Source organism: Methylobacterium haplocladii, assembly GCF_007992175.1.
GTDB lineage: Bacteria > Pseudomonadota > Alphaproteobacteria > Rhizobiales > Beijerinckiaceae > Methylobacterium > Methylobacterium haplocladii.
Map to the genome: position 1 here is coordinate 1 of NZ_BJZT01000036.1, position 98898 is coordinate 98898.

A 98898-nucleotide genomic window follows, 5' to 3' on the forward strand; every position below is an offset into this window, starting at 1 on the left:
CCTCTTCGAGACGATCCGCCGGACGCTCGTGCCGATCCATAAGGAGGGCTACCCCTTCATCCTGATCGGCATCGTGCTCACCGTGCTGCTCGGCTATTTCGCTCAAGCCTTCTTCTGGATCTTCCTGATCCTGACATTGTGGGTCTGCTACTTCTTTCGGGATCCGGAGCGGGTCGTGCCGTCGGTGGACGGCCTCGTGATCGCTCCGGCCGACGGGCGCGTGAACCTGATCTCCACCGTGCTGCCGCCGCCCGAGCTCGATCTCTCGCACGAGCCGATGCTGCGGATCTCGGTGTTCATGAATGTGTTCGACTGCCACGTGAACCGCGTGCCGGTCGCCGGCCGGATCGGGCAGATCCACTACACGCCCGGGCTCTTTCTCAACGCCGAACTCGACAAGGCCAGCGACGACAACGAGCGCAACGGCCTCGTGATCGAGACGAGCCACAAGGGCGTGCCCTTGCGCGTCGGCGTCGTGCAGATCGCAGGATTGGTGGCACGCCGCATCGTCGGCTTCGTCTCGGCCGGCGACACCCTGCAGACCGGTGAGCGCTTCGGCCTGATCCGTTTCGGCTCGCGCGTCGACGTCTATCTGCCGACGACGGCGCGCGTGCTGGTCGGCTTGGGGCAAAAATCGGTGGCCGGCGAGACCGTGCTCGCCGATCTCGGGGGTGGTCCCGAGCGGGCGTTCCGCCGTATCTGATCGCCTCATCCAGCCGTCACCTCGCGCGAAAAAATGCCCTGAATGGACGATCTGTTTCCGCCTTTCGAGCCCGATGCGAACGAGCCCCGCCGCCGCCGATTCCGGCCGGTGCCGTTCCGGATGATCGCGCCGAACATGATCACCCTGCTCGCGCTCTGCCTCGGGCTGACCGCGATCCGGCTCGCCTTCGAGGGCAAGTTCGAGCCGGCGGTGATCGCTGTGGTGGTGGCCGCGGTGCTGGACGGCATCGACGGCCGGGTGGCACGCCTGCTCAAGGGCACCTCACGCTTCGGGGCGGAGCTCGATTCGTTGGCGGACTTCGTGAATTTCGGCTGCGCACCGGCGCTGATCCTCTACGGATTCGCCCTGCACAATCTGCGCTCGGTCGGCTGGATCGTGGCGCTGGTCTTCGCCATCGCCATGGCGCTTCGGCTCGCCCGCTTCAACGCCATGCTCGACGATCCGAGCCGGCCGGAATGGAAGAAGGATTTTTTCGTCGGCATGCCGGCGCCGGCCGGTGCGCTGACGGCGATGCTGCCGCTCTACCTGCACTTCCTCGGCTTCACTTTCGAAAGCTGGGCCTCCCCGCTTGTGCTGGCCTACGTGCTCGGCATCGCGCTCCTCGTCGTTTCCACTGTCCCGACCTTCTCCGGCAAGACCTGGGGCAAGCGGGTGCCGCGCGAATTCGTGCTGCCGATCTTTCTCGTGATCGTCGTCGTCTTCGGGCTCGTGATCAGCTTCCCGTTCGAGACGATGGTGACCCTCGCTGTGGTCTATCTGGCCGGCCTGCCCATCGGCGCCATGCAGTACCGGCGGCGGCTGAAACAGGAGCCGTCCGAGCCCACTTTGCCGGCTCCGGACGAGGCGCGGCACGAGACGAAGGTCTGAGCGTCACGCCCGCCGCGCCACGATGAACAGCCGGGGGAAGCGCAGCAGCACCCGCCCGTTGCTCCGCCGGGGGTAGGCCGTCTCCAACGCCGCTTCGTAGGCTGCGAGGAAGGCGACGCGCATGTCGTGGTCGAGCGGCGCCAGGAACGGCCTGAGTCCCGTCGCCTGCAGCCACGTCACGATGGCGCCGGCATCGGGCAGCGGGTGCACGTAGGTTGTCGCCCAGATGTCGACGGTGCAATCCGCCGCCCGCAGCCAGTCGTAATAGTCGGCGGCCGGTGGGATCCGGCTGCGGACCGCCCCCGCATCGCCGATCAGGGCGCTCCACGGCCCGTCGGCCGCGACGGTGCGCATCAGGGCATGCGAGGGCTCGTCGAGGTTGTCGGGCACCTGGAACGCGAGGCAGCCGCCGGGTCTCAGGAGGCGTGCCAGCCGCGGAATGAGCGTTTCGTGCCCGGGCAGCCATTGCAGCACGGCATTGGCGAAGATCAGGTCCGGCGGATCGTGCGGCGCATGATCGCGCAGATCAGCCTGAACGAAGGTGATGCGAGGGAGGGCGCGACGGGCCTGAGCCAGCATGTCCGGCGCGCTGTCGATGCCGGTGATCCGCGCCTTGGGAAACCGGGAGGCCAGCAGCGCGGTACCGTTGCCCGGGCCACAGCCGAGTTCGAGAATGTTCGAGGCCGTTGCGAGCGGCACGCGGGCCAGGAGATCGGCCGCCGGCCGGGTGCGCTCCGTCGCGAAGCGCAGATACTGGGTCGCGTTCCAGTCCGACATCGCACTTCCCCCGGATGCGGGCCGATTTCCCGGTCCATGACCGCAATCGGCCGTGGACAGCCTCCGCGGCCGCCTTGGCAGACCTGCATCCTGCAATAGCGTGGCCACACGGTCCGGGCCGCCCAAGACTTGAGGAGACGACGAATGTTGGAAGAATTCAAGAAGTTCGCCCTGCGCGGTAACGTCGTCGATCTCGCGGTCGGCGTGATCATCGGGGCTGCCTTCGGCGCGATCGTGACGTCCCTGGTTCAGGACGTGATCATGCCGGTCATCGGCGCGGTCACGGGTGGCCTCGATTTTTCGAACTACTATCTCGCCCTCTCCTCGAAGGTGACGCCCGGCCTCGCCTATGCGGATGCCAAGAAGCTCGGCGCCGTGGTCGGCTACGGCCAGTTCCTGACGCTCGCCGTCAACTTCGCCATCGTCGCCTTCGTATTGTTCATGGTGATCCGCGCCGTGAACAAGCTGAAGACCAAGGAAGAGGCCAAGCCCGAGACCGTCGCCGAGGTCCCGGCCGACGTGAAGATTCTGGCTGAGATCCGCGACATCCTGGCCGCGCGCCCGAAGGTGTGACGCCGCCTGGCCCGTTCGCGGGAGAACGACCCGAGCCGGCGGGTTGCTCCTCGCTCCTGTCACGACGACCGCTGTGCGGGCGCGAAACGTCGCCAAGGATCGCGTCGCGCTTCCCGAACAAATATCATCGTCTGCTTTCGCGGCCATGCGCGAAACTTTCATCTCCACGCCAGCGTACCGGCCATCGGATCTCGCGCGAGTGGGATCCGACGCCTCGCATGAGCTGTGTCCGTGCCCCCGGTACCGGCTCACGCGAGGCGCACCTGCCCGAGACGGGCGCACCCGGTGCTCACACCCGTCTCACAGTTGCGTGTCACCGGGCAGGTGAAGCCGCTCACCCTCCAAGCCACCCCGCAACGGGGACCGGACGGGGGTCGGTCATGAGCACGTGACAGTGGAGCAATCGACCATGAAGACAACGACAGTTGCGCTCGCAGCCGCCACCCTGCTCGGCGGTCTGACCCTCGGCCTCGGATCGGCCTCGGCCGCCACCGCGACGGGTGTCCAGGCGAGCGGCGCGCCGACGTCCTACGTGAAGATGATGTCCAAGCGGCAGATGATGATGCGCAAGAAAATGATGTTGCGGCGCAAGATGATGATGAAGAAGAAGGGCATGATGTAGTCCGCCGGTTCAACGGCGGCACGTCGGTCCAGAGCGCTTGCCGATTAGGCGGATGCCGGCTGGTCGAACGGATGCGCGTCAAACCGAAGGCTCGGAGACGCCGGGCCGATGCCGTCGGGTCTGGTACGGCTCCAGGGATCCATGTCGAGCAGCGGAGCGTCCGTCGGGCGCTCCGTTTTTGCGAGGATCGGCGGTTCCGGTTGATCCGGTTCAGCGCACGATGCGGAAAACCGGTCAGCGCCAGAACGGCCTGATCTCCACGAGCGCCTCATGGGCCGCGTCCGCCTTCCCGACGAGTGCGTCGGCGCGCGCATCGGCCTCCGCGTCGGCGGCGGTGAGGCCGGCGGCGAACAGGGCGGCGCCCGTCGGCGGCTCGGCATCCCCACCATCCTTGCCCTCGTCATCCCTGGCCGCCACGAGGCGGTCGGCGATCGTGTGGGCGGTCGAGAGGTCGTTCAGCGCGCCGAGATGGTCCTGCAGGTCCGAGAGAGCGCCGACGAAGACCTTGTGGCGCTTGGCGGCTTTCTTCTCGGGGAAGAGCGGGCCGAAGAACTCGGCGCCGTAGCGCAGCTTCTTCGCCTCGATGCGGACGCGGTGACGCTCTTCAGGTTCGATTTTCGCGAGATGGCGTCCGCTCTTCTTCACGCGCCGGCGCAGGTGCTCCAGGACTGTCGCGGCGAAGTCGCGGGCGGCCCGGTCGCGGCCGGCGACGCCCTTGCCTTCGCGCCAGGGGCCGGTCTCGATCCAGATCACGAGGTCGATGAGGAGGCCGCGCCAGGCCGGGCCGTCGAGGATCGCGAAGACGGCCGTGTAGGCTGCCTCGCGCTCGGCTTCGAGGCGTGTCTTCAGATCGTCCAGGCCGCGTTCGTCCGGGCGGCGCTCGATCTCGTCGGGCAGGGTCTCGCCGAGGAAGACGTCGAGGTTGCGGGCCGTGCCGAACGGCTCGGTCACCCTCTTGATCGCCTCACGCAGATGCTGGGCGGTCTGGTCGTTCTCCAGAAGCGGCTTGAACAGCGCGAAGGCCGAGCGCAGGCGACGCAGGGCCACACGCATCTGGTGCAGGGCCTCCGGCGCGCGGCTGTGACGCAACACGTCCTCGTTGAGGCGCAGGTGCCGCAGGCAGGCCTTCGCGATGGCGGCAAAGGCCTCGCCGGCCGAAATGTCGGCATCGAGGGCGAGGGGCTCGGCCTTGCTCGGCTTGCGCAGGCGCTCCGCCAGCAGGGCGTAGCCGCGCTCGCCCTTGCTCAACACGCCGAGGCGCAGAGGCGCGCTCGCACTGAGCGTCTTGGCCAATTCGAACAGATCGGCGGGGCTGCCTTCGTCCAGTTCGAGCTCGACTTCGCAGAGCGGCACGTCGCCTTTCGCGGTCTCGACCCGCCCGGCATCGAGCGTCGCGACGATACGCGAGGAGCCATAGCGGATCGGCCGGCGGCTGCGCTCGATCACGGTGCGAAACAGCGGCGCCAATTCCGGTGACTTCGCCTCGGCGAGGATCGCGGCGGCGGGAGTGTCGGCGAGCAGCGCGAGGTCGGCCTCGGGGCCGGCGACGTCCCCTTCCCACTCGGCCCGGTCGAAGAGGCCGATCGCGGCAGGGGCCGCCGATTTCAGGGTCTGGATAGTGCGGCCGCCGTCGCGGCGTAGGCGCAGGGACAGGCCGGCCGCGTGCAGGTCGCGCTCCGCCGTGTCGACATAGGTGGTGTCGAGGATCCCGGTCGTGGCGTCCTCGGCCTGGAGCAGGGGGTGGCCGGCCAGAACGGAGAGGTCGGACCCGTCGCATTCCAGTTTCATCTCGATCTCACGCGGCGTCTGCATGCCGTGGCCCGGTCTCCGCTCGCAAGCGACACGCCCCGGCGGCAGACTTGCCGCTGCAGTGAACGTGTCCTGTGACTGTGTCGGTTCCGTCTAGCGTGACCGGGGCCGTTTCGCGAGGGCGCCGGGTGAGCGCGACCACAGCCATCGAGGCCGGTGGCGTACGAATCCGCACGCAACGCCGTCTGATTCGATGGACGCTCGGGCTGGGCTTGGTTAATCTTTCGATCATCGTTCGCAGCCTGAGCCCGACGCCGTTTCATTCCGGACGGCACCGCTTGGCGGCATCAGGCTTGCGCGACGTTTCGGGAGAGAGGCCATGTCGGTCGTGACGCGGTGCGCAGCGGTCAGCCTCGTGGTGGGCCTGCTCCTCGGCGTGGCTCCGGTGCGCGCGCAGACCGCGCCGGCCGAGACGTCCTGGAGCGACCCGCCGGTGCGCGGCTCCGCCAGCCCTGAGGCACCGAGCTCGGTCAAGCCGATTGAGAGCAAGCCCAGCCTCACGTCGCCGGCAGCCGCCGAGAAATCGGCATCGCCGGACGCCGCCAAACCGACGCGAAGTGCCGACGCGCCGCCGACGACACCGGCTCAACGGGCAGCGGCTACGCTCGGCGTGAAGCCGGTCGGCGCCAGGCAAAATGCAGCCGCGTCGGCTTCCACGCCTCAGGCCCGCCGCTCGATCGTGAGGCCACGGATGGTGGAGCGTCCGCTCGTCATCACGCGGCGAACCGCGCGCAGCGCCGAGCGCTCCAGCCGGCGGCAGGCGCAGCGCATGACGCGCCGCTCGATCCGCAGCTACGCGTTCGTCCCCGAGAACCAGTCTTACGACAGCGTCGATCCCGATGACGAGCGCGCCTACGGCTCGACCGGATCGAACCGACGCCTGGCCGGCTGGGGTGGGCTGGTCGAGGAAAGCCGGGCAAGCCGCATCGCCCGAGCCCGCGAATCCGGCTACTCGGTGATGCGCATGCGGACCTACGCGTATCCTGACGGAATCCAGGTCCAACGTCTGACGCCGCTCGATGGCGGCGCATTCGGTGATCTCGACTGACGCGCGCGGCTCAGCGAAGCCGGCCGGGACGTGCCGGCTCGAACACGATGCGACGGTGGAACGCGCACCAGCTCTTGCCGTCGGCCACGGGCGCGCCGCAGCAGACCGCCTGATCGTTCGGCTCGCCGATGATGAACTTGCAGACGAAAGCACCCGACTGCGCGAACGGGACACGCAATTTGGAGGACGGCTCCGCGATCGGATCGGCCTCACTGATCTGCGACATGCGGACAAGCTGGTTCATGAAGTGCGGACTCGCGGAAATGATCGGGAAGCCGTTGGTCCGAAGCCGACGGCGCGTGCAGTGATGCTCGTCCTGCCCTAGACCGGTTACAAGATTCAGCGGCGATCGTGGTCAACGCCAAGGAACCCGAACCGCGTCGAAGCGGCACGGCCGGAGCAGACGAGTGTCATGATGCTGTTATAGCTGGCGTTCTTGCCTCGGGAAACAAGTCCCGACTGCGTAAGTGTGCGGTGCACACAAAGACTTGGCGATCAGGCTGCGCAGCGGGCGCATGGCTGACGAGCGGATCGGCCTGAGACGATGCTTGATCATCGACTATCGCGCGCGGACGAATCGCATGTGCTTTTCATCCCTCACGAAGTTCAGCACAGGCGGGTTTCGTCACCGAACTGATATGCGGCCGCTGTAGGGCACCGACATCACTTGGGATGGACGTAGCCCATTATGTCGAACGCCATCACCGCAGGGCCGTCGCCCGCAGGCCAACCCGCTGAGAGCAAGGGCGGCCCGCGCCTGGATCATGGCATCCACCCCGGCGGCGTCATCGTTTTCCTTCTGATTCTGGTCGCCGGGCTCGGCTATGCCGTCGTCAGCCTGATTGCCGACATGAACGCGGTCGGCGAATCACCGTTGGCCATCGGCGCCTTCGCGCTGCTCGGGCTCGCCCTGTTGATCGCGCTCGGCTTCGAGTTCGTGAACGGGTTTCACGACACCGCCAACGCGGTGGCGACGGTGATCTACACGCATGCGATGCCGCCCCTGGTCGCGGTGGTCTGGTCGGGCACCTTCAACTTCCTCGGCGTGATGCTGTCGAGCGGCGCGGTGGCCTACGCCATCGTCACGCTGCTGCCGGTGGAACTGATCCTTCAGGTCGGGTCGGGGGCGGGCTATGCGATGATCTTCTCGCTGCTCATCGCCGCGATCCTGTGGAACCTCGGCACCTGGGCGCTCGGCCTGCCGAACTCCTCGTCCCACGCCCTGATCGGCTCGGTCCTCGGCGTCGGCCTCGCCAACCAGCTGATGGGCGGCGGCGACGGCACCTCCGGCGTCGACTGGGGCCAGGCCTTCAAGGTGTTTCAGGCGCTGCTGTTCTCGCCGATGATCGGCTTCGTGGCCGCGGCTCTGCTGCTCCTCGCGCTGAAGGTCACCGTCCGGAACAAGACGCTCTACGAAGCGCCGAAGGGCGCGGCCCCACCCCCGCTCCTGATCCGCAGCCTGCTGATCCTGACCTGCACGCTGGTCTCGTTCTTCCACGGCGGCAACGACGGCCAGAAGGGCATGGGCCTGATCATGCTGATCCTGATCGGCGCAGCGCCAACCGCCTACGCCCTCAACCGCACCATGTCCGACGAGACCACCCCCGCCTTCATCGAGAAGTCGCTGGGTGCGAGCACGGTTTTTGCGGGTCACGCCGACGGCGTGCCGGTGTCCGCCGACGCCGCAGCAGCACGCAAGGTCGTCGGCGACGCCCTGAAGACCAAGCAGCTCAACACGCCGGACGTCTTCGCGGCACTGGCGACGCTCTCGACCGACATCGCAAATTCGGTGAAGAACTACGGCTCGATCCGTCAGGTCCCGGCGGCGGCGACCTCGAACGTACGCAACGACATGTATCTCGCCTCCGACGCGGTGCGGCTGCTCCCGGCGTCGGGCGCGGACCTCAACGACGCCGAAAAGGGCACGCTGAAGGCCTATGCGGGCCTGCTCAACGACGGCACCCGCTACATCCCGGCCTGGGTGAAGGTCTGCGTGGCGCTGGCGCTGGGCCTCGGCACCATGGTGGGCTGGAAGCGCATCGTGGTCACCGTCGGCGAGAAGATCGGCAAGACCCATCTGACCTACGCCCAGGGCGCTTCGGCCGAACTCGTCGCCGCCGGCACCATCGGGCTCGCCGAGGTCTACGGCCTGCCGGTCTCCACAACACATATCTTGTCGTCCGGCGTCGCCGGGACCATGGCCGCCAACGGCTCGGAGCTCCAGGTGTCCACGGTGCGCAACATGGCGCTGGCCTGGGTGCTGACGCTGCCGGCCGCCATCACGCTCGCCGGCGGCCTGTTCTTCATCCTGCGCCACGTGTTCTGAGACCCGGGACTTTGCGTTTCACCGCAGCGTGAGGGAAGAGAACATTTCCCCACAGCGGCGGAGTGGCATGACACGCGTCCTCGTCACCGGCTCGGCCGGATTCATCGGCCACGCCCTGAGCCGCCGCCTTCTCGGCGAGAGCCATACCGTCACCGGCTTCGACGCCTTTTCGGATTACTACGACGTCGGCCTGAAGCGCGCCCGACACGCCGAACTTGCGGTTTTTCCTTCGTTCGAAGCCGTGGAGGCACGGCTCGAAACGCCGGGGGCGCTGCTGGAGACGGTGGCGCGGACCCGCCCCGAGATCGTCGTCCATCTCGCGGCGCAGGCCGGCGTCCGCTACAGCATCGAGAACCCGCGCTCCTACGTCGACTCCAACCTGATCGGCACCGCGAACCTGTTGGAGGCCGTGCGGACGCATCCTGTGCGCCACCTGCTGCTCGCCTCGACGAGTTCGGCCTATGGCGGCGATGCGCGATCGCCGTCCCGCGAGACAGACCGCGCGGTGACGCCGGTCTCGTTCTATGCCGCCACCAAGCTCGCCACCGAGGCGATGGCGCATTCCTACGCCCATCTGTTCGGCGTCGCGACGACGGCGCTGCGGTTCTTCACGGTCTACGGACCGTGGGGCCGGCCCGACATGGCGTTGTTCCTGTTCACCAGGAAGATCCTGGCCGGGGAGCCGATCGAGGTTTTTTCCGGCGGATCGGCGGAGCGCGACTTCACCTATATCGACGACCTCGTCGAAGCGCTGGTGCGGGTGATCGACCGCGTCCCGGCGAAGCCCGGCGACGGCGGCCCGGTCTGCGCGGCGGATACCCTGAGCCCGGTCGCACCTTACCGCCTCGTCAATATCGGCGGCGGCCGGCCTGTGCGCCTCGACCGGATGATCGAGACCCTCGAACAAGCCCTCGGCCGGACGGCCCGGCGTATCCCGCTGCCCCTGCCGCCGGGCGACGTCTCGGCCACGCGGGCGAGCACCGAGTTGCTGCAGGCCCTGATCGGCACGGTGCCGGAGACCCCGCTCGATGTCGGCCTGCCGGCCTTCGTGCGCTGGTACCGTGCGTTCTACGGCGCCTGAGGCCGCGCGCGAGACAGCCTACTCGCCGGGGCAGATTTCCCGGCGCGTCCAGCGGTACCGCACCATGAGCAGCGCCTGCGCGACGGCCACGCCGATCCCGGCCGCCGAGGCCTTCACGAGAAAATCGGCGACGCGGCCGTGCCGGCTCGCGGCGAAGATCTGGCCGACTTCCAGCCCGGCCGCGATGCCGATGCCGGCGCAAAGGGCGAGCAGCCAGTGGCGCGGATAGGCGATGGCGAACAGGAAGCCGAGGAGCGCGTAGGCCAACGCCCGCTCGACATTGGCATCCTCGGTGACGACGGGGCGCAGACCGATCGGCGCGAGCGTCACGAAGACGAGCGCGGCGGCGAGCGTCCAGGCCATCAGGCGCGCGAGCTTGGGCATCGTCTCTGGTGACCCGTACAACCGCTCCGGGTCAAGTGCAGTGCAGCAACGATCGCGTCAGATGATGAATGCCGCGACCAGCGCCAACGGCAGGGCGAGCAGGGCCGCCGGCCTGATCCAGGTCGGCCGATAGGAAGCGAGCGCCACCACGAGCAGCGCTCCACCCGAAAGCGAGCCGAGCCACTGGACCGGGCCGAAGTTCCAGCCCTCGGCCAGCACCGAGACGGCAAAGCACAGGACGATCCCCGCCCAGCCCGCTGCCCGCAGGCCGCGCGCCGTCCGCCGCGAGGGCTTGGCCAGGAAGGCCGCGGCATGGTGGCGGTTCATGCTCAGGCAGAGCGCCGCGAACGCCGCGAAGCTCAGTGCGAGATTCGCGAGGAGGACGAGGGGCGTCATGCTGGTCTCAGGCCCGTTCCAGGGCATTGCTTCGGATGGGGGGCGCGGTGACCTCGCTACGCCGTCGTCCCAGGGCCTCGGCACCGCGGGCTTTGTGGGCTGCGAAGGCGAAGAGCCCGGCGAGACCGAGCATAGCCGCGTCGAACCAGAGATAGAGTGCATCGCCCGCAGCCGCGCTCGCCAGCGGATGGCGTCCGGTCGTGAGGCCGTTCACCACCGGCACGGCGAGAAACAGGGCGGCGGAGGCGCTCAGCATCTCGCACCAAGCCGACACCTGCGGACGAAAGCCCGCATAGGCTGCCGACGTGAGCCAGACCGCGAAGAACGCCCCGACTTCCCAATCGGCCCGCGCGCCGAGACCCACCGGCAGCAGGCGGTTGGCGAGGAAGTAGGCGGCGAGCGCGGCCGGCAGTCCGGCAATGGCCGCGAGGTTGAGCACACGCACCAGCCGCAGGCCGAAGAACGGCGCCGCGCCGGGCTTCGGCAGCCGGGCGACGCTCCACAGCACCAGCCCAGTGCCCACCATCGCCGCGCCCATCAGGCCGGAGAGGAAGAACAGCACGCGTAGCGCCGGCCCGGCGAAATGCGCCTCGTGCAGGCCGACCATGGTGGTGAAGGTCTTCGAGGCGGGTTTGAGGTTCGGGTTCAGCACCTCCAGTACCGCGCCGGTCGCGCCGTCGAAGGCGACTTGCGGGTGCTGGTGCGAGAGGCCGTGCGGCTCCTCGAACACCGCGACGACCTTGGCCTTCGCGTCGCCCGGCATGTCCACCGAGAGCATTTCGAGCGGCTCGGAGATGCGCTCGAGGGCCTGACGGACCATCGGACCGACGGGAGCGAGCTGGCCGGGCCTGCCCGCCGGCGTCACGGGGGCAGTGATCTGTCCCGTTTCCCCGTAAAACCTCATTTCGTCGCCCTGGTAGGCAGCGAGGACGCCCCAGGGCATGTACATCAGCGCCAGCGTCGCGATGCCCGTGTAGGTGATCATCAGGTGGAACGGGATCGCCAGCACGCCGACGACATTGTGCGCATCGAGCCAGCTCCGCTGCGCCGATTTCGCGCCCCGGCGGAAGGTGAAGAAGTCCGCGAAGATCCGCCGGTGCGTGAGGATGCCGGACAGGAGCGTGATCAGGCCGATCATCGCGCAGATGCCGGCGATCCAGCGGCCCACGGTCGAGGGCAGGTTCAGCTCGTAGTGAAAGTGGTAGACGAAATCGCCGCCGCGCGTCTCGCGCGTCGCGGGCGGTCCCCCGGTGGCGGGATCGAGCCGCGCCGTTCCCGGCGGCCGCGCGAAATCCGTGAACCACGTCAGCCCCACGGCCGGGTCGGCGGCACTCGGCAGGGTGACGTACCAGGCGATGGCGTTCGGTGCCGCGCCCTTGAGATGGGCGACCGCCGTCTCGGCCGCCTGGGCGAGCGTATCGGGTGTCGGCACCTGCTGGACGACCGGAAGTTCGGGCCGCATCCAGCGCGAGATGTCGGCGCGGTAATAGGTGGCCGTTCCGGTCACGAACATGGCGAACAGCACCCAGCCGGCCACGAGGCCTGCCCAGCTGTGCAGCCAGGCCATCGACTGGCGAAAGCCGTTCCTCACGTCGAGCCTCCCGTCCGTACGAGGAGCCAGAGGCCGAGGCCGAGCGCGCCGATCGGCAGCCCGAGCCAAAGAGTCGCGACGTGCAACGAGCGCGCGGCGAAGACGAACAGGACGGCGACGGCCATCACGGCGAAGCTCAGCAGCGTCGCTACGGTCACAGCCTCGGCCGGGTCGAGCGGCAGCGTCAGCGACAGCACGGCGGTGGCGAGCGCCGCGAGCGCATAGCCGCCGACGAGGGCCAGCAAAACGCGGCCCGCGACGGCCGCGCGGTAGCCCCGCCCCAGAGTCCGACCTGTCGCCATAGGCTCCAACACCCGCCGATCGAAGCCGTCGGCATCGATCACCGGACGGCGCGCCTCGTCCGGTAACAGGCCGTTCAGGCAGCGGGCAACCGGAATTTTATGGAATGATTCTAAGGCTTTGCCGCGGCATCGGATCGAGATCCGGAAGCCGGTGCAGTGCCGTGTTCGGACGCCGGAGACCACGGATGCCGAGAACACGGCGCAGATCATGAAGCTGCAGGCGACCGGTAGGACGCCAACGGCGTCGCCGGTCTCGGGCCCATCCGACTGCAATCGCTGGACGGCTGTGGGAAAAAACGAAGCCGGCGGCCCGGCGGAGCCGAGGCCCCGTCAGGTCCGCCGGCCACTCAGCATCCCGACTGGGGGGATATCGGGGCGCTTCGTTGGAAGACGCTACGCCGCGAATGATTCCGGATTGTTTCAGCTACAGCCGAGGCGCGCGATCTGCGCCTCCTGAAGCGCGCCGCCGCATCCCAACCGATCAGCGCGATGTGCTGCGAGAGGCCTTAACAGGTCAGGCAGAAAGGCAGCTGCAAGCGGGCGATCCCGGTCGTGCGCGAGCGTGTCGCCGAATCGATCAGGCAGGGGATCACGGGGTCTTACTCGGCGCGGCCAGCATCACCTGCGGTTCCACCCCGGAGATCGGGGCTGGGCGGCGGCGTGTGGCTTCGGACGAACAGTCCGCCGAGCAGCAGAAGCAGCCCGGGAACCATCAGAGCGCGCATCCATCGGCCTCCGGACCGATGACCGAAAGCATTTTGGACAAAGTGCCTCGCACGATTGTTCGGCGGCAGCCGGAACGGCACGTCCGTCGTGCCGCCGCATCCCCCATATGGGTGATGAAACCCCCAATATCGCATGCTTTGTCATTCCTCAGACGGTCAGGGGGATCCGACGATGCGATATCTCGATACAATGCCAGCTTGGGCGGCGCGCCAGCGCAGCCGCCGCCTCGTTCGCCACAGCGACGAGAAGGTGGTGCGCTGGATCAATCACAATCAGGATGTGAAAGACGGGGTCGTTCAGCCTGGATCCGAGCGTTCGAGCAACGACAACGTCGTCGCGTTCGCGGCAACACGGGCCGCTCAGGCTCACTGAGGTTCGACCGGCGCTCGCCGACATCCACACGGCCCGCTCCGTCGCACCGGAGACGGGCCGTATTCATGAGCGGGTTCAGGCGAGGGCGAGCCGCCCGGCGAGCAGGGCGAGGCCGACGACGATCCAGGTGACGTAGTCGCCGATGAGCCCGCTATGGGCCGCGTCCAGCAGCCGGAATGGGCCGGCCTGGACGCCGCTGCCGAGCTTCAGCAGGACCTTCGGCAGATGGCCGCGCGAAAGATCGTAGCCGGCGATCGCGAAGGCCATCGCCACCGAGAGCCAGGGCAGCCAGGCGATGCCGTGCGGCAGTGCGGTCTGCGGTTCGCTCATGTGCAGGAAGTTCGGCACGGCGTTGCGCACGAGGTCTTCGACCGGCCCGGCGGGAGCGGCGAGGTCGAGGGCGAGGAGGAACAGGCAGGGCGCCAGCATCAGCCAGAGCGGGCGGTCCGCCTTCTCCTGCTCGTCCTCGCTCGGCGCGCGTGCCTCGTCACCGGCGACCGAACCCCATCCGAGGAAGATTCGGGCCGCCCCGCGCAGGACGGCGGCGCCGGTGAGCCCGCAGCCGAGCACGGTGGCGATCAGCGCGACGCGGTGGCCGCGCTCGTCGAGCGCGCCCTGCATGAGATGCGTCCCCTGGTCGAGCAGCCCGACGGGAAGACCGGCGAGCAGCAGGCCGCCGAGCGCCATGGCGATGCCGGCCGGCTCGATGCCACGCCCGAGGCCGCGCAGGCCGATCTCGTCGATGCTGGCGCGGGTGGCGAGGAGGATGCCCGCCACCATGAACAGCGCGCCCTTCACCAGCCCGTGGCCGACGAGATAGACCAGCAGCCCGCCGGCGCCGGCCTGCGACAGCACGCCGATGCCGAGGATCATGATGCCGGCATGGCTGATCGTGGAGAAGGCGAGCATCCGCTTGAGGTGACGCTGGCGCAGGGCCATGACCCCGCCGAGGATCGCAGTGAGCGAGCCGAGCCCGATCATCGCATCCGACAGCGCGGCGAGGATGCGGTCGCTGCCGGAAAATACCACCCAGGTCAGCTTGGCGAGACCGAACAGGCCGAGCGACACCATCGCGCCGGAGAAGATCACCGAGACCGGGCTCGGCGCCACCGCATGGGCGTCGGCGAGCCAGAACTGGAACGGCACCATCGCCGCCTTGATCATCAGCGCGACGGCGATCAGGCAGAAGGCGGCGGCCACGACCGGATCGCGGGCATTGGCCGCCACCGCCAGCCGCAGGCCCTCGTAGTCGAGGGTGCCGGCGCGGGCATAGATCAGGCCGATGCCGCCGAGCATCATGAACCCGGCGAGGCTGTTGGTGACGGTGAAGTTCAAGGCGCCCGACAGCGCCGACCCCTCGAGCCGGTAGGCGGTGAGCGCGAAGGCCGCCACCGACATCACCTCGAACCAGACGAATAGGTTGAACAGGTCGCGGGTGAAGCAGAACCCCGTCATCGCCGCGAGAAACAGCAGCATCAGCACCTGGAAGTGCCCGTGCACGTTGGTGAAATAGCCCCAGGCAAACACGAAGGCGGCGGCGTAGAGCAGGCCGATGAAGGCCGCGATCCAGGCGCTCGCCGCATCGATCTGGAAGCCGATGCCGACCGCATGCCCGTCCCGCGGTGTCCAGCCCCCGAACCAGTAGATTAGCGGGCCGGACTCGGCGGCACGGGTCGCGATCAGCATGCAGAGAGCCGAGGCCACAAGCGCGGTGAGCGTCGCCAGGATGTCCGGCATGTGACCGTGCAGGCGCTTCGACAGCATCAGGATGAGGGCGCAGACCGCGAGCGGGATCGCCACCGGCAGGGGCGGCAGCACGCCGCTCGGGATCGCGTCGAGGAGGCTCACCGTTGCGGCTCCGCGACTCGGCCCTTGCAGGCGTCCGCCGCCTGTTGCTCCTTCATCGGCGCGAGCTCTTCAGGATCGAGGGTGCCGCGGCGCTTTTGGACCTGGATCGCCATGACGAGCAGCAGCGCCGTCAGCGTCGCCCCGACGACGATGTCGGTGAGCACGAGCGCCTGCACCACCGGATCGACCGCCGGCGTGCCGGGCGGGTGGTCGTAGAAGATCGGGGCGACCGAGTCCCAGCGGTAGCCGACCGCGAGCAGCAGCACGTAGGTCGCCGACTGGCAGACACCGAGGCAGCCGACGAGGTGGATGTAGTTGCGGCTCGTGACGATGCCGTACAGTCCGATCGCGAACAGCCAAGCGGCCACGCAGAAAGGCAGGGCGCTCATGATCGGGGTCATTCTTGGTGGCCGGTCGGGACGCGTCCGCCGCACGCGCGGCGGCGCGCAGTCGCGCTTGCCGACGGCCAATGTCTGGGAGAGTCGAAGAGGAGGGCCGTCGGTCTCATTCGCTCGGGGTGTCCTCGCCCGCGGCCGGCTCGCGCGTCTCCTCCATGAATTCCAGGAAAAGCTGGGTGAAGCCGCCGGTGACGGCGAGTGCCACGCCGAGGTTCTCGATCAGGATCAGGCCGCCCGAGAGCATGTCCTTGTAGATTCCGAGCGGCAGCAGGTTTTCCATGAAGGCTGCGCCGACGAGCATCGGGCCGAGGCCGCATAGCGTGAAGACCAGCGCGCCCCCGCCCTCCATGGCATCGAGCCAGCCGCTGAGCACGCTGCGCCGCCAGCCGGCATAGCCCTCGCCGAGGTAGATCAGCATGGTGCCCGACGCGAGGATGACGCCGCCCTGGAAGCCGCCGCCCGGCGTCACCGTGGCGTGCAGCACGATGTAGAGGCCGAACACCGCGATCAGCGGCCCGAAGATCCGACAGACCAGCGTCACGGCCTCGGCCCGCGGCACCAGAGGCCGGCCGGGAAGGCGGATCGCGGTGTCGGCGGTATCGGTGCCGCGCTGGCCGCGTAGCAGCACGACGGTGCCGGCGATGGCTGCGAGCAGCATGAACTCTTCGCCGAGCGTATCGAGACCGCGGATGTCGAAATTGATCGCGCTGACCATGTTGGCGACCTGCCGCTCGGCCGGGCCGATCCGATTGATCAACTCACCATAGGCCGGGATCTCGCTGCCGAAACCGGGGATGTGGCCGATCACCGAGCCGAAGCCCGGCACCAGCACGAGGGCGGAGAGCGCCAGCAGGATCAGGCGCAAGCGGAGGCTCACGCGTCCTCTCCGGCCCGACTGGTCCGCACCGAGGCGATGGCGACGAGGAAGAGCAGGGGCACCACGACGGTGCCGACGGCGAGTTCCGACAGGGCGACGTCGGGTGCCTGCAGCGCCAGGAAGAGCAGCGTCAGCACCAGTCCGTTGACGGCGATGGCGAAAACCTGACGGCGCGGCTCGCGCACCAGTACGATGCCGGTTCCGGTCACCGCCGCGAGCAGCAGGAGCAGGGCGAGCAGGATACTCACGCCTTGCGGCCTTCCCGGATCAGCAACGCGCGGCCGGTGGCGTGCGAGAGCGCCGCCCCTGCGACGACGAGCAGGAGGGTGAGGCCGAGCACCTTCATCGAGCGCACCGAGACGCCGTCGGCGACGAAGCAGGCGAGCGTCAGTCCGCCGCCGCCGGCGATGTTCACGAAGCTCACCGCATGCAGCCGGTCGAGCGCCGCCGGCAGGCGCAGGGTGGCGAGGCAGCCGAGCCAGACCGATGCGATGGTGAGGCCGAGCAGGCCGCAGAGCAGGATGTCGGTGGCGCTCACAGCCAGCGCTCCACGAAGACCGCGACGAGGAGCGAACCCGGCAGACCGAGCAGGGCCAGGGTGATCGCGAGGTCGATCGAGGAAGGCTGGTCGATGGCGAAGGTGGTGAGGACCAACGAGAAAATCGCTACCGTGGTCGCGAGTTGCGAGGCCGCGAAACGCTGCGCGAGACCTCCGCGCAGGGCCGCGGCGACAGCCACGCCCAGGGGTGGCAGTAGCGCGCAGAGCGCGGCGATCCAGAGCAGCGGCGGGCTCACGCGCTGCCCTCCGCAGGCAGGATGGCGTGGACGCAAATTCGTCCGCGCGCCCGTTCGAGCCGCAGCACGTAGGTGTCCGGCGACAACGAGGCCGCCAGTACGGCGACGGCGCGGGTTCCGGCGGTCTGCGGGCCGTCCTCGTTCAAGGGGCAGTGCGCGGCCTGCGCCGGCTGCACCGCGCGGTCCTCGCCTGCGACGTCGCCCCGGACGACGGCCCGCAGCAGGCGGAGGCCGACACGCAGGGTCTCCCCGGGAAGTCGTGCCAGGGCCGTCAGGAGCGGTTTCAGGGCAGCGGGACGAATCATCAGGTGATGATCGCCGCAGCGGCCGAGCTGCCGGACCCAAATCGCTCCGAGACCTCCACATATGACAGCCGCGCCGACCTCCTCCGCGCTTAGACTGCCGGCGAGGCCGAGATAGACGCCGGTGAGCACGAACCAGGAAAGACCGACTTCCACCATCCGGCGGCCCCACTCCGGCTACGCTCGCCATTTGCAACGAAGCTTTGCTGGGAACGGTTCCGCCGTGTCTTCGACGTCGAGGCTCGGGTTGCAGGCCGGGCTGAGTTCTTGCCCGTCCCTGCGCCTCCAAGAACAGGCCGATCCCGAAATCAGTGATCGTTCCGGGTGCGGCCCTTGGCACCTGATCCGGCAGGGTTCATGCTCGCCCGACACGCCGCCGGAGAAGCGGCTACTGGAGCCGCGCTGTCTGCCAACGACTCGGCAGTGATGTCGTCGGAGAGCGCTCTCACCCTGGAGAAATGCCCATGCTCGCCGCCAATCGTCTCGTGAAATCCGCGTGGATCGCGGTCGAACTCGATCGTGACCGCTGCGAACGCATCCTCGTCGTCGAGGCTTACATCGCCGTCAGTCCGCTGGAGAAGGACTACGATCCGGTCCGTTACCAGAAGGTCGTCGAGGACGTCCGCCGCGTGCTCGCCGCCAATCCCGACATCGATCGCGCCTCGATCCTCAGCATGCACCGTGACACGGCCTGCACGGCGCTGTTCCGGACCTCGCCGGCTGGAACGAACGCCCCGGTTGCGGCGAGCGCAGCATAGAGGGCGCCCCCGTTCTCATCGGAACAGCAGCACGCTCTGTATCGTCATCATCGCATGACGTTTTCGGGAAACCGGATGCCACTTCCCCGGATCACGCTCTAATCCAGCGGTGCCTCGGCCGGGTCGGCGATCTGGATCTCGCTCGGCGCCGTCGCGGTCGCCCGACCGCCTGATCTGCGGCGCTCCGGTCCTCCGCCGCAGCCCAGACAGACCGAGCCGATCACACGCCGGGTGCGCGCATCCATGCGCTTGTCCATGGCCACCTGCCGGTTGAGCGCCTCTTCGTTCGCCTGCGGCACGGTCGAGGGCGCGGCCCGCAGAGGCGACAGGCCGCCCGACCTGCGGAGCTCCGGGTTCGTGTCCTGAGCAGCCGCGCCCGCGCAGCCCGCGAGCAGCACCGCCACACCGATCGTCACCCGCATGAAGATATCTCCGCCGCCTCGCGCCGAAGGTGCTGGGTGAATTCGCTCTTTTCGGGGCGATGGCCGGCGCCGCGCGTCCTGCGCAGCGCCGACAGACAAGGCCGGCGAAGAGGACGGTCGTGGGATCGCCCGCGCTCGTCCGCTCCGTCAGGTCCCGATCATCCGAGTTCGATGGCCGGCGGCTCCCAGGCGGCGACGCGCGTGCGGCCCTCGTCCGTGATCTGCCAGACGGCGAAAGTGCCGCCGAGATGCGGGCCGGCCTGGGTGCCGACCCAGCGCAGATTGCCGTTCCGTTCGAGAACGCGCAGGCGGGCATGGTCGCGCGGCCAGTCGCGATCCGGGTTCTGTTTGATCGAGATGCGGCCTTCGATGGCGACGGCGGCCTTGTTGAGAAGACGTCGGGAATGCAGGGGCATGCGGGCTCCTTCGTTCGGGAAGTCTCGAGGGGTGGGAACGCAGATACGGTTGCCCCGCGGGTCGTGACCCGCTCGGCGCCGGCAGATCGTGCCCGGATCCGACACACACGCGCCGCCCGCGACATCCTGATGACGCCGGTTGCAGCCGCATGGCCCATGGCACGCTGTCACGTGCGCTCACGGTCCGGCACGCCGGGATCGCGAACGCCGCGCTCGTGGAGGCCGGTCCGCTCAGGCGAACCGACAAGAACCCGCGAACGGATTCAGGGTGTGAGCGTCAATGCGTTTCCGAGCGCCGGGTTTCATCCGGCGTTTCGAGAACATTGTTCAGCCGGAAGGCCGGTTGCGAACCTGGCTGAGGCATCGGCCCCCAGGGTCGTGTAGCGCCGGGTCGGCGCGGTCCTGCTTCGGACACGTCCCGTCGAGCATGGGGCTCTCCCCGTCGAGTCGGTGGTCGAAAGCGCCGGAGCGCAGAAGAAGCTTAGCCATTCGTGACCAAAACGCAACCTGATTCGACAGCCACACGAGATTTGGAAGCCGGCAACTTGGCCGCGCCGAGTGACCCGTGCCATGGAGGATATCGTGCGCGGCGGAGTGCGACGGCCGTGGGAGACCCCTCGATGAAGGCCAGGATGCAGGAGCTGCTCGGGCTGCTGACGATGGTCGTCGATCGCGTCGCCGCCGCCAACGCGCGCACGGCCGAGGCCGAGAGCCGGGCAGCTCGGATGGCCGTGCTGCTCGACGCACTCTCCGACGAAAATGCCGCTTTGGGCGCCGATCTCGAAGAGGCCGAAGACGCCCTCACGGAGTCGCGCGAGACGATCCGGTTCTTGCGCGCGCAGGTCGAGGCCGGCGAGCGCCTGGCCGAGGCGTTGGAAGCCCGTGCGGCCGACGCCGAGCTGCGCATTGTTCGGGCGTCCGACGCGCTTGGCCTGTCCGCCCCGGTCGATCCGCCCGCGACGATCGGCGAGAGGCCGCGACCCTCGGTGGCCCTGCATTGATTTGAACCGGGTCGGCGCCGTGGCCTATCGCGCGACCACGCGGGGCTTGATGGTCTCGTAGTCCTGGCGCTTGAGGACGCGGCGCGTGATCAGGTCGTCGGGGGACGTGTAGGGCCGATTCGCGACGATCGTCTTGCCGATCATGCCGGCGCCGAGTGTGTTGAGCGCCTCGACCGGCGCGCTGTTCAGGTCGACCGCATCGCCTGCCACCGGTGTCTCGGCGGGCGTCTCGAGTGTGGACGGCGGGAGCGCCGCCGAACGCTCCGGCGGCGGCTCTACGGGAGCGGCCGCGGGCTCCGCGGGCGCCGGGCGGCCCATGCCGGTGGACGGTGCGGCGTCCGGCGAGGCCGGCCGCGCGGCGGCGGTGGGCCGGCCGCCGGGATAGACCGAGCGCACGCCGGGTTCGGCCGGTTCGGCGAGGCTCGGCTCCATCGGCTTCGGCCGCCGGGCCGGCGCCTCGGCGACGGGCGGCGGCAGGACGGCCCGAGTCGTCGCGGAGCGCGGGCCGAAGGCCTGCCACAGGCCGGCGAGCGCGGCGGCCAGCGCCACCAGGGTGAACCCGAGAAACAGCGTGGAGGCCTTCATACGCGGCGATCGAGTCCTTCGTTGGGGGCGGATCGGCAGATGCCAGTGCATGGGCTTATCCGGCAGAGTGCCCGCCGGCGCTACCCCGGTCAGGCCGACGGTGCGTGACCGACGCAACCCCCGTCCAAGCGATGCTCCCTGGCATCAGCTCCGTTTGTTCGCGGCCCGGCGTACGCCGCTGGATCCGGTGCCGTCGAGCGTGCCCGCGATCGTCCGCGCGACGGCGACGAGGGCTGTCACCATCGGCGTGGCAGGCTCCCGGCGCGGGGCGACGAGGCCGATGACGTGGGTCAGGTCGGGCTCGACGATCGGGATCGAGCGGACGCCCTCGGTCGGCCCCAATGCGTCGGCGAGGATCGCCGGCATGATGCTCGCCCATTGCAGGGTGCGCACATGGGTCATCAGCACGATCATCGAATTCGATTCGAGGGTCGGCGCCGGCTCGGCTCCAGCGGTGCGGAGTTGCTGGTCGATGATGCGCCGGTTCTGCATGTTCGGCGTCAGAAGGCAGAGGGGCATGCGCCCGGCCTCCGCCCAGGTGATCGAATCGCGATCGTCGTAGGGACCGCCCGCCGCGGTGAGCAGCCGGTAATGCTCGGTGTAGAGCGGAACGGAGATCACCCGGCCGGTTGGCTCGTTGTCGAGATAGGTCAGGCCGGCATCTGCCTCGAGATCGTCGAGCAGCTGAAAGATGTCGGCGGAGGTGGTGGATTCGATCGTGAAGCGCACACCGGGGTGGCGCTTGCGATAAGGCGTCGTGAGAGCCGCCACCATCGGCAGCGCGGTCGGCACCGCCGCGATGCGCAGGTTGCCGGTGAGCCCGCGCTTCAGGGACGAGACGTCCTCGTGCATGGCGCGGGCGTCGGCGACGATGCGGCGGGCCCAGGCCAGCACGCGCTCGCCCTCGGGCGTAAAGCCCTGAAACCGCGAGCCGCGCAGCACCAGTTGCACGCCGAAGCGGTTCTCCAGCTGCTTCACGCCGGCCGAGAGGGTCTGCTGGGTGACGCTGCAGGCTTCCGCCGCCCGTCCGAAATGTTCTTCGCGGGAGAGCGCGAGGAGATAGTCCAGCTTCTCGATCACCTCACCCACCGCACGGCCCGCCCGCATGTCCGGACCCGACGGTGGTAGAGCGATGCCGCCATGCGCTCAACAGGCCGCTCGGCGCGGCCTATCGAGCATCGCGTTCAGCCGGCGTCGCTGGCGCCCTCGCCGGCGAGTTGGGGGTCGCGGGTCGCGGGCCGGACCGGGCTTTCGGTGGTCGGCTCTTCTTCCAGCGCCTTGATCACGAGCGGGTCGATCTTGTCGCCCGCCCCCGCCGCATGTGCCGTGAGCGCCCGGATCATCTTCGGCGCCCAGAAAGCGTGGAGGTGATGGTGAATGCCCGCCACCGCCTCGTCCTCCGGATAGGTCCGGAAGAACGAAGCGATCTGGTTCGCCATGCGGACGAGCTTTTCGTCGTTGGTCAGCGCGCTCATCGCCGGGGCCTACTCCGCCGCCTGCTGGGCTTCGGCGATGCGGGTCAACGAGAAGTCCTCCTCGTAGAACCGCGCCTGCCAGTCCGAAGGCCGGTTGGTGCGCCGGACCTGGACCGCCGTCACCTTGTACTCGGGGCAGTTGGTGGCCCAGTCCGAGAAGTCGGTGGTGATCACGTTGGCGCCGGTCTTGGCGTGGTGGAAGGTGGTGTAGACCACGCCCGGCTGCATGCGTTCGGTGATCTTGGCCCGAAGCGCGATGTCGCCCGAGCGGCTCTCCAGGGCCACGAGATCGTCGTTGACGATGCCGCGCACCTCCGCGTCGAACGGGTGGATCTCCAGCACGTCCTCTTCATGCCAGCGCGAGTTCTCCGTGCGGCGGGTCTGCGCGCCGACGTTGTACTGCGACAGGATGCGGCCGGTCGTCAGGATCAGCGGGAACTTCGCCCCCGTGCGCTCCTCGGTGGCCACGTATTCCGTGATCATGAAGCGGCCCTTGCCGCGCACGAACCGGTCGACGTGCATCATCGGGGTGCCCTGGGGCGCCTTGTCGTTGCACGGCCACTGGATCGAGCCGAGCTCGTCGAGCTTGGCGAAGCTGACGCCGGCGAAGCTCGGGGTCAGCGCCGCGATCTCATCCATGATCTCGGAGGGGTGGTTGTAGCTCATCGGGTAGCCCAGCGCGTTGGAGAGCAGCACCGTACCCTCCCAGTCGCCGTAGCCGCCCTTCGGAGCCATGACCTTTCGCACGCGTGAGATGCGGCGCTCGGCATTGGTGAAGGTGCCGTCCTTCTCGAGGAACGAGGCGCCGGGCAGGAAGACGTGGGCGTATTTCGCGGTCTCGTTCAGGAACAGGTCCTGGATCACGATGCACTCCATGGCCATGAGGCCGGAGGTGACGTGATGCGTGTCGGGGTCGGACTGCGCGATGTCCTCGCCCTGGATGTACATGCCCTTGAAGGCGCCATCGACGGCTTCATCCAGCATGTTGGTGATGCGCAGGCCCGGCGCGTTGTCGAGCTTGGCGCCCCAGAGCGCTTCGAAGCTCTCGCGGGTCGAATCGTCCGAGACGTGGCGGTAGCCCGGCAGCTCGTGCGGGAACGAGCCCATGTCGCAGGAGCCCTGCACGTTGTTCTGGCCGCGCAACGGGTTCACGCCGGCGCCGACCATGCCGATGTTGCCGGTGGCCATGGCGATGTTGGCCATGCCCATCACCATGGTCGAGCCCTGGCTGTGCTCGGTGACGCCGAGGCCGTAATAGATCGCGCCGTGTCCGCCGGTGGCATAGAGGCGCGCCGCGGCGCGCAGGTCCGCCGGATTCACGCCGGTGAAGGCCTCGGCCGCCTCCGGCGAGTTGCGCTCCTCGGCGATGAAGCGGGCCCAGGACTCGAACTCGGCGAGGTCGCAGCGCTCGCGCACGTAATCCTCGTCGACGAGACCCTCGGTGACGATGACGTGGGCGAAGGCGTTGATGAAGGCGACGTTGGAGCCGGGCTTCAGCGGCAGGTGATAGTCCGCCTTGATGTGCGGCGACTTCACGAGGTCGATCTTGCGCGGGTCGGCGACGATGAGCCGGGCGCCTTCGCGCAGCCGCTTCTTCATGCGCGAGGCGAAGACCGGGTGGCCGTCGGTCGGGTTGGCGCCGATCACGAGGATCACGTCGGACTTTTCGACCGACTTGAAGTCCTGCGTGCCGGCCGAGGTGCCGAGCGTCGACATCAGGCCGTAGCCGGTCGGCGAGTGGCAGACGCGGGCGCAGGTGTCGACGTTGTTGTTGCCGAAGGCGGCGCGCACGAGCTTCTGGACGAGGTAGGCTTCCTCGTTGGTGCAGCGCGACGAGGTGATGCCGCCGACCGAGTCCTTGCCGTACTTTGCCTGAATGCGCTTGAATTCGGAAGCCGCACGGTCGATCGCGACCTCCCACGACACCTCCTGCCAGGGATCCGTGATCTTCTCGCGGATCATCGGCTTGGTGATGCGGTCCTTGTGGGTCGAGTAGCCGTAGGCGAAGCGGCCCTTGACGCAGCTATGGCCCTCGTTGGCCTTGCCGTCCTTGTACGGCACCATGCGGATGACCTTGTCGCCCTGCATCTCGGCCTTGAACGAGCAGCCGACGCCGCAATAGGCGCAGGTGGTCACGGCCGAATGGTCGGGCTGTCCGAACTCGTGGACCGACTTCTCCTGCAGGGTCGCGGTCGGGCAGGCCTGGACGCAGGCGCCGCACGACACGCATTCGGACTGCATGAAGTTCGTCGGACCGGCGGCGACGCGGCTGTCGAAGCCGCGGCCGGAGATCGTCAGCGCGAAGGTACCCTGCGTCTCCTCGCAGGCCCGGACGCAGCGGTTGCAGACGATGCACTTCGACGGGTCGTAGGTGAAGTAGGGGTTCGACTCGTCCTTCGGCAGGTACTTCTCGGAGGTCGGCTTGACGTGGTTCTCGCCGTCGTAGCCGTAGCGGACGCCGCGCAGTCCCACCTGTCCCGCCGTGTCCTGCAGCTCACAATCGCCATTTGCGGCGCAGGACAGGCAGTCGAGGGGATGGTCGGAGATGTAGAGCTCCATCACGCCCTTGCGGAGCCGGTGCAGCTTGTCCGTCTGCGTCTTCACGACCATGCCGTCCTCGGCCGGCGTGGTGCAGGAGGCGGGGGTGCCACGGCGGCCCTCGATCTCGACAAGGCACATCCGGCAGGAGCCGAAGGGCTCCAGCGAATCCGTCGCGCAGAGCTTCGGGATCTTGGTGCCCATGTGCATCGCGGCCGACATTACCGATGTGCCCGCGGGCACGGTGACGCTCTCGCCGTCGATGGTCAGCGACACGGTCTTCTCGCTGACGCGGATCGGCGTGCCGTAGTCGATTTCCTTGATGAGGCTCATGGCTGCTTCCTCACTCGGCCGCGACGGGCAGCGATGCGCCGCGCGTAAAATCTTCGGGGAAATGCGTGATCGCGCTCATCACCGGCATGGGGGTCAACCCGCCCATGGCGCAGAGCGATCCATCGGTCATGATCTCGCAGAGATCCTTGACCAGCTCGATGTTGGCCTCGGGGCGGTTGCCCGCGATGACCTTGTCCATGGTCTCGACGCCGCGCGTCGCGCCGATGCGGCAGGGCGTGCACTTGCCGCAGGATTCGGTGGCGCAGAACTCGAAGGCGAAGCGGGCCTGCTTGGCCATGTCGACGGTGTCGTCGAACACGACGATGCCGCCGTGGCCGACGAGACCTTTGGCCGCCGCCATCTTCTCGTAGTCGAGGGGCGTATCGAGAAGATTGTCCGGAAAGTAAGCGCCGAGCGGGCCGCCGACCTGCACCGCGCGCACCGGCCGTCCCGAGAAGGTGCCGCCGCCGAACTCCTCGATGATCTCGCGGATGGTGATGCCGAAGGCGTACTCGATGAGGCCGCCCTGCTTGATGTTGCCGGCGAGCTGGATCGGCAGGGTGCCCAGCGAGCGGCCCATGCCGTACTCGGCATAGGCCTTGGCGCCGTGCTCGAGGATCCACGGCACCGCCGTGAAGGTCATGACGTTGTTGACCAGCGTCGGCTTGCCCATGAAGCCCTTGAGGGCCGGGATCGGCGGTTTGGCGCGGACGAGGCCGCGACGGCCCTCCAGGCTCTCCAGCAGCGAGGTCTCCTCGCCGCAGATGTAGGCGCCGGCGCCGAGGCGAACCTCCAGGTGGAAGGTCTTGCCGCTCCCTAAGATGTTCTCGCCGAGCGTGCCCGCCTTGACGCCGTTGGCGATGGCGTCGCGCATCGTGCGGAAGGCCTGCGGGTATTCCGAGCGGCAATAGATGTAGCCGCGGGTCGCGCCAACGGCGACGGCGGCGATGGTCATGCCCTCGATCAGGTTGAAGGGGTCGCCCTCCATCATGATCCGGTCGGCGAAGGTGCCCGAATCGCCCTCGTCCGCGTTGCAGACCACGTATTTCCGCTCGTTCTCGGCGAGCATCACCGTGTTCCACTTGATGCCGGCCGGGAAGCCGGCGCCGCCGCGACCGCGCAGCCCCGAATCCTTGACCTGCTCGACCACTTTCGCCGGTTCGAGCCCCAGCGCGGCTTCGAGACCGCGATAGCCGCCATGCGCCCGGTAATCGTCGACGGAGACCGGATCGACCACGCCGCAGCGGTGGAAGGTCAGGCGGTGCTGGCGCTTCAGGAACGGGATCTCTTCCGGGTTGCCGAGCCGCAGCGCATGCGCGCCGCCCTCATGCAGGCCGGCATCGAGCAGGCTCTCGACGTCGCCATGGCTCACTGGACCGTAGGCGATGCGGCCCTCGGGGGTCGCGACCTCCACCATCGGCTCGAGCCAGAGCAGACCGCGGGTGCCGGTGCGGACGATCTCGACGTCGAGACCGCGCTGCTCCGCACCCGAAAAGATTGCCCGGGCGACGCGGTTGGCGCCGAGGCCGAGGGCAACGGCGTCCTTTGGAACGAAGATCTTGATGCGGCTCATGCCCGCGACTCCTTCAGAGCGGCATCGAGGCTATCGACGCTGAGGCGGGCCAACGGCTCCTCGCCGATCATCGCGGCGGGTCCGTTGGAGCAGAGCCCGAGGCAGTAGACCGGCTCGACCGTGACCTCGCCGTCGGCGGTGGTCCCGTGCCAGTCGATACCGAGACGCTGCAGGATCTCGCCGTGAAGCCGGTCCGAGCCCATGGCCTGGCAGGCCTCGGCGCGGCAGAGCTTCACCTGCTGGCGTCCGGCCGGCGCCTTGCGGAAGTCGTGGTAGAACGTGATGCAGCCGTGCACTTCGGCGCGCGATAGGTTCAGCGCGTCGGCGATGATCGGCACCGCCGCCTCGTCGACGTAACCAAATTCCTCCTGCAATGCGTGCAGGATCGGGAGCGTCGCGCCTTCGAGGTGCTTATGCTCGGCGACGATCCCAGCCGCGCGCGAGGCGCTCCAAGGCTCGGGACTCGACATGTTTTCCTACCCAAATTGGTCTTGTTCTAAAGCCCAATGGAACAGGAAAGGCGATATAATTCAATCAAGCGGACCCGTCATGCGACAAAGGATTTTTGTCAGACGCGGGTGAGCCTCGGCAGGCGAGCGACCTCGAGCCCCGGCATCAGGTGCATCACCGAGCGGGCGTATTCATATTTCGCCACAGCTATCCCGTCGGTCCAGGAGGGCAGGGGGACCGCCATCAGCTCGGTGATGTCGAGGCCGCGCTCGAAACCGTCGTTGATCTGGGCCTCGACCGTGTCGAGCCAGCGGCCGGTCTGCGCGATGCCGCGGGTGCCGGCCTCGACGGGTCCGTGGCCCGGCACCAGCAGCTTGTGGTCGATGCCGCCGAGCGTCTTGAGCGAGGTGCGCCAAGTGTCGATCCTGGCGTCCGGCGTGGTCGCGGCGCGATCGAGGAACACGAGGTCACCGGGGAAGAGCAGGCCGGTGCTTTCCTCGTAGAGGCAGAGATCCTCGCTGGTATGGCCGGCGAGCGGTAGCAACCGGAATCGCCGCTCGCCGACGGTCTCGACGCCCTCGGCCGCCTCGCGGCCGGGCGTCGGGATGTCGGTTCCACGCATCCAGTCGCCGGCGACGCGGTACATCGCGTTCGTGAGGTCGTTGCCGACCTTCTTGAGGTCTGCGGTGAGCGTCTTTCCCGCCGAGACCGTGCCGCTCTCGAACGCGGTGGCCCCGAGCACGTGGTCGGTGTGGTAATGCGTGAGGTAGACGCGCACGACCGGTTTGCCGGTGAGTTCGGTCGCCTTGGCCTTCAGCGCCTCGCCGTAACGATGCGACGGGCCGGCATCGATGAGGACGGCGCCTTCACTGGTGTCGAAGATCGTGATGTTGGCGATGGCGCCCCCGTTCTTCGACGTGATCGGCTCGGGCAGGCCGTAGATCGTCCAGACGCCCGGCGCGATCGCGACCGGGTTCAGAGTGTATTTGAGCACCGCCGCGCGGGCGCCGCCGGCGAGCATCGGCATAGCCGCGGCGGCGAAGCCGAGGGCGAGCGCTTCGCGGCGGCTGGTGCCGGGCATCGTCGTTCCTGTCGTCGGGGTCATCACAGCCGGCCCTCCCGCGTGCGGGCCGCCGGGGCGGCGGGGATCGGCACGGAGCCCTTGAACAACCCTCCGTTGTTGTCGCGGGCCGCGATCTTCAGCGTGCCGCCGTGCTGCGGCATATCGGGCAGCAGCGTCAGCGTCGGATCGGCGGAGATCGCCTCGCTCAGCTGGAGCTTCGCCAGCGGCTTGCCGTCCGCGTCGGTGACGTCGAGGGTCTCGATGAAGAAAGCCGGGATGTTGGCCATCATGCCGTTGTCCATCGGGTGGAGCAGCCGCATCCGGACCCGGGCGCCGCCGTCCTCCTCGCGCCAGGCGCGGGCACGGATCTCGCCGAGATTCTCCCAGTCGACCTTCGGAATCACCGCCGGGGGCACCGAGCAGCCGCCGCCGGCCGCGTCGAGATAGCGCCCGCCGACATACCAGGTGTCGCCTTGGCGCACCGCGGCGCGGATCGGGGTGCCCTGCTCGATCTTCTGCCGGTAGGCCACGAAGGCCTGCGCGCCCACCGGTTCGAGACGCAGGGGCTGCGGAAAGGGATGCAGGTCGACGATGACCACGATCTCGTCGACGCGGCCGAGCGCCCGTGCGTCGATGGTGATCGGCACTTGCGTCTGGTTCTCGGTGACCGGCGGCAGGATCACCTGGACGCGCTCGTCGAACACCACCGAGCGCCCGGCGAGATAGCGCTTGGAATGATCCTTCCACATCGGCGAATCGAGCGGATCGCGCGTCGCGGTTTCCGCGGCGACGGGGATCGCCGGGGATGCGGCCTTCCGGAACGGGACCATCATGGCGGCGTCACCTCGTGTATTCTTGGCCGGTCGGACTGCGGGTCCGTGAGATCGCTCCCGCGTCGGCAATGGCAGGATGCCCTATGCAACCACGCCGCGTCATCCACCCCATAAGTCGATGATTGCGCACTACGATGCCGCCATATCTACCTACTGATCGGTAGATGCATATGCATGGGCCGGCAAGGCATTTTAGTTCCGATCACGAAGTCGTGAGTGTGCGCTTCACTGTCCGGATAGGGCCGGCACCGCCGGCGACTCCGCCTCGACCAGAGCGCGGTCCGCATCGTTCCAGCCATCGGTGCCGTCGGCGTACCAATAGACCCGGCCGTAGCCGAGATCGGCGGCGCGCTTGACGGCGTTCCACGACATCCAGCAATCCGCCTTGCAGAAGAAGACCAGCTGCCGGGCCTTGTCGCCGTTCGTGAGCCGCCTCAGGGATCCGGCGAAATACGCGGCGAGCCGGGCTTCGACCTGTCCGGTGCCGGTGTTCGGCAGCCAGACCGCGCCAGGGATGGTCTCGCGCTTGTCGACGATCCGCCACGCGCCGGTTTCGGGATCGTAGCCGCCGCGCTGGGGCATCACGTCGACGAGCACCGCACCGTTCTTGATCAGCGCATCGACCTCGCCGATCTCGATCCGCTTGCCACCCTGCACCGGCAGGTTCACCGGCGCCCGGTAGTTCTGCATCCGGTAGCCGGTGGTTTCGTCGTTGTCGAAAGCGCTGAGTTCGGTGCCGGTGCCGAGCAGCGCCAGACACGCGAGGCCGAGTGTGGCCCTGAGCCAACGCGACGTCATCGTTCCTCCGTCATTCCGTCCGGTCCGCGCCTGCCGAGCATCCGCCCGAGCATCGCATCGCCGCGGATCTCGTGGAGAAGCGCGGCGGCGACGTGCAGGACGATCGCGCCGGCGAGCGCGAAGGCCATGATGTCATGGATGTTCGAACTCAGGGCGTAAAGGACCTCCTGCTTCGTCTCTCTGAGCGTCCGCGCAGCCGGCTGGCGAAAGCGCGGTAGCGGCTTTTCTTTACGCTTCCTGCGGCAGTATCGCGGCCGGATGCATGACCACGGCGGCCATGCCGCGCGTCCTTTTTCAGAGCCGCGTCCGAAAACCGAGCCGGCATGAGCCACGGGCCAACCCAGTCCAAGGACGACCACGGCGTCGCCGACTGGCCGGGCGCCTCGGCGCCTCATGCGCCGTTGCCCGACGCGCTTCCGGACGGCCGCCCGTGGCCGCGGATCGTTGTCGTCATCCTGCCGGGGGAAGGGGACGCCAGGGATGCCGATACGCGCGCTTCGGTGACCGGCCAGGATTATCCGAATCTGCGCCACACCGTCTGCCGCGATGCATCCGAAGCCGGCAATGCGATCGGAGCTGCGCTCGCCGATCCGGAGACAGACTACGTGCTCTGGCTCGTAGCGGGCGATCTTCTCGCGCCGGGTGCTCTCGCTGCGCTCTGTCTGGAGGCGGTGCTCACAGGCGCTGGGGCCGTCGCGGGCCTTCGCGTGCTGTTCGAGCGCGGCGTCCATGGTCTCGACCTGCTCGGCGATCCGGCGGCGCCCCGCCCGGACGCAGACGATCGCTCCGGTTGCGGCGACGTTCTGGTCTCTCGTGGGGCGCTACTACGTCTCGGCGTGTCCGAAAGGGTCACGCTGCCGTCCTCGACGGAGCTGTGGTCGAGGCTCGCCGACACCGGCATCCGGCTGTCGCGGGTCGGCCGGCCGGTTCTGCTCCGACGATGCGCTGCGGCGCACCAGACCGCGCCCGCCGGCCTGTCCGTCGTCTCCCTCACCGATCTCGGCTACGGCGGTGGTGCCGGTATCGCCCATCGCCGCCTCGCCGAGGCCCTCGCTCTGGCCGGGCACAGCATCACCCATGTCCGGCTCGCCGACGAATCTCCGCCGGCAGCGGCGGAATGGACCGATGGCTTCCCGCGGACCGAAGAGGCGATCCTCGGCGGGCGTCACGATCTCGTCCTCGCGGGCAACCTCCACGGCGCGACCCGCGGCGCTGGGCTGATCGGACGGCTCGCCCCGGCCGTGCCGACGGCGCTGGCCCTGCACGACCTGTTCGCGCTGACGGGGCGTTGCGCGCACCCCAAGGCTTGCCCGGTGATCGCCACCGGCTGCGACGCGCGCTGCCCGACGCCGACCGAGTACCCGCAGCTCGCGCCGGATCGTATCGCCGGCGCCTATGCCGAGAAGCGCCGGGCTCTCGCCGCACCGCTGCTGCTGGCCAACTCGGCCTGGACGGAGGAACGGGCCCGGTCGCTCGCGCCGGACGGCACCGTCATCGCCCGCATCCAGCTCGCCTTCCCCACCGGCGTGTTTCGCCCCCGCGACCGGGCGGCCCTGCGCCGAACGCTCGGCTTGCCGGAGCGGGACGTCCTGATCCTCTTCGCCGCCGTGATCGCCGATGCGCCCGACAAGGGCTTCTCGGATCTCGTCGCCACCATCAAACGGGTCGCACGGCCCGGTGTCGGCTTCGTCGCGGTCGGGCGCCTCGACGATCCAGGCGTGTTCGGCCTCGCCAATCTGCACGCGCCGGGTCCGATCGGCGACGAGGAAACCCTGGCGCAATGGTACGCCGCCTGCGACGTCTACCTGACGGCGAGCCGGCTCGAGACCCTCGGGCAGACGCCGATCGAGGCGGGGCTGTGCGGCACGCCGACGGTGGCCTACCGCGCCACCGGGCTGACCTCGGCGGTTGTCGACGGCGTCACCGGCCTGCTCGTCGCGCCGGGTGAGGGTGCGCTCGCGGACGCGCTGGAGGTGCTGATCGCCGACGCACCCCGCCGGCAGCGGCTCGGCGCCTTCGCCCGGATGGTTCTGGAGAGCCGGTTCAGTCACGCCGCCGCGGCCGTCTCGCTGCACGACGCCCTGGCCGGGTGGCCCGGCATGCCCTCCGTTGTGTCGAGCGCGCGGCTGCGCTTCCGCCCGGAGATGCTCGGCCGGTTCGCCTTCGCGAAGGGCCGCCACGCCGGTGCGACCGGCCTGGTCGCGGCGCCCTCACGCCCGCTCGTACGAAGGCTGCGCCGGGCGAAGCAGGCCGTGTTCGGACGCGGCATGCCGCTCTGGATGCGCCGCGCCCTCTACGCCGCCACCCTCCTGCGCCGTGGCGCTACCCGCCGGACGCCTGCGCGATGACAGCCGCACCCGAACCGTCGCGCCGCATCTACATCGATCAGACCAACATGCGGGGGCACGTCACCGGCATCGAGCGGGTCGCCCTCGACCTGTTCGCGCCCGACAGGCTGGCGCCGCACGACGTCCGTGTCCTGCGCAGCCCGAGTCTCGCGCGGATGATGTTCGACCAGCACCTCGCCCTGCCGGCGCGGGGGCTCGCCGACCGCTCGGCCCTGTTCGTGTTTCCCGGCTTCCCGCCGGGGCCGCTGGCGCTGGCGCTCGGGCACCGGTGCGTCACCTACATCCACGACACCTTCCTTCTGACCCGGCCGCAGGACCTGAACTGGCGCGCCCGCGCCTACATGGCGCCGAGCTTCGCCCTCGCCATGCGCCTCGGCCGGACCTTCCTGGTGAATTCGCGGACCACCGGAGCGGATCTGCGCCGGCTCTGCCGCCGCGACGCCCTTGTGGCGCTGTTGCGGCCTGCGGTGCGGGACGTCTTCGGCCTCGGCGAGCTTGCGGGTCCGGCGGCCTACGTGCCGGGCGAACCCTTACGCCTGCTGGCCATCGGCACGATCGAGCCGCGCAAGGATTACGGCGCCGCCGTCGCGGTCACCGCTGCACTCGTGGCCGCCGGCATCCCGACCGAACTCCACATCGTCGGCCGCGTCGGCTGGGGCCGGCACCCTTTCCTCGACACCTTGCCCGCCTTCCTGACGCTGCACGGCTATCTCGACGATTCCGGGCTGCGCGCGCTGGCGGGCCGCTGCCATGCCCTCGTCTCGACCGCGAGGGCGGAGGGGTTGGGACTGCCGCTCCTCGAAATCCAGCACGGCGGGCTGCCGGTGATCGCACCCACGGGTGCGGTCTTCTCGGAAGTCCTGGGAGAGTCGGGCCTGTTCATCCGGCCCGAGGCCCCCGAGGATTCGGCGCGCGCCATCCTCGCCGCCGCCCACGACGGCAGGCTCGCCGCCTCCGCCGAGGCCTCGCGAGGAAACGTCGCCCGCTGGAACGCGCTCGCGGCGGCGGATGCCGACCGCTTCCGCGCCTTCCTTGCCCGGGGTCCTGCGGCCTATGCCGACGACCCCGCATCGGTGATTCCGCCGGGCTGAACCTTCCGCGGCAATGCGCAGGCGCAGACCGCTGTGCCTGCCGCGACCGGCGTCCTGCGATGGCGCGTCACAGCGTAGGGACTACGCAATTCCAGAAAAAATCGACGCAAACGACAGCGCTTGGTAGCATCTGTCTAGCTTTGCAACGCTTGACCGGCCCGAATTGCGAATCTTGATCGGCGCAGAAACGTTAACGTTACTCGCGATTGACGGCTTCAAAGCTCCCGGCGTCAACCAGCGAGCCATATTCACGTGGATATGTTGAGTCTCGGTGCGGAGATCGTCTTGGCATCGGCATTGCGGATGGTTTCCCGTTCGTTGACCAGATGTTCCGTCACGGCACATCCCGCCACGAGACGAAACAAGCGCCGATACGCCGTCCGTCCCTGATCGGGGCGGCGCGGGTCGAACCCGAGGCACGAGTGAAATGTTCGATTTCGCCAGTCCATTGCGCGGCGAACCGGTACGAGTGGTGATGCCCGAGGTGGCGTCGTCCGGCATGAGCCTGTCCTCGCTCGGGCGGCGGCTGTGGCGTGGCACGGGTTTCATCGTCCTGTCCGGCCTGTTCATGATCGCGGCCGCCATCGCCGTGCTCGGCATGCTCACGCCGTCCTACACCTCGGGCATCCAGGTCCTGATCGATCCGGCCGATCTGCGCGGCGTCGACAACGACGTCACGGTGCGCTCGCCCCAGTCGGATGCCGGCGTCTCGATGGCCGAGAGCCAGACCAAGGTGATCCAGTCGGACAACGTCCTGCGCCGGGTCGTCGAGAAGCTGGCGCTCGACCGCGACGACGAGTTCACGAAGCCGGACTCGACCAACCCCGCCGTGTCGTTCTTGAAGACCGCGCTCGGCATGCAGCCGCCGGCGGGCAGCCGCGACCCGGTCAACATGGCCCTCGACACGCTGCGCACGAAGATCGTCGTGCGCCGCCCGGAGCGGACCTTCGTCATCGACGTCCAGGTCCAGTCGAAGGACCCGCAGAAGGCCGCCGCGATCGCCAACGCCATCGGCGACGCCTATTTCACCGAGGAGGCCAACGCCCGGGCAGAGGCCGCCAAGCGCATCTCCGACTCCCTCTCCGCGCGACTGAACGCGCTTCGCCAGGCCGTCGAGGAATCCGAGAGCAAGGTCGTGCGCTACCGCGAGACCAACAAGCTCGCGACCTCCAGCGGCAGGCCGTTCAGCGATCAGCAGCTCGGCGACCTCAACCAGCAGCTCGTCACCGCCTCGATCCGAACCGCGGAGTCCCGCTCCCGGCTCGATCAGGCCCAGAAGATGACGGGGAGCGAGGCCGGGACCGCCCTGCCGGAGATGCTCCAGTCCCTCGAGATGCAGGCGCTCCGCCAGCAATACGCGACGCTCTCGCGCAACACGGCGGAGCTCGCGACCCGGCTGGGATCGCGTCACCCGGCGATGGCCGAGCAGGAGGCCCAGCAACGCGATCTCCAGCGCCTGATCCAGGTCGAGAAGACCCGGATCATCGAGGCGACGCGCAAGGATTACGACCGCGCGGCGGCGAGCGAGGCCGCGATCAAGAAGAACATCGCGCAGGTGAAGACCGACCTGTCGACGAACGACCGCGCCAATGTCGGCCTGCGTGAACTGGAACGGACTCTGGAATCGCGCCGCAGCGTCTACGAGGCCTTCCTGCGCCGCTCCCGCGAGGCCGGCGAACAGGAGCAGCTGAACAACACCAACGTCCGCGTCATCTCCAGCGCGACCCCAGCCCGCGTGCGGTCGTGGCCGCCCTCGCCGCGGGTGGTGCTGCCGGTCGCCCTCGTCCTCGGCCTGATGCTGGGTGCCGGGATCGCCCTGATGCTCGGCGCCGACCGCGACCGCAAGCGTGCCAGGACGACGGTCCGTCGCGCCACGTCCGACCCGCGCAGCCTGCGCGCCGCCGATGCATGAGGCGACCCCGTCAGTCCGCCGCGACGAGCCCGTGGTGACGCGCGGCCTCGGCCACCGTGAGCAGCGGCACGCCGTGGTCGGCGAGCACTGTGAGCGCCGCGTCGAGGAAGCCCGGGGTGACGCCCATCGGCGTCGGCTCGGCGGCGACGTCGTGCGTGTAGAGGATCAGCCAGCCGCGCCGCGCCACTGTCCTGCGTACGAGCCGGCTGAGCCGGTCGCGGTCGAGCACCGAGTCGAACAACCCGTAGGCGCAGAGCATCGCCGGGTCGACGCGTCCGAGATTCGGACGTTCGTAGATCGTGCGGCAGGTCTCGAAACGCTCGGCGAGCAGGCGCTTCTGGATCAGGCCGACGTCGCCGAACGGGTAGCAGAAGTTGCGCGGTACCCGGCCGCAGATCTCGGCGATCATGGCACTGCTCAGGTCGCATTCACGCAGCAGATCGTGGCGGTCCAGGGACTGCACGTTGACGTGGCGCGCGGTGTGGCAACCGATCTCGTGGCCGGCATCCGACAAGTCGCGGATCCGCTCACGCGTGGCGAGCTGCCAGTAGCGATCCCGGCGGCCGCAGAGGGCGGCGGCGATGTAGTAGGTCGCGCGCACGTCATGCCGATCGAGGATTGCGGCGCCGACGGTGGTCGCGCTCTCCGGAACGTCGTCGAAGGTGATGCTCGCCACGGCCTTGCGGCCGCGAAGGGGCATGCGTCCTCCCGGCACCGTGCGTGCGAGAAGCCGCCACAGCTGCCGGTCGCGTCCGTGCGACCAGCCCTGCTCGACGTCGGTCATCGGCGTGCCGCTCCAGCGCCGTCGACGCACGCTCGTCTCAAGACCCTGTCGATGTCCGACCCGTCACGTCGTCCGGTCCCGGCGAACAGGCGTCCGGGCTCCAGAGGCCATTCGTTGGAATTGCCGGCATGAGTGTTCGCCTGTTCGGAACGACATTCACCACGGCGCGCGCCGAAGAGGTGATCGCGGCGGCTGCGGCCCTGCCGCAGGCACGTCTTCGCCTCATCGTCACGGCCAACGTGGACCACATCGTCATCCTGTCCGAAAATGCAGCGTTTCGGAAGGCTTACGACGGCGCCGCGATGCGCACCCTCGACGGAATGCCGCTTGTCTGGCTGGCCCGGCTCGGGGGTGGGCGCAACGTGCGACGCATCACCGGCCACGAACTGATCGCCGCCGCGCTCGCGTCGCCGCAGCCGAGCGACCGGCGAGTCTTCCTGATGGCGTCGAGCGATATCGTCGGCGCGCGGGTCGCGGCGTCCTTCGCGGAGGCCGGGCTCCCCGCCGCGGCGGTCCGGATGGCGACGCCGCCGTTCGGGTTCGAGACCGACGAGGCCTATTCGCGCCGGCTCGCCGCCGAGATCCGCGCCCACGGCACGACGTTGCTCATCATGGGCGTCGGCGCGCCGAAGTCGGAGATCTGGGTCGACCGCTACGGGCCGGAACTCGGAAACCCGGTGACGCTGGCGGTGGGAGAGGCGCTCAACGTCGCCGCCGGGCTCGTCCCGCGGGCACCCGTGCTGATGCAGCGCATGGGCCTCGAATGGTTCTTCCGGTTCCTGCACGCGCCGCGCCGGCTTTTCCCACGCTACTTCCTGCGGTCTTGGCGCTTCCTGAAGATCGCCTCCGCGTCGCGCGGCCGTCAAACGCTGGATTCGGCCCTTGGGCGGCACAGCCGGGAAGCGGCCTGGATGCTTCATCCGGAGACCAAGCCCGAGTCCTGACCTCTGGAGCGTGCCGATCTTTCACGAGGACAGCACGCTCCCGTTCCTTGTTCTCGCATGATGTTTTCGGGACACCGGATTCCGCTTTCCCGCATCGAGCTCGGGCGTCAGGCCCCGGCGAACAAGGCGGGATGCCGGAGCCTCAGGGCGAAGGTCAGCGCGAGGGTCTTCAGGTCGGTGAGTTCGCCGCTGTCGCTCATGGCGGCGAGCCTGGAGAGCGGCATCTCGACCACCGTGATGTCCTCGCCCTCGTCGGCCAAGCCGCCGCCGGGGCCGATGCGGTCGCCCTCCGCATAGGCGCCGAGGAAGAGCTGCATCCGCTCCGAGGAGATGCCCGGCATGCTCCAGACCGACGACACGGGGTCCAGCCGCGTGAGCCGGACGCCGGTTTCCTCGTAGGCTTCGCGGCGCACGCCGTCCTCGGCATCCGCTTCGTCGAGCAGGCCGGCCGGCGCCTCGAGCAACTCGGTCACGCCCTCGGCGTAGAAGAGCGGCGCGCGGAACTGCTGGATCAGCAGGGCGACCCGGCGCTCCGGATCGTAGGGCAGCACGCAGACCGCGCGGCCGTGATCCTCGATCTCGCGGGTGAGGCGCTTGCCGTCGGGCATGGTCAGATCGGCGACGAGGAAGGTGCTCCAGCCCTCATGGACCGTGCGGGTGCCTCGGATCTGGGGTGCCATGGCGTCTCCGGTGATGGCCGTGTTCGGCGGCAGCCGTACGGGGCGAACCGTGCGCCAATGAGGCAGTGATGGCGGCGGGGGCAGAAGCTCGAGGCCTGTGGCTTTTCGTCAGCCGGTGCGGCTGCGGACGATGAAGCGCGTGACGGCACCGTCCCGAGCCTGGGACTCGACCTGCGCGCCCTCTTCGCGCGCCGCGTTGGGGATGTCGATCGCAGCCAGCGGATCGGTCGCCGTCACAGCGAGCCGGACGCCGGGCGCAAGGGCGCGGAGCGCCTTGCGTGTGCGAAGCGCCGGCAATGGGCATTTCAGGCCGGTCAGGTCGAGCGGGATCGGAGCGGCCTCGTCGACGTCGGGCATGACCTGAGCGGGTTTTGGACAGGAGCCCGGGGCTTTCCGACGAAAACCCCCGATGACGCAAGACGCCGATCGGACGATGCCTTCGCGAACCTGGAGAGGGATGCCACGAACGATCCCGTCGGCGGGCGAGCCGGCCGGCGGGACGCTGTCGAGCCGGAGCCGGCTACCAGCCGTAGGGGTAGCCGTAGCCGCCATACCCGTAGGCCGGATAGCCGTAGACCGGCCGGGCGTAGCCGTAGTCGTCGTAGCCGTAGCGTGGGGCCGCGCTCGCGGCGATGGCCGTGCCGATCAGGCCGAGCGCCGCGCCAGCGGCCAGCGCACCGCCGACGTTGCGGCGGTAGCCGTATCCATAGCCATAACGGGGGCCGTAATAGCCGCCGTAATACCCCCGCCGCCAGCCGACATGGTCGACGGTTGCGTTCGTGCCGCCGACCTGCGTGGCGGTGATCGCGGGGAAGGGGGCCGCCTGTGCTGTCGGAAGAGTGGCTGCCGTCAGGCCGGCGGCGGTGAAGCCGGCGAGGGCGAGTGAACTGAAGCGCGACATGACGCCGTGTCTCCGTCGGTTGATCAAACCAGGGAGACAATTCGCATGACCCGATCCGCGTTCCAGCCCCCGTATGCCTCAGCCGTATTCGCGTGTCGCCGCGCACGCCACGAACTGGCCGTTACCGAAGGCCGGGATGGCCGAGCCCGTCAGAACGTGCAGGCGTCGAAGGCCGGGTCGACGGATTTCTGCCAGGGGCCGTCGTAGTCGGCGAGCCGGTCCTCGGCGTGGGTGCGGCCGGTGACGACGATCGCTTCGAGCGGCTGCAGGAAGCGGGTCTCGTCGCGTCCGGTGCCGTCGCGGCGGGCGCGTGCCTGCAGGCCGCTGCGGCTGATCGCGAGCGCTTCGGCCGCCACCGCGCCGAGGCTCTTGCCGCCGAGCGAGGCGGCGAGGCCGAGGCGTGGAGCGGTGGCCCGCGCGCATTCGCGTTCGTCCGCGCTCCAGCCCTTCACGAGGTCCCAGGCCGCATCGAGGGCGGAATCGTCGTAGAGCAGCCCGACCCAAAAGGCCGCCTGCGCCGCAATCATCGCCGGGCTGCCGACATCGGAGCCGCGCATCTCCAGGAAGCGCTTGAGGCGCACCTCCGGAAACACCGTCGAGGCGTGGTTCGCCCAGTCCGAAACGGTGGCGTACTCGCCCGGAAGCTGCTCCAGCCGGCCCTGCATCAGGCTGCGGAAGGAGGCGCCGGAGACGTCGTGATAGGTCTCGCCGCGCTTGATGAAGTACATCGGCACGTCGAGCAGCCAGTCGACATAGCCCTCGTAGCCGAAGCCTTCCTCGAAGGCCTGCGGGAACATGCCGGTGCGGTCGCCGTCGGTATCGCGCCAGATCTCGGAACGGCGCGAGAGGAAGCCGTTCGGGCGTCCATCGGTGAAGGGCGAGTTGGCGAAGAGCGCGGTGGCCACCGGCTGCAGGGCCAGCGACACGCGCAGCTTCTTCACCATGTCGGCTTCCGAGGAGAAGTCGACATTCACCTGCACGGTGGCCGTACGCAGCATCATGTCGTGGCCGAGGGTCCCGACCTTCGGCATGTAGCCGTGCATGATCCGGTAGCGGCTCTTCGGCATCAGCGGGGTTTCTTCCCGCGTCCATTTCGGGCTCATGCCGAGGTCGAGGAAGCCGATGCCGAGCGGGTCGGCGGCGCACATCAGCGCGGCGAGATGCGCGCGCAGCTCGCTCATGGTCTTGTGGACGTCGGGAACCGGCGCGCCCGACAGCTCGAACTGGCCGCCGGGCTCGATCGAGATGGCGCCGCCGCCACGCGTCGAGGCCAGCCCGATGATGTTGCCGGCATCGAGGATCGGCTCCCAGCCGGTCTCGCGCCCGAAGCCTTCGAGCAGCGCACGGATCCCACGCGCGCCGCCATAGGGCACGGGTGTGTGGCCGTCGCGATAGAACGGAATCGCTTCGTGCTCGGTGCCGATGGCGAAGGCTTCCGGCGGCTTTTCGCCGACGGAGAACCATTCGATCAACTCGGCCCGCGAGGTGAGCGGGGTCGTGTCGGACGTATCGCGCGCCATGCGCTGGCTTCCCGGGACGGAGCGTTCGGACGAAACGGACGCGGTGCGCGGCCCGCAGCGTGCCGCGGTCAGAGCCCGCAACCGGCCCGAGTGAGATGTCGTGTCCTTAAGCCAGGGCGCAAGGCCGGACAACGTGGGGTCGATCACCCCCTTAGCGCGCGTCGCCGAGCACGGCCTGCACCAGCGCGAGCACAGCGACCGCTGCGGTGTCCGCGCGCAGGATGCGGGGACCCAGCGACAGCGCGACGGTGTTGGGGCGGCCGGCGATACGCGCGCGCTCTTCCGGCGCGAAGCCGCCCTCGGGGCCGACCAGCACCGCAAGCGGCGGCGGCTTGGCGGGGTCGCACGCAGCGCGAAGCGCCGCGACCGGATCGGCGACCGGGGCGTCCTCATCGCAAAAGACCAGCAGGCGCTCCGGCTCCAGCGTGTCGAGGGCCGCCGGCAGGCGGGTCAACTCGGCGATCTCCGGGATGGCGAGGATCCCGCATTGCTCGGCCGCCTCGATCGCATTGGCGCGCAGCCGGTCGAGCTTGATCCGCTCGCCCTGCGTATAGCGGGTGAAGACCGGCCGGATCAGGCCGGCGCCCATCTCCACCGCCTTCTGGGCCATGTAGTCGAGCCGGGCCGCCTTCAGCGGCGCGAAGAGATAGTGCAGGTCGGCCGGCGCCGGCTGCGTCCGGGTCTGTTCGCGGATCGCGAGGTCGGCGCTCTTGCGCCCTTGGGGCTGAATCTCGCCGCGCCACTCGCCGTCGCGCCCGTTGAAGAGGAGGACGCTGTCGCCCTCGCTCTTGCGCAGGACGGTGAGCAGGTAGCCGGCCTGCGCCCGCTCCAGGGGCAGCACGAGCCCCTGTCCGAGGCGCGCCTCGACATGGAGCCGGGGCGCGGTGAAGTCGTATTCGGCCATCCGGCCTCCCTCGCGTGAGGCCGGGGCCAAGTCAACGAAATCGGTGGTGGTGCGAAAAAGTCACGTCCTGCCGGTTTTCGCCGCGTCGGCCGCGTCATCCCCGTTCCGATGCGTGCGATGCCAAAGCCGCCACATTCCTGTGCGGAATCGGCCGTCATCGAGATGGACAGGCTGTCCGTCAGCGATCGGGCGCCGCGTGTGCCGATCCGGCGGAAGGCCAGGGGCTGTGGACCGGAGGGGTGCGAGCCTCGGGCACGGCAGTGGGGAGAGGGATACCAGGGTCATGTCGAAGAGGATGTCGCACGGGGTCATGGCGTCGAAGACCATCCCGGCCGTGGTGGGAGCGCTGAGCCTTCTGCTCGCGGCGAACCCCGCCTTCGCGCAGAGCATGTTCGAGCAGATGCCGGTCGCCCCCGGAGACGCGCCGGCCGCCGCCGCCGCCGAGCCGTCCGCCGCCGTCGCCCCTTCGATGTCGATGGGGATGGGCGCGTCCTCCGCCCCGATGGGCGTGCCGTCGGCCAAGTCGGTCGGCCCCCAGGCGGGCGTCGATTGCAACGCCATCCAGAAGACCCTGACCGAGCGTAAGAACCTCGTCGCCAAGGCGAACGCTGCCTCGCAGTCCAAGCAGAAGATGACGCCGGCCCAGGCCTGCGCGCTGTTCGGCCAGCTCCACAACAACGGCGTCACCGGCATCAAATGGATCGCCACCAACAAGGAATGGTGCTCGATCCCCGATTCCTTCGCGCAAGGGTTCAAGGCCGACAACGAGAAGGTCGGCGGCATCCGCTCCAAGGTCTGCGGCATGGCGGCCCAGGTCACGAAGATGGAGGCCCAGGCCCGCGCCGGCGCTGGCGGTGAAGGCGGCGGTGGCGGCGGTCTCCTCGGCGGTCCCGGCCTCTCCGGCAGCTTCAAGATGCCCCAGGGCGCGCTCTAAGCCGGTCCTGCCGTCGACAGTCATCGCCCCAGTAGAAAATCCGTGCCCTCCGACGACCCGACGGAGGCGAGCCGCCGCGACGTGCCGCCTTCGGGACGCGTGGCCGATGCGGTCGCCGGCCATTGGGCCGATCGCCTCGCGCCGCGCGGCTGGCGTCCCTATCTGCGGCTCGCGCGCATCGAGCGTCCGGTCGGGTGGTGGCTGCTGCTGCTGCCGTGCTGGTGGTCGGCAGCCCTCGCCGCGACGGCCGCGGACCGCACCGGCCCGAATCTCTGGCACCTGCTGCTGTTCCTGATCGGCGCCGTCGCCATGCGCGGAGCCGGCTCGACCTACAACGACATCGCCGACCGCGACCTCGACGCGCGCGTCGCGCGAACCCGCTCGCGGCCTTTGCCCTCCGGACAGATCGGCACGCGCACCGCTGCGGTCTTCCTCGTGGCGCAGATGCTCGTCGGCCTCTGCGTGCTGCTCCAGTTCAACGGTACCGCCATCCTGGTCGGGATGGCTGCGCTCCTGCCCGTGGCGATCTACCCCTTCATGAAGCGGGTGATGCCGATGCCGCAGGCAGTGCTCGGCCTCGCCTTCGCCTGGGGGGCGCTGATGGGTTGGGTCGCCCTGTTCGGGCGGCTCGATGCACCGGCCCTGTGGCTCTATGCGGGCACCATCGCCTGGGTGGTCGGCTACGATACGATCTACGCCGTGCAGGATATCGAGGACGACGAGATCGCCGGGATCAGTTCCTCGGCCCGTCTGTTCGGGAGCCGGCTGATTCTCGCCGTCGGCGTCTGCTACGGCGCTGCCGTCCTGCTGATGGTGCCGGCGCTCCGGCTCGCCGGGGCGGGCGCACTGGGCTGGCTGGGTCTCGCGCTGTTCGGAGCCCACCTCGCCCGACAGGCCCTGCGACTGGAGCCCCGCGACGGTCTCGGCGCGCTGACGCTGTTCCGCTCGAACCGCGATGCCGGTTTGATTTTCTTTCTGGGCCTTGCCGCCGATTCCGTCTGGCAGGGACTGATCGGCGCCTGATGCTCAGGAGCGGGCGATGATCTCGTTCTCGTTCCGATAGATCTGCGGGCGGGCCGGCAGGCGGGCGGACTTGCGGCGCACGAGGAAGCGCGGGCGGCGGCCGTTGAGGAGACCGTGGCGCCGGCGTTGGCGGGTGGTGCCGAGGGCGACCCGGCCGAGCTGGCGCGAGACGGTGGCGAGACCACCGCCTTCGCGGATGATCATGCGCGGCAGGCCGGACTTGGCGGCGAAGTCGCGCCACATGGCGACGATGTCGTCCTCGCCGAACGGCCCGAGACCGACGAGCACTTCGCCTTCCGCATCGACGACGAGGAGACTGAACCGATCCTCCCCGCAATCGTCCGACTCGCCATGGGCGAAGCCGAGGGCGATGCCGGCGGCCTCGCCGCGACCGATGATGGGGAGCGGGCTCGCCGCGAAGGCGAGGTCCGACGCCGTCAGGTCGAGGCCGTCCTGCATCAAGGCGTCCTGCGTGTCGGCGGGGCAGTTCTGGTCGGGGAGAGAGAAAGTCTTCATCCTGTCGACGCCCTGTTTCGGTCGGCGGCCTCTGTCGGACCGCTCGTCATGACAAGCACAATCGCGTCTCACCTCCTCAAAGTGGCTTAAGAGCGAGCGTTAAGCGATCGTGGAGATCGGCATTGCGCTGGGAATGCTCAACGGATCCTTGCGGCAATTGGCACAATGCGATCGTATCGGAGATCCGCGCCTTTTTCTCGACCTCGGACCCAAGGCGAAGGTCGTGGTTTTTGGAGCTGCCACGCACCCTTCGACCGGCCTCGATGCCGCGGCGACGTCGCAGCGACAGCCTAGAATCGTGCCGGATCCGGCTTGCGCTCGGCGATGCTCACTTGCGCCTCAGCGATCGTCACTATGACCGCGAGCGTTCGGCCTCGTGCCTGCAGGCGGCCGAACAAGGCGTCAGCCCCGCTTCGCCCCCTGCCGGTCGGCAGCCGGGCTCTCCTTCGGCATGACGAAGATCTGGCCCGGATAGATCAGGTTCGGATCGCGGATCTGGTCGCGGTTGGCGTCGTAGATCACCGTGTAGCGCTTGCCGTCGCCGTAACTGCGCCGGCTGATCTGCCAGAGGTTGTCACCGCGGGTGATCTTCGCGGTGTCGATCTCGGGCACGAACACCGTGGCGGGCTGGTCACCCGGCGCGCCGGAAGCCGCCATGTCGGGGCCTTGCGGCGCTGTCGGCGACCGTCCGGCGAGACGCGGCGGAGCACCGGGCGGATTGGCCGGCAGGGCCTGGCCAGCCCCGGGCGCGACGGCGGGTGGAGACGCGGCCCGGGCATCGCTACCCGGCAAACGTCCGGCCCCTGGGAGCTTCGGCGACAGTGCCTCGGCTGTGCGCCTGTCGGCGTCCGGCGAGGGCATGGCGGCGATCGGCCGTCCCGCGCCGGCAGCTACGGCCGGGGTCCCGTCAGCCGAGGGCCTTGTTGCGGAAGGCGGTATGGGTGCCTGCTTCTCGGCGGCACGGGCCGCCGCGGCCTCGGGCTTCGCCGGGGCAGCCGATCCGACCGGATCTTTTGCCGGTTCTTTCGCAGCGAGTTGGGTCGGAAAATGGAAGCCGACCTGCGCCCGGTGGCCGACCTTGCCGGAGGCGTCGTCGACCTGATCGATACGGATCTGGTAGCCGCCCGGCTTCACGCCGCGGCCGATGGTGAAGCTGACGCGGCCGTCGGCGCCGGAGCGCCCCGAGGCGACCAGCGTGTCGTTGAGATAGAGCCGCAGAGACGTCCAGGCCGCACCCTGTCCCGACACGAACAGCCGCCCGCCCTCCTGCGCGTCGATGCTGACGATCTTGACCGGGGCCGCCTCTCCGGCGGCAGCGGCCGGCTTGTCGCCGGCGCCCGGAAGCGCCGCCTCGCGGCGGGGCGGTGCGCCAGCCTTGTCGCCCACGGGAGCAGGCTTGCCGGTATCCTTCCCCACATCTTTGCCGGCCTCGGCGGTGGCGCCCGGCATCGACAGCACCCGGGTCGGCTTGTCGGGTTCGCTCACGGCGACGAGGGGTTGCGCCTTCCGGTCCTTGTCGATCACCACGACGGCGCTCGCCTTGCCCTCCGTGGTCTTGCCGTCGGGGGTGGTGCTGCGCAGCGTCAGCTCGCTGTTGCCGGGCGGAAGCGTCAGGCTGTCGATGGCGAACTGCCCGGATTCGTCGGCGGTGGCGCGGGCGACCGTCTTGTTGTCGCGCAGCAGCTCCACCGACGCCTTCGGTGCGCCGCGGCCCGCGAGCACCGCCTCGCCCGAGGGCTCGACGCGAAGGATGTCGAGGCTCGGCGTCCGGGCCCCCTCGGCCTGCCGGGATTCCCCTTGCGGCGCGTCTCCGAGGCCGGCAAGAGGGTTTTTGTCGGGGTCGATGGCGGCCCGGTCGCCGGTGTCCGGGCGTGATTTTTCGGTGTTCGCCGGCGGTCTGTCGGCGGGGGCCTCGGAACTTGCCGGGCCGCTCTTCGGCAGGTCTGCGGCGGAGCGCGGGGTCTCGGTGGGGACGACGGCGCCCCGGACGCGTTTCAGGAGGTCACCGGTGCCGAAGAGCGCCGCCACGACGGCCAGCCCGACAGCAACGCCGATGCCGGCCAGCGCCAGGCCCCGTTGCAAACCCGCCGTCATGGCGCCCTACTCCCTACGTCCGGTCGCGGCGATGCCGCGCCCTCTCGTTGAGCCTGTCGACAACCCGTCCAGATCTCATGGCATATTATCGAACATGACAGGAACACCAAGGCACGGCCGCGGGCCAGGGGGCGAATACCGAGTGCAGGACCAGGCCATCCCCGTTCTTGGCCTCCTCACATTCGGCAAGACCCGCGAAAAACGCGCAGCATGGGGGGAGGGGGAATCGTGCGCCTGAATTCGGTTTGCGTCTATTGCGGTTCGGGCTTCGGCGGCGACCCTGCCTTCAGGCAAGCAGCCGTCACGGTCGGCCGGGGGCTGGCCGAGGCCGGGATCGGGCTCGTCTATGGCGGCGGCAATGTCGGGCTGATGGGCACCGTGGCCCATGCGGCGCTGGAATCCGGCGGCCATGTCACCGGCATCATTCCCGATTTCCTGAAATCGCGCGAGCGCATGCTCGACGACATTCAGGAGACCGTGGTCGTCGGCGACATGCACACGCGCAAAAAGCTGATGTTCGACCGCGCCGACGCCTTCGTGGCGATGCCGGGGGGGATTGGGACGCTGGAAGAACTTATCGAGCAGATGACCTGGGCGCAGCTCGGCCAGCATGCCAAGCCGATCCTGCTGCTTTCGATCAACGGCTTCTGGGATCCGCTGCTGACGCTCCTCGACCACATGCGCGGCCACGGTTTTCTGCGTCCCGGTCTCGACCCGGCCTTCCTCGTCGCGACCGATCCGGCGGACGTCGTGCCGATGCTCACGGAAGCCGTCGCGCGGCGGGAGGCCGATCCGGCGGACACGGAATTGGTGAAGGCGCGGATGTAGCGGGAAGCCGGGCGCCTCGGATCGTTCCGAGGCGCCCGCGCCGACTAGAAGAAGTCGCGCCGGCCACGGCTGCCGTAATAGCCGCCGCCGAAGCCGCGGCCCCGACCGAACCCAGGGCCGTGATGATGGTGGTGATGGCCGCCGAAGCCACGGCCCCGGCCGTAGCCGCCGCCGTAGCCGCGATAGCCACGTTCGCGGCCATATCCGCCGCCGTACCCGCCGTAGCCATACTGAACGGTTTCGATCAGGTTGCCTGCGTCGGATGCGGCAGCCGCGCCGATCGGTGCCGCCGACGCCGGAGCCGCCAGCATCAGTCCGGCCGCGACGACACCGGCCGCGAACGTCATGGATTTGCTCAAAGGCTATCTCCTGGGCGCGCCGCGGGAAGCCCCGGCGCGAACGGAGCGTTAGCAGGGGCAACCTGAACGTAGTCCTGTGCCGGCAATGTGCGCCGTCAGGAGCGAGAAAGACGAATGGTCTGCGCCGCGAAAAACCTCGACCCGGCGGTCAGCCGGCCCGGCCGCGGGTCAACGCGTAGAGGCTGATCGCGGCGGCGTTGGAGACATTCACGCTGCGGATCGCGCCGGTGAAGTCGATCCGGGCGAGAACGTCGCAGCATTCGCGGGTGCGCTGACGCAGGCCTTTGCCCTCGGCGCCGAGCACCACGACCATGCCGGCCCGCTTCTCCACGTCGTCGAGCGGCGTCTCGGCCTCCGAGTCGAGGCCGACCCGGGCGAAGCCGCGCTCACCCAGCGCGATCAGCGCCTCGGCGAGGTTGCGCACCACGATCAGCGGCACGTGCTCCAAGCCGCCCGAGGCCGATTTCGCCATGACGCCGGTGGCGTTCGGCGCGTGCCGCGCGGTGGTGACGATCGCCGTCACGCCGAAGGCCGCCGCCGTCCGCACGATCGCCCCGACATTGTGCGGGTCGGTGATCTGGTCGAGCGCCACGAGCAGCGCATCCTCGGGAACGGACTCGATCGCCGGCGCCGGCAGATGTTCGGCCTCGAGATAGAGCCCCTGATGGACCGCGTCGGCCCCGAGCAGGGCGTTGATCGCACTCGGTTTCACCAGTTCCGGCTCGATCCGCAGCTCGCCGAGTTCCTCCTTGAGCCGCAGGATGCCGTTCTCGGTGGCCAGCAGCCGGTGCAGTCCGCGCGCCGCGTTCGCCAGCGCCTCCGAGACCGGGTGCCAGCCGTAGAGCACCACATGGTCGAGCCCCTCGCGGGCCGCCGGACCGCCCGGCCTGTGCCCCTGGGGCCGGTGCCGGAACCGGGCTGCGCCCTGGAACCGGGGCGGGCCGTCGCGTCGGGAAGTCATGAACCGCTCGTAAAATGATGCCGTGCGGCGACAGACCGGCATCCGCCGCCCACGTCAAGCCGCCCTCCTGCGCAAGAACACGCAACGAGACCGTTGCCGTGACCGCCCGGGCCGACTATAGACCGATCCGCCTAGAGCAAGCGCCCTTCGTCTATCGGTTAGGACGTCAGCCTTTCACGCTGAAAAGGCGGGTTCGATTCCCGCAGGGCGCGCCAGCAACAAACTTCTCAAATCGTTAGAGTTTTCGGCCTGCAGGATGATCTGGGATCGCTCTGGCCGGGGAGACGTCTGCGCGAAGCTTAGGCACGCGGACAAAAGCCATGTCGAAGCAGGGCGTCACTGACAGTCCGGAAAATCGGGTGTCCGTTCTGTCGGTTCGGGCTCGTCGAGCGCGGCCGTGTCCGGCGCGCGGGGCGACGTCACGGTGTCGCGTGAGGTGAGAGCTGCGCCAAGCCGGCCGGACGTGCGGTGCTGCCGCCTTCACCCCGCCAGCGTCGTCTTCACCGTTTCGACCAGCTGCTTCAGGCTGAAGGGCTTGGCGAGGTAGTCGAAGGACTCGCCCTCGTGGAGGTTCTTGCGGAAGACGTCCTCGGCGTAGCCCGAGACGAAGATGACCTTGAGCTCGGGCCGTTGCTTGCGCAGTTCGCGCAGCAGGGTCGGGCCGTCCATCTCCGGCATCACCACGTCGGAGACGACGAGGTCGACGGCGTAGTCGTGCTCTTCCATCAGGCGCAGGGCCTCGGGACCCGAGGCTGCGGCGAGGACGGTGTAGCCGCGGGCCATGAGTGCGCGCGAGTTCACGGCGCGAACCGGATCCTCGTCCTCGACAAGGAGGATGGTGGCTTGGCCCGTGGTGTCGGCGACGGGAGGCGCAGCGGAGGCCGCGATCGGGGCCGGCTTCTGCAGCGCTTCGCTCAGGCGCTCCTTTGCGATCTTGGCCGACGTCGCGGGACGCGGCGGCGGCTCGATCGCCGGCGCGGTCGTCTCCTCGACGGCAGGCTCCGCCTCGGGGATGTGGCGCGGCAGGTAGATCCGGAAGGCGGTGCCTTCGCCGACCGTCGACTGCACGTCGAGGGTGCCGCCGGACTGCTTGACGATGCCGAACACCGTCGAGAGGCCGAGGCCGGTGCCCTTGCCGATCTCCTTGGTGGTGAAGAACGGCTCGAAGATCTTTTCCATGATTTCCGGCGGAATGCCCTCGCCGGTGTCGAGCACCTCGATCAGCACGTGCTCGCCCGCCGGCACTTCGGCCGGGCGCGCATCGGCCTCCGTGACGTTGGCGGTGCGGATCAGGAGCTTGCCGCCGGTCGGCATGGCGTCGCGGGCGTTGACCGAGAGGTTCACGATGACCTGCTCGAACTGGTTCACGTCGGCCTTGACCGGCCAGATGTCGCGGCCGTGCTTGAGGTCGAGGGCGACGCGCTCGCCGAGCAGGCGCTTCAACAGCAGGGTCAGGTCGGCGAGCGCCTCGCCGACGCTCATCACCTCGGGCCGCAGGGTCTGGCGGCGCGAGAAGGCCAGCAGCTGGCGCACCAGGCTCGCGGCCCGGTTCGCGTTCTGCTTGATCTGCATGATGTCCTGGAAGGCGTGGTCGGTCGGCCTGTGGCTCGCGAGCAGCAGGTCCGAGTAGCCGATGATCGCCTGGAGAACGTTGTTGAAGTCGTGCGCGATGCCGCCGGCGAGCTGCCCGACGGTGTCCATCTTCTGAGCCTGCGCGACCTGCTGTTCGAGCTGGCGCTGCGCGGTGGTGTCCAGCGCGTAGAGGATGACGCGCTCGCGATCCGCCTGCGCGGCCTTGCCGTCCTTCCCGCCGTCCTTGGCCGCATCCTTGGCGGCCTGCGGCGTGTCGCCGTCGGCCGGGCTCATCCAGACGCGGGCGGAGCGGTTGCCGGGGCCGGCGAGCGCCACCTCGATGGGTTCGATCTCGCCGGTGCCGCTGGCCGCCTTGATCAGCGCGGCGTCGAGGGTGGCGCGATCGCGCTCCAGCACGGCCTCGCGCATCATCGGCTCGGGTGTGTCGCTGGCCGCGCCCTCGCCGGGCTGGCGCGGCATGTCCGTGAAGAGCCGCACGAACGAGGAATTGGCCCGGGCGACCCGGCCCTCCCGGTCGACGGTGGCGATGGCGATCGGGCTGTTGTTGAGGAAGCGGGCGAGCCGGACCTCCGCCGCACGCTGCGGCTCGTCGCTCTCGGCACCGGCCGAGCGGTTGAGCACGAAGGTGCGCGAGGGGCCGGCCTTGCCGTCCTGCCCGTAGGCGACGCGGTGGTAGAGCCGGGCCGGCATCGGATGGCCGTTGCGGCGGCGCAGGTCGATGTCGAAGCGGTCGGTGCGGACCTCGCCGGGCTTGCCGGTCGCGCCGGTGAACACGTCGGAGCCCGGTGCGATCTCGAGGAGCTTCAGGCCGCCCGAGCCGACGGTGGCGAGATCGTAGCCGAGCCAGGAGGCCAGCGTCGCGTTCATGTAGACGACGGCACCGGCGCCATCGATCGAGAGGAACCCGGCCGGCGCATGATCGAGATAGTCGATCGCGTGCTGGAGTTCCTGGAAGACGTTCTCCTGGCGCTCGCGCTCGTGGGTGATGTCGCTCACCGTCCAGAGTGCGGCGCTGCGGCCCTGGCGCGCGATCGGCCGCACCGAGATCCGGTACCAGGCGGCGTCGCGCTCGGCCGCACCCGTCGGGGGCGGGGCCATGCGGACCTCCTCCGTATGGGAGCGGTCGTCGCGGCCGGCCTCGGCGAGGCGGAAGATCGCCTCCGAGACCTCGGGAGCCCCGACGAAGATGCGCTCCACGGGTCGCAGGGTGGCGAAGCTGTCGCTGCCGGCGAGCCGCATATAGGCCTCGTTGGCGTAGATCAGGCGGCCGCCCTCCTCGACCACGACGGTGCCCTCGGGCGCGGCGTCGACGATGCCGCGGGTGACGTCGTCGCGCCCCGAGCGGCCAGCGAGCTGCAGCGCGCCGATCGCGAGGGCGAACAGGAAGAACACCCCGGCCATGGCGAGCAGCGCCAGCAGGCCGAGGATCATCGGCTGCGCCTGATCGTTGGCGACGAAGGACAGACCCACCGCCGCGCCGACGAGCAGCCCCGCCAGCATCAGGAGCAGCCCGACCCGGCCCGGCCGCTCCGACCGGTCGATCGACGCGGCCCCGGGGGCCGCCGCCGATGTCGCCGATGCTCCGCTCTCCTCAGCCATCAGGCTCCATCCATCCGTCGAGCCCGGTCCTGTCCCGCGCGCCGGCGCGGCGGAAACGTCAGCGAAGCGACGGAAAAGTCTCGCGAAAAAAGGTGGATAAACCGTGGCGTTCCGTGCCGGTTCGCCCAGCCGCGTCACGCCGCCCGTTTGCGCAGGCGAAGCACGAAACCGATCACCTCCGCAACTGCGCGATAATGCTCGGCCGGGATCTCGTCGTCGACCTCGACGGTGGCGTGCAGCGCGCGGGCCAGCGGCGGATTCTCCATCACCGGCACGCCGGCTTCGGTCGCGACGGCACGGATGCGGAACGCCAGCGAGTCGACGCCCTTGGCGACGCAGATCGGTGCGCCCATGCCCGGCTCGTAGCGGAGCGCCACGGCAAAATGGGTCGGGTTGGTGATGACGACGGTGGCGGTCGGCACGGCCGCCATCATCCGCTTCTTCACCCGCTGATGCATGAGCTGCTTGCGGCGGCCCTTCACCTCGGGGCTGCCCTCGCTTTCCTTGTGCTCCTGCTTCAGCTCCTCCTTCGACATGCGCAGGCGCCCGCGCCAGCGGTGGCGCTGGTAGAGCGCGTCGCCGAGCGCGATGGCGACGTAGGCTGCGAGCACTCCGCCCATCATCTTGAGCGAGAGCGACAGTACCGCCCGCATCGCGGAGGCCGGATCGAGATGCGCGAAGGATTCGAGCCGGTCGCGTTGGCCCCACAGGATCGTGCCGGCGACGATGCCGACCACGGTCAGCTTCGCCAACCCCTTGCCGAACTGGAAGAACGCCTCGATCCCGAGCAGGCGCTTCATGCCGGCCATCGGCGAGATACGCTCGAACTTCGGGGCGAGGCTCTGCGCGGTGAAGACCGGCGGATGCTGGATCATGCCCGCCGCCAGCGCTGCGGCCCCCACCATCGCGGCCGGGATCGCCACCGCCTGCAGGAAGATGATCAGGACCCGGCCCGCGAGCCCGGCATAGGCCTGCGGGTCCGATGGGATCGTGTGGGCATGCGCCAGGAACCCGCGGATGTCGGTCATCAGCTTGGTCGCCACCGGGCCGGCGGCGAGCATCAACGCCAGGGTGAAGGCCGCCAGCATGAAGAAGGTGTTGATCTCGACCGAGTTCGCGACGTCGCCCCGCTCGATCGCCTGATCGATGCGCCGCTGTGTCGGCTCTTCGGTTTTGTCTTCCTGCTCGGTGCCCTCGGCCATGGCTCAGCGGGCTCCGGGGGGAGTGATGACCAGCCCTTCAATCCGGGGCTCGCCGAAGGCGGGAACCCGGAACCCACCCGGAATGCACCCTCGGTTTCGCAGCCGGTCGTGCCTGGTCGTGGGTTCGGGGTTCCGCTGCGCGGCCCCGGAATGACGGTGGTGGGCGTCAGAGCCGTCAGCCCAGGGATGCCGCACCCCTACCGCCCCAGAAAATCCGCCAGATACCGGCCGAGATCGTCCAAAAACACGCCCATCACCACGCCGAGCGAGGCGAGCAGGATCAGCATGCCGATCAGGATCGAGGCCGGCACCGCGACGAAGAAGACCTGCAATTGCGGCATCAGCCGCGAGAGCACCCCGAGCCCGAGATTGAACAGGATCCCGAAAGCGATGAACGGCGCCGAGATCTGGATGGCGAGGGTGAAGCCGCGGGCCACAGCCTTGATCGCGAGTTGGGCCGCATCGCCGAACGCCGGCAGATTGCTCGGCGGCAGGAGCATGTAGCTGCGCCCGATCGCGTCGAGCGCGAGGTGGTGCAGGTCGGTCGCCAGGATCAGCGTGATACCGAGGAGCGACAGGAAGTTGCCGAGCGTCACCTGCTGCGAGGCCGTCATCGGGTCGACGGTCATGGCGTAGGACAGGCCGAGCGACTGCGAGATCACCACGCCCGCCGTCTGCAGCGCGGCGAGCACCATGCGCACGGTCAGCCCGAGCACCAGCCCGATCAGGATCTCGCCGAACAGCACGCCGATCAGTGCCGGCCCCGCCAGCGCACCGCTCGTCGCCGGCAGGAGCGGGCGCACCGTGGGAAACAACACCAGCGTCACCAGCAGCGCCAGCGACAGCCGCAGGCGCGCCGAGATGGTCTGCTCGCCGAGGCCCGGCATCAGCATCATCATCACGCCGACGCGCGCGAAGGTCAGCAGGAACGCCGCCGCGATGCCGGGCAGGAGGAGGTTCATGCCCCGTGATAGCAGAGGAAGCCACTAGCCGCCCGAGGCGATGCGTTCGGCGATGCGACCCATGTAGGAGGCGAGCGCGTCGCCCATGAAGGGCAGCATGAACAGCAGCGCGGCGAAGACCGCGACGATTTTCGGCACGTAGATCAGGGTCTGCTCCTGGATCTGCGTGAGCGCCTGGAACAGCGAGACCGCGAGCCCGACGATGAGCGCGACGATCATCAGCGGTCCCGCCACCTTGAGGAAGGTGACGATCCCGTCGCGGGCGATGTCGAGGATGGCGAGGCCGGTCATTGTCTTTGGGGCTTTGCGCTGCGGTTTCTTGTTTCCCTCTCCCCTCTGCGGGAGAGGGTAGCCCGCGAAGCGGGTCGGAGAGGGGAGCGACGGTGCCTGAGAGGGCGCTCCCCTCTCCCGCAGAGGGGAGAGGGAAGAAACCGCGCGCTAGATCGGCATCCGCATGATTTCCTCGTAGGCCGAAATCACGCGGTCGCGCACGGCCACCAGGGTCTGGAGCGCCGTCTCGCTCTCGGCCACCGCGGTGACGACGTCGATGACGTTGGCCTTGCCGCCGGCCGCCGAGAGGGTCTGCGCGTCGGCCTTGGCGCCGGTCTGCGCCACCGAGTCGAGGGCCTGGGTGAGCAGCGAGCCGAAACCGCCGCCGGCCCCGCTGGTCTGCATCGGCTTCGGCGCGGCGCCCGGCCGGGCGATGGACTGGGCGGCGGCGTAGGCGCCGGCGGCGAAGGCGGAGGTGGCCATGGGCGTCAGGCCTTCAGGATTTCGAGGGTTTTCGAGATCATACGCCGGGTGGCGGTGACCATGTTGAGGTTGGCCTCGTAGGAGCGCTGGGCCTCGCGCATGTCCATGTTCTCGATCAGCCCGTTGACGTTGGGCATCGAGACCTCGCCCTTGGCGTTGGCGGCCGGGTTGCCGGGGTCGTACTTGGTGCGGAACGGGGTCTGGTCGCGCCGGACCCGGCCGGCCTCCACGAGGGTCGCGCCGAGTTCGCTGTCGAAGCGGTTGGTCAGCGTCGGAATCTTGCGGCGGTAGGGCTCGCCCCCGGCGGTCTTGGCCGAGGAATCCGCGTTGGCGATGTTCTCCGCGATGATCCGCATGCGGCCGGACTGGGCCTTGAGCCCCGAGGCGGCGATGCCGAGCGTCTTGAGGAAGTCCATGGCGAGCTCCTGTTATCCGGCTCAGCGCTTGCCGACGGCGATCTTCAGGGCGTCGAGGCTCTTCTGGTAGAGCGAGGCGACCATCTGGTAGTCGCTCTGGTTCTCGCCGGCCTTCATCATCTCCTCTTCGAGATTGACGCCGTTGCCGCCGGGGCGGATCTCGAAACCCTTGTAGCGTTTCGGCGCCGCGTTCGGTCCGTCGGCCGAGGCGAGGCCGATATGGTTGGCGTTCGTGCGGGCGAGCCCGTCGCCGCCCACGATCGCGGCCGACGGCGCGGTCATGCCGCTCGGACCCGAGGAGCTGCCGATCTCGGCGAGATCGCGCGGCCGAAAGTTCGGCATGTCGGCATTCGCCACGTTCTCGGCGAGCAGCGCCTGGCGGGCCTGATGCCACTGCATCTTGTTGCGCAGCATTCCGAGGATGGGCAGGTCGGTGAAGGACATCGCGCGCCGAACCCTTCCCGCGTATTCCGGCCGCTCGCGGCGGCCTACCCGGCACGGATTGCCGAGTGCCCCGTTCGCGGTGGGCAAAATCTGCCGCCTGCGTGGTTAATGGACCGTTAAAATCAGGCGGATGGCCTGCTTCCGCCTCCGAATGATCCAGCACGGCTTCCGCCGTTTCCCAGGCATCGATCCCCGCGCCAGTTCGGCTGCGATCGGCTTGATCGTGCGGGTATCCCCCGATCGCTGCGTGAAGCTGTTAACGAAGTTTTTACCTTTGTTGCCCGCTGCGGAGCCGGACGCGATACTGTCGCGCGGCGTCGCATGCCCGGCCGGCTCGGCCCGGACAACGAGAGTGTCCCGTCTTGCCAGAGTTCTTCAGTTCGGACGGACCGTACTACTTGCAGTTCCTCGTCATCTTTCTCGTCATCCTCGTCCTGCTGATGGGGATCGTGCTGCTGTTTCGCCGGATCGCCGGGCGCGGATTGTCGATGTCCGCACGCGCGACAAACCGCTCGCGCCAGCCGCGCCTCGGCATCGTCGACATCTACGAGCTCGACCGGCACCGCCAGCTGATCCTGCTGCGGCGGGACAACGTCGAGCACCTGCTCCTCGTGGGCGGCCCCAACGACGTCGTGGTGGAGCGCAACGTCATTCGCGGGGCCGGCTCCCAGTTGCCCGGCGAGACGTCGATGCGGCAGGAGCCCGCTGCCGACATGCTGCCCGACCCGGGCATCCAGGCGAATCCCGCGGCCCTCGGGACAGGCTCCTTCGAGATGCCGCTGGTCGTGCCGCAGCCGACCCCCGGCACGAACGGTCACGTGAGCGCCACCACCGGCCGGCCGCCGCCGCTGGATCCGGCCCTGTTCGAGCCCGAGGCTCCGCCGGCGGAGCGGAGTGCGGCCGAGCCCGCGAGATCGCGCATCGGCATCTCGCAGATCGGGAGCATTCTGCGGCGCATGCCGCCGCCGCTGGTCGATCCGCGCCCCGAGCCCGCCTCCGAGCGCGTACGACCCGAGCCTGCCGCCCCGACCGGATCTGCCGAGTCGCAACCGATCGTTCCGCCCGCGCCGACGTCGGCCGGCGCACCGCGCCCGGTCGATCCGGCGGCCCTGTCGGACATGGCCCGCCAGCTCGAAACCGCCCTGCGCCGGCAATCTTCCGCCGTGACGCCGCCCCCCGGTCAGGGCGTGCCGGCTCCCGCATCCACCGAACCGATGCCGCCTCCGCCGCCGGCCGCCGCGCCGCCGGTTGCCGTCGAGCCGGTCATCGCCGTGGCCACGGCACGGCCGAACCCGACCTTCCTGATCGGACGCGCAAACCCGGTGCCGCAGCCGACTGCGTCGGAGCCTAAGCCCGACCCCGACCCGATCGCTGCAGCCATGGCGGCGGCTCCGCCCCCACCGACGGCTTCGGAGCCGCCGCCTCCGGCGTCCGAGACCAAGCCCGCGCCGCAAGGCGGAGGCACGCCGTTCACCGTCGAGGAGATCGAAACGGAGTTCGCCCGCCTGCTCGGCCGGCCGCTCGATCGAAAAACCTGAGACGAGCCCGGCCTTTGTCGTAACGGGCGTTCTTTCGACGAACCGACGTCGCCTTCGTCGGAAAGGGCTCTGAGCGTGGCCGCGCGTCGCTTGTGCGCAGGCCCGGCGCGACGCAGGTTGCGGGCGCGATGAAGCCCTCGAATCGAGCCCTGACCTCCGGCCTTCTCGGCCTCGCCTTCGCTGCGATGAGCGCGGGGACGGCGCATGCGCAGAGCGTCAACGTCGATCTCGGCACCGGCGGCGTCACCGAGCGCGCGCTGCAACTCGTAGCCCTCGTCACGGTGTTGGCGCTGGCACCCTCCGTGCTGGTGATGGCGACCTCGTTCACGCGGATCGTGGTGGTGCTCTCGATCTTGCGCTCGGCGCTCGGCACCCAGACCGCCCCGCCCAACGCCGTGATCGTCAGCCTCGCGCTGTTCCTCACCGCCTTCGTGATGGCGCCGGTGGGCAAGGAGGCCTACCGCAACGGCATCGAGCCGCTGGTGGCCGGGCAGATCACGCAGGCCGTCGCCTTCGAGCGGGCGAGTGCGCCGTTCAAGAGCTTCATGCTCAAGAACGTCCGCGAAAAGGACCTCAAGCTCTTTCTCGACATGGCGAAGGTGCCGGTGCCCTCCGGCCCCGAGGCGGTGGGTCTCGAGGTCGTCACCCCGGCCTTCATGATCTCGGAACTGCGCCGTGCCTTCGAGATCGGCTTTCTGCTGTTCATCCCCTTCCTGATCATCGACCTCGTCGTCGCCTCGATCCTGATGGCGGTCGGCATGATGATGGTGCCTCCGGCCACCGTCGCGCTGCCGTTCAAGTTGATTTTCTTCGTGCTGGTCGACGGCTGGACGCTGGTGGCCGGCTCGCTGGTGCAGAGCTACGGCGGCTAGCGGTCCCCGATCTGCGCAAGCCGCTGTGCGGCCTCCTCGGCGATCAGCCGCGTCAGCTCTGCGGCCCCGAGATCGCGCGACAAGGCCGCCGCCTGTCCGGCCCAGAGCGGCGAGAAGTCGCCGCTGCCCTGCCGCTCCGCCGTCACCCGCAGCGACTGCAGCGCGACGGCCGCCTTCGGAAACGCCGGTGCGTCGTCGCAGAGCGGCCCGAGATCGCGCATCGCCCGGTTGAAGAGGCTGCGCGCCGGCCGCCCGGTAAAGACGTTGGTGATCGCGGTGTCCTCGTCGCGCGCCGCACGCAGGGCAGCGACATGGGCCTCGGAGATGCCGGCCTCGGGGCAACGCAGGTAAGCGGTTCCGATCTGCACTCCGGCCGCGCCGAGGGCGAAGGCCGCCGCGACCCCGCGCCCGTCGGCGATGCCGCCGGCGGCGATGACGGGGACCTTCACGGCATCGACCACCTGCGGCAACAGGGCGAACAGGCCGGGCTGCGCGGCGAGTTCCCCGGGCAAAAACATCCCGCGATGGCCGCCGGCTTCCGCCCCTTGTGCGATCACCGCGTCGACGCCCTGGGCGTGGAGCCAGCGCGCTTCGGCCACCGTCGTCGCCGAGGCGAAGATCAGGCAGCCGGCGGCGCGCACCCGCTCGCGCAGCGCCGCGTTCGGCAAGCCGAAATGGAAGCTGACCACCTTCGGCCGCAGTTCCTCGACGACGGCGCACATGGCCTCATCGAACGGCGCCCGCTTCGCCATGGGCGTCGCGGCGGCCGGATCGAGCCCGTGCTCCGCGTAATAGGGTGCGAGCCGCGCGAGCCAGCGCGCGTCGCGTGGCGCGTCCTCCGCCGGCGGCACGTGGCAGAAGAAGTTGAGGTTGATCGGACCGTCGGCGCTGTCGCGGATCGTGGCCACGGCGGCCCGGACCCGCTCGGCCGTCAGTGCCGCGCAGGCCAGCGAGCCGAGGCCGCCGGCACCGGCGACGCAGGCGGTGAGCGCCGCCTCGGTCCCGACCATCGGGGCCAGGACGATCGGATATGCGATCCCGACGAGATCGAGGAGGCGGCGGTCGGGCCAGGGCATTCCGGGGGGTCCCATCGCTGAGAAGAGCGGCGGTCCGCCTCTCCCTCCGATTGCAGTTTCACCGTGCCTAGCATAGGTCGGATCGCGTGTTCAGCCGCGCATCGGGAGCGAATTGAGAATGAATTTCAAGAACATCGCCGTTTTCTGGGCGCCGCGGATGCTGAGCATCCTGCGGATCGTCGCGGCCCTCGTCTTCATGGCCCACGGCACCCAGAAGATTCTGGGCTTCCCGGCCAGCAGCATGAACCCGGCGATGTTCTCGCTGCCCTGGATCGCCGGCATCCTCGAACTCGTCGGTGGCGCGTTGCTGCTCATCGGCCTGTTCAGCCGGCCCGTTGCCTTCATCCTCTCGGGCGAGATGGCGGTGGCCTATTTCCTGGCGCATGCGCCCAAAAGTTTCTTCCCTTCGCTGAACGGCGGCGACGCCGCGATCCTGTTCTGTTTCGTCTTCCTCTACATCGCCGCGGCCGGTCCCGGTCCCCTCAGCGTCGACGCGCAGATGCGGCGCGGCACCGACGGCTACTGACCTTACGCCAATAAGCCGGTGGCGTAGGCGGTCGAGGCCGCGAGCCCCAGACCCGTGCGGATCGCATGGAGCGATCCCCATCGCAGGATCAGCGCCCGACTCTCCGGTCCCGCCTCGGCGGGATCGATGGCCATCAGGCGCTTGTTCACCGGAAGGATCAGCCGAAGGGTGACGGGGATGTTCGCCAGCATCAGCAGCGCCCCGACGATCCAGCCGGGGTTGTCCATCCGGATCCAGGCGGCGAAGCCGAACACGAAGCTCACCAGCACCAGCGAGACCTGCATCGCCGTCGCCCGCTTGTAGGACGGCTTCCATTGCGCCAGCAGGGCATGGTCGTCGAGCCCGAGCCGGGCCGGCTGTTCGACGGCGTTGATGTAGAAGGCCGCGCCCGTGAACAGGGCGGCGGCGAAGAACGCCAGTTGGCCGAGAATCATGCGGGTCTCTCGCTGTCGTGTGCCGTATCGGCTTCGAGCCGGCGGCGCAGCATGCGCAGCAGGCCCGTCGCCTCCTCGATCGCATCCTCCGGCAGCCCCTCCGCCAGAGCAGACGCCCAGGGTGCCTGCCGTGCGGCCGCTTTCGCGTAGACGGCGCGGCCATGCCCGGTGAGCAGCACGAGCTTTGCGCGCTGGTGATGCGGGTTCGGGGCGAACTCCACGAGACCCGAAGCCTGCAACTCGTTGGCGATGCGCTGCACGTTCTGGCGCGACAGCCCCATGGTCCGCGCGACATGCGCGACCGGCGAAGCCGTCGGCGCCATCGCCACGGCGCCAAGCACCTGCCAGCGCGCACTGGTCAGTCCGAGGTCCTGCACGAGCGCATCGCCGGCCGCGAGCAAGCAGCCGTTGAGTCGAAAACTCTCCAGGATCAGGTCGGTGATGGCATCGCCGGGCTTCATGACAACAGCATGTCGTTTTGACAGTATGTTGTCAATTCACTGCAAAAAGCGGCCCCGAGAGACGATCTCGGGACCGGATGCGAACGCTTGCGCCTCAAGCGAGACGACGTTCAGAACTTGCGGACGATCGGTGCCGGAAGCGGAGCGGCCGGAGCGCCGAACACGTAGCGGAAGCCCACCGAGACGATGTCGGCGCTGGCGTCGACCACGCCCGCGAAGGCGATGTTGCCGACGTTGTAGTTCCGCCCGGCCCCGGCGAAGATGTTGCTCTTGTCGAGGAAGATGTGGGAGTAGGCCGCGTTCAGGGTCAGCTTCTCGCTCCAGCGATAGCTGGCGCCGATCGAGGCGGTGTAGCGATCGTTGTCGGGCAGGCGCACCGAGCGGTTCTGGTCGTCGATCGGCACTTCCTCGTAGGAGAAGCCGCCACGCACGGTGAGCGATGGCGACCAGTCGTATTCGGCGCCGATCGAGTAGGTGTAGCCGTCCTTGAAGTTCAGCGGCAGGCTCGCCACCGGCAGGCCGAGGACCTTGGAGGTGATGGCGATGTCGTCGAGCCTCGACCAGTTGTCCCACTCGAAGCCGAGATTGATCCGGGTGACCGGGTTGATCGCCTGGGTCAGGCCGACGCTGAGTTTCTCGGGCGTGTTGAGGTTCGCCTTGACCTGCCCGACCCCGAAGGCCGAACCCTCGATGTCGTGATGCACCGACGAGCGGTAGCCGAGGCCGAGCACCGTGCCGTCCCACGGGGTGATCGTCGCGCCCGCGGTGTAGCCGACGCCCCAGGCATCACCCTTCAAGAAGGCGCTGGGAAACGCGCCCGTCGGGAGACCTGCGATCGGGAAGGCCTGACGTAGCGTCAGCTTGAAGTATTCGATGTTCGGGCCGGCCGCGATCGAGAGCCAGTCATTGACCTTGTAGGCAATGACCGGATTGAAGGCGAGGGAGAAGATCCGCGAGGAGCGACCGTAGACTTCGCCGGCCCAGGCCTTGTTCGGATTGGTGATCAGGCCGAAGGGCGCGCCGGTCTGGAGACCGATCCAGATCTTGTCGCTGAGCTGGTAGGAGGTGGCTCCGGCCGGCACGATCGCGCCCTGACCGATGTCGCCGCTCTCGCCGAGCGGCAGGAAGCCGGGATTGGTGGCGGCCGTCGGCCGGATGTCGGCGTGCAAGCCGATATAGGTGAGGTTCTGCTCGGTGACCCAGCCCGGACGCATGGTGATGACGGCCGGGTTCCAGAACATCGAGGAGATGCCGCCGGAGCCGGAGGCCGCGCCGGCGAAGGAGAGCCCTTGCGCCTGTGAGCTCTGTTCCCGAAGGCCGAAGGCGCCGGCCTGCGCGCCGGTGGCGAAGGCCAAAGCCGAGACGCCCGCGAGGGCGAGCGCACCAATCCTGCCGATCATGACAACGTCCCCAAGCCGATCCGATGGTGCTCGTATCCCCGCCGCTCCTCGGCCGGGCTGGCACCTTGCCGGCAACGCTGCCGGTTTGTGCAAAGCTTATCAATCCCAAACGCAGGGTAGCCTCGACAAGTATTAATTCTCCGTTAACCAAACGAAATCATCGGATGTGCTTGTCGTTTTCAGCTCGACGAGTTCGCCCCAGATTTGGTTCACATGTAAACCGAACGCAATATTGTGCAGGTCGATGGACGGCTGGGCGCGGTTTTGTCACTTTGCTGCATGTCTGTTGCGCGCCGGCAACGGCGGTGAAGCCGGCAGCACGCCGTCGGCCACGCTTGCGCCGCCCATGAGGCCCGGCCATGGTCGCGCCGATTCGAGCAGGCGAGGGACGATACGATGAAGCTGATCCGTCACGGTGCGGCCGGCGACGAGAAGCCGGGGCTCGTGGATGCCAAGGGCGGTCTGCGCGATCTCTCCGGATCGTTGCGCGACATCGCCGGGCCGGCCCTGTCGCGACAGGGGCTCGACCGCTTGGCGATGATCGACCCGGAGACGCTGCCGCTTCTACCGGCCGGCACGCGCCTCGGCCCCTGCGTCGGCGGCACCCGCAATATCGTGGCGATCGGCCTGAACTATGCCGACCACGCCGCCGAGACCGGCGCGGCGATCCCCTCCGAGCCGATCGTGTTCAACAAGGCGCCATCCTGCCTCGGCGGCGCCAACGACCCGGTGATCCTGCCCAAGGGCTCGGCGAAGACCGACTGGGAGGTCGAGCTCGCCGTCGTGATCGGCGCCCGCGCCAGCTACGTCCACGCCAACGAGGCGCTCGACTACGTCGCCGGCGCCTGCATCATGAACGACCTGTCCGAGCGCGAGTACCAGTACGAGCGCGGCGGCACCTGGACCAAGGGTAAGGGCTGCCCGACGTTCGGCCCGCTCGGCCCCTGGCTCGTCACCCTCGACGAGATCCCCGACCTCAAGAAGCTTTCGCTGAGCCTCGACCTCAACGGCCGACGACAGCAGACCGGTTCGACCGCGACGATGGTGTTCGATGTCGCGCAGCTCGTCGCTTACGTCTCGCACTTCATGATGCTGGAGCCCGGCGACATCATCACCACCGGCACGCCCCCCGGCGTCGGCCTGGGGATGAAGCCGCCGCGCTTCCTGAAGCCCGACGACGAGATGGTGCTCCGCATCGACGGCCTCGGCGAGCAGCGCCAGACCGTGATCGCCTTCGACGACTGGACGGCGAAGGTGGCGGCGGGCGAGCCGACGAACTGACCGGCGCTACTGCGCCGTCCAGCCCCCGTCCACCGACAGGTTCGCCCCGGTGATCTGCGTCGCAGCCTCCGAGCACAGGAAGGTGACGATGGCGGCGACCTGCTCGACCGTGACGAATTCCTTGGTGGGCTGGGCCTTCAGCAGCACGTCCTCGATGACCTGCTCCTTGGTGAGGCCGCGCGCCTTCATCGTGTCGGGGATCTGGCTCTCGACGAGCGGCGTCCAGACGTAGCCCGGCGAGATGCAGTTGGCGGTGATGCCCTGGCCCGCGACTTCGAGCGCGACGCTCTTGGTCATGCCGACGAGGCCGTGCTTGGCCGCGACATAGGCCGACTTGAACGGCGAGGCGACGATGGAGTGAGCGCTCGCGATGTTGATGATCCGCCCGAAGCCGCGCGACTTCATGCCGGGAACCGCCGCTCGGATGGTGTGGAAGGCCGAGGACAGGTTGATGGCCAGGATCGCGTCCCACTTCTCGACCGGAAAGTCCTCGACCGGCGAGACGAACTGGATGCCGGCATTGTTCACCAGCACGTCGACGCGGCCGAATTCCTTCTCGGCCATGGCGATCATCTCCGCGATTTCGGCGGGCTTCGTCATGTCGGCGGGGGAATGGATCGCGCGGACGCCGAATTCCGCCTCGATCCCGGCGCGGGCCTTTTCGATGGCCTCGGGGCTGCCGAAGCCGTTGAGCACGATGTCGGCGCCCTCCTTGGCGAGGCCGCGGGCGACGGCGAGGCCGATGCCGCCGGTCGACCCGGTCACGACGGCGGCCTTGGATGTGAGGATCATGGGAACGCTGCCTAAAGAATGCTGAAGTCGACGCGTCTTGTAGCCATCCGTCAGCGGCGTTGACAGGGCAGGAGCGCTTCGTCAGGTTCCGCCGCCGCCGGACGCGCGCGGAAATCGGGCTCCGGTTTCGCGCCGAGCCCGGCCTTCCGTCGCATCGTTCCGCCATTCCGGCGCTCTTCCCACACCACAGCGAAGTGAACCCCCTGCACGATGGCGACGCGCTCCTACCTGGATTTCGAGAAGCCGGTCGCCGAGCTGGAGGCGAAGCTCGAGGAATTGCGGGCGCTCGGAGCGCGTGACGGCGCCGTCTCGATCAGCGAGGAGGTCGGGCGGCTGGAGGCGAAGGCCTCGGCCGCGCTCTCCGACCTCTACGCCAATCTCACGCCCTGGCAGAAGACGCTGGTCGCCCGCCACCCGCAGCGCCCGCATTTCGTCGATTACTGCGCCGGGCTCATCGACGAGTTCACGCCGCTCGCGGGGGACCGCACCTTCGGCGAGGACGAGGCCATCGTCGGCGGCTTCGGACGCTTCAAGGGCCGCCCGGTTCTGGTGCTCGGCCAGGAAAAGGGCGCGACCACCGAGGCGCGCCTGCGCCACAACTTCGGCATGGCCCGGCCCGAGGGGTATCGCAAGGCGGTGCGCCTGATGGAGACCGCCGACCGTTTCGGACTGCCGGTGCTCGCCTTCGTCGACACTGCCGGCGCGTTTCCCGGGATCGAAGCGGAGGAGCGCGGGCAGGCCGAGGCCATTGCCCGCTCGACCCAGGCCTGCCTCGCGCTCGGCGTGCCGAACGTCGCGGTGGTGATCGGCGAGGGCGGATCGGGGGGCGCCATCGCGCTCGCCACCGCCAACCGCGTGCTGATGCTGGAGCACGCGATCTACGGCGTGATCTCGCCGGAGGGGGCGGCCTCGATCCTCTGGCGCGACCAGGGCCGGGCGCACGACGCCGCCACCGCCATGAAGATCACCGCGCAGGATCTGCTGCGCCTCGGCATCATCGACGGGATCGTTCCGGAGGCCACCGGAGGTGCCCATCGCGACCGCAACGCGGCCATCACGAACACCGGGGAGGCCATCGCCACGGCGCTCGCCGCTTTCGACGGCCTCGGTCCCGACGAGATTCGCGACCGCCGCGCCACGAAATTCATGGAGATCGGCCGGAAACTCTGAGCCCCTATCCCGGCCCAAGCTCTTCGAGAATCTCACGACTCGCGACTTATTCACAACCCGGCGCGAACATTTCCAAAAGCTGTAACGGCCCCGCTTTCGCCCGAAAGCGCCATCAGTGATGCGTGGTCGCCACACTGGTGGACCTTTCAGCGCCCGGTCTTCGAGTCTTCTTGAGGTAAGATCCGGGTAAGTCTAACGGGGCTATTGGGTTGGGGAATGTCGCCGTCGCCGCAAGGTGCTCCGGCGCGGTCACACGGGGTCCCCCATGTCTGTGCGTCCCTTCGCGGCGGCCGGTCTCGTCGCCCTGGCGATGTCCCTCGGAGCCTGCCAGGACAGCGACATGCTCGGCGGAGTCTCGACCCGCAGCCTCACCCCCGTCCCGGCCCAGACCGTGGCGCTCATGCAGACCAAGGGCATGGGCCAGACCGATCCGATCCTGATCCGCGCCTACAAGAAGGAAGCGGAGATGGAGGTCTGGAAGCGCACCTCCAGCGGCCAGTACGCGCTCCTCAAGACCTTCCCGATCTGCCGCTGGTCGGGCCAGCTCGGCCCCAAGACCAAGCAGGGCGACCGCCAGGCACCGGAGGGATTCTACACGATCACGCCGGGTCAGATGAACCCGAATTCCTCGTATTATCTGTCCTTCGACGTCGGCTATCCGAACGCGATCGACCGGGCCAAGGGCTCCACCGGCAACTACATCATGGTGCACGGCACATGCTCGTCGGCCGGCTGCTTCGCGATGACCGACGCCTCGATGTCCGAGGTCTACGCCATCGCCCGCGACGCCTTTCAGGGCGGCCAGCGCGCCTTCCAGTTCCAGTCCTACCCGTTCCGGATGACGGCCACGAACATGGCTAAGTTCCGCAACGACCCGAACGCGCCGTTCTGGAAGAATCTCAAGGAGGGCTCGGATTATTTCGAGGCTCTGAAGGAGGAGCCGCGCGTCGCGGCCTGCGGCACCAAATACGCTTTCGGGGGTGCCGACGTCGCCGCCGGTTCGTGCTCGCCGCGGGTGGATCCGCTGGTGGCGGAGAAGCGCGACCACGACAACCGTCAGATCGCCGAGCTCATCGCCAAGGGCGAGAAGGCGACCCGCGTCGTCTACGAGGACGGCTACGGCAACCCGGTCTTCCGCCAGCCTCCGCCGCAGAGCAGCTTCGCCGCGCTCACGGAGGCCGAGAAGGACAAGGAGCTCGCCTATTCGCCGAAGGACTATGCGCGCCACAACCTCGGCGACGTGAGCCGGCCCGAGAGCCTCGCCAGCGGTCCGCAGGAGATCGAGGTCGACGCCAAGGGCCGCCCGGTCCTCGTCGCGACGGCCAACCCCGACGCCCCCGGCCCGACCAAGGCCGCCGCCGCCGCGCTCGCGAAGAAGGGCAAGGGCAAGACCGAGCCCACGAAACCCGCGACGATGCTGGCGGCACGGGAGCCGGCCGCCGAGCCGAAGGCGGCCCCCGCCCGGATCACGGTCGCCGATGCCGACGGCGACCCGGCCGCCTACCAGAAGCTCCTGGGCAACCTGTTCGGCAAACCGGCCACGCCTGCTGCCACACCGCCGGTCGACACGGCGGCCGTTGTCGAGACCCCGGCCAAGCCCGACGCTGAGAAGCCGTCGGCCCGGGTCGCCGCCCGTCACGTCGCCCAGGCCAAGGAGGTCACCGAGACCTCCGCGACTGCGAAGAAGGCCACGACGACCAAGCGTCATGCTGCCGCCGAACCGTCCACCGCGAAGGATGAGAAGCGCGGAAAGAACTGAGGGGGCTCGGTCTCACCCCTTCAACCGCATCTTGATCCGATAGGTCAGCCCGTCGCGCATGTCGCGATAGCCGTCGAGGCGCTGTTCGCGGGTGCCGTCCTGGTTCAGCGTCGGGTCGGGCGTCGGCCAGTACTCGACATCGGCCGCGAGCGTGTGCGTCAGGGCGATCGCCTTGTGGTGGGCCTCCGGCGAGAGCGTGACGATGAGGTCGAAGTTCAGGCCTTCCCACTCCTCGAGCTCCTCGATGGTGCGGGGCTTGTGGCGCGAGGCGTCGATGCCGATCTCGTCGAGTGCCGCGACCATGAACGGATCGCGCGCTTCGCCGGTGCGGATGCCGGCCGACTGCACGTAGATCGACTTGCCGAAATAGTGGCGGGCGATGGCCTCCGCCGCCGGTGAGCGCACGGCGTTGAAATTGCACATGAACAGGACGGCCTGGACGCGCCGTTTCTTCGCCGGGCCTCCGGGGGGAGTCTCGTCCGCCATGCCGGATCCTCAGGACGCCCGTCAGCCTTTCCAATGCAAGGCGAAGACCAGGGTGAACAGCCGCCGCGCCGTCTGATGGTCGAGGTCGACCTTGCCGTCGAGGCGCTGCTTCAGCAACTCGGAGGCCTCGTTGTGCAGGCCGCGCCGGCCCATGTCGATCGCCTCGATCTGGCTGGGGGAGGCGGTGCGGATGGCGCTGTAATAGCTCTCGCAGACCATCTCGTAGTCGCGGATCACCCGACGGAACGGCGACAGCGAGAGCAGGTGCGTCATGACGGGATCGCCGCCCTCGGTGGAGATCGCGAAGGACAACTTGTTCTCCACGAGCCCGATCACCAGTCCGTAGGGACCGAGGTCGCGACCTGGGATCGTGAAGGCGTTGTCCTCCAGGATATCGAAGATCGCGATGGCGCGCTCGTGTTCCTGATCGGGATTGCCGCGACTGATCGAGGCCTCGTCGAGGCTCACCGCCACGAGGCGATGGTTCGAGGTCTCCGTGTCTATCGCCTTGTCCGCTTCGGCCGCCATTCCGCCGTCGCCTTCCATCACGTCCCGCGTCCGGAAACGCCTATCAGAGGTTCAAGCGGATCGCGACCGACCGGGCATGCCCGTCGAGCCCTTCCGACCGCCCCAGCGCGATTGCCGCCGGCCCCAGCGCCCGGAGCGCAGCCGGATCGCAGCGCAGGATCGACGTGCGCTTCATGAAGTCGAGCACGGAGAGGCCCGAGGAGAATCGGGCCGAGCGGGCAGTCGGCAGCACGTGGTTCGGGCCGCCGACATAGTCGCCGATCGCCTCGGGCGTGTGCGAGCCCAGGAAGATCGCGCCGGCGTTCCGGACCTTTTGCGAGAGCGCCTCGGCGTCCTCGGTCTCGATTTCGAGATGCTCGGGCGCCAGCCGGTCGACCAGCGGCACGGCCTCGTCGAAATCCGCGACGCGGATGATCGCGCCGTAATCGCGCCAGCTCGCCCGCGCGATCTTTTCACGCGGCAGGGTGGCGAGGGCGCGCTCGACGGCCTGCTCGACCTGCTCGGCGAGGGCATCCGAGGTGGTGATGAGGATGGCCTGGGCTGCCTCGTCGTGCTCGGCCTGGGCCAGGAGGTCGGCGGCGATCCAGTCGGGATTGGCGTGGTGATCGGCGAGGATCAGCACCTCGGAGGGGCCGGCGATCATGTCGATCCCGACTTGGCCGAACACCCGGCGCTTGGCCGCTGCGACATAGGCGTTGCCCGGTCCGACGATTTTCGCCACCGGCGCGATGGATGCGGTGCCGTAGGCGAGCGCGGCCACCGCCTGAGCGCCGCCGATCCGGAAAATTTCGGTGACGCCGGCGATGTGGGCGGCGGCGAGCACCAGCGGGTTGAGCCGGCCGTCCGGCGTCGGCACCACCATCGCGACACGCGGCACCCCGGCCACGCGCGCCGGCACGGCATTCATCAGCACGGAGGAGGGGTAGCTCGCGGTACCGCCCGGGACGTAGAGCCCGACCGATTCGAGCGCCGTCCAGCGCCAGCCGGAGGTGACGCCGAGATCGTCGGTCGCCAAGTGGTCCTGCGGGATCTGAAGGCGATGATAGGTTTCGATGCGCTCGGCGGCGAAGCGCAAGGCTGCGAGCTGCTCGGCGGGGCAGTCCGCGAGCGCGGCCTCGACCTCTTCCGCCGTAAACCGCAGCGAGCTCTCCGAAAAATCGTCGCCGAGACGGTCGAAGCGGCGCGTGTACTCGACCAGCGCCGTGTCGCCGCCGGAGACCACGCCCGCGATGATCCCACGCACGGTCTCGTCGACGTCCTCGGAAATCTCGCGCTTCACGCTGAGCAGGCGGGCGAAGCCCTCGGCGAAGGACGGGTCGCGGCTGTCGAGGCGGATCATGAGGCGATGTCTCGGGTCTGGCCCTGCAAAGCGGCCTGTCCGGCCTGCTCCGCGTCGTGGTCGGGACGGCCCTCGGCCTCCCAGACGGGTCCGAGATCCTTCATGCGGACCTCGATGCATTCGACATCGAGCCGGATCGCAATGCCGCCGGCGAAGACGAGCGTCGCGGTGCCGGACGGCGCTTCGCCGGGCTCGAAGGTGACGGCGAGCAGGCTCAAGGTCTCGTCGGATTGTGCGCCGGGCACGATGCCCTTGGCCTTCACGGCCATCACCCGCTCGAAATGCACGCCGACGAGCCGCCGCCGCGGGGCTTCGCCGGGAGCCGTGGAGCGGTCGAAGCGGCGCGCCACCAGCACGAAACGGTGCTCGCCCGGCAGCCAAGCGAGATCGCCCGCGCGCAGGATCGCATCCTGCAGATGCGCCGAGACGACGGGGAGGTCCTCGGTGTCGAGGGCGGCGAGCTTGAGAAGCTCCACGGGGGCTCCGGTGAGGGCGGGGCGCCCAGTGATTGGGCTGGCGTCTAGGTAGCGAGGCGCTTGCCTTGCGGCAACTGCGGCGGAGACGAGCCGCAGCAGGTCTGCCGGAGGCCGTTCGGTTCGGGTCGGGCGAACCCGGGCTCGACGATATCGAGCCTCTCGTGCCTGCAGCCTGCAGGATCACCCCCGCAGGCCGGGCGCCTCCTGGCCTGTCCGCGCCACGTATTCCGTGTAGCCGCCGCCGTATTGGTGGATGCCATCGGGCGTCAGTTCGAGCAGCCGGTTCGACAGGGCGCCCAGAAAATGCCGGTCGTGGCTGACGAAGAGCATGGTGCCCTCGTAGGTGGAGAGCGCCGCGATCAGCATCTCCTTGGTGCCGATGTCGAGGTGGTTGGTCGGCTCGTCGAGCACCAGGAAATTCGGCGGGTCGTAGAGCATCTTTGCCATGACGAGGCGCGCCTTCTCTCCGCCCGAGAGCACCCGGCAGCGCTTCTCCACGTCGTCGCCGGAGAAGCCGAAGGCGCCGGCAAGCGCGCGCAGCGAGCCCTGGCCGGCCTGCGGGAAGGTCCGCTCCAGGTCCTGGAACACCGTGAGGTCGCCGTCGAGCAGATCCATGGCGTGCTGGGCGAAGTAGCCGAGCTTGACGCTGCCGCCGACCGCCACCGTGCCGTCGTCGGGCTTGGTGGTACCGGTGACGAGCTTGAGCAGCGTCGACTTGCCGGCGCCGTTCACCCCCATCACGCACCAGCGCTCGCGCCGCCGGATCGAGAAGTCGAGCCCCTCGTAGATGATCCGGCTGCCGTAGCTCTTGTGCACGCTCTTGATCATGACGACGTCGTCGCCGGAGCGCGGCGCCGGCTGGAACTCGAAGGCGACGCTCTGGCGGCGGCGCGGCGGCTCGACCCGCTCGATCTTGTCGAGCTTCTTCACCCGGCTCTGCACCTGCGCGGCATGCGAAGCGCGCGCCTTGAAGCGCTCGATGAACTTGATCTCCTTCGCCAGCATCGCCTGCTGGCGCTCGAACTGCGCCTGCTGCTGGTTCTCGTTCAGCGCGCGCTGCTGTTCGTAGAAGCCGTAGTCGCCCGAATAGGTGGTGAGCGCGCCGCCGTCGATCTCGATGACCTTGCCGACGATGCGGTTCATGAACTCGCGATCGTGCGAGGTCATCAGCAGCGCGCCTTCGTAATTCTTGAGGAAGGATTCGAGCCAGATCAGGCTCTCGAGATCCAGATGGTTCGACGGCTCGTCGAGAAGCATCACGTCGGGGTTCATCAGCAGGATGCGGGCGAGGGCCACCCGCATCTTCCAGCCGCCCGAGAGCTTGCCGACGTCGCCGTCCATCATCTCCTGGCTGAAGCTGAGGCCCGAGAGCACCTCGTAGGCCTTGCCTTCCAGCGCGTAGCCGTCGAGCTCCTCGAAGCGCGCCTGCACCTCGCCGTAGCGCTCAATGATGGCCTCCATCTCGTCGGCCTTGTCGGGATCGGCGAGATCGGCCTCGATTTCCTTCAGCTCGGCCCCGACCACGCTGACGGCGCCGGCCCCCGCCATCACCTCGGAGACGACGCTGCGTCCGGACATCTCGCCGACATCCTGGCTGAAATAGCCGATCGTGGTGCCGCGCTCGGTCGCGACCTGGCCCTCGTCGGGCTCCTCCTCGCCGGTGAGCATCCGGAACAGGGTGGTCTTGCCGGCACCGTTCGGCCCCACCAGCCCGGCCTTCTCGCCCTTCTGAAGCGCGGCCGAGGCCTCGATGAAGACGATCTGCCGGCCGTTCTGCTTGCCGATCTTTTCGAGGCGTATCATGCGACCAGACGAAGATTTTGGAAGAATCGCCGCGGGCTTACGGCATGGGTGCCGTGAGCGGAAGGGGATCGCTGTACCGGGCGGGGCGACGGACGGGCAGGGCTAAGGCTCAGCCGATACGCCTCGTCGTCGCGAGCGAAGCGATTCGGAGCCACGCATCACGCCGCCGCGTTGGCCCTGGATCGCATTGCCTTCAACGCGGGATTGCACTGCCGCGGGGCGAATTCGCGAGCTTCCCGCGTGCTTGTCGCCTCCCGAAGCGCAATCGCTCGTCCAAGAGACCGAAGCCCGCGTCCCGAGACGGGTGAGGTCTCCCTACCCCACGCCCACTGGATGCTTCGTCACCACCGGAGAGCGCATCGTCACCAGCTCCTCACCACCCGTGGGATGCACCGCGATCGTCCGGTCGAAATCGGCCTTGGTCGCGCCCATGGTGACGGCGATGCCGACCGCCTGGATGATCTCGCCGGCATCGTGCCCCAGGACGTGCACGCCGACGACGCGGTCGCTGGCCTTGTCGACGAGGACTTTCATCAACGTGCGCTCGTCGCGGCCCGACAATGTCGCCTTCATCGGGCGGAAGCTGGAGCGGTAGACGTCGATCGCGTCGAAGCAGGCGCGGGCGACGTCCTCGTTGTGCCCGACGACGCCGATCTCGGGGGTGGAGAACACCGCGGTCGGGATCAGCCTGTGGTCGACGCACCAGGGTTTGCCGCCGAACACCGTGTCGGCGAAGGCGTGGCCCTCGCGGATGGCGATCGGTGTGAGGGCCGCGCGGTTGGTGACGTCGCCGACGGCGTAGATCGACGGCATTGTCGTCTGCGAATAGTCGTCGACCGGGATCGCGCCGTTCGGCTTGGTTGCGATGCCGACGTTCTCCAGGCCGAGGCCGGTGACGTTGGGGCGGCGGCCGGTGGCGCCGAGCACGCAGTCGACCGTGAGCGTCTCGCCGTCGCTGAGCGTCGCGCGGATGGCCGCGCCATCGCGCTCCAAGCGCTCGACGGTGCGGTTCAGGCGCAGGTCCATCCGCTGGGCGTAGGCTTCGCCAAGTGCATCGCGAACCTCGTCGTCGAAGCCACGCAGCAGCTTTTCGCCGCGGTGCAGAAGGGTGGTACGGCTGCCCAGGGCGGCGAAGACGCCGGCGAATTCCACGGCGATGTAGCCGCCGCCGATCACCAGGATGCGCTCCGGCTGACGCTCGAGCTCGAATACGCCGTTCGAATCGATGGCGAGGTCGCCGCCCGGGATCATTGGCTCGTTCACCGGAGCGGCTCCGACCGCGACCAGAATGGTCTTGGCGCGAATCAGGCGGCCGGAATGGCAGAGCCGAACCGTGTGCGGGTCTTCGATGGCGGCGCGGTCGGCGATGAGATCCACGCCGGAGGCGGCGAGATTGCGGGTGTAGATGCCCTCGAGCCGGGTCACCTCCGCGTCGCGGCGTTCCTTCAGCACGCTCCAGTCGAAGCGTGGGGTGCCGATGCTCCAGCCGAAGCCGGCGGCGTCCTCGAACTCGTCGGCGAAGCGCCCGGCATAGACCATGAGCTTCTTCGGCACGCAGCCGCGGATCACGCACGTGCCCCCGACGCGGTATTCCTCTGCCAGCATCACCCGCGCGCCGTGCCCGGCCGCGATCCGCGCCGCCCGCACGCCGCCTGAGCCGCCGCCGATGACGAAGAGGTCGGTGTCGAATTCCTGGCTCATGCCGTGTCGCTTCTTGGAGGACGTGCGAGGCTCGCCCGCAGCCAGGTGATGGCGGTTCCGAGGCCTGCCGTCCACCAGGCCTGCCAAGCGCCGTGCTCGACGAAGGCGATCGCGGCGGCGGCGGCGATCAGGCCCATGGCCGCGGCGAAGGGGGCCTTCGGCAGTACCGCCACGCCGCGCAGCGTCAGGAACAGTACGGCCGCGGCGAGGATCGCGCCCACGACCCCAAGCTCGGCCCAGACCTGCAGGAAGCTGTTGTGGGGGTGGCCCACCGCCAGCATCTCGCGCATCTCGGGTTCCAAGGCCTGCGCCGCCGGCACCTCTGGGAAGCGCGGGCCGGTGCCGTAGCCGGCCCCGCGCCAGGGATCCGCGGCCACTGCTGCGCCGAAACTCTGGGCGATGGCGACCCGGGCGCGCGAAGAGCTGTGTTCGAGCCGGGTATGGATCGCCTCCGGCATGGACCGCGCAAGGATATCGCCCTCCACCGGTGCCAACGCCAGCGCCAGGGCGAGGCCCGTACCGACGATGGCGAGGCCGAAGCGCTTCGGCAGGACCCATGCGAGCGCCGCCATGGCGAGACCGGCGATCAGGCCCATCGCGGCGGCACCGCTGACGGACGAGAGGATCGCGGCGGCCGCCAGGAGTAGGAGCGCGGCGGCTACGATGCGCCGGTGTCGCGCGACGGCGAAATAGGAGGCCAGCGGCCCGGCGACGAGCACGAACGTCAGGACCGGCCGGTTGAGCACGAACAGGGCGTCGCGCTGCCCGAGCAGGCGCTGCGGCGCCATGCCGAGGCGGAGGCTCGCGATCACGAACAGGCAGGCCAGGGCCAGCGCGATGGCGGCCAGCATCGGCGTCCAGGGCGGCAGGCGGTCCGGCGCGAGGCGGGCGAGGAGGTAGACTGCGATCAGCGTCGGCCCGAACTCACCGAGCATGCGCAGCGAGAGTGCCGGGAACGGACTCCATGCAAGGCTGACGAGGCACCAAGCCAGAAAGCCGAGCACTGCCAGCCCGAGCGCACTGACGAGTGGCCGCAGCAGGAGCGGAAGGGCGTCGCGTCCGTGCTCGGCAAAAGCACCGGCGGTGAAGAGGAGTGCCGCAATCGCCACGATCAGGGGCGAGGAGCGGTTCGCCAGCGCCATGGCCAGCGGCACCACGGCCAGCGCGACGGCGCCGGCGGCACAGAAGCCCTTCGGGGCGGACACCGGCCTACTGAAGCTGATGGCCGCGCTTGCCCATCTCCGCGCGCACGCGGATCATCATGTATTCCGAGACTTCCTGGGTCCAATCCTGCATCGCGCCGACGAGCTCGTCGAGCACCTGCGGTTGCGTCTCGACGTAGCGCTTGCCGGCCGGCGAGCGGAAGAAGGCGACGATCTCCTTCAGTTCCGCCTCGTTGAGGCGTCCGGCATAGATCCGCCCGGCGACGTCGATCATGCGCTGCTTCTGCAGATCCATCTCGGGCTGCAGGCTCTTGATGACCTCGTCGAGATCCTTGCCGAGTTCCGGCCGGGTCACGGTGTTCTTCTTGATCTGCTCGGCCAGCGCCGGGATGATCGAGTCGAACGAGCGGGCGATGCCGGAATTGAACATCACCTCGCGAGCGAGCGCGAGGTGGCTCGGGCTGACCTGGGCCTGCGTGTTGGCGGCCGGGGTCTGAGGCGCGGCGGGCGCCGTCGGCTTGGCGGCTGGGGGCTTTGCGGGCTGCTGGGCCAGTGCGCCCAGGGGCAGAAGGATGGCGCCGACGAGGGCCGTCCCAAAAAAGCGGACGGCCAGGGCGTCGAGGCGGCGGGACATGGGGGGCGCTCCGGTGTCGTGCTGGATGTCGGATCGATCGAAGACCATCACGGCGACCCCAGGACCGTGACCACGGCCTCGTCGCCCCGAGCCTCGGCGAGGATCGCAGCGGTGGCGAGGCCGAGGAACAGGCCATGCTCGACGACGCCGGGCACCGCCCACAAGGCCGCCGACAGTGTCTCGGGGTCGTGAATGGCCTGGAGTCGCGCATCGACGATGGCATGGCCGCCATCGGTGACGTAGGGCTGTCCGCCCGACGCTTTTCGCAGAGCGAGCTCGCCGCTGCAGCCGGCCGCCTCGACGGCGCGCTGCACGGCCTTGAAGGTTGCGCCAAATCCGAAAAGATTGACCTCGATCGGCAGTGGGAACGCGCCGAGCGTCTGCACGTGCTTGGCCGCGTCGGCGATCACCACCATGCGGCGGCTCGCATGCGCCACGATCTTTTCCCGGAGGAGTGCGCCGCCGCCGCCCTTGATCAGACGGAGCTGGCTGTCGAGTTCGTCGGCGCCGTCGACCGTGAGGTCGAGTTCGGGGCATTCCTCCAGGCTGGTCAGCCGGATGCCCTCGGCCTCGCAGGCCGTCCGGGTCGCCTCCGAGGTCGGCACGCCGATCACGTCGAGGCCGTCGCGCACGCGCGCGCCGAGCAACTGGATGAAGGCATTGGCGGTGGATCCGGTGCCGATCCCGAGCCGCATCCCGTCCGTGACGAGATCGACCGCGCGGGCGGCGGCGGCACGGCGCAGATCCGGGCCGCTCACGCGGCGGGTCCGAAGGCGGCGATCGAAAGAGAAGCGTGCATGGGCGTGCTCACGGCGTCGGCGCGAGCCCCTAGCACGCCTCACGATCCCCGCAAACGCGGCCTGCCACTTCGGCTTGCGCGACCTGGGCTTGGGCGACCTGCCAGGACGAGGCGAGACCGGGATCCTAGAGATCAGGGCCGGGCGCCCTGCGGGGGCGTCACGCTCGGGGCGGCTTTGGTGGCGGGGGCGGCCGATGGCGAACCGGCCGGCGCCGGATTGGTCTGGGGCGTGCAGACGACGAGCTCCTCGCGGACCTGTACGTAGCAGATGCTCATCTCGCCGGTGCGGTAGTTGACGCGAAACACGCCGGCCTCGCGGGTGTGGCGCGAGGCGACGAGGCCGTACTCGGCCGGCGCCTGCGCCGCTGCGCCCTCGCCGGCGGCGAAGCACAGGGTCACGCCGACATTGTCGTCGCGCAGACCGTACTGGCAGGAGGTCACCTCGCCGGTGGAACGGTCGACCCGGTAGACCCGGTTGAGATCGATCTGCGGCGCCGGCACGAATTCGTAGGGTCCGGCCGCGAGCGCGGGCAGGCTCGCAGCGGAGAGGACGAGTCCGGCGAACACCGTCCGGACGGCTTTGGGCGAGAGGCAGGCGCGCATGGTCGATGACCCTGTCACGGAGGAAAACACCCGGGGACAGGACGCGATTATGGTTAACGAAATCCTGCGCGGTATCAGGGCGGGCGGAACGACGATCACGAACGGCCTCGTCGCTCCATCCTCCCGCGGCTTGGAGCCCTCGGAAAACCCGGAGCGGCTCACGCCGCAAGCCTGGTCGGCATCTCTGGTCGGCATCGAACGCGACGATACGTTGCTATACGACCAAGGCGATGCCGCGCCGACGACATGGCATCTCGGGCTCATGGTGGCATGATGGACGCCCCGCGAAACGACCTCGATGCGTGGTGGATGCCTTTCACCGCCAACCGCGCCGCCAAGCGCGACCCGCGCCTGATCGCGAGCGCGCAGGGGATGCACTACCGCACGCCGGACGGGCGAACGCTGCTCGATGGCATCTCGGGGCTCTGGTGCTGCAATGCCGGTCATGGACACGAAAGGATCGTCTCCGCGATCCAGGCTCAGGCGGGACGGCTGGACTACGCGCCGCCGTTCCAGTTCGGCCACGAGGGCGCCTTCGCACTCGCCGCGCGGATCGAGGCGCTGGCGCCGGGCGATCTCGACCACGTCTTCTTCTGCAACTCGGGCTCCGAGGCCGTCGACACCGCGCTCAAGATCGCGCTGGCCTACCGGCACGCCACGGGGGAGGGCGGGCGCACGCGGTTCGTCGGGCGGGAGCGCGGCTATCATGGAACCGGCTTCGGCGGGATCTCGGTCGGCGGCCTCCCCGCCAACCGCAAGGCCTTCGGCCACGGCCTCTCGGGCACCGACCATCTGCCGCATACCTACGACCGCGAGCGACAGGCGTTCTCCAAGGGTGAGCCCGAATGGGGCGCTCACTTAGCCGACGAACTGGAGCGCATCGTCGCTCTGCACGATGCCGCGACGATCTGCGCCGTCATCGTCGAGCCGATGGCCGGCTCCACCGGCGTGCTGCCGCCGCCGAAGGGCTACCTGCAGAAGCTGCGAAGCATCTGCGACCGGCACGGCATCCTGCTGATCTTCGACGAGGTCATCACGGGGTTCGGGCGCCTCGGCTTCGCTTTCGCGGCCGAGCGCTACGGCGTGACGCCGGACATGATCTGCTTTGCCAAGGGCGTGACCTCGGGCGCCGTCCCGCTCGGCGGGGTGATCGTGCGCGAGGGCCTCCACGCGGCGCTGATGACCGGGCCGGAGCGGGCGATCGAGCTGTTTCACGGCTACACGTATTCCGGCCACCCGCTCGCCTGCGCCGCCGGCCTCGCGGCCCTCGACCTCTACCGCGACGAGGGTTTGTTCGAACGAAGCCGCGTGCTGGAGCCGGTCTTCGCCGACGCGGTGATGAGCCTGCGCGACGAGCCGAACGTGCTCGACATCCGGACCCTCGGCCTCGCCGCCGGCATCGACCTCGCGCCGCGACCGGATGCGTCCGGCGGGCGCGGCTACGACGCCATGGTCCACGCCTTCAACGTGAGCGACCTCGTCATCCGGGTCTCCGGCGACACGCTGGCCCTGTGCCCGGCGCTGATCGTGAGCGAGGATCAGATCGGGGAACTGGTGGAGAAGACGCGGGTGGTGATCCGGGCGGTGGCGTGAGCCGCGCGTCTCGGTCCTTCAGCCAACGTCATGTGGCGACGTCCTCGTCCGTCAGGTCGGCCTTCTTCCTGCCGAGCATGTCGACGATGCGGCAGCCCTCCTTGTGGCCTGTCGCCTCGCCACCGTACGTCTTCTGGCCGATGCAGCGACTGCCTTCGTGGCGAGGCGTTGATCCAACGCCGAGGGCCGTCATGTCCACGACCTGCTTGGAGTCCTTGTAGGTCGCGGCCGGTTCGTCTTCGGTTTTGGCTGTTGCGGGCTCCGGCCCTGTCGTTCGGGTCGCCCGACAATCTGCTTGCCAGGGGCCGGTTCCTGAGACGTAGCGTTGCGCCGTGACGTCGCCCCGAGGAATCAAATTTAATTTCGGAAAAACCTCCAAAAAATCCGAGACGCTTTTCTCTGCGCACTCGACCAGAACGCGCGGAACGCCTTATCTCGGCAGTCGAGGATTTCGACAGATCGGCCGCGTACGCCAGCGCGGCTTCCGAAGAAATCGCCGCGACGCCCCGAACCAAAAAGAACGAGGAGAGGATATGCCGTCTGACATCGAGATCGCCCGCGCGGCGACGCTGAAGCCCATCGCGGAGGTCGCGGCCAAGGTCGGCATTCCGGAGGACGCGCTCCAGAACTACGGCAAGCACATCGCCAAGATCGACCACGGCTTCATCAAGTCGCTCGGCGACAAGCCGAACGGCAAGCTCGTGCTCGTCACCGCGATCTCGCCGACCCCGGCGGGCGAGGGCAAGACCACGACGACGGTGGGGCTCGGCGACGCGCTCAACCGCATCGGCAAGAAGGCCGTCATCTGTATCCGCGAGCCCTCGCTCGGCCCCTGCTTCGGCATGAAGGGCGGGGCGGCCGGCGGCGGCAAGGCGCAGGTCGTGCCGATGGAGCAGATCAACCTGCACTTCACCGGCGACTTCCACGCCATCACCTCGGCGCACTCCCTCGCCGCGGCGCTGATCGACAACCACGTCTACTGGGCGAACGAGCTCAACATCGACGTGCGCCGCATCCACTGGCGCCGCGTGGTCGACATGAACGACCGGGCCTTGCGCGCCATCAACCAGTCGCTCGGCGGCGTCGCCAACGGCTTTCCGCGTGAGGACGGCTTCGACATCACGGTGGCCTCCGAGGTCATGGCGGTGTTCTGCCTCGCCAAGGACCTCGCCGACCTCGAGGAGCGTCTCGGCAAGATCGTCATCGCCGACACCCGCGACCGCAAGCCCGTCACGCTCAAGGACGTGAAGGCGACCGGCGCGATGACCGTGCTGCTCAAGGACGCGCTTCAGCCGAACATCGTGCAGACGCTCGAGGGCAACCCGGCGCTGATCCATGGCGGCCCCTTCGCCAACATCGCCCATGGCTGCAACTCGGTGATCGCGACGCAGACCGGCCTGAAGCTCGGCGACTACGTCGTCACCGAAGCGGGCTTCGGCGCCGATCTCGGCGCGGAAAAGTTCATCGACATCAAGTGCCGCCAGACTGGCTTGATCCCCTCGGCCGTGGTGATCGTCGCAACGATCCGCGCCCTCAAGATGCATGGCGGCGTCAATAAGAAGGAGCTCGCCGGCGAGAACATCGAAGCCCTCGAAAAGGGCTTCGCCAACCTTGCCCGGCACGTAACCAACATGCGCAGCTTCGGCCTGCCGGTGGTGGTGGGGGTGAACCACTTCTTCCAGGATACCGATGCCGAGCATGCGAAGCTGAAAGAGCTTTGCCGGGAGAAGCTCGACGTCGAGGCGATCACCTGCAAGCATTGGGCTGACGGCGGCGCGGGCGCGGAAGAACTCGCCAACGCTGTGGTGAAGCTTGCCGAGGGCGAGCAGAAGCCGCTGAACTTCGTCTATGAACTCGAGGCCAAGCTGTCCGACAAGGTCAAGGCGATCGCGACCAAGCTCTACGGCGCGTCCGGCGTCAACATCGAGTCGAAGGCCGCCACCAAGCTCGCCGGCTTCGAGAAGGACGGCTACGGCAACCTGCCGGTCTGCATGGCCAAGACGCAGTACTCGTTCTCCACCGACCCGGCCCTGATCGGCGCGCCCTCCGACCACGTCATCGCGGTGCGCGACGTCCGCCTCTCGGCCGGGGCCGGGTTCGTGGTGGTGATCTGCGGGGAGATCATGACCATGCCGGGCCTGCCGAAGGTCCCGGCCGCGGACACGATCCGGCTCGACGAGAAGGGCCAGATCGACGGGTTGTTTTAGCCTCTCATCGCGGGGAGGAGCGTTCGCTCCTCTCCGTCATTCCGGGGCCGCGCAGCGGAACCCGGACCCGAAGGGGCGCGCGAAGCGTGCAATCGACCCGATACGCTGCGCTCGATCGTGGGTTCCGGGTTCTCGCCTTCGGCGAGCCCCGGAATGACGGTGGGCTGCCTATTTCTCCCCGAGGAGCGCCCTGATCTCCGCCGTCAGCGCCTCCTTGAGATCCGGCCGCTGCAGCCCGTAGGCGATGTTCGCGGTGAGGAATCCGAGCTTCGAGCCGGTGTCGTAGGTCTTGCCGTCGTAGCGCATGCCGAAGAACTTCTGCTCGCCCATCAGCTCGAGCATCGCGTCGGTGAGCTGGATCTCGCCGCCAGCGCCCTTCTTGCCGTGCTCCAGGATCGAGAATACCTCGGGCTGCAGGATGTAGCGGCCGGAGATGATGAAGTTCGAGGGCGCGGTGCCCTGCTTCGGCTTCTCGACCATGCCGGTAATTTCGAAAGTCTGGCCGAAGGTCTCGCCGACGGAGACGATGCCGTACTGGTGCGTCTCCTCCGGCTTGACCTCCTCCACCGCGATGACGTTGCCGCCGTGCTGCTCGTAGGCCGCCAGCATCTGGCCCATGCAGCCGGGGCTGAGCATGTCCGGCAGGAGCACCGCGAAGGGCTCGTCGCCGACGATCTCGCGGGCGCACCAGACCGCGTGGCCGAGGCCGAGCGGCGCCTGCTGGCGGGTGAAGCTGGTCTGGCCGGCCTTGGGCAGATCCTTCTTCAGCTCCTCGTAGGCCGCCGTCTTGCCGCGCTCCTGCAGGGTGGCGTCGAGCTCGTAGGCGATGTCGAAATGGTCTTCGATCACCGCCTTGCCGCGGCCGGTGACGAAGATGAAATGCTCGATGCCGGCGGCCCGCGCCTCGTCGACGACATGCTGGACAACCGGCCGGTCGACGACGGTGAGCATCTCCTTCGGCACGGCCTTGGTCGCCGGCAGGAAACGCGTGCCGAGACCGGCGACGGGAAGAACGGCTTTTCGGATTTTCTTCATGGACCGGGACCCGTTTGTGGCGTGCGTCGGGACGCGTTGTGGCTGAGGTTACATAGCACGGCGCGTGCAGGGTTCACCGGGGCACAGTTGTGTCGGAGATCGAAATCGCACCACGGGGCGAACAGACCGCAATGATCCGCAGGCCGATCCCTCGGGCGGATCCGGATACCCGCCGCCTACGAAGGTCGCGCCGCGCCGGACCGTATTCCCCATGCCGGCGAACGCCGGCTCGACCGTCCATCCGGAGTCGAAACGCGCTTCATCCCGACCTCACCATTGTGTAGCCTCCTCCGACACCACGGGGAACTGACGGACGATGGCAGTACTGGTCACGGGCGGCGCCGGCTATATCGGCAGTCACATGGTGCTCGCGCTGATCGATGCGGGGCATGATGAGGTCGTGGTGATCGACGATCTGTCGACCGGCTTCGACTGGGCGCTGCCGCCCGAGGTAACGCTGGTGCTCGGCGACGTGGCCGACCAGGACCTCGTCGCCAGGACGATACGGGAGCACCAGGTCGAGGCGCTGGCGCATTTCGCGGCGCGGATCGTGGTGCCGGACTCGGTCGCCGACCCGCTGCACTACTACCTCGCCAACACCGTGAAGACGCGGGCGCTGATCGAGACGGCGGTGAAGGAGGGCGTGAAGCACGTCATCTTCTCCTCGACAGCGGCCGTCTACGGCGAGCCGGAGACCGTGCCGGTGCCGGAGAGTCTCGTCACCAACCCGATCAACCCCTACGGCCGCTCGAAGCTGATGAGCGAGTGGATGATCGCCGACGCGGCCAAGGCCCACGGCTTCAGCTACGTCATCCTGCGCTACTTCAACGTCGCCGGCGCGGATCCGCGCGGGCGCTCCGGCCAGTCGACGCCGAACGCGACGCACCTGATCAAGGTCGCGACGCAGTCCGCACTCGGCCAGCGCACGCATCTCGAAGTCTACGGCACCGACTACCCGACGCCGGACGGCTCGTGCCTGCGCGACTACATCCAGGTCAGCGATCTCGCCGAGGCGCATCTCGTAGCGCTGAACCACCTGCGCGGCGGCGGCGACAGCCTGACGCTGAATTGCGGTTACGGGCGCGGCTACTCGGTGCTGGAGGTGATCGAGGTGGTCAAGCGCGTCTCGGGCAAGGATTTCGAGGTGCGGCTCTCGCCCCGCCGCGCCGGCGACCCGGCGCAGATCATCGCGGGGGCCGATCGGATCCGGAGCGAACTCGGCTGGGTGCCCAAGCACGACGACCTCGACGGCATCGTGCGGCAGGCGCTGGATTGGGAAGATTCTTTGAGCAAGCGGAATCGACGTTGATGGGCGCCGACGCTGCATTCCCTCTCCCCTCTGCGGAAGAGGGTGGCCCGCGAAGCGGGTCGGGAGAGGGGAGCGACGTCTTCGGAGAGGGCGCTCCCCCCTCCCGACCCTCGCTGACGCGAGGGCCACCCTCCCCCGCAGAGGGGGGAGGGGAAGCGCGCTGGCACCGCCGTGCGATTCTCGTGTCGGTCGTTGGGCTTGCCGCCTCCGTCAGAACCCGCCGTGCCCTGGCAGCCCCGGACCCCGACTTCCGCGCCTTCCTCGACTCCCTCCGCGCCGAAGCCCAGGCCCGCGGCATCTCGCAAGCCACCTTCGAGACCGCGTTCCGGGACGTCACGGCCCCCGACCCCGACGTCATCGGGCGCACCAGGAAACAAAGCGAGTTCAGCCGGCCGGTCTGGGAGTATCTCGTCGGGGCGATCTCGCCGGGACGGCTCGATCGCGGCCGGGCGCACGCTGCGCGGCTCTCCGCAACGCTGGACCGGATCGAAAAGAGCTACGGCGTTCCGCGCTGGGTCATGCTCGCCTTCTGGGGCGTCGAATCCGATTTCGGCAGCAGCCCGGGCACGCTGCCGGTGGTGCGGGCGCTGGCGAGCCTCGCCTATGCGAAACATCGCGGCGAGATGTTTCGGGGCGAGTTGCTCGCGGCCCTGGAGATCCTGGAGCGCGGCGACATCACGCCGGACAAGATGAAGGGCTCATGGGCCGGGGCCATGGGTCAGGTGCAGTTCCTGCCCTCGGTCTTCCTGAAATACGCGGTCGATTTCGACGGCGACGGGCACCGCGACATCTGGGGCTCTCAGGTCGATTCGCTCGCCTCGATCGGGCATTATCTGAAGGAGATCGGCTGGAATCCGGCTTATTCCTGGGGCTACGAGGTGCGGCTGCCGCCGGATTTCGACCTGAGCCGCTACCGGGGCGACCTTTCGGATTTTGGCCGGCGCGGGGTCAAGCGCACGGATGGCAAGGCCTTGCCGGGTGTCGGCATCGGGTCGCTGTTCTTGCCCGGCGGGCTCGGCGGCCCGGTGTTTCTGATCACCGACAATTTCGAGGTGATCCGGGTCTATAACACCAGCGATTCCTACGCGCTGGCCGTCGGGCACCTCGCCGACCGGCTCTCCGGCGCGCCTGCGCTTGCAGCACCCTGGCCGAGCGGCGCGGCGCGCCTCGACAATGCCGGCCTCAAGACGCTGCAGGAGGGACTGGCGACCGGCGGATTCTACCGAGGGGATTTCGACGGGCGGGCCGGCCCGAAGCTGCGCGAGGCGGTGCGGCAATATCAGATCCGAGCCGCGCTGCCGGCGGACGGCTATGCGAGTCCGGCGCTGCTGGAGCATGTCACGGGTCAGCGCTGAAAAAGTCCGCGTTGGCAGGCGGACGCGTCGCTCGCAGAGGCCTTTGCTGGATCGCAGGTTCCTCGCGCAAAGCCGCGTGGCACGTTTGCGCAACCTGCTGAGCACCGCGTACCGGCTGCAGAATTCGACTCGGTGCGCATCTGGGTTATCATCCCGATGAACGCCGGGGCGATCCAGGGCAGTAAGCGCTGGTCACCGTTCGGCGACGCAGACCCGGGCAGCCGCATGGCCTTTGCGCCGAAGCATCTCCTCACCCTCGTACTCCTCGCCGCCGCGGCGTTCCTCTCGCCGGTACAGGAGGTGAGGGCCCAGTGGGGCGACAGCTACGACGCCCCGCGCGACCCCTATTATGCGCCCCGGCGTCGTGCCTCCCGCGAGGATCGGCGCTACGCCCCCCCGCAGCAGGAGGCCCCGCGCCAGTTCTACTGGCCCTGGGAAGACCGCCCGCAGCCGCAGGTTCAACCCAATCGCGAAGTCCAGCCGAGGACGTCGAGCCGCCCTGCGCGGCCGCGGCCGCCGTCCGTCGGGTCGAGCGGCCACGAGACTCCGGCGGCCCGCAAGCGCACGCCGAGCGCCGCGCCGAGCATCGCCAAACCCCTCGCGCCGGCCCCCGCGAAGACCGCCCCCACGGTGCAGGTCGCGGTCTTCGGCGATTCCCTCGCATCCTATCTCGCCAAGGGATTGGACGATGCGTTTCGCGACAAGCCCGACGTCGCGGTGGTCGACCGGTCGCGCGGCGATAGCGGCATCGTCCGCAAGGACGTGGTCGACTGGGCGAAAGCGGCGGAGGACTATCTCAACGCCAACCCGAAGGTCGCCTACGGGCTATTCATGGTCGGCGTGAACGACCGGCAGGCCATACGCGAGGGCAGCGAGAGCTTCGAGCCCCTGACCGACAAGTGGCGCGAGATCTATGCCGCCCGCATCGACGCCGTCGCGAAGGTGTTCACCGACCACAAGATCCCGCTGATCTGGGTCAACGTGCCGCCGGTCCGGCTCGAGCTTCTGACCAAGGATCTGGCGACGATCAACGACATCGCCCGCGAGCGCATCCAGAAGGCCGGTCAGACCTATGTCGACATCTGGCCGGGCTTCGTCGACGATCGCAACCGCTACACGGCGACCGGCCCCGATCTCGACGGTCAGCGGGCCACGCTGCGCACCGCGGATGGCATCCACTTCACCAATCCCGGCGCCCGCAAGGTCGCGCACTTCGCCGATATCGAACTGAAGCGGATGATAGGCGCCAACGGCACGCTGCCGGCGGAGCAGCCCGCCGTCGCGACGATTCCTTCGGGGACGCCCGCCGAGACCGGACCGAGCCTCGACGACAGTTCGGCGATCGATCGCAAGATCACGGCGATGCTGCCGAGCCTGCCCGAACCGCCCGGCATCCCGAGCCTGCCGGTCAAGCCCGCCTCGGGTCCGGTCGTGCCCCTCGGCCGCGCCGAGGTCTCACCGGGCGGGACGCTGATCAGCGGACGCCCACGCGAAGGCGACGCCTACGGCACGGTCGAGCGGACCATGCAGCGCGGCGCCGCCCCGATGCCGCAGCCGGGCCGGGCCGACGACTTCAAATGGCCACCCGGCTGATTTCTTGGAGTTTTTGTCGAGAGATCGCAGGCCCCGCTCGGCGCGGGGCCGGCTGAAACATCACCGAGGCAACACGCTCTCGCCCATCAGCGCCTCGTCGATCGAACGCGCCGCCTGACGCCCCTCGCGGATCGCCCAGACGACGAGCGACTGGCCACGGCGCATGTCGCCCGCAGAATAGATCTTCGGGTTCGAGGTCCGGTAATCCTCCTCGTTGGCGAGCACGTTGCCGCGCTTGTCGAGGGTGACGCCGGAATCCGCGACCATGCCCTTGTGCAGCGGGCTCGCGAAGCCGATCGCCATGAAGACGAGGTCGGCCGGCAGCACGAACTCGCTGCCCGCGATCGGCTGGCGCTTGTCGTCGACGCGGGCGCAGACGACGCCGGTGAGGCGGCCCTTGCGGTTGCCTTCGAGCCGCAGCGTGGCCGCCTGGAACTCACGCTCGGCGCCCTCCGCCTGCGAAGACGAGGTGCGCATCTTGGTCGGCCAGTAGGGCCAGACGGTCAGCTTGTCCTCGCGCTCGGGCGGGCGCGGGCGGATGTCGAGCTGCGTGACCGAGAGCGCGCCCTGGCGGAAGGCCGTGCCGACGCAGTCGCTGGCCGTGTCGCCGCCACCGATCACCACGACGTTCTTGCTGGCGGCGAGGATCGGCAATTCGCCGTTGCCGGGCATCGGCTCGGCGCCGACGCGTCGGTTCGACTGGACGAGGTAGGGCATGGCGTAGTGCACGCCCTCGAGCTCCTGGCCGGGAAGCTGCGGGTTGCGCGGCTCCTCGGCCCCGCCGCAGAACAGCACGGCGTCGAATTCGGCCGTCAGCTCCTCGACCGGCTTATCGACGCCGACATTGACCTTGTAGTGGAAGACGACGCCCTCGGCCTCCATCTGCTTCACGCGCCGGTCGATGTGGCGCTTCTCCATCTTGAAGTCGGGGATGCCGTAGCGGAGCAGACCGCCCGCCTTCGGCTCGCGCTCGAACAGATGCGTGTCGTGCCCGACCCGGGCGAGCTGCTGGGCCGCCGCCATGCCGGCGGGGCCGGAGCCGATCACGGCGACGCGCTTGCCGGTGCGGATGGCCGAGGGCTCGGGCTTCACCCAGCCGTTGTTCCAGGCCCGGTCCGCGATCGCCTGCTCGATGGTCTTGATCGCCACCGGCTGGTTCTCGAGGTTCAGCGTACAGGCTTCCTCGCAGGGCGCGGGACAGACGCGGCCGGTGAATTCCGGAAAGTTGTTGGTTGAGTGGAGGTTGCGCGAGGCCTCTTCCCAATCGGACTGGAAGACGAGGTCGTTCCAGTCCGGGATCTGGTTGTGGACCGGGCAGCCGGTCGGCCCATGGCAGAACGGGATGCCGCAATCCATGCAGCGCGCGGCCTGCTTGGCGAGATCGTGCTCGTCGAGCGGCAGCGTGAACTCGCGGAAGTGGCGAACGCGATCGGCGGCGAGCTGATACTTCTGCTCCTGCCGGTCGTATTCGAGAAAGCCCGTGACCTTACCCATCGATCAACCCTTAGCGGTCGGCGGCGGCGCTGCACGCGCGGCCTGACACGTCCGTCTCTTGCTGCAATGACGACCGGCCCTGTCCAGTCGTCGCGGTCACGTCACTCCGCCGCCATGGGCATCCGCGCCGCTTCCATCTCGCGAAGTGCACGACGGTACTCGACCGGCATCACCTTGACGAACTTGGTGCGGTAGGTCGCCCATTCGTCGAGGATCAGCTTCGCCTTGGGCGAGCCGGTGTACTTGAGATGGTTGGTCAGGAGCTGGCTCAGCCGCTCCTCGTCATGGCCCGACATGTCGCCGAGGAGATCGACGCGGCCCTTGGTCTCGAGGTCCCCGTCCTGGTGGTAACGACGCATGACGTCGTCCTCTTCCTCCACCGGTTCGAGGTCGACCATCGAGAGGTTGCAGCGCGCGGTGAACGAGCCGTCCTCGTCGAGCACGTAGGCGATGCCGCCCGACATGCCGGCCGCGAAGTTGCGCCCGGTCTCGCCGATCGAAACGACGACGCCGCCGGTCATGTACTCGCAGCCATGGTCGCCCATGCCCTCGACCACCGTGATCGCACCAGAATTCCGCACGGCGAAGCGCTCGCCCGCCGAGCCGCGGATGTAGCACTCGCCCGCGATGGCGCCGTAGAGCACGGTGTTGCCGGCCATGATCGTGCGGGCGGGGTCGGACTTCAGGGCCTCGCTCGGCCGGATGATCAGCTTGCCGCCCGACAGGCCCTTGCCGACGTAGTCGTTGCCGTGGCCGGTCAGCTCGATGGTGACGCCGGCCGCGACCCAAGCCCCGAAACTCTGGCCGGCGGTGCCGGCGAGCTTCACCGTGATGGTGTCGTCGGGCAGGCCCTCGTGGCCGTGGGCCTTGGCGACCATGCCGGAGAGCATCGCCCCGGCGGCACGGTCCGAGTTCCGGATCACGTCGGTCAGCACCACCGGCTCGCCGGTCTCGATGGCGTTCTTCGCGCCGTCGATCAGGCGACGGTCGAGCACCTTGTCGATCGGGTGGTTCTGCCGGCTGGTCCAGCGGATCGCCACGTCCGGCCCGACATCGGGACGGTGGAACAGCTTCGAGAAGTCGAGGCCGCGCGCCTTCCAGTGCTCGATGGCATCACGCTTGTTGAGGAAATCGGAGCGCCCGATCAGGTCCTCGACCTTCGTGAAGCCCATCGCGGCCATCAGCTCGCGCACCTCTTCGGCGACGAAGAAGAAGTAGTTCACCACGTGCTCGGGCGTGCCCTTGAAGCGCTTGCGCAGCACCGGGTCCTGGGTAGCGACGCCGACGGGGCAGGTGTTGAGGTGGCACTTGCGCATCATGATGCAGCCGGCCGCGATCAGCGGCGCGGTCGAGAAGCCGATCTGGTCGGCACCGAGCAGCACCGCGATCAGCACATCCTTACCGGTGCGGATGCCGCCGTCAGCCTGGAGCGCCACGCGGCCGCGCAGGTTGTTCATGACGAGGGTCTGCTGCGTCTCGGCCAGACCCGTCTCCCAAGGGCCGCCGGCATGCTTGAGCGAGGTCAGCGGCGCCGCGCCGGTGCCGCCGTCGAACCCTGAGATCGTGATGTGGTCGGCGCGCGCCTTGGCGACGCCCGCGGCCACCGTGCCGACGCCAACCTCGGAGACGAGCTTCACGGAGACGTCGGCCTCCGGATTCACGTTCTTCAAGTCGAAGATCAGCTGGGCCAGATCCTCGATCGAGTAGATGTCGTGATGCGGCGGCGGCGAGATCAGGCCGACGCCGGGGGTGGCGTAGCGGACCTTGGCGATCTTGGCATCGACCTTGTGGCCGGGCAGCTGGCCGCCTTCCCCGGGCTTGGCGCCCTGCGCGACCTTGATCTGCATCATGTCGGCGTTGACGAGATACTCGGTGGTGACGCCGAAGCGGCCGGAGGCGACCTGCTTGATCGCCGAGCGGCGCGAGCGCCCGTCCGGACCGGTGATGAAGCGGCGCGGCTCCTCGCCGCCCTCGCCCGAGTTCGAGCGGCCGCCGAACGAGTTCATTGCGATGGCGAGCGTCTCGTGCGCCTCCTTCGAGATCGAGCCGTAGGACATCGCGCCCGTGGCGAAGCGCTTGACGATCTCGGAGGCCGGCTCGACCTCGTCGAGGGCGACCGGCGCGCGGCCGATCTCCTCGGCGGTGCTGATCCGGAACAGCCCGCGCAGGGTCTTGAGGTGGTTCTCCTGCTCGTTCACCAGACGAGCGTATTCGCGATAGCGGTCATCCGCCCCCATGCGCACGGCGTGCTGGAGAGTGGCGACGGTGTCGGGCGTCCAGGTGTGGGTCTCGCCGCGCAGGCGATAGGCGTACTCGCCGCCGACATCGAGGGCGTGGCGGTAGATCGGCGCATCGCCGAAGGCGTCGCGGTGTCGGATCGCCGTCTCCTGCGCGACCTCGGCCATGCCGATGCCCTCGACCGTCGTCGCGGTTCCGAAGAAGTCGCGGGCGACGAAGTTCGAGTTCAGGCCGATGGCGTCGAAGATCTGCGCGCCGCAATAGGATTGGTAGGTCGAGATGCCCATCTTGGACATGACCTTGAGCAGGCCCTTATCGATCGACTTGATGTAGCGGTAGACGATCTCGTCGTTGGTGAGATCCGGCGGGAACTCGTCCTTCATCGCGATCAGCGTCTCGAAGGCGAGATACGGGTTGATCGCCTCGGCGCCGTAGCCGGCGAGACACGCGAAGTGATGGATCTCGCGCGGCTCACCCGACTCGATCACGAGCCCGACCGAGGTGCGAAGCCCCTTGCGGATCAGGTAGTTGTGCACCGCTGCGGTGGCGAGCAACGCCGGAATCGGGATCCGGTCCGGCCCGACCGCGCGGTCGGACAGGATGATGATGTTGTAGCCGCCGCGCACCGCGACCTCGGCCCGGTCGCAGAGACGGTCGAGGGCGCCCTCCATCGCCGACGCGCCGGTCTCGGCGGGGAAGGTGATGTCGAGGGTCTTGGTGTCGAAGCGGTCCTCGAAATGCGAGATCGAGCGGATCTTCTCGAGGTCGCCGTTCGTCAGGATGGGCTGACGTACCTCCAGGCGCTTGCGCCGGGACGCGCCCTCCATGTCCAGGAGGTTCGGGCGCGGGCCGATGAACGAGACGAGGCTCATCACGGCCTCCTCGCGGATCGGGTCGATCGGCGGGTTCGTGACCTGCGCGAAGTTCTGCTTGAAGTAGCTGAACAGCGGCTTCGGCTTGTCGGAGAGCGGCGCCAGCGGCGTGTCCGAGCCCATCGAGCCGACGGCTTCCTGGCCGGTCACCGCCATGGGCGCCATCAGGAGCTTGAGGTCTTCCTGGGTATAGCCGAAGGCCTGCTGGCGATCGAGCAGGGTCACGTCCGAGCGCGAGGCGCGCGGCTGGATCGGGTGCAGGTCTTCCAGCACGATCTGAGTGTTCTTGACCCACTCGGCATAGGGGTGCGCGGCGGCGAGCTCTTCCTTCAGCTCCTCGTCCGAGACGATGCGGCCCTTGTCCAGGTCGATCAGCAGCATCCGGCCCGGCTGCAGGCGCCAGGACTGGACGATCTTTTCGTCGGGGATCGGCAGCACGCCCATCTCGGAGGCGAGCACGACGAGGCCGTCGTCGGTGACGATGTAGCGGGCGGGCCGCAGGCCGTTGCGGTCGAGCGTCGCGCCGATCTGGCGGCCGTCGGTGAAGGCGACGGCGGCCGGGCCGTCCCACGGCTCCATCAGGGCGGCGTGATACTCGTAGAAGGCGCGCCGCTCCTCGGTCATGAGCGGGTTGCCCGCCCAGGCCTCGGGGATCAGCATCATCATGGCGTGCGACAGCGAGTAGCCGCCCATCACCAGGAATTCGAGGGCGTTGTCGAAGCAGGCGGTGTCGGACTGGCCCTCGTACGAGATCGGCCAGATCTTCGAGATGTCATTGCCGAACAGGTCCGAATCGACGCTGGCCTGCCGCGCCTTCATCCAGTTCACGTTGCCGCGCAGCGTGTTGATCTCGCCGTTATGCGCGACCAGCCGGTAGGGGTGCGACAGACGCCAGGTCGGGAAGGTGTTGGTGGCGAAGCGCTGGTGCACGAGCGCCAGCGCCGAGACGAAGCGCTCGTCCTTGAGGTCGAGGAAGTACTCGCCGAGCTGATGCACCAGCACCATGCCCTTGTAGACGATGGTCCGGGTCGAGACCGAGACCGGATAGAACTCGTGCACGCGGGCGTCGTCGAGGCCGTAGACGCGGCCGGAGATCGCCTTGCGGGCGATGTAGACGCGGCGCTCGAAGGCGTCCTGGTCGGTGATCGCCGCCGGGCAGCCGATGAAGAGCTGGCGGTGATGCGGCTCGGTCTCCTTCACCGCCTGGCCGAGATCCTCCGGCTCCACCGGCACGTCGCGCCAGCCGACCAGCGGCAGGCCTTCCTCGGCGAGGACCTTCTGGACGATGTCCTCGATGACGGAACGGGCCTGCTCGTTCTTCGGCATGAAGAACTGGCCGATGGCGTATCGGCCGGCCTCCGGCAGCTCGAAGCCGAGGCGCGAGCACTCGTCCGCGAAGAAGGCGTGCGGGATCTGGGTGAGGATGCCGCAGCCGTCGCCCATCTTCGGATCGGCGCCGACGGCGCCGCGATGGTCCAGGTTCTCCAGGATCTTGAGACCCTGCTGCACGATGGCGTGCGTGCGTCGGTCGTGCATGTCCGCGACGAAGCCGACGCCGCAGGCATCGTGCTCCCGGGACGGATCGTACATCCCCTGCGACTTCGGCATGGCGGGATCGCGCACGACGAGCGGCGCGGGGCCGGCGTGGCGCGACGGCACGACATGCTCGCCCTGGTCAGCGGTGTGGGACAACGACCCTCCGGATGCGGTTCCGCTCATGTCCAACCCCGTTCTCCGATCGTCCCGCCGGATCCGGCTGGGGATGCGAGCATGTTTCGTGCCCGAACGCCATACGGCGGCCGGGAATCGTGCAGTCGTCGCGGATCGGGTCGGCTCGGCACCTTCTCGAAGGGAAGCGCCCGCAACCCGCGGGCGTCGCGTCGGCTTCGTCAGCCGGCGTTCGCCCTGATCGCCTCGCCGGCAATCGGCATCTCGGTTCGTTTCGACGTCGTGTCGGTCACGCCAACCGCTCCTGCCCGCCTTCGGCATTCCGAGAAAAGGACAGTGTCCCTGTCCTAAAAACTGACGTTGACAGATTTTATCGGGTCCAGCAAGAGCCCTGCCGCGACGGCGATCATCCATTAGCACAAGGGTGAATTGCGCTCTCGGTGCCGCCCCGCGGCCGCATGACGCGACCGTCCCGCGACCTTGCCCGATGCCGCCGCAATCGTCCCGCATTTCCGCCCCGATCGGCTGGTCAAAGCGAGGCTGCCGTTCACAGGGGCAATGCGGGGCAACGACTCCGCCGATCGGACCGGAGGCGCACGCGGCCGCAAGGCCCACCTCCGGTCGAAACCGGACGCGCTCGCGCCGAGGGGCCCAGGACCTGAGAGGCCGGAGAGAAGCCACATGGCATCCATGCGCCGAACACCGCCGAACAGTTCCAGCATGCATCGCAGCCTGAGCATTCGCCGCGCGTTGATCGGAGCGGCGGTCCTATCGCTCTTCGCCGCGGGCGATGCGTCCGCGCAGTTCGCCTACGGCTATATGCGGACCTATCCGGGGCCGGCCTACGAGGACGAGCTTCCGCCGATCCCGCCGCGCGCCGTCGTCTACCGGCTTCAGGATCGCGGCTTCACCGAGATCGCACGGCCCCGCTTCGACGGCCGCGCCTACGTCGTCGAGGCCACCAACCCGGCGGGCAGTCGCGTCCGGCTGTTCGTCGACGTCCGCGAAGGTGGCGTCATCGGGCGCGAGCGCCTCGATACGCCGTACTACCCCTCCGGCCGCGTCGCCCGGTCGGCCCCCGGCTATGGCTGGACCGAAGAGGACGTCGTTCCGCGCCGTGCCGCCCGCACGCCGGAAGGCCTGCTGCCGCCGGCCGACATCCCGCTTCCACGCCCGTCGCTGCATGCCGAGATCGATCGCGCTCCCGGCGTGTCGCCGCGACCGGGTGCCCCGGATGCCAATACGTTCGGGGTCAATCCTGAAGCGAGAGGCGGTACGCGAGGCGATGCCGGCAAGGGGGACAAGGCCCGCGCTGCGGCTGCCCAACGCAGGACCGCCAAGCTGACTCAGCCGGTCAAGCCAGCCGCGCCGAGCGGGTCGCCGGAAGCGCCGATTCCGCAGACGACAACGTCCTCCGAGCCGACAAAGCCGGATGCCGCCAAGCCTCTGGAGGCAGCGAAGCCTCCCGAGGCGGCGAAGGCGGTCGTGGAACCACCGAAGACCGAGCCCGCACCGCTGACGCCGGCCGCGAACCAACCTGTCGCGGCCGAGAAGCCGTCCGCTCCCCAAGCCACCGAAGCGCCGGTCGCCGAGAAGCCCGCGGTGGAGAAACCGGCCGAGGACAGGCGCGCCGACAAAGCGATCGCCGACAAAGGCGGCGCGAATCAGGGCTGGCAGGACCCGCCGGCCGGTGATCCGAAGCGCAACGTCCGGGTGATCGGCGGCGCGATCGTCGTGCCGGGTGGCGGCGAGGCCGCACCGGCCACTGCCAACTGAGCCTGACCTCTACGTCTGAATCACCCGGATCCGCTTTCGTCGTCGCTTCGCTGCGCTCGCGATGACGAATGTCGGCGACCGTCCTCCCGAAGGATCAAGTCCCGAGGATCAGCCGCTCGCGTCCCGCAAACACCGTGAGGGTGTCCGAGCGGGCGATGGCGCAGAGCGTCATGTCGTGGCGCCGTGCGCGCTCGATCGCCAGCGAGGTCGGCGCGGAGATCGCCACGATCACCGAGGCGCCGAAGCTCGCGGCCTTCTCGGCCATCTCGAACGAGCAGCGGCTGGTAATGACGAGGAAGCCCCCGTCCGGGTCCTCGCCCGCCCGCATCAGGGCGCCGATCAGCTTGTCCAGAGCATTGTGGCGACCGACATCCTCGCGGACCGCGACGAGGGAGCCGTCGAGGCGCGCCCAGGCGGCCGCATGCACCGCCCGCGTCTCCCGGTTGAGATGCTGTTCGGCGTGGAGGCCGTCGAGCGCCGTTCGGATCGCGGCCACCGCGACATCCGGCCCCTTGCCGCTGCGGGGTGCCGCCAGCGGAAGAGAGGCGAGGTCTTCGATTCCACAGACGCCGCAGCCGGTCCGGCCGCTGATCGCGCGCTTGCGGGCGAGATGCTCGCGCAGCCGACCCGGCGCGAGATCGACCAGCAGGCGCAGGCCGTCTTCGCCGGATTCGACCGTCGTCGAACGGATTTCGCCGGCACCCTCGACGATTCCCTCCGTCAAGCTGAAACCGTAGGCGAAATCCTCGAGGTCGGCCGGCGTCGTCATCATCACGGCGTAGGGCACGCTGCCGTAGACCACGTTCACCGGCATCTCGACCGCCAGGGATCGGCTGTCGGCGCGCGGGTCGGGGTCGTCGTAGGCGACGACGAGTGTCGGCACGCGTACGCTCGTCGCCGATGCGGCAGGCTCGCGGCGCTCGAAACCAGGGTGGGACGTCTCGCTCGATTGCATCGCGAAAACTCCGCACTCTCAGATGGCTAAGCCGCCAACGATCGGCTGCCGACGTCGGAAGAGACCTGCTTCATCCACCACGAGACATGCGTTGGACGGGACCGTGCGACGCTCTTGGCGGTTGCGTGATTGTGATCAGTATGGTTCTACGTCGCCGTCCATCAGTCTCGCGGTGAGAGCCAAACATGGCTGTCCCGGCTCGACCGGACCTCGGCACCGCACGAACGCTATCTGCGAACGAGCGGTAACGAAATCAAGATAATAACGGGGAGCCACGAGAGGGCACATGCGGACGGTGCAGGCGAAACATCGGTCTCAATGGGGGCTTGCCGCGATCGGCGCCCTTCTCGTCACGTCCACCGCCGCCTTCGCGGCGGAGCCCGGCGTTCCCGTGCCGTGGCAGATGGGCCGGCAGACGCCGGTGACGGCCGAAGCCCTCGATCTCATGAACTTCGAGCACGTGCTGCACTGGCTCGCCTTCGCCATATCGCTCTTCGTGCTCGGGCTGCTGCTGTACTGCGTCTTTCGCTTCAATGAGAAGGCGAACCCAGTAGCCTCGCGCACCACGCACAACACTGCGATCGAGATCGCCTGGACCATCATCCCGGTCCTGATCCTCGTCGGCGTGGCGATCCCGTCCTTCCGCACCCTGCGTACGCAGCTCATCATCCCGACGGCCGACGTGACCGTGAAGGCCACGGGCCACGCCTGGTACTGGTCCTACGACTATCCGAAGGCCGGTGAGGACGGCGGCTTCACCTTCGATGCCAACATCGATGAAGAGAAGGAGCCGAAGCTGCTCCAGACCGACAACGAGATGGTCGTCCCGGTGAACAAGGTCGTGAAGGTCCAAGTCACCTCGACCGACGTGATCCACTCTTGGGCGATGCCGTCCTTCGGCGGCAAGGTCGACGCGATCCCAGGCCGCCTGAACGAGATGTGGTTCAAGGCCGACCGCGAGGGCGTCTATCACGGCCAGTGCTCGGAACTCTGCGGCATGCGCCATGCCTACATGCCGATCGTCGTGAAGGTGGTCAGCGATCAGGCCTATGCCGCGTGGCTGAAGGAGGCCAAGACCAAGTTCGCCGCGATCGACGACGGCTCGAAGCTCGCCGCGGCCAAGTGAGGCCGCTCGCGGGACGGGCCTGGCCCCGTCCTGCTCCTTTCGCCTGATCACACGATACCCGAGTTAAGGTCAGCATCGATGGCAACCGCCGCAGCACATGCCGGGCATGATGCCCACGACGATCACAAGCCGTCCTTCTTCGCCCGTTGGTTCCTGTCGACCAACCACAAGGACATCGGCACCCTCTACCTGCTGTTCGCGTTCTTCGCGGGCTGCGTGGGCGCGTTCCTCTCCTTCGGCATCCGCATGGAGATGGAGGAGCCGGGGCTCCAGTACTTCACCAACCCGCAGACCTATAACGTCTTCGTGACGGGCCACGGCCTCATCATGGTGTTCTTCATGGTGATGCCGGCGCTGATCGGCGGCTTCGGCAACTGGTTCGTGCCCCTGATGATCGGCGCGCCGGACATGGCGTTCCCGCGCATGAACAACATCTCGTTCTGGCTGACGGTCGCCGGCTTCTGCAGCCTCGTCTGCTCGCTCTTCGTCGAGGGTGCGCCGGGTGCCGCGGGCGCAGGTACGGGTTGGACGGTCTATCCGCCGCTGTCGTCGTCCGGCCATCCCGGCCCCGCCGTCGACTTCGCGATCTTCTCGCTGCACCTCGCCGGTGCCGGCTCCATCCTCGGCGCGATCAACTTCATCACGACGATCCTCAACATGCGCGCCCCGGGCATGACGCTGCACAAGATGCCGCTGTTCGCCTGGGCCGAGCTGGTCACCGCCTTCCTGCTGCTGCTCTCGCTTCCGGTTCTCGCCGGTGCGATCACCATGCTGCTCACGGACCGCAACTTCGGCACGACGTTCTTCGCCCCCGAGGGCGGCGGCGACCCGGTGCTCTATCAGCACCTGTTCTGGTTCTTCGGTCACCCCGAGGTGTACGTGATGATCCTGCCGGCCTTCGGCATCGTCTCGCACATCATCGCGACGTTCTCGAAGAAGCCCGTGTTCGGCTACCTCGCCATGGCCTACGCCATGGTCGCCATCGGCGTCGTCGGCTTCGTCGTGTGGGCGCACCACATGTACACCGTCGGTCTGTCGCTCCAGACGCAGTCCTACTTCGTGTTCGCCACCATGGTGATCGCGGTGCCGACCGGCGTGAAGATCTTCTCCTGGATCGCGACGATGTGGGGCGGTTCGATCCGCTTCACCGCGGCGATGCACTGGGCGGTGGGCTTCATCTTCCTGTTCACGGTCGGCGGCGTCACCGGCGTCGTGCTCGCGAATTCGGCGGTCGATAAGTACCTGCACGACACCTACTATGTGGTCGCGCACTTCCACTACGTGCTCTCGCTGGGCGCCGTGTTCATCATCTTCGCCGGTGTCTACTACTGGTTCCCGAAGATGACCGGCCACATCATCCCGGAATGGGCCGGCAAGCTGCACTTCTGGCTAGCCTTCATCGGCGCGAACATCCTGTTCTTCCCGATGCACTTCCTCGGCCTGGCCGGCATGCCGCGCCGCTACGCCGACTACCCGGAGGCCTTCGCCCCCTGGCACAAGGTGGCGACCTGGGGCGGACACATCTTCGCGCTCGGCATGGTGGTGTTCTTCATCGGCGTGATCCTGGCCTTCCGCTCGAGCAAGCGCGCTGCCGCCAATCCGTGGGGTGAGGGTGCGACGACGCTGGAATGGACGCTGTCCTCGCCGCCGCCCTTCCACCAGTACGAGACGCTGCCCCGGATCGTCGACGAGCCGGCCCACTAAGGCCCGCTCCCGACACCGACGACGATCGCGAGGACCGCTGCGGCGGTCCTCGCTCTTTCCCGGAGGCCACGGCGTGCGCGCCTCGGGTCTCCCGGAAAGGGCGAAGTGGCGACAAACCCTGATACCGGCCCGGACGGATCGCGTTCGGCCCATCGAAAAATGCGGTTTTCATGTCGAGTCTGACGAACAGCCTGCCCGCCGATGCTCAGGGCTTCAATCCGACGGCCTCCGCGGCCGGCGGCGAGGTCTCGGACTTCTTCGCGCTGTTGAAGCCCCGCGTGATGGTGCTGGTGATCTTCACCGCGCTCGTCGGCATGGTGGTCTCCCACCCGAACGTGAACCCGATCATCGCCGGCATCTCGCTGCTGATGATCGCCGTCGGCGCCGGCGCCTCGGGCTGCCTCAACATGTGGTGGGACGCCGACGTCGACGCGCTGATGACGCGCACCGCCACGCGCCCGATTCCCGCCGGCCGCATCCTGCCGAACGAGGCGCTGGCCTTCGGCATGGTGCTCTCGGTCGGTTCGGTGCTGATCCTCGGCCTCGCATCGAACTGGCTGGCCGCCGGTCTTCTGGCCTTCACCATCGTGTTCTACGCCGTGGTCTATTCGATGTGGCTGAAGCGGGCGACCGCGCAGAACATCGTCATCGGCGGCGCCGCCGGCGCCTTGCCGCCGATCGTCGGGCAAGCCGCGGTGACGGGCTCCGTCAGTCTCGACTCGGTCATCCTGTTCGCGATCATCTTCATCTGGACGCCGCCCCACTTCTGGGCTCTCGCGCTGGTGAAGAGCGGCGATTACGCCAAGGCCGGCATCCCAATGATGCCGAACGTCGCCGGCCCCGATTCCACCCGTCGCCAGATCGTCTGGTACACGCTGCTGCTGGTACCGCTCGGCATGTCGCCCGTGGCCCTCGGCTTCGGCGGCTGGCTCTACGCGGTGATCTCGGGCCTCGGCGGCCTCGGCATGCTCGCCGGCGCGATCCAGGTGTTCCGTCTGCGCGAGGGCGAGCCGGAGCGCCGGGCCGCGATGGGCCTATTCGGCTTCTCGATCCTCTACCTGCTGCTGCTGTTCGCGGCCCTCCTCGCCGAGCACGGCTTCGGCCTGTTCCGCGCCGTCGGCGTCTGACGCGCCATGGCCGAGCACCCGGAATTCTCCGTTCGACAACTCACCCCAGCCGAGGTGCAGGCGCGCCGCAAGCGATCGATCGCCATAGCGCTGACGCTCGGCGCCCTCGTGATCCTGTTCTTCGTGCTGACGATCGCCAAGCTCGGTCCGCAAATCATGGAACGGCCGCTGTGATCGGGCGCCGGCCATGAGCGATAAGGCGACACGCAACGCGAGGACGGTGCGCTGGACGGCCATCGCCTGCGCCGGCGTGGTCGTCGGCATGACCGGGCTCGCCTTCGCCTCGGTGCCGCTCTACGACCTGTTCTGCAAGGCGACCGGCTATGACGGCACGCCCCGCAAGGGGCTGGCGCTCACGGCCTCCGGCGACACGTCCGCCACCAAGCCCGTGACGGTCCGCTTCGACACCAACGTCGCCCCGAACCTGTCCTGGCGCTTCCAGCCGGAGACGCCGAGCGTCGAGGCCGTGCCGGGCGAGACCAAGACGGTCTTCTTCAAGGTGAAGAACGTCGGCCCGAAGCCGGCGACGGGCATCGCGACCTTCAACGTGCAGCCCGGGCTGATGGGCAGCTACTTCGTGAAGATCCAGTGCTTCTGCTTCGACGAGCACACGCTGCAGCCGGGCGAGACCATGGACTTCCCGCTGGTCTTCTACGTCGACCCGAAGCTGCGCCAGGATGCCGACATCGCCGATCTCGGCGAGATGACGCTGTCGTATACGTACTTCGTGTCGCGCAACGGCTCGCCCCAGGCGGCAATCTCGACGCCCGCCTCCGGCAAGCCGGATGGCGGCTGAGGGACCGACGAAATTTTGAGCGCGCAAGCGTGACAACGGGCGCAGGCCCGAAGTAAGGCTTCGAGTTCGAGGGTCGCGACTAAGTCGATCCTCGACAAGGTGAAACAGGGCCCGCCGGTGGCGGCGAAGGCCGGGGGTGAGGAGAGCTTTTCGATGGCCGAGGCGCACGCCAAGAATCACGACTACCACATCCTCAGTCCGAGTCCGTGGCCGCTGATCGGCGCCTTCTCCGGCTTCGTCACGACGACCGGCGCCGTGTTCTGGATGAAGGGTCTGACGCTGGGCGGCCTCGCGGTCGGCCCGTACATGTTCTCCGCCGGTTTCCTCGGCATCCTCTACACGATGCTGTCGTGGTGGAAGGACGTTACCCGCGAGGCG

99 protein-coding genes and 1 tRNA gene are annotated in these 98898 nt (G+C 68.6%); 37 read left to right on the forward strand and 63 right to left on the reverse strand.

Features of this window, described 5'->3' with window-relative positions:
• Positions 1-703, forward strand: a 703-nt coding sequence (locus MHA02_RS16190; protein ID WP_147080513.1) for a phosphatidylserine decarboxylase, incomplete at its 5' end; no start/stop codon positions are given.
• Positions 704-745: 42 nt separating this feature from the next.
• A complete protein-coding gene (gene pssA / locus MHA02_RS16195; RefSeq protein ID WP_147080516.1) occupies positions 746-1591 on the forward strand; it encodes a CDP-diacylglycerol--serine O-phosphatidyltransferase in 846 nt (281 codons plus the stop codon).
• A 3-nt stretch (positions 1592-1594) separates the two neighbouring features.
• Here the strand turns inward: pssA and tam are convergent, their stop codons facing one another.
• A complete protein-coding gene (gene tam / locus MHA02_RS16200; RefSeq protein ID WP_147080518.1) occupies positions 1595-2368 on the reverse strand; it encodes a trans-aconitate 2-methyltransferase in 774 nt (257 codons plus the stop codon).
• Positions 2369-2512: 144 nt separating this feature from the next.
• On the opposite strand from tam, the gene mscL reads away from it, so the two are divergent.
• Entirely contained in the window at positions 2513-2941 is a 429-nt protein-coding gene (gene mscL, locus MHA02_RS16205; RefSeq protein WP_147080520.1) for a large conductance mechanosensitive channel protein MscL, read from the forward strand.
• A gap of 409 nt (positions 2942-3350) precedes the next feature.
• The gene (locus MHA02_RS16210; protein ID WP_147080522.1) at positions 3351-3563 is read left to right on the forward strand and encodes a hypothetical protein; all 213 of its coding nucleotides are present in this window, start codon (positions 3351-3353) and stop codon (positions 3561-3563) included.
• A 234-nt stretch (positions 3564-3797) separates the two neighbouring features.
• Here MHA02_RS16210 and MHA02_RS16215 read toward each other — a convergent pair whose 3' ends face one another.
• Positions 3798-5375, reverse strand: coding sequence for a CYTH and CHAD domain-containing protein (locus tag MHA02_RS16215; RefSeq protein WP_147080524.1), 1578 nt, complete (start codon positions 5373-5375; stop codon positions 3798-3800).
• A 316-nt stretch (positions 5376-5691) separates the two neighbouring features.
• On the opposite strand from MHA02_RS16215, the gene MHA02_RS16220 reads away from it, so the two are divergent.
• Positions 5692-6420 carry a hypothetical protein gene (locus MHA02_RS16220; RefSeq protein ID WP_147080526.1) on the forward strand — a complete coding sequence of 243 codons (729 nt, stop codon included), beginning with the start codon at positions 5692-5694 and terminating at the stop codon, positions 6418-6420.
• 10 nt (positions 6421-6430) lie between these two features.
• On the opposite strand, the gene MHA02_RS16225 is transcribed toward MHA02_RS16220, so the two are convergent.
• Positions 6431-6664 (reverse strand): hypothetical protein, encoded by a 234-nt coding sequence (locus MHA02_RS16225; protein WP_147080527.1) that lies wholly within the window; start codon positions 6662-6664, stop codon positions 6431-6433.
• A 444-nt stretch (positions 6665-7108) separates the two neighbouring features.
• Between MHA02_RS16225 and MHA02_RS16230 the strand changes: the two genes are divergently transcribed.
• Positions 7109-8746, forward strand: a complete 1638-nt coding sequence (locus tag MHA02_RS16230; RefSeq protein WP_147080529.1) for an inorganic phosphate transporter — start codon at positions 7109-7111, stop codon at positions 8744-8746.
• Positions 8747-8813: 67 nt separating this feature from the next.
• On the forward strand, positions 8814-9827 hold the full coding sequence (locus MHA02_RS16235) for an NAD-dependent epimerase/dehydratase family protein (RefSeq protein ID WP_147080531.1): 1014 nt from the start codon (positions 8814-8816) through the stop codon (positions 9825-9827).
• Between the two features lie 18 nt (positions 9828-9845).
• Here the strand turns inward: MHA02_RS16235 and MHA02_RS16240 are convergent, their stop codons facing one another.
• The 4 genes from MHA02_RS16240 to MHA02_RS16255 are packed head-to-tail and all read right to left on the reverse strand — an operon-like array spanning position 9846 to position 12500.
• Positions 9846-10211, reverse strand: a complete 366-nt coding sequence (locus tag MHA02_RS16240; protein ID WP_147080533.1) for a VanZ family protein — start codon at positions 10209-10211, stop codon at positions 9846-9848.
• Between the two features lie 57 nt (positions 10212-10268).
• Positions 10269-10607: a DUF3325 domain-containing protein gene (locus MHA02_RS16245; protein WP_147080535.1), complete on the reverse strand. Its 339-nt coding sequence runs from the start codon at positions 10605-10607 to the stop codon at positions 10269-10271.
• Positions 10608-10614: 7 nt separating this feature from the next.
• A complete protein-coding gene (locus MHA02_RS16250) occupies positions 10615-12198 on the reverse strand; it encodes a PepSY-associated TM helix domain-containing protein (RefSeq protein WP_147080537.1) in 1584 nt (527 codons plus the stop codon).
• Entirely contained in the window at positions 12195-12500 is a 306-nt protein-coding gene (locus MHA02_RS16255; protein ID WP_147080539.1) for an iron transporter, read from the reverse strand. The genes MHA02_RS16250 and MHA02_RS16255 overlap by 4 nt, the downstream gene beginning before the upstream one ends.
• Positions 12501-13397: 897 nt before the next feature.
• On the opposite strand from MHA02_RS16255, the gene MHA02_RS16265 reads away from it, so the two are divergent.
• A complete protein-coding gene (locus MHA02_RS16265; protein WP_147080541.1) occupies positions 13398-13598 on the forward strand; it encodes a hypothetical protein in 201 nt (66 codons plus the stop codon).
• 75 nt (positions 13599-13673) lie between these two features.
• On the opposite strand, the gene MHA02_RS16270 is transcribed toward MHA02_RS16265, so the two are convergent.
• The 7 genes from MHA02_RS16270 to MHA02_RS16300 form a co-directional block, all read right to left on the reverse strand.
• Complete coding sequence (locus MHA02_RS16270) at positions 13674-15446, reverse strand: complex I subunit 5 family protein (protein WP_238180514.1); 1773 nt, start codon at positions 15444-15446, stop codon at positions 13674-13676.
• The gene (locus MHA02_RS16275; RefSeq protein WP_210245079.1) at positions 15443-15835 is read right to left on the reverse strand and encodes a sodium:proton antiporter; all 393 of its coding nucleotides are present in this window, start codon (positions 15833-15835) and stop codon (positions 15443-15445) included. The genes MHA02_RS16270 and MHA02_RS16275 overlap by 4 nt, the downstream gene beginning before the upstream one ends.
• Before the next feature lie 115 nt (positions 15836-15950).
• A complete protein-coding gene (locus MHA02_RS16280; RefSeq protein ID WP_147080543.1) occupies positions 15951-16721 on the reverse strand; it encodes an MnhB domain-containing protein in 771 nt (256 codons plus the stop codon).
• Positions 16718-16969, reverse strand: coding sequence for a DUF4040 domain-containing protein (locus MHA02_RS16285; RefSeq protein WP_147080544.1), 252 nt, complete (start codon positions 16967-16969; stop codon positions 16718-16720). Before MHA02_RS16285 ends, MHA02_RS16280 begins: the two co-directional genes overlap by 4 nt.
• On the reverse strand, positions 16966-17259 hold the full coding sequence (locus MHA02_RS16290; protein WP_210245080.1) for a monovalent cation/H(+) antiporter subunit G: 294 nt from the start codon (positions 17257-17259) through the stop codon (positions 16966-16968). The genes MHA02_RS16285 and MHA02_RS16290 overlap by 4 nt, the downstream gene beginning before the upstream one ends.
• Positions 17256-17516, reverse strand: coding sequence for a hypothetical protein (locus MHA02_RS16295; protein WP_238180513.1), 261 nt, complete (start codon positions 17514-17516; stop codon positions 17256-17258). The genes MHA02_RS16290 and MHA02_RS16295 overlap by 4 nt, the downstream gene beginning before the upstream one ends.
• Positions 17513-17974 (reverse strand): hypothetical protein, encoded by a 462-nt coding sequence (locus MHA02_RS16300; RefSeq protein ID WP_210245081.1) that lies wholly within the window; start codon positions 17972-17974, stop codon positions 17513-17515. Before MHA02_RS16300 ends, MHA02_RS16295 begins: the two co-directional genes overlap by 4 nt.
• Positions 17975-18282: 308 nt before the next feature.
• Here MHA02_RS16300 and MHA02_RS16305 point away from each other — a divergent pair, with 308 nt between their 5' ends.
• Complete coding sequence (locus MHA02_RS16305; RefSeq protein WP_147080548.1) at positions 18283-18576, forward strand: hypothetical protein; 294 nt, start codon at positions 18283-18285, stop codon at positions 18574-18576.
• A 98-nt stretch (positions 18577-18674) separates the two neighbouring features.
• On the opposite strand, the gene MHA02_RS16310 is transcribed toward MHA02_RS16305, so the two are convergent.
• On the reverse strand, positions 18675-18998 hold the full coding sequence (locus MHA02_RS16310) for a hypothetical protein (RefSeq protein WP_147080551.1): 324 nt from the start codon (positions 18996-18998) through the stop codon (positions 18675-18677).
• Between the two features lie 158 nt (positions 18999-19156).
• A complete protein-coding gene (locus MHA02_RS16315) occupies positions 19157-19414 on the reverse strand; it encodes a hypothetical protein (protein ID WP_147080552.1) in 258 nt (85 codons plus the stop codon).
• Positions 19415-20034: 620 nt separating this feature from the next.
• Between MHA02_RS16315 and MHA02_RS22255 the strand changes: the two genes are divergently transcribed.
• Positions 20035-20415, forward strand: coding sequence for a hypothetical protein (locus MHA02_RS22255; protein WP_170249313.1), 381 nt, complete (start codon positions 20035-20037; stop codon positions 20413-20415).
• 24 nt (positions 20416-20439) lie between these two features.
• Here the strand turns inward: MHA02_RS22255 and MHA02_RS16325 are convergent, their stop codons facing one another.
• The 10 genes from MHA02_RS16325 to MHA02_RS16370 form a co-directional block, all read right to left on the reverse strand.
• Entirely contained in the window at positions 20440-21000 is a 561-nt protein-coding gene (locus MHA02_RS16325) for a ComEA family DNA-binding protein (protein ID WP_147080554.1), read from the reverse strand.
• Between the two features lie 144 nt (positions 21001-21144).
• Positions 21145-22080, reverse strand: coding sequence for a LysR family transcriptional regulator (locus MHA02_RS16330; RefSeq protein ID WP_147080677.1), 936 nt, complete (start codon positions 22078-22080; stop codon positions 21145-21147).
• 104 nt (positions 22081-22184) lie between these two features.
• Positions 22185-22475, reverse strand: coding sequence for a formate dehydrogenase subunit delta (locus MHA02_RS16335; protein WP_147080556.1), 291 nt, complete (start codon positions 22473-22475; stop codon positions 22185-22187).
• 9 nt (positions 22476-22484) lie between these two features.
• Positions 22485-25346 carry a formate dehydrogenase subunit alpha gene (gene fdhF, locus MHA02_RS16340; RefSeq protein ID WP_147080558.1) on the reverse strand — a complete coding sequence of 954 codons (2862 nt, stop codon included), beginning with the start codon at positions 25344-25346 and terminating at the stop codon, positions 22485-22487.
• A 10-nt stretch (positions 25347-25356) separates the two neighbouring features.
• The gene (locus tag MHA02_RS16345; protein ID WP_147080560.1) at positions 25357-26919 is read right to left on the reverse strand and encodes a formate dehydrogenase beta subunit; all 1563 of its coding nucleotides are present in this window, start codon (positions 26917-26919) and stop codon (positions 25357-25359) included.
• Positions 26916-27389: a formate dehydrogenase subunit gamma gene (locus MHA02_RS16350; RefSeq protein WP_147080562.1), complete on the reverse strand. Its 474-nt coding sequence runs from the start codon at positions 27387-27389 to the stop codon at positions 26916-26918. Before MHA02_RS16350 ends, MHA02_RS16345 begins: the two co-directional genes overlap by 4 nt.
• A 98-nt stretch (positions 27390-27487) precedes the next feature.
• A complete protein-coding gene (locus MHA02_RS16355; RefSeq protein ID WP_238180512.1) occupies positions 27488-28474 on the reverse strand; it encodes a quinoprotein relay system zinc metallohydrolase 1 in 987 nt (328 codons plus the stop codon).
• On the reverse strand, positions 28474-29265 hold the full coding sequence (locus MHA02_RS16360; protein ID WP_147080564.1) for a quinoprotein dehydrogenase-associated SoxYZ-like carrier: 792 nt from the start codon (positions 29263-29265) through the stop codon (positions 28474-28476). The genes MHA02_RS16355 and MHA02_RS16360 overlap by 1 nt, the downstream gene beginning before the upstream one ends.
• A gap of 225 nt (positions 29266-29490) precedes the next feature.
• Positions 29491-30063 carry a rhodanese-like domain-containing protein gene (locus tag MHA02_RS16365; RefSeq protein WP_147080566.1) on the reverse strand — a complete coding sequence of 191 codons (573 nt, stop codon included), beginning with the start codon at positions 30061-30063 and terminating at the stop codon, positions 29491-29493.
• A complete protein-coding gene (locus MHA02_RS16370) occupies positions 30060-30395 on the reverse strand; it encodes a cytochrome b/b6 domain-containing protein (RefSeq protein WP_147080568.1) in 336 nt (111 codons plus the stop codon). The genes MHA02_RS16365 and MHA02_RS16370 overlap by 4 nt, the downstream gene beginning before the upstream one ends.
• On the opposite strand from MHA02_RS16370, the gene MHA02_RS16375 reads away from it, so the two are divergent.
• The 3 genes from MHA02_RS16375 (at position 30387) to MHA02_RS16385 (ending at position 35414) form a co-directional block, all read left to right on the forward strand.
• Positions 30387-32411 (forward strand): glycosyltransferase, encoded by a 2025-nt coding sequence (locus tag MHA02_RS16375; protein ID WP_147080570.1) that lies wholly within the window; start codon positions 30387-30389, stop codon positions 32409-32411. The genes MHA02_RS16370 and MHA02_RS16375 overlap by 9 nt on opposite strands.
• Positions 32408-33502, forward strand: coding sequence for a glycosyltransferase (locus MHA02_RS16380; RefSeq protein ID WP_147080572.1), 1095 nt, complete (start codon positions 32408-32410; stop codon positions 33500-33502). The genes MHA02_RS16375 and MHA02_RS16380 overlap by 4 nt, the downstream gene beginning before the upstream one ends.
• A gap of 475 nt (positions 33503-33977) precedes the next feature.
• A complete protein-coding gene (locus tag MHA02_RS16385) occupies positions 33978-35414 on the forward strand; it encodes a GumC family protein (protein ID WP_238180511.1) in 1437 nt (478 codons plus the stop codon).
• Between the two features lie 10 nt (positions 35415-35424).
• On the opposite strand, the gene MHA02_RS16390 is transcribed toward MHA02_RS16385, so the two are convergent.
• Complete coding sequence (locus MHA02_RS16390; protein ID WP_147080576.1) at positions 35425-36198, reverse strand: polysaccharide deacetylase family protein; 774 nt, start codon at positions 36196-36198, stop codon at positions 35425-35427.
• A gap of 128 nt (positions 36199-36326) precedes the next feature.
• Between MHA02_RS16390 and MHA02_RS16395 the strand changes: the two genes are divergently transcribed.
• Positions 36327-37142 carry a WecB/TagA/CpsF family glycosyltransferase gene (locus tag MHA02_RS16395; protein ID WP_147080578.1) on the forward strand — a complete coding sequence of 272 codons (816 nt, stop codon included), beginning with the start codon at positions 36327-36329 and terminating at the stop codon, positions 37140-37142.
• Between the two features lie 107 nt (positions 37143-37249).
• On the opposite strand, the gene MHA02_RS16400 is transcribed toward MHA02_RS16395, so the two are convergent.
• From MHA02_RS16400 to MHA02_RS16420, 5 genes are all read right to left on the reverse strand, one after another.
• Positions 37250-37822: an NUDIX domain-containing protein gene (locus MHA02_RS16400; protein ID WP_147080580.1), complete on the reverse strand. Its 573-nt coding sequence runs from the start codon at positions 37820-37822 to the stop codon at positions 37250-37252.
• A gap of 108 nt (positions 37823-37930) precedes the next feature.
• Positions 37931-38179, reverse strand: a complete 249-nt coding sequence (locus tag MHA02_RS16405; protein WP_147080582.1) for a sulfurtransferase TusA family protein — start codon at positions 38177-38179, stop codon at positions 37931-37933.
• A 163-nt stretch (positions 38180-38342) separates the two neighbouring features.
• A complete protein-coding gene (locus MHA02_RS16410) occupies positions 38343-38723 on the reverse strand; it encodes a hypothetical protein (RefSeq protein ID WP_147080584.1) in 381 nt (126 codons plus the stop codon).
• Between the two features lie 149 nt (positions 38724-38872).
• The gene (locus MHA02_RS16415; protein WP_147080586.1) at positions 38873-40243 is read right to left on the reverse strand and encodes a glutamate--cysteine ligase; all 1371 of its coding nucleotides are present in this window, start codon (positions 40241-40243) and stop codon (positions 38873-38875) included.
• Positions 40244-40394: 151 nt separating this feature from the next.
• Positions 40395-41147, reverse strand: coding sequence for a 16S rRNA (uracil(1498)-N(3))-methyltransferase (locus MHA02_RS16420; RefSeq protein WP_147080588.1), 753 nt, complete (start codon positions 41145-41147; stop codon positions 40395-40397).
• A gap of 283 nt (positions 41148-41430) precedes the next feature.
• Between MHA02_RS16420 and MHA02_RS16425 the strand changes: the two genes are divergently transcribed.
• Both MHA02_RS16425 and ubiA read left to right on the forward strand, forming a co-directional pair.
• Entirely contained in the window at positions 41431-42081 is a 651-nt protein-coding gene (locus MHA02_RS16425) for a hypothetical protein (RefSeq protein ID WP_147080590.1), read from the forward strand.
• Between the two features lie 42 nt (positions 42082-42123).
• Complete coding sequence (gene ubiA, locus MHA02_RS16430; RefSeq protein WP_238180069.1) at positions 42124-43104, forward strand: 4-hydroxybenzoate octaprenyltransferase; 981 nt, start codon at positions 42124-42126, stop codon at positions 43102-43104.
• A gap of 3 nt (positions 43105-43107) precedes the next feature.
• Here the strand turns inward: ubiA and MHA02_RS16435 are convergent, their stop codons facing one another.
• Together MHA02_RS16435 and MHA02_RS16440 are read right to left on the reverse strand one after the other, a co-directional pair.
• Entirely contained in the window at positions 43108-43620 is a 513-nt protein-coding gene (locus MHA02_RS16435) for a DUF6101 family protein (RefSeq protein WP_147080592.1), read from the reverse strand.
• A gap of 402 nt (positions 43621-44022) precedes the next feature.
• The gene (locus tag MHA02_RS16440) at positions 44023-45714 is read right to left on the reverse strand and encodes a LysM peptidoglycan-binding domain-containing protein (RefSeq protein WP_147080594.1); all 1692 of its coding nucleotides are present in this window, start codon (positions 45712-45714) and stop codon (positions 44023-44025) included.
• Between the two features lie 225 nt (positions 45715-45939).
• On the opposite strand from MHA02_RS16440, the gene MHA02_RS16445 reads away from it, so the two are divergent.
• Entirely contained in the window at positions 45940-46542 is a 603-nt protein-coding gene (locus MHA02_RS16445; protein WP_147080683.1) for an LOG family protein, read from the forward strand.
• 44 nt (positions 46543-46586) lie between these two features.
• On the opposite strand, the gene MHA02_RS16450 is transcribed toward MHA02_RS16445, so the two are convergent.
• Both MHA02_RS16450 and MHA02_RS16455 read right to left on the reverse strand, forming a co-directional pair.
• On the reverse strand, positions 46587-46889 hold the full coding sequence (locus tag MHA02_RS16450; RefSeq protein ID WP_147080685.1) for a hypothetical protein: 303 nt from the start codon (positions 46887-46889) through the stop codon (positions 46587-46589).
• Between the two features lie 160 nt (positions 46890-47049).
• On the reverse strand, positions 47050-47862 hold the full coding sequence (locus MHA02_RS16455) for a TrmH family RNA methyltransferase (protein ID WP_147080596.1): 813 nt from the start codon (positions 47860-47862) through the stop codon (positions 47050-47052).
• Positions 47863-48002: 140 nt separating this feature from the next.
• Here MHA02_RS16455 and MHA02_RS16460 point away from each other — a divergent pair.
• Positions 48003-48077: transfer RNA gene (locus MHA02_RS16460), tRNA-Glu, on the forward strand.
• A 265-nt stretch (positions 48078-48342) separates the two neighbouring features.
• Here the strand turns inward: MHA02_RS16460 and cckA are convergent.
• The 7 genes from cckA to flgB form a co-directional block, all read right to left on the reverse strand.
• Positions 48343-51054 carry a cell cycle histidine kinase CckA gene (gene cckA / locus MHA02_RS16465; protein ID WP_147080598.1) on the reverse strand — a complete coding sequence of 904 codons (2712 nt, stop codon included), beginning with the start codon at positions 51052-51054 and terminating at the stop codon, positions 48343-48345.
• A gap of 134 nt (positions 51055-51188) precedes the next feature.
• Entirely contained in the window at positions 51189-52256 is a 1068-nt protein-coding gene (flhB, locus tag MHA02_RS16470; RefSeq protein WP_147080600.1) for a flagellar biosynthesis protein FlhB, read from the reverse strand.
• 197 nt (positions 52257-52453) lie between these two features.
• Entirely contained in the window at positions 52454-53218 is a 765-nt protein-coding gene (gene fliR, locus MHA02_RS16475; protein ID WP_147080602.1) for a flagellar biosynthetic protein FliR, read from the reverse strand.
• 24 nt (positions 53219-53242) lie between these two features.
• Positions 53243-53509 (reverse strand): flagellar biosynthesis protein FliQ, encoded by a 267-nt coding sequence (gene fliQ, locus MHA02_RS16480; protein WP_147080603.1) that lies wholly within the window; start codon positions 53507-53509, stop codon positions 53243-53245.
• A 147-nt stretch (positions 53510-53656) separates the two neighbouring features.
• Positions 53657-53971 carry a flagellar hook-basal body complex protein FliE gene (fliE, locus tag MHA02_RS16485; RefSeq protein ID WP_147080605.1) on the reverse strand — a complete coding sequence of 105 codons (315 nt, stop codon included), beginning with the start codon at positions 53969-53971 and terminating at the stop codon, positions 53657-53659.
• A 5-nt stretch (positions 53972-53976) separates the two neighbouring features.
• Entirely contained in the window at positions 53977-54387 is a 411-nt protein-coding gene (flgC, locus tag MHA02_RS16490; protein ID WP_147080607.1) for a flagellar basal body rod protein FlgC, read from the reverse strand.
• A gap of 21 nt (positions 54388-54408) precedes the next feature.
• Positions 54409-54831 carry a flagellar basal body rod protein FlgB gene (gene flgB, locus MHA02_RS16495; RefSeq protein WP_147080609.1) on the reverse strand — a complete coding sequence of 141 codons (423 nt, stop codon included), beginning with the start codon at positions 54829-54831 and terminating at the stop codon, positions 54409-54411.
• A gap of 362 nt (positions 54832-55193) precedes the next feature.
• Between flgB and MHA02_RS16500 the strand changes: the two genes are divergently transcribed.
• A complete protein-coding gene (locus MHA02_RS16500) occupies positions 55194-56369 on the forward strand; it encodes a hypothetical protein (protein ID WP_147080611.1) in 1176 nt (391 codons plus the stop codon).
• Between the two features lie 185 nt (positions 56370-56554).
• Entirely contained in the window at positions 56555-57241 is a 687-nt protein-coding gene (gene fliP / locus MHA02_RS16505) for a flagellar type III secretion system pore protein FliP (protein ID WP_238180080.1), read from the forward strand.
• Here fliP and MHA02_RS16510 read toward each other — a convergent pair.
• On the reverse strand, positions 57238-58317 hold the full coding sequence (locus tag MHA02_RS16510; protein ID WP_147080616.1) for an NAD(P)H-dependent flavin oxidoreductase: 1080 nt from the start codon (positions 58315-58317) through the stop codon (positions 57238-57240). The two genes, fliP and MHA02_RS16510, sit on opposite strands and share 4 nt — an antisense overlap.
• A 118-nt stretch (positions 58318-58435) precedes the next feature.
• On the opposite strand from MHA02_RS16510, the gene MHA02_RS16515 reads away from it, so the two are divergent.
• Positions 58436-58843, forward strand: a complete 408-nt coding sequence (locus MHA02_RS16515; protein WP_147080618.1) for a DoxX family protein — start codon at positions 58436-58438, stop codon at positions 58841-58843.
• 2 nt (positions 58844-58845) lie between these two features.
• Here the strand turns inward: MHA02_RS16515 and MHA02_RS16520 are convergent, their stop codons facing one another.
• The 3 genes from MHA02_RS16520 to MHA02_RS16530 form a co-directional block, all read right to left on the reverse strand.
• Entirely contained in the window at positions 58846-59277 is a 432-nt protein-coding gene (locus tag MHA02_RS16520) for an anthrone oxygenase family protein (RefSeq protein WP_147080620.1), read from the reverse strand.
• Complete coding sequence (locus MHA02_RS16525) at positions 59274-59738, reverse strand: MarR family winged helix-turn-helix transcriptional regulator (RefSeq protein ID WP_147080622.1); 465 nt, start codon at positions 59736-59738, stop codon at positions 59274-59276. Before MHA02_RS16525 ends, MHA02_RS16520 begins: the two co-directional genes overlap by 4 nt.
• A gap of 110 nt (positions 59739-59848) precedes the next feature.
• A complete protein-coding gene (locus tag MHA02_RS16530) occupies positions 59849-61138 on the reverse strand; it encodes an OmpP1/FadL family transporter (protein ID WP_147080624.1) in 1290 nt (429 codons plus the stop codon).
• A gap of 396 nt (positions 61139-61534) precedes the next feature.
• Here MHA02_RS16530 and MHA02_RS16535 point away from each other — a divergent pair, with 396 nt between their 5' ends.
• Positions 61535-62419, forward strand: a complete 885-nt coding sequence (locus tag MHA02_RS16535) for a fumarylacetoacetate hydrolase family protein (RefSeq protein ID WP_147080626.1) — start codon at positions 61535-61537, stop codon at positions 62417-62419.
• A 6-nt stretch (positions 62420-62425) separates the two neighbouring features.
• Here MHA02_RS16535 and MHA02_RS16540 read toward each other — a convergent pair whose 3' ends face one another.
• Complete coding sequence (locus MHA02_RS16540) at positions 62426-63211, reverse strand: 3-hydroxybutyrate dehydrogenase (RefSeq protein WP_147080628.1); 786 nt, start codon at positions 63209-63211, stop codon at positions 62426-62428.
• Between the two features lie 210 nt (positions 63212-63421).
• Here MHA02_RS16540 and MHA02_RS16545 point away from each other — a divergent pair, with 210 nt between their 5' ends.
• Together MHA02_RS16545 and MHA02_RS16550 are read left to right on the forward strand one after the other, a co-directional pair.
• On the forward strand, positions 63422-64381 hold the full coding sequence (locus MHA02_RS16545) for an acetyl-CoA carboxylase carboxyltransferase subunit alpha (RefSeq protein WP_147080630.1): 960 nt from the start codon (positions 63422-63424) through the stop codon (positions 64379-64381).
• Positions 64382-64646: 265 nt separating this feature from the next.
• The gene (locus tag MHA02_RS16550; protein WP_238180071.1) at positions 64647-66140 is read left to right on the forward strand and encodes a L,D-transpeptidase family protein; all 1494 of its coding nucleotides are present in this window, start codon (positions 64647-64649) and stop codon (positions 66138-66140) included.
• A 12-nt stretch (positions 66141-66152) separates the two neighbouring features.
• Here MHA02_RS16550 and MHA02_RS16555 read toward each other — a convergent pair whose 3' ends face one another.
• From MHA02_RS16555 to MHA02_RS16600, 10 genes are all read right to left on the reverse strand, one after another.
• On the reverse strand, positions 66153-66626 hold the full coding sequence (locus tag MHA02_RS16555; protein ID WP_147080632.1) for an arsenate-mycothiol transferase ArsC: 474 nt from the start codon (positions 66624-66626) through the stop codon (positions 66153-66155).
• A gap of 21 nt (positions 66627-66647) precedes the next feature.
• Positions 66648-67154: a UPF0262 family protein gene (locus tag MHA02_RS16560; protein WP_147080687.1), complete on the reverse strand. Its 507-nt coding sequence runs from the start codon at positions 67152-67154 to the stop codon at positions 66648-66650.
• 43 nt (positions 67155-67197) lie between these two features.
• Positions 67198-68493, reverse strand: a complete 1296-nt coding sequence (hisD, locus tag MHA02_RS16565) for a histidinol dehydrogenase (protein WP_147080633.1) — start codon at positions 68491-68493, stop codon at positions 67198-67200.
• A complete protein-coding gene (locus MHA02_RS16570) occupies positions 68490-68969 on the reverse strand; it encodes a DUF2948 family protein (protein ID WP_147080635.1) in 480 nt (159 codons plus the stop codon). The genes hisD and MHA02_RS16570 overlap by 4 nt, the downstream gene beginning before the upstream one ends.
• 180 nt (positions 68970-69149) lie before the next feature.
• Positions 69150-70772 carry an ABC-F family ATP-binding cassette domain-containing protein gene (locus MHA02_RS16575; RefSeq protein WP_147080637.1) on the reverse strand — a complete coding sequence of 541 codons (1623 nt, stop codon included), beginning with the start codon at positions 70770-70772 and terminating at the stop codon, positions 69150-69152.
• 315 nt (positions 70773-71087) lie between these two features.
• On the reverse strand, positions 71088-72473 hold the full coding sequence (gorA, locus tag MHA02_RS16580) for a glutathione-disulfide reductase (RefSeq protein ID WP_147080639.1): 1386 nt from the start codon (positions 72471-72473) through the stop codon (positions 71088-71090).
• The gene (locus MHA02_RS16585; RefSeq protein WP_147080689.1) at positions 72470-73615 is read right to left on the reverse strand and encodes an O-antigen ligase family protein; all 1146 of its coding nucleotides are present in this window, start codon (positions 73613-73615) and stop codon (positions 72470-72472) included. The genes gorA and MHA02_RS16585 overlap by 4 nt, the downstream gene beginning before the upstream one ends.
• Before the next feature lie 67 nt (positions 73616-73682).
• Entirely contained in the window at positions 73683-74270 is a 588-nt protein-coding gene (locus tag MHA02_RS16590) for a DUF2059 domain-containing protein (protein WP_147080641.1), read from the reverse strand.
• Positions 74271-74317: 47 nt separating this feature from the next.
• Positions 74318-75028, reverse strand: coding sequence for a ribose-5-phosphate isomerase RpiA (gene rpiA, locus MHA02_RS16595; RefSeq protein ID WP_147080643.1), 711 nt, complete (start codon positions 75026-75028; stop codon positions 74318-74320).
• 173 nt (positions 75029-75201) lie between these two features.
• Positions 75202-75672 (reverse strand): hypothetical protein, encoded by a 471-nt coding sequence (locus tag MHA02_RS16600; protein WP_147080645.1) that lies wholly within the window; start codon positions 75670-75672, stop codon positions 75202-75204.
• Between MHA02_RS16600 and MHA02_RS16605 the strand changes: the two genes are divergently transcribed.
• Both MHA02_RS16605 and aptA read left to right on the forward strand, forming a co-directional pair.
• Positions 75671-75946: a hypothetical protein gene (locus MHA02_RS16605; RefSeq protein ID WP_147080647.1), complete on the forward strand. Its 276-nt coding sequence runs from the start codon at positions 75671-75673 to the stop codon at positions 75944-75946. The genes MHA02_RS16600 and MHA02_RS16605 overlap by 2 nt on opposite strands.
• Entirely contained in the window at positions 75946-77265 is a 1320-nt protein-coding gene (aptA, locus tag MHA02_RS16610; protein ID WP_244612426.1) for an omega-aminotransferase AptA, read from the forward strand. The genes MHA02_RS16605 and aptA overlap by 1 nt, the downstream gene beginning before the upstream one ends.
• A gap of 28 nt (positions 77266-77293) precedes the next feature.
• On the opposite strand, the gene MHA02_RS16615 is transcribed toward aptA, so the two are convergent.
• Positions 77294-77464 carry a DUF3140 domain-containing protein gene (locus tag MHA02_RS16615; RefSeq protein ID WP_280177999.1) on the reverse strand — a complete coding sequence of 57 codons (171 nt, stop codon included), beginning with the start codon at positions 77462-77464 and terminating at the stop codon, positions 77294-77296.
• Positions 77465-77798: 334 nt separating this feature from the next.
• Between MHA02_RS16615 and MHA02_RS16620 the strand changes: the two genes are divergently transcribed.
• The gene (locus tag MHA02_RS16620; protein WP_147080650.1) at positions 77799-79472 is read left to right on the forward strand and encodes a formate--tetrahydrofolate ligase; all 1674 of its coding nucleotides are present in this window, start codon (positions 77799-77801) and stop codon (positions 79470-79472) included.
• 168 nt (positions 79473-79640) lie between these two features.
• Here MHA02_RS16620 and MHA02_RS16625 read toward each other — a convergent pair whose 3' ends face one another.
• Positions 79641-80507: a UTP--glucose-1-phosphate uridylyltransferase gene (locus tag MHA02_RS16625; RefSeq protein ID WP_147080652.1), complete on the reverse strand. Its 867-nt coding sequence runs from the start codon at positions 80505-80507 to the stop codon at positions 79641-79643.
• A gap of 316 nt (positions 80508-80823) precedes the next feature.
• Between MHA02_RS16625 and galE the strand changes: the two genes are divergently transcribed.
• The 3 genes from galE (at position 80824) to MHA02_RS16640 (ending at position 84764) form a co-directional block, all read left to right on the forward strand.
• A complete protein-coding gene (gene galE, locus MHA02_RS16630; protein WP_147080654.1) occupies positions 80824-81816 on the forward strand; it encodes a UDP-glucose 4-epimerase GalE in 993 nt (330 codons plus the stop codon).
• Positions 81817-81998: 182 nt separating this feature from the next.
• Positions 81999-83171: a lytic murein transglycosylase gene (locus tag MHA02_RS16635; protein ID WP_238180074.1), complete on the forward strand. Its 1173-nt coding sequence runs from the start codon at positions 81999-82001 to the stop codon at positions 83169-83171.
• Between the two features lie 225 nt (positions 83172-83396).
• A complete protein-coding gene (locus MHA02_RS16640; RefSeq protein ID WP_174804682.1) occupies positions 83397-84764 on the forward strand; it encodes an SGNH/GDSL hydrolase family protein in 1368 nt (455 codons plus the stop codon).
• Between the two features lie 60 nt (positions 84765-84824).
• On the opposite strand, the gene MHA02_RS16645 is transcribed toward MHA02_RS16640, so the two are convergent.
• Together MHA02_RS16645 and gltB are read right to left on the reverse strand one after the other, a co-directional pair.
• Complete coding sequence (locus MHA02_RS16645) at positions 84825-86258, reverse strand: glutamate synthase subunit beta (protein ID WP_147080656.1); 1434 nt, start codon at positions 86256-86258, stop codon at positions 84825-84827.
• A 101-nt stretch (positions 86259-86359) separates the two neighbouring features.
• A complete protein-coding gene (gene gltB / locus MHA02_RS16650) occupies positions 86360-91087 on the reverse strand; it encodes a glutamate synthase large subunit (protein ID WP_373318329.1) in 4728 nt (1575 codons plus the stop codon).
• Between the two features lie 669 nt (positions 91088-91756).
• Between gltB and MHA02_RS16655 the strand changes: the two genes are divergently transcribed.
• The gene (locus MHA02_RS16655) at positions 91757-92812 is read left to right on the forward strand and encodes a hypothetical protein (protein ID WP_147080658.1); all 1056 of its coding nucleotides are present in this window, start codon (positions 91757-91759) and stop codon (positions 92810-92812) included.
• 94 nt (positions 92813-92906) lie between these two features.
• Here MHA02_RS16655 and fdhD read toward each other — a convergent pair whose 3' ends face one another.
• Positions 92907-93767: a formate dehydrogenase accessory sulfurtransferase FdhD gene (gene fdhD / locus MHA02_RS16660; protein ID WP_147080660.1), complete on the reverse strand. Its 861-nt coding sequence runs from the start codon at positions 93765-93767 to the stop codon at positions 92907-92909.
• A gap of 286 nt (positions 93768-94053) precedes the next feature.
• Here fdhD and coxB point away from each other — a divergent pair, with 286 nt between their 5' ends.
• The 6 genes from coxB to MHA02_RS16685 all read left to right on the forward strand — a co-directional run.
• Positions 94054-94893: a cytochrome c oxidase subunit II gene (gene coxB / locus MHA02_RS16665; RefSeq protein WP_147080662.1), complete on the forward strand. Its 840-nt coding sequence runs from the start codon at positions 94054-94056 to the stop codon at positions 94891-94893.
• Positions 94894-94971: 78 nt separating this feature from the next.
• Entirely contained in the window at positions 94972-96597 is a 1626-nt protein-coding gene (gene ctaD, locus MHA02_RS16670) for a cytochrome c oxidase subunit I (protein ID WP_147080663.1), read from the forward strand.
• A 170-nt stretch (positions 96598-96767) separates the two neighbouring features.
• On the forward strand, positions 96768-97724 hold the full coding sequence (locus MHA02_RS16675; protein ID WP_147080665.1) for a heme o synthase: 957 nt from the start codon (positions 96768-96770) through the stop codon (positions 97722-97724).
• A 6-nt stretch (positions 97725-97730) separates the two neighbouring features.
• Positions 97731-97898, forward strand: a complete 168-nt coding sequence (locus MHA02_RS22260; RefSeq protein WP_170249317.1) for a cytochrome c oxidase system small membrane protein — start codon at positions 97731-97733, stop codon at positions 97896-97898.
• A 13-nt stretch (positions 97899-97911) separates the two neighbouring features.
• Complete coding sequence (locus MHA02_RS16680) at positions 97912-98520, forward strand: cytochrome c oxidase assembly protein (protein WP_147080668.1); 609 nt, start codon at positions 97912-97914, stop codon at positions 98518-98520.
• Between the two features lie 153 nt (positions 98521-98673).
• The coding region (locus MHA02_RS16685) for a cytochrome c oxidase subunit 3 (protein ID WP_174804683.1) at positions 98674-98898 on the forward strand (225 nt) is incomplete at its 3' end.

Excerpts from the sequence above, each read along its gene's own strand:
- MHA02_RS16530 (WP_147080624.1), bottom strand. The coding sequence starts at position 61,138 with ATGATCGGCAGGATTGGTGCGCTCGCCCTCGCGGGCGTCTCGGCTTTG.
- MHA02_RS16425 (WP_147080590.1), top strand. The coding sequence starts at position 41,431 with ATGTCGAAGAGGATGTCGCACGGGGTCATGGCGTCGAAGACCATCCCG.
- MHA02_RS16310 (WP_147080551.1), bottom strand. The coding sequence starts at position 18,998 with ATGCGGGTGACGATCGGTGTGGCGGTGCTGCTCGCGGGCTGCGCGGGC.
- MHA02_RS16265 (WP_147080541.1), top strand. The coding sequence starts at position 13,398 with ATGCGATATCTCGATACAATGCCAGCTTGGGCGGCGCGCCAGCGCAGC.
- MHA02_RS16245 (WP_147080535.1), bottom strand. The coding sequence starts at position 10,607 with ATGACGCCCCTCGTCCTCCTCGCGAATCTCGCACTGAGCTTCGCGGCG.
- MHA02_RS16380 (WP_147080572.1), top strand. The coding sequence starts at position 32,408 with ATGACAGCCGCACCCGAACCGTCGCGCCGCATCTACATCGATCAGACC.
- gltB (WP_373318329.1), bottom strand. The coding sequence starts at position 91,087 with ATGAGCGGAACCGCATCCGGAGGGTCGTTGTCCCACACCGCTGACCAG.
- MHA02_RS16350 (WP_147080562.1), bottom strand. The coding sequence starts at position 27,389 with ATGTCGAGTCCCGAGCCTTGGAGCGCCTCGCGCGCGGCTGGGATCGTC.
- flhB (WP_147080600.1), bottom strand. The coding sequence starts at position 52,256 with ATGGCCGAGGGCACCGAGCAGGAAGACAAAACCGAAGAGCCGACACAG.
- aptA (WP_244612426.1), top strand. The coding sequence starts at position 75,946 with ATGGACGCCCCGCGAAACGACCTCGATGCGTGGTGGATGCCTTTCACC.
- MHA02_RS16515 (WP_147080618.1), top strand. The coding sequence starts at position 58,436 with ATGAATTTCAAGAACATCGCCGTTTTCTGGGCGCCGCGGATGCTGAGC.
- MHA02_RS16555 (WP_147080632.1), bottom strand. The coding sequence starts at position 66,626 with ATGGCGGACGAGACTCCCCCCGGAGGCCCGGCGAAGAAACGGCGCGTC.
- MHA02_RS16520 (WP_147080620.1), bottom strand. The coding sequence starts at position 59,277 with ATGATTCTCGGCCAACTGGCGTTCTTCGCCGCCGCCCTGTTCACGGGC.
- MHA02_RS16400 (WP_147080580.1), bottom strand. The coding sequence starts at position 37,822 with ATGGCACCCCAGATCCGAGGCACCCGCACGGTCCATGAGGGCTGGAGC.
- MHA02_RS16535 (WP_147080626.1), top strand. The coding sequence starts at position 61,535 with ATGAAGCTGATCCGTCACGGTGCGGCCGGCGACGAGAAGCCGGGGCTC.
- MHA02_RS16235 (WP_147080531.1), top strand. The coding sequence starts at position 8,814 with ATGACACGCGTCCTCGTCACCGGCTCGGCCGGATTCATCGGCCACGCC.
- MHA02_RS16590 (WP_147080641.1), bottom strand. The coding sequence starts at position 74,270 with ATGTCCCGCCGCCTCGACGCCCTGGCCGTCCGCTTTTTTGGGACGGCC.
- gorA (WP_147080639.1), bottom strand. The coding sequence starts at position 72,473 with ATGAGCCAGGAATTCGACACCGACCTCTTCGTCATCGGCGGCGGCTCA.
- ctaD (WP_147080663.1), top strand. The coding sequence starts at position 94,972 with ATGGCAACCGCCGCAGCACATGCCGGGCATGATGCCCACGACGATCAC.
- mscL (WP_147080520.1), top strand. The coding sequence starts at position 2,513 with ATGTTGGAAGAATTCAAGAAGTTCGCCCTGCGCGGTAACGTCGTCGAT.
- fliP (WP_238180080.1), top strand. The coding sequence starts at position 56,555 with ATGAGCGCGGGGACGGCGCATGCGCAGAGCGTCAACGTCGATCTCGGC.
- MHA02_RS16600 (WP_147080645.1), bottom strand. The coding sequence starts at position 75,672 with ATGCGCGCCTGCCTCTCGCCCAAAGCCGTCCGGACGGTGTTCGCCGGA.
- MHA02_RS16255 (WP_147080539.1), bottom strand. The coding sequence starts at position 12,500 with ATGGCGACAGGTCGGACTCTGGGGCGGGGCTACCGCGCGGCCGTCGCG.
- MHA02_RS16405 (WP_147080582.1), bottom strand. The coding sequence starts at position 38,179 with ATGCCCGACGTCGACGAGGCCGCTCCGATCCCGCTCGACCTGACCGGC.
- MHA02_RS16375 (WP_147080570.1), top strand. The coding sequence starts at position 30,387 with ATGAGCCACGGGCCAACCCAGTCCAAGGACGACCACGGCGTCGCCGAC.
- MHA02_RS22260 (WP_170249317.1), top strand. The coding sequence starts at position 97,731 with ATGGCCGAGCACCCGGAATTCTCCGTTCGACAACTCACCCCAGCCGAG.
- MHA02_RS16215 (WP_147080524.1), bottom strand. The coding sequence starts at position 5,375 with ATGCAGACGCCGCGTGAGATCGAGATGAAACTGGAATGCGACGGGTCC.
- MHA02_RS16455 (WP_147080596.1), bottom strand. The coding sequence starts at position 47,862 with ATGACTTCCCGACGCGACGGCCCGCCCCGGTTCCAGGGCGCAGCCCGG.
- MHA02_RS16585 (WP_147080689.1), bottom strand. The coding sequence starts at position 73,615 with ATGGCGCTGGCGAACCGCTCCTCGCCCCTGATCGTGGCGATTGCGGCA.
- fliQ (WP_147080603.1), bottom strand. The coding sequence starts at position 53,509 with ATGACCGGCCTCGCCATCCTCGACATCGCCCGCGACGGGATCGTCACC.
- MHA02_RS16675 (WP_147080665.1), top strand. The coding sequence starts at position 96,768 with ATGTCGAGTCTGACGAACAGCCTGCCCGCCGATGCTCAGGGCTTCAAT.
- pssA (WP_147080516.1), top strand. The coding sequence starts at position 746 with ATGGACGATCTGTTTCCGCCTTTCGAGCCCGATGCGAACGAGCCCCGC.
- MHA02_RS16640 (WP_174804682.1), top strand. The coding sequence starts at position 83,397 with ATGGCCTTTGCGCCGAAGCATCTCCTCACCCTCGTACTCCTCGCCGCC.
- flgB (WP_147080609.1), bottom strand. The coding sequence starts at position 54,831 with ATGTCCTTCACCGACCTGCCCATCCTCGGAATGCTGCGCAACAAGATG.
- MHA02_RS16385 (WP_238180511.1), top strand. The coding sequence starts at position 33,978 with ATGCCCGAGGTGGCGTCGTCCGGCATGAGCCTGTCCTCGCTCGGGCGG.
- MHA02_RS16510 (WP_147080616.1), bottom strand. The coding sequence starts at position 58,317 with ATGCCCTGGCCCGACCGCCGCCTCCTCGATCTCGTCGGGATCGCATAT.
- MHA02_RS16390 (WP_147080576.1), bottom strand. The coding sequence starts at position 36,198 with ATGACCGACGTCGAGCAGGGCTGGTCGCACGGACGCGACCGGCAGCTG.
- MHA02_RS16395 (WP_147080578.1), top strand. The coding sequence starts at position 36,327 with ATGAGTGTTCGCCTGTTCGGAACGACATTCACCACGGCGCGCGCCGAA.
- MHA02_RS16440 (WP_147080594.1), bottom strand. The coding sequence starts at position 45,714 with ATGACGGCGGGTTTGCAACGGGGCCTGGCGCTGGCCGGCATCGGCGTT.
- MHA02_RS16220 (WP_147080526.1), top strand. The coding sequence starts at position 5,692 with ATGTCGGTCGTGACGCGGTGCGCAGCGGTCAGCCTCGTGGTGGGCCTG.
- MHA02_RS16605 (WP_147080647.1), top strand. The coding sequence starts at position 75,671 with ATGGTCGATGACCCTGTCACGGAGGAAAACACCCGGGGACAGGACGCG.
- MHA02_RS16540 (WP_147080628.1), bottom strand. The coding sequence starts at position 63,211 with ATGATCCTCACATCCAAGGCCGCCGTCGTGACCGGGTCGACCGGCGGC.
- MHA02_RS16210 (WP_147080522.1), top strand. The coding sequence starts at position 3,351 with ATGAAGACAACGACAGTTGCGCTCGCAGCCGCCACCCTGCTCGGCGGT.
- MHA02_RS16325 (WP_147080554.1), bottom strand. The coding sequence starts at position 21,000 with ATGAAGGCCTCCACGCTGTTTCTCGGGTTCACCCTGGTGGCGCTGGCC.
- MHA02_RS16315 (WP_147080552.1), bottom strand. The coding sequence starts at position 19,414 with ATGCCCCTGCATTCCCGACGTCTTCTCAACAAGGCCGCCGTCGCCATC.
- MHA02_RS16450 (WP_147080685.1), bottom strand. The coding sequence starts at position 46,889 with ATGACGTTCGCGGCCGGTGTCGTCGCGGCCGGACTGATGCTGGCGGCT.
- MHA02_RS16625 (WP_147080652.1), bottom strand. The coding sequence starts at position 80,507 with ATGAAGAAAATCCGAAAAGCCGTTCTTCCCGTCGCCGGTCTCGGCACG.
- flgC (WP_147080607.1), bottom strand. The coding sequence starts at position 54,387 with ATGGACTTCCTCAAGACGCTCGGCATCGCCGCCTCGGGGCTCAAGGCC.
- MHA02_RS16355 (WP_238180512.1), bottom strand. The coding sequence starts at position 28,474 with ATGACCCCGACGACAGGAACGACGATGCCCGGCACCAGCCGCCGCGAA.
- fliR (WP_147080602.1), bottom strand. The coding sequence starts at position 53,218 with ATGAACCTCCTCCTGCCCGGCATCGCGGCGGCGTTCCTGCTGACCTTC.
- MHA02_RS16545 (WP_147080630.1), top strand. The coding sequence starts at position 63,422 with ATGGCGACGCGCTCCTACCTGGATTTCGAGAAGCCGGTCGCCGAGCTG.
- MHA02_RS16410 (WP_147080584.1), bottom strand. The coding sequence starts at position 38,723 with ATGTCGCGCTTCAGTTCACTCGCCCTCGCCGGCTTCACCGCCGCCGGC.
- MHA02_RS16525 (WP_147080622.1), bottom strand. The coding sequence starts at position 59,738 with ATGAAGCCCGGCGATGCCATCACCGACCTGATCCTGGAGAGTTTTCGA.
- MHA02_RS16620 (WP_147080650.1), top strand. The coding sequence starts at position 77,799 with ATGCCGTCTGACATCGAGATCGCCCGCGCGGCGACGCTGAAGCCCATC.
- MHA02_RS16560 (WP_147080687.1), bottom strand. The coding sequence starts at position 67,154 with ATGGCGGCCGAAGCGGACAAGGCGATAGACACGGAGACCTCGAACCAT.
- MHA02_RS16305 (WP_147080548.1), top strand. The coding sequence starts at position 18,283 with ATGCTCGCCGCCAATCGTCTCGTGAAATCCGCGTGGATCGCGGTCGAA.
- MHA02_RS16575 (WP_147080637.1), bottom strand. The coding sequence starts at position 70,772 with ATGATACGCCTCGAAAAGATCGGCAAGCAGAACGGCCGGCAGATCGTC.
- galE (WP_147080654.1), top strand. The coding sequence starts at position 80,824 with ATGGCAGTACTGGTCACGGGCGGCGCCGGCTATATCGGCAGTCACATG.
- MHA02_RS16230 (WP_147080529.1), top strand. The coding sequence starts at position 7,109 with ATGTCGAACGCCATCACCGCAGGGCCGTCGCCCGCAGGCCAACCCGCT.
- hisD (WP_147080633.1), bottom strand. The coding sequence starts at position 68,493 with ATGATCCGCCTCGACAGCCGCGACCCGTCCTTCGCCGAGGGCTTCGCC.
- MHA02_RS16335 (WP_147080556.1), bottom strand. The coding sequence starts at position 22,475 with ATGAGCGCGCTGACCAACGACGAAAAGCTCGTCCGCATGGCGAACCAG.
- fdhF (WP_147080558.1), bottom strand. The coding sequence starts at position 25,346 with ATGAGCCTCATCAAGGAAATCGACTACGGCACGCCGATCCGCGTCAGC.
- coxB (WP_147080662.1), top strand. The coding sequence starts at position 94,054 with ATGCGGACGGTGCAGGCGAAACATCGGTCTCAATGGGGGCTTGCCGCG.
- MHA02_RS16275 (WP_210245079.1), bottom strand. The coding sequence starts at position 15,835 with ATGAGCGCCCTGCCTTTCTGCGTGGCCGCTTGGCTGTTCGCGATCGGA.
- MHA02_RS16655 (WP_147080658.1), top strand. The coding sequence starts at position 91,757 with ATGCATCGCAGCCTGAGCATTCGCCGCGCGTTGATCGGAGCGGCGGTC.
- cckA (WP_147080598.1), bottom strand. The coding sequence starts at position 51,054 with ATGGCTGAGGAGAGCGGAGCATCGGCGACATCGGCGGCGGCCCCCGGG.
- MHA02_RS16365 (WP_147080566.1), bottom strand. The coding sequence starts at position 30,063 with ATGACGTCGCGTTGGCTCAGGGCCACACTCGGCCTCGCGTGTCTGGCG.
- MHA02_RS16415 (WP_147080586.1), bottom strand. The coding sequence starts at position 40,243 with ATGGCGCGCGATACGTCCGACACGACCCCGCTCACCTCGCGGGCCGAG.
- tam (WP_147080518.1), bottom strand. The coding sequence starts at position 2,368 with ATGTCGGACTGGAACGCGACCCAGTATCTGCGCTTCGCGACGGAGCGC.
- MHA02_RS16420 (WP_147080588.1), bottom strand. The coding sequence starts at position 41,147 with ATGGCCGAATACGACTTCACCGCGCCCCGGCTCCATGTCGAGGCGCGC.
- MHA02_RS16225 (WP_147080527.1), bottom strand. The coding sequence starts at position 6,664 with ATGAACCAGCTTGTCCGCATGTCGCAGATCAGTGAGGCCGATCCGATC.
- MHA02_RS16345 (WP_147080560.1), bottom strand. The coding sequence starts at position 26,919 with ATGAGCCGCATCAAGATCTTCGTTCCAAAGGACGCCGTTGCCCTCGGC.
- fliE (WP_147080605.1), bottom strand. The coding sequence starts at position 53,971 with ATGGCCACCTCCGCCTTCGCCGCCGGCGCCTACGCCGCCGCCCAGTCC.
- MHA02_RS16435 (WP_147080592.1), bottom strand. The coding sequence starts at position 43,620 with ATGAAGACTTTCTCTCTCCCCGACCAGAACTGCCCCGCCGACACGCAG.
- MHA02_RS16360 (WP_147080564.1), bottom strand. The coding sequence starts at position 29,265 with ATGATGGTCCCGTTCCGGAAGGCCGCATCCCCGGCGATCCCCGTCGCC.
- MHA02_RS16645 (WP_147080656.1), bottom strand. The coding sequence starts at position 86,258 with ATGGGTAAGGTCACGGGCTTTCTCGAATACGACCGGCAGGAGCAGAAG.
- MHA02_RS16240 (WP_147080533.1), bottom strand. The coding sequence starts at position 10,211 with ATGCCCAAGCTCGCGCGCCTGATGGCCTGGACGCTCGCCGCCGCGCTC.
- fdhD (WP_147080660.1), bottom strand. The coding sequence starts at position 93,767 with ATGCAATCGAGCGAGACGTCCCACCCTGGTTTCGAGCGCCGCGAGCCT.
- MHA02_RS22255 (WP_170249313.1), top strand. The coding sequence starts at position 20,035 with ATGAAGGCCAGGATGCAGGAGCTGCTCGGGCTGCTGACGATGGTCGTC.
- MHA02_RS16680 (WP_147080668.1), top strand. The coding sequence starts at position 97,912 with ATGAGCGATAAGGCGACACGCAACGCGAGGACGGTGCGCTGGACGGCC.
- MHA02_RS16550 (WP_238180071.1), top strand. The coding sequence starts at position 64,647 with ATGTCTGTGCGTCCCTTCGCGGCGGCCGGTCTCGTCGCCCTGGCGATG.